We start from the raw sequence: 112,350 nt of genomic DNA, 5'->3' as shown, positions 1-112,350 counted from the left end.
GTGCCGTCCGAGTACCCCGAGCGCTGGGCGGACTTCCTGCCCCCCGAGAACGTCAAGGGCCGGCTGGCCGCCCGCGGCCCGCACCACCGCCCCGTGCCGCCCCCGCCGGACAGCGACCGGCCGGCCGGCCCGCCGCCCGGCTCCGGGCCGGGCCAGGAGAGCGGCCCCGACTTCGGGCCCGAGTTCGGCGACCACCGCTTCCCCGGGGCGCAGCTCCCCGGGCACCCGCCCCGCCCGCCCTGGGAGCAGGGCTGACCGGACGGGCGCCCGGGCGCGGCCCGGCTCAGGCCGCGCCGCGCTCCACCGGGATCCACAGCTGGGCGTCGGCCTGCGCACCGTCCGGCGACGGCCGGACGCCGAGGATCTCCGGCCCCGGGCGGCTGCGGTACGGGTTGGACGGGAACCACTGGGTGTAGACGTCCCGCCACAGGTACTGCAGGGCCTGCGGGAACGGGCCGGTGTTCTCGAAGACCGCCCACGTCCCGGCCGGGACGAGCAGGGCGTCGAGGTCCTCCGGCGGCTCCGCCCGGGTCAGCGCGGCGTGGTAGTAGTCGAGCTCGGTGCCCTCGGCCAGGCTCTCGTCGATGTTGTCGGTCACCGAGACGATGCCGGCCGGCTCCTGGTCCGACAGTTGCGCGATCCGCCGGGCCGTCTCCGGCCCGACGGACCTGATGAACTCCGCGATGGCCGGATTGACCCCCTCGTGCACGAGCGGGACCCGGGCCCTGCGCCCCACCACCCGGAACTCCGCCCGATCCACGATCCGGTACCTCATGCTGCTGCTCCCTTCGACGACGAGCCGGAAGGACATCCGGGGCTGGGAGCGCAGGGCCGCGCCGGTGCGCCTGGCCTCGCCGGGCCCGACGCCGTGCATCGCGCGGAACGCGCGGGCGAACGCCTCGCCCGAGGCGTAGCCGTACCGCACCGCGATCTCCAGCAGCGTCCCCGGCCCGGCCAGCACCTCGGCGCCCGCGACGGTCAGCCGCCGGCGCCGGACGTACTCCGAGAGCGGCATCCCCGCCAGTGCCGAGAACATCCGCCGGAGGTGGTACTCCGAGGTCATCGCGATCCGGGCCAGCTCGGCCGCGTCGATCTGCCCGTCCAGCCGGGACTCGATGTGCTCCATGGCCTGATTCAGTCGTTCCAGCACCCGGTGTCCTTCCTTTCCCTGCCTTCACCGTAGGAAAGGGTCACCCTGCCGCACCCGACATCCTGTGCCCGTTCCGGTCGGGTGCCCGTTCCGGTCGGGCGCCGGGGGTGCCCGGGGTGCCGTGCTGTCCTCCGGCCCCGGCCCGGCCGCCGGGGGTGCCCGGGGTGCCGTGCTGCTCTTCGGCCCCGGCCCGGCCGCCGGGGAGCGCCGGTGACGCGCCCGCCGGTCAGCGCGCCCCGTCGGGCAGCACCAGGCCCTCCAGCACCAGCGAGAGGAACCGCGGGCTGCCGTCGTGGCCGGGCACGGCGTTCTCGCGCACCCAGGCGGCGCCGCTGAGCAGGTCGAACAACTCGTCCGGGGTGAGGTCGGCGCGGACCCGCCCGGCGCGCTGGGCCGCGTCGAGCAGGGCTGCGCCGCTGCGGTGCATGGCGGTGCACATGGCGTGCGAGGGCGTCCCCTCGTCGTACATGCTCCTGGTCAGGATGCCGACCAGGCCGCGGAAGGTGCTGAAGTGCCGGACGGCCTGCCCCATCCAGTCGGTCAGTGCCTCCAGGGCGTCCTCGGCGGCGGCCGGCCGCTCGGCCCGGGCGACCAGTTCGGCCAGCCCGTCCCTGGTGGCGGCCTCGACGAGGGCGGCCCGGGTGGGGAAGTGGCGGTAGAGGGTCCCGATGGCGACGCCGGCCTGGCCGGCGATGTCCTCCAGGGAGGCGTCGGAGCCGTCGGCCTCGAAGGCCCGGCGGGCGGCGGCCAGTATCGCGTCGTAGTTGCGCTGCCCGTCGGCCCGCTTGGGGCGCTGCGCGATGTAGGGCCTGGTCTCCGACACTGATCCTCCTGCTTGACTACCTGAGGCGCCCTCAGGTTAACTCTCCCGTACCTAACCTGAGGCTGTCTCACCATAATACTCGGGCTGCTGTCGTGGAGGATTCATGAGCGTTGACGCTGTTGCCGGCGAAGTCCCGACCCGGGACACCCGGTCACAAGCCTGGGGCCTGTTGCTCGTGGCGATCGTCGGCGCGGAGTTCATGCTCCAGCTGGACGGCACCGTCGTGAACGTCGCCCTGCCCACCCTGCAGTCGGACCTGGGCCTCTCGGTGGCCTCCGGTTCGTGGGTCCCGAACGCCTTCCTGCTGGCCTTCGGCGGACTGCTCCTGCTCGCCGGCCGGCTCGGCGACGTCCTCGGTCACCGCCGGGTCTTCGTCGGCGGCCTCGGCCTGGTCGTGCTGGCCTCCCTGGTGGCCGGCCTGGCCCCGAACATCGAGGTGCTGCTGGTCGGCCGGCTGCTCCAGGGCGCCGGCGCCGCCCTCGCCGGACCCAACGGCCTGGCCCTGCTCGCGGTGGTCTTCGAGGGTGAGCGCAGGCAGCGCGCCTTCGGCCTCTACTCGACGGTGACCGGCCTCGGCGCCTCGGCCGGCATGGTGCTGGGCGGCGTGCTCACCTGGGCCGGGGACTGGCGCTGGAGCCTGCTGGTGAACGTCCCGGTGGGCCTGCTGATCATCGTCGTGTCCCTGAAGACGCTCGGCCTCGCCGGCACCGGCGCCCGCTCGCGCCCGCTCGGCCTGCCCAGCGCGGCCCTGGTCACCGCGGCCGTCACCACCGCCGTGTACGGGCTCGTGCACGCCGCCGAGAAGGGCTGGGGGGACGCCGGCACGCTGGTCCCGCTGGCCGCCTCGGTGGTGCTCTGGGTGCTGCTCGCGGTCGTCGACCCGCGCACCTCGGAGCCCCTGCTGCCGGCCGCCATCTTCGCCAGCCGCGAGCGCGCCGGCGCCTTCGTGAACCTGCTCCTGCTGGCGGCCGTGCTCACCAGCTTCCTGATCTACCTGGTCCAGTACCTGCAGGGCGTCCTGCACTTCAACGCCCTGCAGAGCGGCCTGGCCGTCCTGCCGTTCGGCCTGGCCCTGCTGGTCTCCACCCAGGTGCTCACCAAGTACGTCTCCGGCATCGGCCTGAAGACCCGCGCCCTCCTCGGCCTGGGCGTGGTCCTGATCGGGGTGGCCTGGCTGACCCTGCTCGACGCGCACAGCTCGTACGCCACCGGTGTGCTCCCGCAGATCGTGCTCATCGGCCTCGGCGTCGGGGTGGCGATCATCCCGTTCAACATGATCATCCTCAGCACGGCCCCGCCCGAGTACGCCGGCGTGACCGCCGGGGTGCTGCAGACCGCGCTGACCGTCGGCGGCTCGCTCGGCCTGGCCGTCCTGCTGATCCCGTTCACGGGCGGGAACGGCGAGATCGCCGACACCATCTCGACGGTGTTCGTCTGGGCCGCCGGAGCCACCGTCCTGGCGATCCTGGCGGCCGTGCTGTTCTGGTACGGGCCCGGCTCCGGGAAGCCCGCCCTGCCGGAGCAGGCGGCGCAGGTCTGACCGCCGGCCCGGGCGGGGTGGCCCGCCCGGGCCGGGAGGGGCCGGGGGCGGGCCACCCGCGCCCGGCACCCGCGGGGGTCGGCCCCGGGGAGCTGCGGCCGACCGGGCCGGGTGTTCCGACGGTCCGCGAAAAATGACTGGCCCGGACCGACACCCTTGGCTACCGTTGGGGTCGTCCGGAACGGCCCGTCGTGGGCCGTAGCCGTGGAAGCCGTGTTTTTACCGGGAGGTGAGGATCGTGACGACTGCCGCCGCTGTGGGCGCCGTCCGCGTCCAGAAGGTCATCACTCACACCCCCCTGGTCTCCGGCTGACCCGACGTCACCCCTGCGGGACGTCCGTACCTTACTGTCGCGCCGCTCGCGCGCAGCCGGGGCCACCCCTTGAAGGGTCACCCCGTCTTGTCCTTCTCCACCTTTCCCACCTTCTCCACCTCGGCCGCCCACCCGCTCTCCGGCTACGGCTGGGACGAGGAATGGGCCGAGTCCTTCTCCCTCCACACCGCCGTCGGCCTGCTCCCGGGCCGGGTCGTGCGGGTCGACCGGGGCCTGTGCAGCGTCGTCGTCGCCGACGGTGACGCGGTCCGGGTCCTGCGGGCCGACATGGCCGACGTGTCCACACCGGACCCGATGCGCTACGTCTGCACGGGCGACTGGGTCGCTGTCGACGAGATCCCCGGCGGACGCCCCGCGGTACGGGCACTGATGCCCCGGCGCACCGCGCTGGTGCGCTCGACCAACTCCAAGCGGTCCGAGGCGCAGGTGCTGGCGACCAACGTCGACCAGATCGCGATCTGCGTCTCGCTCGCCTCCGAGGTCGACCTCGGCCGGATCGAGCGCTTCCTCGCCCTGGTCGCCTCCAGCGGCGAGGGCGAGGCCCTGCTGGGCGGCACCGCGCGGGCCGCCGCCGAGCCGCTGGTCGTCCTCACCAAGGCCGACCTGGTCTCCGACGCCGAGCACATCCGCGCGGACGTCGAGGGCATCGCCCCCGGTGTCACGGTGCTGGTGGTCAGCGCCGAGACCGGCGAGGGGATGGACGTGCTGCGCGCCTGCACCCCCGGCAGCACCGCGCTGATCGGGCAGTCCGGCGCCGGCAAGTCCACCCTCACCAACATGCTGGCCGAGGCCGAGGTGATGACGGTCCAGCAGACCCGCTCGGTCGACGAGAAGGGCCGGCACACCACCACCGCGCGCGAGATGGTGCCGATGGCGCACGGCGGCGTCCTGATCGACACGCCCGGCCTGCGCGAGGTCGGCCTCTTCGGCGGAGAAGGCCTGGCCCAGGCCTTCTCCGAGGTCGGGGAGCTGGCCGAGGAGTGCCGCTTCCACGACTGCGGCCACCACACCGAGCCCGGCTGCGCGGTGCAGGCCGCGCTGGAGGACGGCACCCTCTCGCAGCGCCGCTGGGAGAGCTACCTCAAGCTGCAGCGCGAGAACGCCTGGATCGCCTCCCGCACGGACGCCCGGCTCGCCGCCGAACGCCTGAAGAAGTGGAAGTCGATCACCATGTCGTACCGGAACTCGGGCCTGCCGATCAAGCGCTGACCGGCTCCGGCCGGCGCGCCGGTGCACCGTACGGCCGCCCCGGGGTGTCGGATCCCCGGGGCGGCCGCAGGTTCCTCGCGGGCCGCTGCGGCCGGCGCGCCTTGAGGGCCGGTGGCGGCGTGCCGGCGCTCAGCGGGCGGGCAGCTGCCCGGTGCGGATCACCTCGGCGTACCAGCGGGCGCTGTCCTTCGGGGTCCGGCGCTGGCTGGCGAAGTCGACGTGCACGATGCCGAACCGCTTGCTGTAGCCGTAGGCCCACTCGAAGTTGTCCAGCAGCGACCAGAGGAAGTAGCCGCGCACCTCGGCGCCGTCGGCCACCGCCCGCCGCACCGCGTCGAGGTGGCCGTGCAGGTAGGCGACCCGCTCGGGGTCGTGCACCGCCCCGGACGGGTCGCTGTAGTCCTCGTACGCCGCGCCGTTCTCGGTGACCAGCAGCGGCACCCCCGGCAGGTCGTCGCGCAGCCGGGTCAGCAGCTCGTACAGGCCGTCCGCGTCCACCGGCCAGTCCATCGCGGTGCGGCTGCCCTCGGCGGGCAGGAACCGGACGCCCCGGTCGGCAGGCCACGGTGAGAGCGCGCTGGCGTGGCCGTCCAGGCGCGGGGCGGGCGCGGCCGGGTCGTCGGCGGCGACCACCGTCGGCGTGTAGTAGTTGATGCCCAGCGAGTCGATCGGGCGGGAGATCTCGGCCAGGTCGCCGTCCCGGACGAAGGACCAGTCGGTGACCTCCGCGGTGTCGGCCAGCACGTCCGCCGGGTAGCTGCCGTGGAACACCGGGTCGAGGAAGATCCGGTTGGCCAGGCCGTCGATCCGGCGGGCCGCGTCCAGGTCGCCGGGCGCGTCCGACAGCGGGCGCACGGCCGCCAGGTTGAGGGTCAGCGAGACCTGCGCGGTGGCGGGCAGTTCGGCGCGCAGCGCTCCGGTGCCCAGACCGTGGGCCAGCAGCAGGTGGTGGTGCGCGGTGAGGGCGGCCGCGGGGTCGGTCCGGCCGGGGGCGTGGATGCCCGCGCCGTAGCCGAGGAAGGCGCTGCACCAGGGCTCGTTGAGGGTGGTCCAGGCGGGGATCCGGTCGCCCAGCCGGCGGGCGGCCAGCGCGGCGTACTCGGCGAAGCGGTACGCGGTGTCGCGCTCGGTCCAGCCGCCCCGGTCCTCCAGGGCCTGCGGGAGGTCCCAGTGGTAGAGGGTGGCGACCGGGGTGATCCCGCGGGCGAGCAGCTCGTCCACCAGCCGGTCGTAGAAGTCCAGGCCCTGCTCGTTCGCCGGGCCCTCGCCGGCCGGCTGGATCCGAGGCCAGGCGAGCGAGAACCGGTAGGCCCCCAGGCCGAGTTCGGACATCAACGCGACGTCGTCGCGGTACCGGTGGTAGTGGTCCGCCGCGATGTCCCCGGTGTCCCCGTTGCGGACCTTGCCGGGCGTACGGCTGAAGGTGTCCCAGATCGACGGGCTGCGGCCGCCCTCGCTCGCGGCGCCCTCGATCTGGTACGCCGCGGTGGCCGCGCCCCAGAGGAAGCCGGGCGGGAAGGCCGGGCCGGCCGGTTGCGCTGCGCCGGTCGCGGGCCGGGCCTGGGCGGGTGTGGGCAGGGCTTCGACGGACATGTCGCCTTCCAGAGATGAGAGTTGGGACGGGGATCGGCGCAGGGCCGCTCGGCCGCGGGGCACCGGCCGCCGCGGCCCGGACCGCCGGGAGCACCGGGGACACCGGCCGCCGGGGCGTGGACCGCCGGGGGTGTACCGCCGGGGGGTGGCCGTCCGGGGCCGGGCGGCCCCGGACGCGGAGGCCGGAGCCGGAGCGCCCGGCCGGGGACGCTCAGCCCTTGACGGCGCCCTGCATGATGCCGCCGACGATCTGGCGGCCGAGCAGGGCGAAGACCACCAGCACCGGGAGGGTGCCGATCAGGGTGCCGGCCATCACGATCGACTGGTCCTGGACGTAGCCCTGGCCCAGCGACCGCAGCGCGACCTGCACCGTCGGGTTCTGCGAACTCAGCGCCACGATCGGCCAGAAGAAGTCGTTCCAGGTGGCCATGAAGGTCAGCATGCCGAGCACCGCCATGCCCGGACGGGCCACCGGCAGCACGATCGACCAGAAGATCCGCAGGGACGAGGCGCCGTCCACCCGGGCGGCCTCGATGAGCTCGTCCGGCAGCGCCTGGATCAGGAACTGCCGCATGAAGAACACCCCGAAGGCGGACACCAGCGAGGGCAGGATCACCGAGGGGAGCTTGTTCTGCAGGTCCATCTTCACGATCACCATGAACAGCGGGATGACCCCCAGCTGCGGCGGGATCATCATGGTGCCGACCGTCACGGCCAGCAGCAGGCTCCGGCCCCGGAAGCGCAACTTCGCGAAGGCGAAGCCGGCCAGCGTGGAGGAGAGCACCACGCCCAGCGTCACGGTGCAGGCGACGATCAGCGAGTTCACCAGCGCGGTGCCGATGGCGGCCTGCTGGAGCGCCTCGCCGATGTTGTGGAAGAGGTTCGAGCCGGGGGTGAGCGCCGGAGAGGCCGAGCTCATCTCCGCGTTGGTGCGGCTGGCCCCGACCAGGGTCCAGTAGAAGGGGAAGACGAACAGCGCGGTGGCGCCGATCAGGACGGCGTACGCGAGCGGGCCGCCCTGCAGCGGCGAGCGCCGTCCCGTCCCCGGGCGGCGTCGCACCGGCTTCTGCAGCTGAATGGTCGTCATGTCGGTCACCGGTCCGTACGGTTGCGCCGGGCGGCGATCGCCGCGTTGGCCAGGGCCAGCAGCACGATCAGCAGGAACATCACCCAGGCGACCGCGGCCGCCCGGCCGAGGTGGAAGAAGCTCCAGCCCTGCTCGTACATGTAGAGGCCGAGGGTCTGGTACTGGTGCGAGATCCCGCCGCCGGCGTTGCCCTCGTAGAGCAGCGGCTCGCCGAACAGCTGGGTCGCGCCGATGGTGGAGACCACCACCGTGAAGATGATGGTGGGCCGCAGGCCGGGGACGGTCACGTGCAGGAACTGCTTCCAGCGCGAGGCGCCGTCCATCGCCGCGGACTCGTACAGCTCGTGCCCGATCGCCTGCATGCCGGCCAGGTAGATCAGCGCGTTGTAGCCCGTCCACCGCCAGGTGACGACGGCCGAGACGCCGATCTGCGAGGCCCAGGTGTCCGCCTGCCAGTCCACCGGGTTCAGCCCGACGCTGCTCAGCGCCCAGTTCAGCAGCCCGTAGTCGCGGCCGAAGAGCTGCGCGAAGACCAGGGTGGCGGCGGCCACCGAGGTCGCGTACGGCATCAGCATCGCGACCCGGAAGAACGTGCGCCCGCGCAGCTTGTAGTTCAGCAGGTGGGCCAGGCCGAGCGCCATCACGAGCTGCGGGACGGTGGAGAGCACCCCGATGGTGAAGGTGTTGCGCAGCGCGTTCCAGAAGAACGGGTCCTCCAGCAGGCGGGTGTAGTTCTGGAAACCCACCCAGTCCATCTGCTGGGAGGTCTGCAGCTCCACCCGGTGCAGCGACACGTAGGCCGTGTACACCAGCGGGAAGAGGCCGAAGGCCGCGAACAGGACGAAGAACGGCGCCAGGTAGCCGTAGGGCGCGGCGCGGGCGCCCCAGCGGGCGCGGGGCCGGCGCTCGGCCACGGGGGCGGCCGGGCGGGGGCTTCGGGTGGTGGTGGTGATGGCCATGATGGTCCTTCGGTGAGCCGGGCGGCCCGGCCGCTGGGGCCGGGCCGTCCGGTGATCCGGCGTCAGTTCCCGCTGGCCTTCTTGATGTTGTCCATGGCGTGCTGCCAGGCGGCGTCCGGCGCGGTGCCGGTGCGCTCCACCTCGCCGAGGGCGTCGGTGAACGCCTTGCCGATCACGCCGTCCTCGGTGCCGAGCACCTGCGCGGGCATCGCGCCGGCCGACTCGCTGAAGATCTGGCCGATCGGGGCGTTGTTGAAGTACGGGTCCTGCAGGGTCTTGATCTCGCCCTGCGCGGCGGTGCTGGAGGGGAACGAGCCCTGCTTGGTGAAGAGCTTGACCTGCTGCTCCTTCGCGGTCAGCCAGCTGATCAGCTCCGCGGCCTCCTTCTGGTGCTTGGAGGTCTTCGGGATCGCCAGGTAGGAGCCGCCCCAGTTGCCGGTCTTGCCGGGGCCGGCCGCGATGTCCCACTTGCCGGCGAAGGCGTCGCCGGCCTGGCCCTTGATGTAGCCGATCATCCAGGCAGGGCAGCTCAGGGTGGCGAACTTGCCGGTGGAGAAGGCCTTGTTCCACTCCGGGGTCCACTGCGGCAGCTTGGCGGACAGGCCGTCGGCGACCAGCTTGGCTGAGTCGGACCAGGCGGTCTTCACGGCCGGGTTGTTGTCGTACACCGGCTTGCCGGACTCGTCCGCGTAGCGCACCTTCTGCTGGCCGACCTCGGCGGTGAACATGCCGGCCGCGCTGTCCGTCCAGGCGTTGCCGGGCTGCGCCTTGGCGACGTACTCCTTGCCCAGCGCGAGGTACCCCTCCCAGCTGGACCACTTGGCGGCCAGCTCGGTGCGGTCGGTGGGCAGGCCGGCGGCCTTGAAGAGGTCGGTCCGGTAGCAGATCGCCTCGGGGCCGATGTCGGTGCCGGCGGCCAGCACCTTGCCGTCGGCGCTCTTGACGGCGGCGGCCTTCCACGGCACCAGGCCGTCGTTGACGGCGCCGGCGCCGACGGTCTTCAGGTCGACGAACTTGTCGGCCTGCTTCTGCATCACGCTGGCGATCCGCCCGACCTCCAGGCCCTGGACGTCGGCGAGGCCGCCGCCGCCGGCCAGCTTGGTCTGCAGGGCCTGCCAGTACTGGCCCTCGTCCTGGGTGTCGCTCTGCTTGACGGTGACGTTGGGGTGGGTCTTGGTGTACTCGTCGTAGAGGCCGGTCTCCTTGAACCCGAAGGTGCCGAAGAGGTCCACGGTGAGCGTGACCTTGCCGTCGGCGGCGTCGGCGGAGCCGCCCGAGGAGCCCGAGCTGCAGGCGGTGAGGAGAAGCATGGCGGCGAGGGCTGCGGTGCCGAGGGAGGTGGCGGTGCGGCGGGCTCTGAAGGTGGGCATGGAAGCCTCCTGGCTTCGTCCGGATTCATCGGCGCTGGGTGGGGCATCGTGAGAGCGCTCTCGTTTGAGAGCGCTCTCACGCGCTGCTCCAGGAGACTGCCGGGCCGTGCCGCCCGCCGTCAAGGGCTCGAAATCCGACCGTGACCTTGGGCCTGTGACGGAATCGGGGAGCCGGCACCGGATTTCCTGCGGGTTTCGGGTCGGTCTCGTCCAGCTCATTGACGGTGCTGCGGTCGCCCGCTACCTTCCGGTTTTTGAGAGCGCTCTCACGCTTGACGCTCCATCACCCCACCGTCCCGGCCTCACCCCCACCCCATGAGGTGCCTCCGAATGAAGCCGCTACGCCAGCTCCGCCGGCCCACCGCCGCGGTGGCCGCGCTGACCCTGGCCGCCGCCGCCGCGCTGACCGCCACCGTCGCCACCGGCAGCGCCTCCGCCGCGACCGTCCCGGTCGGCCTCGGCGGATACCGCGACGCCCGCCCGGCCGGCACCGTCGGCCCGAGCAACTCCGACGGCGCCCCCGTGACCCCCAAGGTCACCGCGAGAATGGCCGGAAAGGCCGCCCCCACCAACGACTGGTGGTCTTCGCTGATCTACCAGCGCTACGCCGGCAACCCGTACAGCGAGAACCTCTACGCCAACCCGTACACCTTCAAGGCGGCCGCCTCCGGTCTGGAGGTCGGCTACCCGACCAACCCGACGGTCACCTCCGACGGCCGGCAGTACGACTTCACCCACACCAAGGACCTCACCCTCGGCGTCGCCGGCCTCAACTCGCCCGACACCAAGGTCGACGGGTGGAGCGACTGGACCGTCACCCCCTACTGGGCGGACGGCGCGCACACCTTCAGCGCCACCATCGGCCACGGCCTGCCGTACGTCTACGCCCACGCCACCGGTGGCGCCGCCCAGATCACCGCGGCCTCCGCCCCCGCCGTCTGGTCGAACCAGGGCAACGTGCTCGGCATCACGGTGGCCGGCCACACCTACGCGCTGTTCGCCCCCACCGGGGTGAACTGGAGCGTCAACGGCAGCACCATCAGCGCCGACCTGGGGGCCAAGGACTACTACTCGGTCGCCGTCCTGCCCAGCCAGGCCGACCTCGCCACCTACCGCACCTACGCCTACAGCTTCGTCACCGACACCAAGGTCGGCTGGGACTACCAGCCCGCCGCCGGGACCCTGCGCACCACCTACACCGCCACCACCACCCCGCAGGAGGGCACCCGGACCGGCACCCTGCTGGCCCTCTACCGGCACCAGTGGCTGACCACCACCGACCCGCTGACCGCGCTCACCTACACCTCGCCCGAAGGCCAGATGAAGGTCCGCGAGGGCGCCTCCTTCAGCACCACGCAGACGGTCAACGGCATCCTCCCCTCGCTGCCGGACGCCGGCTCCTACGACCGCGCCAAGCTGGCCGGCTACCTGCGCGACGTGGCGAACCTGCCCGACCCGTTCATGGGCTACAGCGACACCTACTGGGTCGGCAAGGCCCTCGGGCAGCTCTCCCAGCTCATCCCGATCGCCGACCAGCTCGGTGACACCACCACCCGGGACAAGCTGATCGGCCTGGTCAAGGGCAAGCTGCAGACCTGGTTCACCGGCACCAACGCCTCCTCCTTCGCGTACGACGACGTGTGGAAGACCCTGATCGGCTACCCGGCCTCCTACGGCACCGACGCCGAGCTCAACGACCACCACTTCCACTACGCGTACTTCATCCAGGCCGCCGCCACCGTCGCCCGCTACGACGCCGCCTGGGCCGCCGACTCGGCCTGGGGCGGCATGGTGAAGGTGCTCGCCAAGGACGCCGCCAACGCCGACCGGGCCGACGCGCGCTTCCCGCTGCTGCGCAACTTCGACCCGTACGCGGGCCACGGCTGGGCCTCCGGCCACGCCGGATTCGCGGCCGGCAACAACGAGGAGTCCTCCTCGGAGTCGATGAACTTCTCCTCCGCGCTGGTGCTCTACGGCTCGGCGACGGGGGACACCGCGATGCGCGACCTCGGCGTCTACCTCTACACCACCGAGGCCAAGACCATCGAGCAGTACTGGTTCAACGCCGACAAGCAGGTCTTCCCGGCCGCCTTCCAGCACGGCACGGCCGGCATGGTCTGGGGCAGCGGCGCCGCCTACTCCACCTGGTGGACCGCCGCGCCCGGCATGATCCACGGCATCAACGTCCTCCCGGTCACGGGCGGTTCGCTCTACCTCGGCCGCCGCCAGGACGCCGTCAAGGCCAACCTGGCCGAGCTCAAGGCCAACAACGGCGGCCGGTTCACCGACTGGCGCGACCTGCTCTGGGAGTTCGAGGCCCTCGCCGACCCGGCCGCCGCCAAGGCCGACTGGGACGCGGGCAACGCCGGCTACACCCCGGAGGAGGGCGAGTCCAGGGCCCACACCTACCACTGGATCTACAACCTGGCCACGCTCGGCACCCTCGACCCGGCCACCACCGCCGACAGCCCGACGGCCGCCGTCTTCGTCAACGGCTCCACCCGCACCCACGTGGCGCACAACTACACCACCGCGGCCCGCACCGTCCGCTTCTCGGACGGCTACACCCTGACCGTCCCGGCCAGGTCCACCGCCAGCGAGCGCGGCTCCTTCACCGACGGCGGCACCGGCGGGGTCACCCCGAGCCCGTCCGCCTCCCCGACGGCCACGGCCTCGCCGACCGCGACGGCCTCGCCGACGGCCACCGCCAGCCCGACCGCCAGCCCCACGGCCACGGTGCCGGCCACCACCGGCAGCACGTTCTACCTGCAGCCGGCCGGGGCGCTGACCACCTCCACCGGTACGGCCGCGACCACCGCGACCATCGCCGCCGGGGGCGGCGCCAACCACGACGGCACGCCGTACCAGCCGCTGGTGTACCAGGTCGCCAACGTCACCGGCACCCTGAAGCCCGGCGCCGCGACCGACTTCGACCTCTTCGTCGACGCGGCCGGCAGCGTCGGCCTGGCCCAGCAGGTCCGGGTCTCCTACGACCTGACCGGCGACGGCAGCTTCGACCGGGTCGAGACCTTCCGCTACTTCGCCACCGACCCGGTGACCGGCTGGGAGCGCTACTCCGGCGCCACCGCCGGACTCCAGTCCGCCACCGGCACCCTGGGCAACCTCGCCAAGGGCACCGTCCGGGTCGAGGTCTGGCCCGCCCTGGGCAACGCCACCGCCCAGCTGAGGGTCGGCGCGAGCCAGGCCCAGGGGAGCGCGTCGGTGCTGCGGATCCCGTTCGGCTGAGGCCGCCGGTCGACTGGTCCGGCCTGGGCCGGCCGGCCCAGGCCGGACCGTGCGGGAGGCGGGCCCGGAGTCCATGACTCCGGGCCCGCCTCCGGCGTGTCCGCCCGTCCGTCCGGTGGACCCGGCGGCCTCCGGCGCCCGCGCCGTGGCCGGGCCGGTCAGGCCGAGGCCCGCCGGACCAGCGTGGTCGGGATGATGATCGACGTCGGGCCGGGACCGCCCGGGCCGGCGAGGCGGCGGAGCAGGAGGCGGGCCATCAGCCGGCCCATCTCCTCGATGTCCTGGCGGACGGTGGTGAGCGGCGGGTCGGTCCAGGCGGCGATCGACTCCACGTCGTCGAAGCCGACCATCGCGACGTCCTCGGGGACCCGGCGGCCGGCCTCCCGGAGCACCCGCAGCGCGCCGGAGGCCATCGCGTCGGACGCGGCGAAGACGGCGTCCAGGGCGGGGCGGCGGGCCAGCAGCCGGGCCATCGCGCGGCCGCCGCCGTCCGCGGTGAAGTCGCCCTCCGCGATCAGCTCGGGGTCGCCGTCCGGGAGCAGGTCCCGGTAGCCGTCGAGGCGGTCGATCGAGGAGGTCTGGTCGAGCGGGCCGGTGATGGTGGCGATCCGGGTGCGGCCGAGCGAGCGCAGGTGCTGGACGGCGAGGCGGGCGCCGCCCCGGTTGTCGCTGTCGACGTAGACCAGCTCGCGGTCGGCCTCGGCACCGGGCCAGCCGGGCCGGCCGCCGATCACGGTGGGCAGGCCGACCCGGCGGGCCATCTCGGGCAGCGGGTCGCTGTGGTGGAGCGAGAAGAGCAGGGCGCCGTCGACGTGGCCGCCGGCCAGGTAGCGGCCGACCCGCTCGTAGTCGTGCTGGTCCTCGACGAGCAGCAGCACCATCTGGTTGTCGGCGGCCGACAGCTCGCGGCTGATCCCGCGCAGGTGCTGAGCGAAGAAGGGGTCGGAGAAGAGCCGGCTCTCCGGCTCCGCCACGACCACGGCGACCGCGCCGTTGCGGCGGGTGACCAGCGTGCGGGCGGCGAGGTTGGGGACGTACCCGAGTTCGTCCACGGCCTGCTGGACCCTGGCCCGCAGGGACTCGCGGACGCCCTCGCCCCCGTTCACCACGCGCGAGGCGGTGGCCCTGGAGACTCCGGCGCGCTCGGCGACGGACTCCAGGGTGGGGCGGGGCAGTGCGCCGACGGGCTGCTGCTCGGTCACCGGTGGTCCTCTCGCTTCCGCTGTCCTGAGGATCAGGGTATCCGGTGCGGCGGGATTTTTGAGAGCGCTCCCAATTACTTCTCCGGGCCGCCCGCGGAGCCGCCCGCCGGGCTCGGACGGCCACGTCCGATTTCCGCCGGTCCCGGGACCCGCGGTGCCGCAGACTGGACTGCGTGATTGACGACGACATGCGCTACCGGGCCGTGGACAGCCGGGACTCCCGCTTCGACGGGGTCTTCTTCACGGCCGTCACCACGACCGGCATCTACTGCCGGCCGAGCTGCCCGGCCGTGACACCGAAACGCGTCAACTGCACCTTCTACCCGACCGCCGCCGCCGCCCAGGGCGCCGGGTTCCGGGCCTGCCGGCGGTGCCGCCCGGACTCCGTACCGGGCTCGCCGGAGTGGAACCACCGGGCCGACCTGGTCGGCCGGGCCATGCGGCTGATCGGCGACGGGGTGGTGGACCGCGACGGCGTCGCCGGCCTCGCCGGCCGGCTCGGGTACAGCTCCCGCCAGCTGCAGCGCCAGCTCACCGCCGAACTCGGCGCGGGCCCGATCGCGCTGGCCCGGGCCCGCCGCGCGCAGACCGCCCGGCTGCTGCTCCAGACCACGGACCTGCCGGTCACCGAGGTGGCCTTCGCGTCCGGCTTCGCCTCCGTCCGGCAGTTCAACGACACCGTGCGCGAGGTCTACGACCGCACCCCCAGCGGACTGCGCGAGGAGGTGGCGGCCGGCCGCCGCACCACCGGACCGGCCGGCGGCCTCACCCTGCGCCTCGCCTACCGGGGTGCGCTGGACAGCGACCACCTGATCGACTTCCTCGCGCTGCGCGCCGTCCCCGGCGTGGAGGAGGTCGTGGCCGGCGCGCGACCCGGCGTGCGCACCTACCGCCGAACCCTCGCGCTCCCGTACGGGCACGGCATCGCCGAGGTCGACGGGCTCGCCACCGCCGACCCCCGCACCCGGGGCTGGCTCGACTGCCGCCTGCGGCTCACCGACCTGCGGGACCTCACCACCGCCGTGCACCGGCTGCGCGCCCTGTTCGACCTGGACGCCGACCCCGACACGGTGGACGAGCAGCTCGGCGAGGACCCGCTGCTCGGCGCCCACGTCCGCGCCCGGCCGGGGCTGCGCTCGCCCGGCCACGTCGACCCGCACGAGCTGGCCGTCCGGGCCGTGCTGGGCCAGCAGGTCACCGTCGTCGCGGCCCGCAGCCTGGCCGGACGGCTGGCCCGCGCCTACGGCGCGCGGCTGCCCGAACCGAGCGGCGGACTCGACCGGCTCTTCCCCACGGCCGCCGCCCTCGCCGTCGCCGACCCGGCCGACCTCGCCATGCCGGCCGCCCGCAAGCGCGCCCTCACCGGCCTCTGCGCGGCCCTCGCCGAAGGCGCCGTCCGGCTGGACGGCGGCGTCGACCGCGAACAGGCCGCCGCCGAACTGCTGGCCCTGCCCGGCATCGGCCCCTGGACGGTCGGCTACCTGCGGATGCGGGCCCTCGCCGATCCCGACGTCTTCCTGCCCGGGGACGCCGGAGTCCGGCACGGGCTGCTCAGGCTCGGCGCCGCCGGTGACCCGAAGAGCGCCACCGCGACCGCCCTGGCCTGGGCCCCCTGGCGTTCCTACGCCGTGCACCGGCTGTGGGCCGCGTCCTCGGGCGAGGGCGCCGTCGGGCGCCCGGACACCGGTACCGAGCCGGTGGGTGGAGGCGTTACCGGTGGAGGCGTCACCAGCGGTGCAGGTGTTACCAGTGACAGGGCCGGAAGGGGCGTGCCGGTCGGCGCGGACCGACCGGCGGAGCGGAAAGCGGAGCGTGAGACGGCATGACCACGGTATTCACCACGATGGACAGCCCCCTGGGCCGGCTGCTGCTCAGCGGCGTCCGGGACGGCGACGGCCCGACGGCCCTGGCCGCGGTCACCGCCCCCGGCCAGAAGGGCGCCCAGGCGGAGCCCGCCGACGACTGGGAGTACGACCCGGACGCGCTGGCCCCCGCCGTCGACCAGCTCACCGCCTACTTCGCGGGGGAGCGGACCACCTTCGACCTGCCGCTCGCCCCGGTCGGCACCGACTTCCGCCAGCGGATCTGGAAGGCACTGGACGACATCCCGTACGGCACCACCGTCACGTACGGCCAGTTGGCCGCCGCGGCGGGTGCGTCCCCCCGGGCCGTCCGCGCGGTCGGCGGCGCGGTCGGCGCCAACCCGCTGCTGATCATCCGCCCGTGCCACCGCGTGATGGGCGCGAGCGGCGCCCTGACGGGCTTCGCGGCGGGCGTGGAGCGCAAGCGGTGGCTGCTGGACCTGGAGGGCGGGGCGCTGTTCTGAGCGGGGGCCGGCACCTGCTGCCCGGCCTCGGCCCGCAGGCCGGCCGTCCGCCCGCGGTCAGCTCCGGAGGAGTTCGCAGAAGCGGTCCAGGGCGCGGTCGGTGCGGCGGCGGTCGCCGGTGGTGGTGAGATCGAACAGGAGACCGCGGACGACGGCCATGACCAGCGTGGGGGCCGCGGTGTCGTCGGGGCCGGCCGCGAGGCCGCGGAAGGTGGCGCCGAGGGTGTCGAACCAGCCTGTGATCGCCTCGGCCTGATCCGGGTAGTTCTCGGGGTGGGCCAGGCCGTCGGCGTGCACCTCGAAGATCAGCCGCACGTACGGGGCTCGCTCGGGTGCGCTGATCCAGGCCCAGATCCCGCGCAGGGTCTCCTCCGGAGAGGCCGCCTCGGGCGGGAGGTGCCCGGCCAGCCGGCTCGCGCCGCGGCGGCGGGCCTCGGCGAGGACCGCCGCCACCAGCTCCTGCTTGCTGCCGAAGTCGTAGAGCAGCATTCGCGGGCTGGTGTCGAGAGCCGCGGCCAGCGGCCGAAGGCTCAACGCGGCCAGGCCGTGGGCCAGCACGTAGTCGGTCGCCCGCGCCAGCGTGCGCTCCCGCCGGGCCGGATCCGGTGGTCGTCCCACGATCGATCATCCCCTCCGTACCGTCGATCTGATCCTGCGTCAGTATATGGTACGACTGTTTCAACAACGGGAGGGAGACCGTCGTGCACATCCATGACCGGGCACTCGCACTGGGCGCGGGAGGCCCCGTCGGCGCGGCCTGGACGGCCGGACTGGCCTGCGGACTGCGCCTCGGCGCAGTGGATCTCGGCGAGGCCGACCTGATCGTCGGCACGTCGACCGGCGCGATCGTCGGCGCGGTGCTGGCCACCGGCCAGGACCTCGGCCGACTCGCCACCCCGGTGCGCCCCGCCGGCACACCGCCCCGGGTGGACGGACGCCGGCTGGGCGAGACGCTCGCGGTGCTCGCCGAAGCCGCCTCGGACCCGGCCGAGGCCTGGCGCCGGGCCGGCCGGATCGCGATCGCCGCCGAGACCGGCCCCGAACAGGCCCATGTCGCCCGGATGCAGGCCTTGACCGGTGCGGACCGATGGCCGGACCGGAAGCTGCTCATCACCGCGATGGACACCGGGACGGGCCGGCCGGAGGTCTTCGACCGCCACGGCGGCGCGGCGCTGCCCTCCGCCGTGGCGGCCAGCACGGCATTCCCGGGCATCTACCCGCCGATCACCGTCAACGGCCGCCGGTACATGGACGGCTCCCTGCGGTCGGCGACCAACGCCCGCCTCGCGGCCGGAGCCCGCACGCTCGTCGTGATCGACCCGCAGGCGCACCTGTTCCCCCGCGAGTTGCTCCACCAGGAGCTGGCGGCCGCCGGGGCGCGGACGGTGGTGACCATTGAGCCCGATCCGGCGTCGCTGCGCGCCTTCGGCCCGGACCTGAACGACCGGGCGGCCTGGGAGCCGGCCTACCGGGCGGGTCTGCGCCAGGCCGCCGAGGCCGGGGAGCGGCTGCGCCCGGTGTGGGGCAGCGGATCCGGCGCGGACTGACCGGCCGGGCGGGGCAGCCCGGGCGGTGCCGGGACGGCAAGGCGGTGGCAGACTCGCCCCGCGACGGCCGCCACCCGGCCGGTGTCCTCGACCGCCGCCAGGGTCGAGGCCCGGATCCGTTCGAGCAGCCTGGCGAAGCGCGGGTCGTCGCGCGCGTGCAGCAGGACGGCGCCGCGCCCGCCCCACGCCGCGAGCGCGTCCGGTGCGTGGACGTTGCCGGGGTACCGGAAGGACACCTTCGGCACGGCGGCCCCACGGACCGTCCCCGCACCGGGACGACCGGCCCGACGCCCCCGTGGGCGGCTCGCCGTCCGGTACGCACTCCCAGCGCTCCGTCGGCTCCGTGACGGTCCCGGGCGGTTCGGCGGGCCAGGCCGCTCCGGGCTCCCCTTCGCGCTCGACCGTGCCGCGCGCGAACTCGGCCGGAATCCCGCTCGTCCGGGCGTCCGGCCCGCCGTTCCGGCGCCGTCACGGGGCCGGAACGGGAGCGCCGCCGGGCCGGTGATCAGCGGTCGCCTGCGGTCGGCCGGGCCGGGCGCTCGTCGGGGGCGGGGCCGGCGAGCGCCCTGGCGAGGGACTCCAGGCCGGGGAGCGCGGCCATCACCGCGTCCCGGTCGGCGGAGGTCAGGCTGCCGAGGGCGTCGGCGATCCGGCGCTCGTGGGCGTGCTGCCAGTCCGCCAACTGCCGGTGGCCGTCGTCGGTGAGGGCGATCCGGGCGGTGCGGCGGTCGCCGGGATCGGGCTGGCGGTCGACGAACCCGGCGTCCAGCAGCTTGCTGACCAGGCCGCTGACGGTGTTCGGGGCCAAGCGCTGGCGGGCCGCCAGCTCGCCGACCCGCAGCGGGGCGGCGGCCAGGGTCTGCAGGAGTTCGATCTGCGCCATCGGCAGCGACTCCCAGGGGTAGTCGGTGCGGATGCTGCTGCGCAGGGCGCGGCGCAGCCGGGTCACCACGTCGGTCAGCAGCCGGGCGTGCTCGACCGCGGGCGAGGACCCGCGGTGCCCAGGGGCGCCGTCGGGGCTGCCGTCCGGTGCCCCGCCCGGCGCTTCTGCCTCCGCCCCGGCCGGCGCCTCGTGCCGCGTGTCCGTCCCGGCCGGGGCGGAGGACGCGGTTGGCGCGGGGGCGCCGTCCGGGGTGTCGGGGCCGGTCGGATCGGGGGTGGACTGTGACGGCATGGCGGACAGCGTATCCCCTCGCCTGCGAGGGCTCGGGGGACGAGCAGATCCGGAGCGGAACGGATCGGCGGCAGAGCGTATCCGTCAGGGAGAGGCTCGCTCACCGAGTACATCTGCATCCGATATATATTCGTCTCATGACCACCGAACACCCGGCAGTCCGGCCGCCGTCGCTCGGGGGCCGGCTGCTCGGCAGCCGGCTGTTCACCGAGCATCCCAGGCCGCGCGGGGTGGCCGGCTGGCGGTACGCGCACTGGCTCGCCGTCGGCACGGTCTGCCTCGGCGCCTTCCTCGGACAGCTGACCGCCAGCATCACCGCGCTGGTGTTCCCGGCTCTCGAACAGCACTTCCACGCGGACCTCGCCACCGTCGAGTGGGTGGCGCTGGCCTACCTGCTCGTCCTGGTGGCGCTGCTGGCGCCGGTCGGCCGGCTCTCCGACCTGGTCGGCCGCAAGACCATGTACCTCTGGGGGTTCGCGGTGTTCGCCGCGGCCTCGCTCGGGGCGGGGCTGGCCGGCGGCCTCTGGCTCCTGGTGGGATGCCGTGCCGTCCAGGCGGTCGGCGGCGCGATGATGCAGGCCAACAGCGTGGCGCTGGTGGCCCGGGGCGTCCCCGGGCCGGCGATGCGCGGCGCGCTGGGCATCCAGGCCGCCGCCCAGGGGCTGGGGCTCGCGCTCGGTCCGACCCTGGGCGGCCTGCTGGTGCAGCACGCCTCCTGGCGCTGGGCCTTCTGGATCAACGTACCGATCGGTCTGCTCGGCATCGTGGCGGGCTGGTTCCTGCTGCCCCGGACCCACCCCGACGGGCGCCCGCCGGCCGCCGGACCGGCGCCGGAGCCCGGCCGGAGCCAGGCCCGCGGCGGGCGGTGGGCCGCCGTCGGGCCGGTCCGCCGGGGCGGCTTCGACCTGGCGGGGCTGCTGCTCCTGGCCGGCGCCTCGGGCGCGCTGCTGCTCGCCCTGTCGGCCGTCTCGGGGCTCCCGCTGCCGGGCTGGGCGCCGCCGGTCCTGCTGCTCACGGCGGCGGGCCTGGCCGTGGCGCTGGCCCGGCAGGAGCAGCGGGCCGAGCGGCCGATCATCGCCCCCGGACTGGTCAACACCCCGGGCGTGCGGTCCGGACTGGTGGTCGCCCTGCTCGGCTACCTGCTGCTGTTCTGCCCGCTGGTGCTGGGCCCGATGACGCTGGTCGCGGCGGGTGTGCCGATCGCCCGGGCCGGGCTGGTGATCACCTTGCTGCCCGCCGCCTTCGCCGTCGCCGCGGCGACCGGTGGCCGGTTGCTGCCCGCGCTGCGGGCGGACGCCGCGCGCTGCCGCTGGGGGGCCGGTACGGCGGGGGCCGGCCTGGCACTGCTGGCGGTGCTGCCGACGGGCGTGGGCTCCGCGGCGTCGGCGCTGCCGGTGGTGGGGTTCGGGCTGGGCCTGCTGCTGCCGGCCAACAACGCGATGGTGATGCGGGCCGTCCCGGCCGAGTGCTCGGCGGTGGGCGGCGGCATGGTCAACATGGTCCGCAGCCTGGGGACGGCCTTCGGAACGGCGCTGCCCGTCCTCGGCGTGCACCTGGCCGGGCCGGCGACCGGCGGGCGGGCGGTGCTGGCCGCCCTGGTGGCCCTCGCCGGCGTGGCGGTGGCCCTCGGAGGGCACGACGCCGGGGTGCGCCGGACGTAGGGCCGTCGGCCCTGTCCACCGCACCCCGGTGACGTGCCCGCCGGGAAGGCCGGGCCGGCTCAGGAGAGCGGCTTGGCGCCGCGCTCCGCGAGCATGTCCGTGATCAGCTGGATCTCGGAGGTCTGCCCGACCACCATCGACTGCGCGAGCCGCTTCTCGGACTCGTTCACCGCCACGTCGACGTACCCCTGGGCCATCGCCACGCCGCCCCTGTGGTGCTCCAGCATCAGCTGCAGGTACCAGATCTCGGCGTCCCTGCCGCTGAGCCCGCGCAGCTTGTCGAGCTGGGTGTTGGTGGCCATGCCCGGCATCAGCGAGCCGTCGTGCGGCTGGTAGGCGTGGTCCATCTTCATCCAGGCCATCGGCTTGGCCTGCGAAGACTGCGTCAGCCCCCACTGGTCGAGCCAGCCCGTCATCATGCCCCGCTGGTTGGCCTGGGTGTTGATGATGTCGAACGCCAGGTTGCGCACCGGGACGTTGGCGGTGCGGTCGCGGACGATGAAGGACAGGTCGACCGCCTGCTGGTGGTGGACGGCCATGTCGCGGGCGAAGCCGGCCTCCGGCGAGTCCGAGGCCGGGGTCGCCGACACCGTTCCGGAGGCGCTGGTCCCGCTCGCGACCAGGGCCGGCACGCCCAGGCAGAGCGCCAGCGAGGCGGCCAGCGCGGCCGGCCACCACAGCTTGCGGCGCCCGGTGGAGCGGCCCTGCGCCGCAGAGCCCTCGGACAGGCCGTGGTCGTCGTCCTCGGGGTCGGTCGCGTCCTGTGCGCTCACCGCGCGGCCCCCGCTCACTGCGGGCCCGTGCAGGAGGCGCCGGGCTCCTGGGTCTGCTTGCCCTGAACGTACTTGTCGAAGAAGGTGCCGACCCGCGGGTCGGTGGCGCTGTCCACGACCAGCTGGGTGCCCCAGGCGTTGAGGGTGATGGTGCCCTCCTCGTCCGGGTACGGGCTCATCAGCGTGTACGGGGTGGCCGTCACCTTCGCGGACAGCGCCTTGATGTCGTCGGGGGTGGCCTTGGCGTTGTAGGTGACCCAGACGGCGCCGTGCTCCAGCGAGTGGACGGCGCGCTCGTTCTCGACCGGCTGGTCGTAGACGTGACCCATGCAGTCCAGCCAGACCGGGTTGTGGTCGCCGCCGACCGGCGGGGTCTGCGCGTAGGTGACCTTCGTCTGGACGTGGTTGCGGGTCAGGTTGTCGAAGGTCTTCACGCCGTCGATGGTGGCGTTGGCGGCGGCCTCCGCGGCGGCCCGCTTGGCGTTCTTCTTGTTGTTGGCGTCGACCACGATCCAGGTACCGGTGGCTATCGCGCCGATCACCAGCGCGCCCGCGACGCCGCCGGCGATCAGCTTGTTGCGACGGTCACGGCGCTGCTCCTCGGCGCGGAGCTCGGCGATCCGGGCGCGGCGGTCGAGACCGGCCTGCTTGCCGGACGGCTTGTTCGACTTGCTGGACTGCTTGGAGGCGGAACCCATCGGAGATGTCCTTGTCCCCGCCGTGCGCTCTGGGCACGGCGGCATGAGAGATGGAAGAAGGCGCGGAGCCGTCGGGCCCTCCCGTCAGTGCGGGCGGGGCCGGCGGTGGGTTCCGCTCAGGACCGCTGGATCTGCAGTTCGTGCAGGTCGGGGGCGAGGTGGTGCGCCGCCGGGGCGCTCACCGGCAGGCTCGGCGGCAGGGCGCCGAGGGTGACCAGCCTCGGCAGTGCGGCGGGTACGGGCTGCGGGGGAGCGTTCGGGAGCTGGGAGTCCTGCGCGCAGAACGGGTGCCGGGAGCAGCCGTTGCCGCCCTGCGGGAGGCCGTCGACGGCCGAGCAGAGGGCGTGGTCCGTGCCGTCCGCGTCGGAGCGGCCGGCGTCCTGCCGGGTCTGGTCGTGGCGGGTCCGGTCGTGGCGGGTGCCGCCGTGGCCGCCGTAGGAGGCGCGGAGCGCCGTCCGGCGGGCCGTGTCCGTGGCGGTGTCCGGTCCGGTGTCCGGTGTCGAGTCCACGGCCCGGTCGGCCGTGCCGGTGCTGCTGCGGGTTCCGTCGTCGTCGGCCGTGTCGTCGGGGGCGTTCGCCTCGCCGCGGCCGGGACCGGTCGGCCCGACGAGCGGGGCGAGCACGGAACCGGCCTCGGTGGTCACGGCCCGGGCGTTGCCCGCGCACGGAAGCATGGTCAGCAGCCCGACCAGCAGCAGGGACCACAGAGCGCCCACCGGGCGGCCCGCCGCAGCGGCCCTCCCCGGCCGAGCTGCTCTGGGCGCCGACGCGGTCATGCGCACATATTAATCAGCCGAACGAGTGAAGCGATGCCCCTCAGGGGTCCCCACTTTCCGGCTCACCCCGTCCGACCAGCCCCGGAATCGGTACCGCTCGGGCAACTCCGGCACAGCGGGACGCTTCGGATGCCGCCCGCTCCCCCCGCGCGCCCCCCATGCCGCTGCGCCGGACCCTCGGCCGACCCGCTCCGCCCACTCGTCCTGACATCCCCCGATCGGTGCGGAGTTGTCCCCGAAACCCGGACACCGTCCGTTCGCACGGGGAGAATGACGTCGAGTCCGGGACGCCCACCGGCTCTCGGCCGGGGGGCCTCGCAGCCTCCGGCCCGAGGCCGGCTGCGACCCGCTCGGCAGAGCCCCCGCGCCCGCCGGGGGACGGCAACACGACCAGGAGCCGCCAGATGACCAACCAGGGCGCAACCGCGCGGCACCGGCCGGAGGACGGCTGGTGGGACGCGGTGTACGAGGGGCCGGCGGGCACCCTCCCGGACACCCCGGGCGCCGTGGCGGGGGAGGGCAGCGTGGACGACTGGTTCGCGACGGCCGCCGGGATGATCGGGCCCCAGCGCACCGGCTCGGAGCCGGGGCAGGCGGCTCCGGAGGGTGAGCCGGCGACGGCGGCCGCGGCCGCGACGGGTGGGCCCGGTCCGGCGGCCCCCGCGGACGCGCCGGCCGGGGGCACGGCCGGCGCGGGCCCCGGCGCGGCGGCACTGCTCAGGGTGGGGAAGCCGACGGACAACCCGGCCGACACTCCGGCCGACACCCCAGCCGGCACTCCGGCCGGCACTCCGGCCGACACTCCGTCCGTCGACCGGGCCGGCACGCCGTCCGGCACCCTCGCCGACACCCCGACGGCCCGGCCGACGGACGCGCCTGCCGACGAGTTGACGGTGCGACCGGCGGAGAAGCCCGCCCGGCCGGAGGACCACAGCCTCGACGACTGGTTCGACACCGCCGTCGGCGTGATCGGCGCCCAGCGGGCGTCCGGTCCTGCGCCGGCCCCCGGCCCGGTTCCGGCGCCGGCCACGGTTCCCGGCCCGCCAGCCGCCCCGGTCCTGCGGACCGAGCCGGCTCCCGTGACACTCGTGACTCCCGCGGCACCCGTGACTCCCGCGGCACCCGAGGAGCCCGCTTCCACCGAGGTCGACGGGACACACCGGTTCCCCGCCCCCTCGTGGGCGGTCGATGCGGCCCCGGTCCGGACGCCCGACCAGGCCGTCGGCTCCGCACCCGAGCCCGAGTCCGAGGTCCAAGTCGTTCCCGAGCCCGAGGAGCTCCCCGAGCCCGAGCCCGTGGGCGTACCGGAGCTCCAACCCGAAGCGGCCTCCGACCCGGATCCTGAACCCGTCCGCGTACCGGAGCCCGTCCCCGTCCCCGTCCCCGTCCCCGCCCCCGTACCCGTACCGCCCGTTGCCGCTCGTTCGTCCGCCCGGGCCGCGTTCGCCGAGCCGGACCCACCCGTGCCGCACGTCGGCGAGCGCCCGCCGACGTACGGCCCCGAGCCCACGGCCGTGCCGCCCGCCGATCCGCAGGACCTGGGGGTGATCGTCCCCGACACGGCGTTGGAGGGGGCCCAGTACGGGGTTTCGACGCTGCGGGCGGTGTCCGTCCGGGGCGACTCGGCCCGGTACCGGGGTGAGCCGCGCCGGGACTCGCTGCTGGTGACCCGGTTCGGGGACGGCCCGGACGGGCTGCTGCTGGCCGCGCTCGGCGGGTTCGGCCGGGTGGACGGGCAGCCGGTGCCGCCGGCGGGGGAGGTCACCGCCGCCACCGCCGAGGCCTGCCGTCAACTGGCGGCCGCGATCGGCCGCAGCCGCGCCGAACTCTCCGCCGACCTGCGGGACGGTGCCCGGGACCGGCTCCGCTACGGGCTCCAGCGCCTGGCCACCAGTGCGTCCGCGCCGCTGCGCGCCGTCGCCGGTCCGGCCCCCGCCCCCCTGCCGGAGGACGCGGATCCGACGGCGCCCGCCGCGGGCGGCGAAGCCCCTGACCCGGCCCAGCCCGGTTCGCTGCACTGCCTGCTGGTCTCGCTCGACCCGGCGGCCTCGTACCGGGCGGCCTTCGGGATCGGCCCGGGCGGGCTCTATCTGCTGCGCTCCGGCCACTGGATCGACGCGTACGCGGCCCGGCTGCTGCACCACCCGGACGGGCGGCCCCCGGTCCCCGAGGCGGCCGGGCCCGATCCGCGTCCGTTCCGGTTCCGCCTGGTCCCGGCCACACCGGGGGACATCCTGCTGCTCTGCACGCCGGGGCTGGCCGGGCCGATCGCGGAGGAGCCGGCCGTGGCGCACTTCCTCGCCTCGCACTGGGCCCACCCGCACCCGCCCGGCACGGTGGACTTCCTGCGGCAGGTGCAGGTCCGGGCGAAGGGCTATGCGGACGACCGTACGGCGGCAGCCGTCTGGACGGAGTGACGGAGTGACGGCGTGACGAAGTGACGGAGTGACGGAGTAGGGGGCGCGCCGGGCGGGCCGAGGGGAGCCCGGCCGCCGGCACCGGCGGCCGGGTGCGCTCAGCGCCTGCCCAGCAGGGCGGCCGCGCCCGCCGCCGTCTGGGCCAGGGCCTCGGCCCGCCGGGCGCCCGGCAGCCCGATCGCCAGCGGTACGGCGAAGCCGTCCAGCAGCGCGCGCAGTCGCACGGCCCGGTCGTGCGCCGGCCCGGGGGCGAACACGCCGGACGCCGCCCCCTCCTCGATCAGGGCGACCAGGTCCGCCTGCCAGGGGGCCTCGATCTCCAGCTGGCCCTGGCGGATCTCCGCGCTGGCCGGCGAGCGTCCCCAGACCTCGACCCAGAGCACCCAGCGCGGGTCCCCGGGGCCCTCCGGCAGGTACAGCCCGGTGTACGCGGTGAGGCGCTCCCAGACGTCGTCCTCGGTACGGGCCAGCGCGGCGCGGCGCCGGCTGCCGAGCTGCTCCTCGCTCCAGCGCAGGGTCTCCAGCAGCAGCTGGTCCTTGCTGCCGAAGTAGTAGAGCAGGTGTCCCGCGCTCATCTGGAGCTGCTTGCCGAGCCCCGCCATGGTGAGCCCGGCGAGCCCGTGCTCCGCGATCGCGGCCCGGGCGACGGCGAACACCTCCTCGCGGGGGCGCGCCGGGCGGCGCGGCCGGGGGTCCGCCATCTGCTGCTCTCCTCCTGAGGGGCCGGGTCAGGTCCCTCACGATACGTGGCCGCCCGGCCCGGCCGGACGGGTGCCGGCGCGGGGCGGCCCTCGTGCCGCCCGGTTCGGCCGGGCGGTGGGGCGGGTACTCAACGGGTGACGGACAACCCGAGGGGGCCGCCGTGCTCACCATGATTATTTTCGTCGCAGCCCTGGGCGCAATGGCCGCCGGGCTGGCCGGCTACCTGGTCGCCCGCCGGGGCGGTTCCACCGAGAACCTCGACGGCCTGCTCGCCGAACAGGCGCGGAGTGCCCAGGCCCGCGCAGCCCGGGCCTCGTTCAGCTCGATCGCGATGCACAGCACGTACGGGCTGACGACCGATCAGCTGGGCAAGTACGACAAGTAGCCACGGAGAGTGCGTTCACGACCCAAGTACGCCGGTCGTGAGCCCCCGGCGCGGCCGGGACGGTTCACCCGGCTCCGGCTCGCCTCCCCGCGAGGATGCGCCGATACCTGCCACGGAACCCGCACTCGTCCCCGAGAGGCCAACCGTGACCTGGCTCCGCATCCTCACCGCCGCCGCCATCCTCCTGGGCGCCGCCAGCGTGGTGGCGGTCTTCGCGCTCTGCACGTCCGCCGCCAAGGGGGACCGCGACGCTGCGCCCGAGCCCGACACCGAGACCGCCGCGCGGGAGAGCGGCCTGTTCGCGAGTCCGGAGGAGCACCAGCCCTGAGGCGGGCCGGCCCAGGCCGCTCCTCCACCCTTCCCGGTTCCTGCCGGCCGACGTCCTGTCAGCCGCGTTCCCACCGAGCGCTGCCCTACGACCGCGTTCCTACCGAGCGCTGTCCTACGACCGCGTTCCTACCGGTCGATTTCCCGCCCGCCGCGCCGTCCGGCGCGCTCCACGGCGGCGAGGGCCGCCGCCCACGGGAAGCCGGCCGCACCCGCACCGGACGGCGGTGGCGCGAGCCCGTCCGCCGCTGGGCCGTCAGCCGGGAGGCCGTCCGCGTTGGGGAGCAGCTCGACCCCGGCCTCCCGCAGCGTCGCCAGGCTCCGCCCGTACTGCGGATGGGCGGCCAGCGCGCCGTTCACCCGCGGCACCGCGACCAGGGGCACACCCTTGCCGATCGCCTCCGCCGCGTGGCCCACCACCCAGTTGTCGGTGATCCCCAGGGCCCAGCAGTTCAGGGTGTTGAAGGTCGCCGGGGCGACCAGCACGGCATCGGCGGCCGGCCAGGGTTCCGGGTCCCCGGGGCGCCGGAACCTGCTCTTCACCGGGTGGCCGGTCGCCTCCGCCAGCGCGTCCAGGTCGTCACGGAGCCAGTCGGCCGCCGTCGGGGTGAGCCCCAGGCAGACGTCCCAGCCCAGGTCCCGGGCATGCACGATCGCCGCCCGGACACCCAGCACAGGCTCCGCGCCGGATCCCAGCAGATGGAGGACGCGATCAGTCGGCATGAGCCCCATGCAACAGGCCCCTCGCCCGCCCGCGCAAGGCGTCGCCCTGGGGCGGCCGGGACGGCGCCTGCGCGGACGGGGCCTGCGGGGCGGGATCCGCGCCCGCGCGGGGTGGGGTTGGGCCGCCGGCGACGGCCCCACCGGCTTTGTGGACAAAGCGGCTTGACGACCGCTCACCGTCGCTGCGATCTTGTCGCGAGCCGCGTGGCAGCATCGCCACGAGGCCGCGGACAACGGGAGGAACAGCAGTGATCACATCGGGTACCTCGGGGGACAGCACGCGGCGTCGGGCCCTGCTCGCGGGCGCCGTCGCGGGGCTGACAGGTGTCGCGATGACCGCGGGGGCGCAGCCGGCCTCGGCGGCCACCGGCTCGCCGGACTGGTTCGACGTGAAGCAGTACGGCGCGGTCGGCAACGGCTCGACCGACGACACGGCCGCGGTCCAGGCCGCGATAACCGCCGCCGCCACGGCCGGCGGCGGCACCGTCTACTTCCCCGGCGGGAAGTACCTGGTGACGCCGGCCGGCGGCACTCCGGCGCTGACCGTCGGCGGCAACGGGGTCCGGCTGGTCGGTGCGAGCAGCAAGGCCGCGACCCTGGTCAAGGGCGGCAACGGGATCCTGCTGCGGATGTCCGGAACGGGACCCGACCCGAGCGGGGCCTCGCACCGGCGCTACTGCGCGATCGAGGACCTCGGCTTCAACGGCAACCACCGCACCGGCCTGTTGCTGGAGCTCTACTACAACGACAACTGCTACTTCCGCGACCTCTACATGTCGAGCAACGACGACCTGTGCATCGACGGCGTGGAGTTCTGGGACTCCCGCTTCTACAACCTGGTCGTCGAGTCCTGCACCGGCCCGGCCGGCAGCACCACCCAGCCCAACGTCTGGCTGCGCAACAACTCGGCCACCGCCGGCTGGGGATCCAGCACCGACAACGTCAACCAGATCCACTTCGTCGGCTGCCGCTTCGAGGCCTTCGGCACCGGCGCGCTCTGGATCACCCAGGGCCCGGTGGCGGGCAACAACCCCAACGGCATCTACATCACCGACTGCAAGTTCGAGACCTCCCAGATGCAGGGCGGACCGCACCTGAAGATCGACGCCTCCTGCAAGCACGTGTACGCCACCAACGTCTACGCCTTCGCGGGCGGGTTCGCGGCCGGCTGGACCACCCCGCAGAACATCATCGCCTGGGCCGGCATGAGCAGCGCCCTGGAGAACGTCCTGATCGCCAACCGCACGACGGCGACGATCAATTCGGGCGTCGACCTGTACGCGGGGCCCGGCACCACCGCCGTCCTGCGCAACGTGGTGGGGGCGTACATGGCCAGTCCGACCGGCAGCCACATCTACTACGAGAGCTCCAGCGCCGGCGACTTCCGGGTGGAGAACAGCTACGGCAACAGTGGCAGCCAGCAGGGCGGCACCATTCCCACCAAGCACCAGCCGAACCCGCCGCTGCGCCTGGTCGCCGGCCCCGTCAGCGACGCCTCCTTCACCCGCACCCCGCCCGACGGGACCCTCGCGGTGGACAGCGTCAACAAGCGCCTCTACGTCCGGGTCGGCGGCGCCTGGACCTGGACGGCGCTCAACTCCTGACCGACCCGGCCGGGTCGTGCGCAGGGCCGCAGGGCCGCAGGGCAAGGACGCCACGGCCCTGCGCACGACCGGCTCAGGCGATCGCGCGCCCGTACGCGGACGCCTGCTCGGTCGTCAGGAGGTGCGACACCCGCACCACCACCGTCCCGTTGCGGAAGATGTAGTCGGGGGTCAGCAGCGAGCCCATGGCCTGCTGCCCCTGGTCGATGTAGTCGGCCCAGCCACGCGCGTCCTCGGGCGTGGCGAAGATCTCGACGGTGCCGCCGTAGGAGATGGAGTCGCGCCGGCCGCGCGACTCGTCCTCCTTGGCCTTCGGGAGGCCGCTGACCCTGCTGTCGTCGAAGGCGCTCTTGCTGACGTACTGGTGCGGTCGTCCGAGCTTGCCGTTGGGGTCGGTGGTGCCGTCGTAGGTGACGGTCAGTTTCACGGTGGGGATCACCCTGATCAGTTGCTGGGTGACGGCGGCCGCGTCCAGGGCCGCCAAGGGTCTGCTGGTGCCGGTGGCGGCCCCGGCCTGGCCGGTCGCGGCCGCCACCGGCGCGGGCGGCGCCGCGGCGGACGGGGCGGCGGAGCATGCCGCCGTGGCCGCGAGCAGGGCGGTGACGGCCGGGAGGGTCAGGGCGCGGAGGGTCAGGGCGCGGAGGGTGCCGGGTCGGACGGTGCGGACGTGAACGGGCATGAGGGTCCCCTGGTGCGGTCGTCGGGTACGGAGGGCGTTCCTGGCGGGGGTCTTCGGGCGCGGCGCGGGGCGCCGAGTGCGGGGCATCGGGCTCCGGGCGGGGCGGTCCGGGATCCTCGGCCGGATGGAGTCGGATGCGGCCGGCCCGGACCGAATATGAAGACCGGTCGGTTCAGGAGGTCACTGGTGCTCTGCGGCCGGACCGGAGGCGGTGCGCCCCGGTCCGGCTGAGGGACGCGGTGCCGTGGGCGAGATCAGTACGTGGGACAGAGGTTCGCGTGGACGACGTCCAGGATCAGTGACGCCTTCTCGGGCCCGAACCCGTCCGGGTGCTTGGCGGAGGTGAAGCGCTGCCCGGTGAGGTCGACCAGCCGTTGGCGGTCGTTGGGCCAGGTGCCGATCGAGGTGCACTGGTCGCGGCCGCGGCTGACGGCGCGGTCCGGCTTCTTGTCGACGATCTCGGGATCGATGGCGGTCAACGCGGCGATGTACCTCGCGGTGGTGGCGGCGTCCGGAGTGGGCGGGGGGCCACCGGGGACGGAGGCCGGCGCGCCCGGGGTGAGCGCGGCCGCCGCCGACGGCGCCGCGGCGGCCGTTCTGGTGGCCACCGGCGTGGCGGCCGCCGGCTCGGCTGCGGGGGTCGCCGGTGCACCGCTCGCACAAGCGGTGGCGCCCAGCGCGAGTGCGGCGGTGAGGGTGAGGCGGGTGAGGGTGGTGGTGCGGGTCTGCATGATCCCCCTTGTGAGGCGGGTGGTGGGCGAGGGGGACGGTATCGCTCGACCGGCCGTCCGGACGGGCGAGTTGCCGAGCCGTGACCGAGCCTTGCCGAAACCGACCTCTGGTGCCGACCTTCGGAACCACCCGCCGGGATGTCCGAAGTGACCACTGTTGCCGCCCTGTTCGTCGCCGAACCCCGCTCGGCTTCGAAGCCGGCGTGCGGGGAGCCGCACCGCTCTGCTGCCCGGCGTCCCGATCCGCCCGGGAGCCCTCGCTCCCTGCCCTCCGCCGGCTTCCTCGCCCCCGGCCGGGGACGCTGCCCGGTCCGGTTACGCGAACGGCCCGAGCCGGCCCGAGCCGGCCCGAACCGGGCCGCGCCGGGGCACTTCGGGAAGTGCCCGGGCGGCTCGACCCCGGCTCGATTGACATCGGCTCGGAGCGATGGGGGAGTTGACCGATCAAGAACCTGTCGGCCGTTGCCACCCAGGGCGAAGGTGAGTTGGTCCCGGCCGGCCACTCCCAGGTGGAGCAGACTCACGCCGATCGGGATGGACCGGATAGCCGACAGGCTCGGTGTCGGCACTTCTGGGGGCTTGGTCGTGCCTTCGGCGTGCCCGGTCGTAGCTCGGTCAGGGGCACTTCTCGGTGAACTTCACGACCTTCAGCGCCACCGGCTGCCCGGTCAGCTCGGCGCCGGCGGCCGGGTCCTGCGAGCACACCTGCCAGTTGGACTCCACGAGCACCATGCGGCTCTGCCCGGACGCGTCCTGCACGGTGAGCGACGTCGACTTGTCGAGCGCGGCCCGGGCGACGGAGGCGGCCTTGCCCTTGAAGTCGGGCATGGTGGCGCCGGCCTTGGGCTGCGGGGCGGTGCCTTGGTCGGCGGCGGGGCAGGTCTCGTCGAGCTTGACGGCGCCGAGGTCGACCTTGGTGTCGGTCGCCTGCCGGCCGGGTGCGGGTGTCTGGGTACAGACCTTCCAGTTGCGGTCGTCGATCTGGTTGCGGGCGCGGCCGAGCGCGTCGTGCGAGGTGAGGGTGTAGAAGCCGGCGGCCTGGGACGCGTCTTGGGCGCTCTGGAGTCCCTTGCCGACGAGGTTGGGCAGCTCGGCCTGCTTGGGCGCCGCGGCGGCCGGCGGGGTGGTTGCGGCCGGTGCGGCGGGGGGTGCGTCGCTGGCCGGGGGAGCTGCTGCGGGGGCGGTCTTCGCCGTCGAGCTGGTGGCGACAGGGTCGCAGGCGGCGAGGCCGAGTACGGCGGCAGTGGCGATGACTGCGATGGTGGTGCGGCGCATTGTGTCCCCTGGGCTGGATGGTCAGGGGGCGAACCTATTGGGGGTGCGTCTGACTACTGGTCAGGAGTGCCGACCTGTGACCCCGTAGTTACTGAGACGGCATCTCCGCAGCTCGCGCGGCGTCCTTCAGTGCCTGCTCCGTCACCGGGTGACAGCCTTCGGCAAGGCCTGCCGCATGGCGGGGTGCTGTCGAACGGCTGCGGCCGCGGTGCCGCACGGCGTGATCGTAGGCGCCGGCCCTGACAGATCAGCGGACGTCGGAGCCCGTGCCGCCCAGCAGCCGGTGGGGCCCGAGGTAGTAGGACAGGGCTGCGAGCGACGGCCCGTCCGGGACTTGGCCCGCGGCGAGGAGCTTGACCACGTCGGCCTCGGTGAGCCACTCCACCCGGGAGGCCTCGCTGCGGTCGGTCGGCTCACCGACGTACGCGCAGCCGGTGATGTGGAAGGAGCGGACGTGCATGGTGGAGATCCCGGCCAGGGCGTCGTACTCGACCAAGGGAAGGACCCGTCCGGGCCGCCACCCCGTCTCTTCCTCGACCTCCCGCGCGATGGCCACGGCCGGGTCCTCCCCGGGTTGGGCCCATCCGGCGGAAACCTCCCAGCCCCATCGGCCGGTCCACTCCATCAGGGACTCCTCATGCGTGGGTGACGCCGCAGGTCCGACTCTCTCATGCTGGATGCGAGTCGCTGCACCTGAACGCTCAGGCGACGACGGGACCCTGACCACGACGCCAGTCCGTGATCCGCTTGCGGACACCGGCCACCATCGGCAGCCCGTCCGTCTCCGCCGGCGTGAACCACGCCACCTCGTGCGACTCGTCCGAGATCCGCAGTTCGCCGCCGACCGGGCTCCCGAGGAGGCAGATCGAGAATTCCTGCCGGACCTCGCCGTCGTCGTACGCGAAGACGTGCCCGGGGTTGGAGTAGGTGCCGACGATGCCCGTGATCTCCACGGTGATGCCGGTCTCTTCCCACGTCTCCCGGATGCCGCAGGCGGCCAGCGACTCGCCGAGCTCCATCTTCCCGCCGGGCAGAGCCCACATGCCGTTGTCGGTGCGGCGCTGGAGCAGGACCCGTCCGTCGTCGTCGACCACCACGACGGACGCGGCGGGCACCAGGCTGTTCGGTGCGGGCGCATCCGGGTCGTCCTCGTAGTCACGCCTCGGCATGCTGCACCCCCACCTTCCGGACGTCATGGCTCAGGTCCCACGGTACGTTCGTGCGCCCCCGCGAACAGGTCGAACATACCGTCGTCCGTGGCCCCCGTGGATGCGTCACGAGCTCGTCCTGCCCGACGCGCCGGGCAGTAGCAGCGGGGCCTTCGTGTCGTTGTCGGAGCGGACCGCGACCGGATGCGGATACCCGCTCGCCGTCAGGGACTTCGACCTGCCGGGGGTACCCCGGCACACCTTCGTGGCGCAGTTCGGTGCGGTCGTCGCCGGAGGCCGGGGCCACCGTGAGACGTTCCAGGTGCTCCGGCCAGGCTTCGACCTGTCCGAGGAGCGCGCGAAGCGGGCCACCGCCGGGAACCGGACGGTGCGGGTCCTCCGAACGCGAACGGCCGGAGTCGGGCCGTACCGAGGCACTTCGGGCAGTGCGCGGACGGGTCGACTCCGGCTCGATTCGGATCAGGCGGGAGCGATGTGGGAGTTGGTCTCCGGGTGCGCCGGTCGGTGCCGGGTTCGGTGACTCCCGAGAAGGCCGGCCCGCCGGTCGGTGGGCCGGCCCGTACGCTCGTCAGGGCTTCGGCTGCTGCTGGGTGATGCAGTGGATGCCGCCGCCGTTGGCGAAGATCTCGCGGGCGTCGACGAGTTCGACGGTGCGGCCGGGGTAGGCCTCGCCGAGGATGTCGGCGGCCGCCTGGTCGCGGGGGTCGCCGAAGGCGCAGAGCACGACGGCGCCGTTGGCGACGTAGTGGTTGATGTAGGAGTAGTCGACCGGCTCGCCCTCCTCGTCCAGCAGGACGGTGGGGGCGGGCAGTTCGATGACCTCCAGCTGGCGGCCGGCGGCATCGGTGGAGGTGCGCAGGATCGCCACCAGCTCCTTGCACACCTCGTGGTCCGGGTGGGCGGGGTCGGGCTGGACGTGGGCCACCACGACGCCGGGGCGGACGAAGGAGGCGACGATGTCGATGTGGCCGCGGGTGCCGAACTCGTCGTAGTCGCGGGTGAGTCCGCGCGGCAGCCAGACGGCCTTGGTGGTGCCCAGCTGCGCGTGCAGTTCGGCCTCCACCTCCTCCTTGGTCCAGTCGGAGTTGCGGCCCTCGCCGAGCTGCACGGTCTCCGTGACCAGGACGGTGCCCTCGCCGTCGACGTGGATGCCGCCGCCCTCGTTGATCAGGCGGGAGGCGAAGCGCTGCACGCCGGACAGGCCGGTGATGGCCTCGGCGATGTGCTGGTCCTTCTCCCAGCTGGCCCAGGACTGCGCGCCCCAGCCGTTGAACACCCAGTCGGTGGCGGCGATCCCGCCCTTGCCGTCGGTGAGGAAGGTGGGGCCGATGTCGCGCATCCAGGCGTCGTCCAGCGGGCGCTCGACCAGCTCGACCTGCTCGGAGACGTACTTCCTGGCGTCCTCGCTCTCGCCGGTGTTGACGATCAGCGTCACCGGCTCGTAGCGGACGATGGTGTTGGCGACCTCGGCCCAGGCGAGGCGGGCGGCGTGCAGGTGCTCGGCGCTGTCGAAGGTCTGGTTGGTGGTGGGGAAGGCCATCCAGGTGCGGTCGTGCGGGGCCCATTCCGCGGGCATCCGGAAGCCGAGCGAGGCAGGAGTGGTCATGAGGGTGAAGTCCTATGCGGTGGGGGAGGGTTGCGGCGGCCCGTGGGACGGGCCGCCCGGGGCGGCGGTGCCGGGCCGGGGCCGCGGTGGGTCCGGGGGCTACAGGAAGTACAGGCGGCTGAGCGAGACGCTGTCGGCGGGCTCGGAGCGGATGGGGGAGCCGTCGAGCGAGACCAGGCCGGTCTCGGCGACCTGGACGTCCCCGATCCGGGCGTTGCGCACCATGGTGCGCGGGCCGATGCCGCGGGTGTTGCGGACGGCGACGCGGCGGCGGCGGGTGGGCATGGTGTCGGCTGCCTTGTCGAGGTAGGCGCCGTCGGCGGCGGCCCGGGCGACGAAGGCGACCGAGATGTCGGCGGCGGTGGCGCCGTGGGCGCCGAACTGCGGTCCGAGGACGAGGGGTTCGCAGCGGTCGGTGGAGGCGTTGGGGTCGCCGGTGACGCCGTAGGCCGGGAATCCGGACTTCAGGACCAGTTGGGGTTTGGCGCCGAAGTGGTCGGGGCGCCACAGGACGATGTCGGCCAGCTTGCCGACCTCGATGGAGCCGACCTCGTGGGCGAGGCCGTGGGCGAGGGCGGGGTTGATGGTGAGCTTCGCGATGTAGCGCAGGACTCGTTCGTTGTCGTCGCCGCTCTCGGTGGTGCCGTAGGAGCCGGTGCCGTCCAGGGGGCCGAGTTCGGTCTTCATCTTGCCGGCCATGGCGAAGGTGCGGCGCACGGTCTCGCCGGCGCGGCCCATGCCCTGGGCGTCGGAGGAGGTGATGCCGATGACGCCGAGGTCGTGCAGGACGTCCTCGGCGCCCATGGTGCCGGCGCGGATGCGGTCGCGGGCCATCGCGGCGTCGCCGGGCAGGTCGACCTTGAGGTCGTGGGCGGAGACGATCATCCCGAAGTGCTCGCCGAGCGCGTCGCGGCCGAAGGGCAGGGTGGGGTTGGTCGAGGAGCCGATGACGTTGGGGACGCCGGCCATCTTCAGGACGTTGGGGACGTGTCCGCCGCCGCAGCCCTCGATGTGGAAGGCGTGGATGGTGCGGCCCTCCAGCACGGCGAGGGTGTCCTCGACCGAGAGGCATTCGTTGAGGCCGTCGGTGTGCAGGGCGACCTGGACGTCGTACTCCTCGGCGACCCGCAGGGCGGTGTCCAGGGCGCGGGTGTGGGCGCCCATGTCCTCGTGCACCTTGAAGCCGGACGCGCCGCCCTCGGCGAGTGCCTCGATCAGCGGCGCCGGGTCGGAGGAGGAGCCCCGGCCGAGGAAGCCGATGTTGACCGGCCAGGCGTCGAAGGCGTTGAAGGCGTGGCGCAGGGCCCAGGGGGAGTTCACCCCGACGCCCCAGACCGGGCCGAACTCCTGGCCGATGATCGTGGTGACGCCGGATGCCAGCGAGGCTTCCATGATGCGTGGGGACAGCAGGTGGACGTGGGTGTCGACGGCGCCGGCGGTGGCGATCAGGCCTTCGCCGGAGACGATGGTGGTGCCGGTGCCGACGACCACGTCGACGCCGTCCAGGGTGTCGGGGTTGCCGGCCCGGCCGATCGAGGCGATCCGGCCGTCGATCAGGCCGATGGAGGTCTTGCGGATGCCCTGGATCGCGTCGATCACCAGGACGTTGCTGATCACCACGTCGCAGGTGTCGCGGACGGCCGCGGCCTTGAGGTGCAGGCCGTCGCGCGCGGTCTTGCCGAAGCCGGCCAGGAACTCCTCGCCGGGCTCCTGCGAGTCGGACTCCACCCGGACGATCAGGCCGCTGTCGCCGAGCCTGATCCGGTCACCGGCCCGCGGACCGTGCACCGCGATGTAGTCGTGCGGGGTGATGGCGGTCACGACTCGACCTCCGTGTCGTCGAAGTTGGTCAGGTACCCGGTCGCGCGGGCCTTGGCCAGGGCGGCCTCCTTGGCGCCGGGCGCGTCCAGCGGCCCGTCGACCAGGCCGGCGAAGCCGATCGCGACCCGCGCGCCACCGACCGGCACCAGCCCGACCTCCACGGTGGCGCCCGGGTCGAAGCGCACCGACGATCCGGCCGGGACGGCCAGGTGGGTGCCGTACGCGGCGGCGCGGTCGAAGGCGAGGCGGGGGTTGGCCTCGAAGAAGTGGAAGTGCGAGGTGACCGAGATCGGTACCGCGGAGGTGTTGTGGACGGGCAGCACCACCGTCTCCTCCACCGGGTCGTAGCCCTCGCCGGACCCGATCAGCGCGCCGCCGGGGGCGTCGTCGCCGAGCGAGCCGCCGCCCTTGAAGGGGTCGTTGACGACGGCGAGCCGGGTGCCGTCCTCGAAGACCGCCTCCACCTGGACGACGGTGACCACGTCGGGGACGCCGGGCAGCACGTCCTCGGCGGTGAGCACGCTGCGGCCGGCCTCGATCGCCTCGGCGAGCCGGCGGCCGTCCCGGGCGGCCTCGCAGACGGTGTCCGCGATCAGGGCGTGCGCCTCGGGGACGTTGAGGCGTACGCCCCTGGCACGGCGGGTGCGGGCCAGTTCGGCTGCTGTGAAGATCAGCAGCCGGTCCCGCTCGGTGGGGGTCAGTCGCACGGTTCCTCGCTCGCGGTCGCCGGGGTGCCGGGGTGGTGGTCGGTGTGTGCGGGTCGGGTGGTCGGCCGGTGGTCGGGTGGCGCCGGGTCCGGCCCGGGCCGAAGTTAGAACGACGTTCAAACTTCTCCTTGTCATTGAACCCGGCCGGGGCCGCCCTGTCCAGCCTCGCCCGGAGCGGGCGCCCGGCCGGGCCCGCCGGCCCGCCCCGAGGTCGGCTCCGTCCGGCGGTGGCCGGGCCGGCCGGACGGGCCCGGCCTCGGGCTACCAGCGTTGCCCGCCCGGCGGCCGGGGGTGCGGGCGCCGCGCCGAAGGGGTCCGCCCGGTCCGCCTTCGACGGGCCCGGCGGGCACTCGTTTGCCGTAGCGGGACCCCGCCCGTCGTCCGCCGGGCGCCCGGCGGCCCCTCCCGAGGGGGCGCCGGGGGCTCGTCCGCGTCGCAAACCTGTCCGAGGCCGGTGGTTGGATCACGGCAACCCGTTCGAGCCCCTTTCACCCCATGTGATCGGACGCACACTGTTGCAAAGCGCCTCAGCTGGGCATGAGGATGAGTGTCGGCAATCAGGGCGGCCCGCCCGGCGGGGGATCCGGTACGGGCGTTCGACGAAGGCGGGGGCGTGTGGTGATGGACGGTCAGGCGCGATTTCCGCGACAGCGGACCGGTTCGGGGTCGTGGAAGGGCCCCGGTGACACCCTCGGGTACGTGGCCCCCGGCGGCGGGCCGAGCGGGCGCGCGCTACCGGCCCGGCCGGCCGAGCAGGGGACGCCGGCGCCCGACTGCGCCCTGCACCGCAGACTGCACCTGCCGCTGGACGCGGCCGACCTGGTCGCGGTGGGCGCCGTCCGCAGCCGGTTGCGGGCCGCGCTCGACCAGTGGGGTGTGCCCGAGCTCGCCGACACCGCCGAACTGCTGACCTCCGAGCTGGTCACCAACGCGCTCCTGCACACGGGGCAGGGCGCGGTGTTCGACGCCGTGCTCACCGCGGACCTGCGGCTGCGGATCGAGGTCCAGGACGGCACCGCCCGGCTGCCCCGCCGTCGGGATCCGGTCGCCGAGTACGCCACCTCCGGCCGCGGGCTGCTGCTCGTCGAGGCGCTCGCCGACGACTGGGGCGTGCAGCTGCGCGGCGACGGCAAGGTCACCTGGTTCGAGTTGGCATATTCCTGAGCGGTTCGGGCGCGCCCCGACCCGGCGGCCGTTTCGGCTGTTCGGGGAGTTCCGGGAGCCTGCGTACACCCCCGGCCATTCGCCGCCGTTCGCCGTCGAACGAAATATTCCCGGGCCGTCGGCATTGCCGCTCTGCCGAACATTAGACAGGATGGTGGGAACGTGTGCCCGGGAACGGTACCCGGCGGGGAGATCGAGCCTCGACCGTCCGCCGTCCGCCCGGGCCACCTCCTTCAGTACGACCACCACCACCACACGGTCATGCGGCCCGTCCGGACGGGACGGCATGGCAGCGGCAGGAGCAGCATGGCCACAGAGCCCGAGCCACAGGGGCCGGGGCTTCCCCCCGCTCCGTCCGCGGCCGGGTCCGGTCGCGGACGCCCGCCCGCCCAGGCGGTCCGCAGGCACGCCCTGCACAGCGCGCCCGGCCGGCTCGCGCCGATGGTGTCCGCAGGCCTGCCCACCACCTCCGGGGACTCCACCCCGGACTGGCTGGAGCCGGCGATGGCGGCCAACGGCATCGGCTCCTTCGACTGGGACATCCGCCGGGACGTCCTGGAGGGCGACCACCGGGCCTGCGCGATCATCGGCCTGGAGAAGAGCCGGTTCGACAGCTCCTCCGCCTCCTTCCTGAGCCTGCTGCACCCCGAGGACGCGCCCGTGGTGCGCCGCCGGGTCGAGCGGGCCGTCGCCGAGCTGGGGCAGTGCGGCGCCTACTACCGCACGGTCGGCCCGAACGGCAGCATGCGCGCCGTCCGGTTCCGCGGCCGGGTGCTGGCCGACGCCTTCGGCCGGGCCTCGCGGATGGTCGGCTTCGTCTGGGACGCCACCGTCGAGCTGCACAAGCGGGACCGCGCCGACCGGATGGCGCTGCTGCGCGAGGAGCGCTCGCGGTTCATCAAGGAGGCCGCCCGGGCGCTGTCCGAGGCGGTCACCGTCAGGGACGTCGCCCGGGTCTTCACCGAGCTGCCGCTGCCGGGCCTGCCGCCGGACGGCCTGGTGCTGGCGGCCCAGGAGGCCGGCCGGGTGCAGATCCTCGGTGCCAGCGGTTACCGCCCCGACGAGATGGCCGTCCACGACCGCTCGCTGCTGCCGGCCGGGCACCCCGCCGCCGAGGCGATCCGGCTGCGCGCGCCGGTCTTCATCGCCAGCCGTGAGGAGTACCGCGAGCGCTACCCCGAGACCTGGGGGCCGGTCAGCGCCAGCAGCCGCAGCGCCTGGGCGTTCCTGCCGCTGGTGGCCAGCGGCCGCCCGATCGGCGTCTGCCTGGTCAGCTTCGACGACGACCGGGAGCTGGACGCCGACGAGCGGACCCTGCTCTCCACCCTGGGCGGCCTGGTCGCCCAGTCGCTGGCCAGGGCCCGCCTGCACGACGCCGAGCACGAGCTGGCGGCGGGCCTGCAGCGGGTGATGCTGCCGCGCACCGTCCCGTCGATCCCCGGGGTCTCCACGGCGGTCCGCTACCTGGCGGCCGGTTCGGGCCTGCAGATCGGCGGCGACTGGTACGACGTGGTGCCGCTGCCCGGCGGGCACGTCGGGCTGGTGATCGGCGACGTCCAGGGCCATGACGTGCACGCCGCCGGGATCATGGGGCAGCTGCGGATCGCGCTGCGGGCGTACGCGGCCGAGGGGCACCCGCCGGCCGCCGTGATGGCCCGGGCCTCGCGCTTCCTCGCCGACCTGGACACCGACCACTTCGCGACCTGCACCTACGCCGAGGTGAACGTCGACTACGGCGTGGTCTACGCGGTGCGGGCCGGCCACCTGGACCCGGTGGTCCGGCGGGCCGACGGCTCGACCGCCGTGCAGCCGGTGGCGGGCGGGCTGCCGCTCGGGATCGCGCCGGACGAGGAGTACCGGGTCACCCGGTTCAGCCTCGACCCGGGCGAGACGGTGCTGCTCTGCACCGACGGTCTGGTGGAGTCCCGCACGATGGACCTGGACACCGGCTTCAGCCGGCTCTGCCACGTGCTGTCGGGCGAGATCCCGGCCCGCGGCGAGTCGGCCCGGGACCCGCTGGAGGACCTCGCCGACCGGGTCGCCTCCCAGTCCGCCGACTCCAGCGAGCGCGAGGACGACATAGCGCTGCTCCTGCTGCGCTGGGACGGCCCGGAGGGCGGCCTCGCCGCCCAGCAGCTGCGCCGCCGGATCGGCCAGGCGGACCTGGCCCGGATCGCCGAGGTGCGTGCCGAACTGCGCGACGCGCTGCGGCGCTGGGGCGTCGCCGACCTGGTGGACACCGCCGAGCTGCTCGCCTCCGAGCTGGTCACCAACGCCATCCGGCACACCGACCGGGACGCGATGTTCACCGCCCGGCTCTACCGGGAGCCGGGCACCGACCGGGCCCGGCTGCGGGTCGAGGTGGAGGACGAGTCGGACCTCTGGCCGACCCGCCGCACACCGGGGGAGCAGGCCTCCTCCGGGCGCGGCCTGATGCTGGTGGAGGCCCTGTCGGACGGCTGGGGCGTGGAGCCCCGGGGCACCGGCAAGCGGATGTGGTTCGAGCTCTGCGCGGCGGGCCCGGAAGCGGCCTGACCCCTGGTCGGCCCGCGGTCGTCGGGCCGGCCACGGTGGGCGGCCCGACGACCGCGGGCCGGAGCGCGGCGCCGGGCGGGCCGCGGCGCCGTCAGCCGAACTGCTGCTCAAGGTCCTTGAGCTTCTGCTCCAGCGAGTCCAGCCGGGGCAGGGTCACGGTGTCCTCGTCGGCGGTGAGGTCGATGGTCCGCCGGCCGGGTCGCACCGGCAGGCCCGGCTGGAGCACGGTGCCCTCCGCCGCCGGGGCGGGCCGGCCGTCCGTCCGTGCGTCCGGCGCCCCGGCCGGGCCCGACGGCGTCGGCGCGTCCGGCCCCGCTATCGCGGACTCCGATCCGGATCCGGACTCCAGCTGCCGGGCCGCCCCGCGGGGGCGCCAGACGCTGTGCGTCCGGTTGATGGCGCGGATCTCGGCGCGCTCGCGCCGGCTGGCCAGCCGCTGACGCTCCCGGTTGGCGGCCGCCTCCCGTTTGTCGTCCCGGACCTCCTCGACCGCCTCGTCCAGGCTGCGCACGCCCTCCAGCAGCATCAGCGACCAGGCCGCGTAGGTCTCGCGCGGGGCCCGCAGCCAGCGGACGATGCGGATCTGCGGCAGCGGACGGGGCACGAGGCCCTGCTCGCGCAGGGCCGCCACCCGGGTCTGCTTCAGCGCCCGGTCGAAGAGCACGGCCGCCGAGAGCGACATCCCGGCGAAGAACTGCGGGGCGCCGGCGTGGCCGAAGCCGCGCGGGGCGTGCACCCAGTTGAACCAGGCGGACGCGCCGGCGAACAGCCAGACCAGCAGTCGCGAGCCGAGGGCGGCGTCGCCGTGGCTGGCCTCGCGGACCGCCAGCACCGAGCAGAACATCGCCGCGCCGTCCAGGCCGAACGGCACCAGGTACTCCCAGCCCCCGGAGAGGTTGAGGTTCTGCACGCCGAAGCCGACCAGGCCGTGGAAGGAGAGCGCGGCCGCGACGGCGGCGCAGCAGAACAGCAGGGTGTAGGAGGCGGCGCCGTAGAGCGATTCCTTGCGTCGCCGCCGCTCCTCGGAACGCTCCCAGGAATCGCCGCCGACCGTGCCGGCGGAGCCCCTGCTTCGAGCGAAAGCCACCAGCACGGCGCTGATCACGAGCGCTGCCACGCCGCTGACGGCCCAGCCCAGTGGTATGTCGGACAGTTTCATCGCCTGAACCAGCCTCGCTTTCCTGCGTAGTGACGGCGGGACCATCATGGCGGATTACGCGGTGCGGTACGGCTGATTTGCTGTCAATGCGCTGAGGAGGGGGATTTCTGACGGAAAATAAAGCGCATCGTATGACTAATTCGGTGCGCTATTTCCTGGAAATTGGGCCTCTCGGCCCTGTTCCGGTCGTCAACATCGTGCGACCCGGGGGCAACCCGTGCACGAATCCGCCGGGCGGACGGTGTACAGCAGGCAGCAGCCCGCCCGGGTCCGGGTCCGGACCGGGGACGAACCGTCGCGCTCCTCGAACCGGAAGCCCGTCCCCGCGAGGAAGGGCGCCGTCCGCGCCCCGGCGTGCTCCGGCAGCAGCGACCGGAGCGCGTCCACGGCGCGCTCCTCCTCGCCGAGCGCCGCGGACACCTGCCACAGGCCCTCCACCACCGCGTCCGTCGCGCAGGCCCACAGGGTGCGCGGGCCCCGTCGCACCTCGGGCCGGAACACCGCCAGGACGGGCGTGAAGTGCTCGGTCAGAGCCGCCAGCAGGCGCTCCCGCAGCGCCGCCTCGTCCGCCACCACCAGCGCGCCGGGCAGGCCTGCCGCCGGATCCTGCGGCAGGCAGAAGAACGCCCCCGGCTCGGCGGTCAGCTCGCCGGTGTCGCGCCGCAGCGAGAGCGCCTCGGGTGCCAGCACCGGCACCCGGCGCTCCAGCAGCCAGGGCAGCGTGAACAGCAGCCCGACCGGCCAGCAGTAGCGGTGCAGGCAGAATCCCGCCGCGACGTCCGGGCGCAGCGCGGTGCCGTACCGGTCCAGGCCGTCGCGCACGTCGAAGTCGATCAGCTCGCGCAGCCCCGCCGGATCGTGCAGCAGCTGCGCGCCGCTCACCCAGCCGCCGCCGCTCCGGGGCGGCCCGTGGTGCACCCGTAGGGTCGGGAACGCCTCGCCCAGCCGGGCGTGGGCCAGGGCGAAGGGCGCGGCGGCGGCCCGGTCGGGGGCGGCGGGCGGTGACGGGCGCGGCTCGATGCTGCTCACGGTCATGGGCGGGCCCTATCGGGTCGACCGGAGCTCGGGGGAGCCCGGGAACGGCAAGGCTGACCCGGCCGGGGCGCTGCTCCCCCCGGCCAGGTTAGGCTCACCTTAGCTGATGGCATCCCCCGCTTCCTGCCCGATGCGGCCGTCCGGGGGAGTACCCGGCGCGGGGACGGCGCTCAGCTGGCGCGCGAGCCAGACCGGTACGCCCCCGAGCGCCTGGACCAGCCGTGCCGCCTCCGCCCGCAGCCGGGCCGCCTCGGCGGGCTCCGACACCTCGGCGAGGGCGGCCAGTGCCGGCGCCACCCCGACCGTGAAGCCGAGTTGCTCGCGCAGCTCCAGCGAGGCGGCGAACCCCTCCCGGGCGCGCGCGGTGTCCCCGCCCGCCAGCGCCAGCGCGGCCAGGTGCCGCCAGGTGTACGAGGTCAACAGCTCGTCACCGTGCGCCCGCGCGCCGTCGTGCGCCCGCCGGTAGGCGATCCAGGCCGCCGTCGGGTCACGCAGCAGGTTCTCCGCCACCAGCCCCCGGCGGAAGTCCAGTAACGGACGCCCGGGAGCGTCCGGCGGCAGCAGGGCGGACGTCCGGCCGAGCGCGGCCTGCGCCTCGTCCAGCCGGTCGCGCGGGCCCAGCACGCTGGCCACGTAGGCCAGGAACCCGCGCGCGCAGGAGGCCCCCGCGCGCTGCTCCGCGGTGGCCACACCCGCCTCGGCCAGCCGCAGGGCCTGCTCGGCCTGCTGCCAGTGCGAAGCGGTGAACATGCACTGCTCGATGAGGAGTTCGGCCATTTCCAGGGCCACGGTGGGATCGTGCTCGGCGGCCGGGCGCAACAGTTCCGCGGCCTCCTGCCAGCAGGCCCTCGAGCGCAGCCGCCACACGGTGCCCCCCGGCTCCTGCGGAGCCCGTCCCCCTCTGTCCCAGCCCCCCAGGGCCCTTCCGTGCTCCGACAACGCCACCTCCTTGTGTGCGCCATCCAGACAAGCCGGACTGTCAGCAGCCGGGGCTGCTGTGGCGGCAATTCAACACGGGGGTGAGCTTGTGCACCAGATCACGAGCGTCATTGATTTGGACCGGCCCGCCGCGGCCGGCCCTGCGCCGGCGCATCCGAGGGGGCGCGCGGGTCGCCGTGCCGCGCCCGGGTCAGGAGGTCCAGCCGGTCTCCATCAGCGACTCCGCCGCGCCGTTCGCGGGCTGCGGGACACCCGCCGGGTCCAGGCTGAACAGGGCCACCAGCAGCTGCTCGCCACGGACCGTCGCCTGGTGGGAGTACCCGGCCATGGTGAACATGGCCGCCGCCATCTCCTCCGCGTGCAGGGTCTGCAGCCAGAGGCACTCGACGCACTTCACGTCCGCCGGCTCCGTCCAGACGTCCACCTGGGCGACCATCCGCCGGCCCAGCAGGGTCACGCCGTCGCGTTCCTGGGCCTCCGTCAGTTCCAGGTCGTCGAAGCCCAGCCACTCCAGGTACCGCGCGGCGGTGAAGACCGCGTCCTGCGAGGTGTGCACCGGCTGGGGGTGGAACGGCGCGCGCTGCTGCCAGTGCCCCTGCGGCGGGACCTGCGGCATGGCGGGCGGCGCCGGGACGGGCGGACTGTACGGGCGGGCGGCCTGCGGGCGGGTGCCCTGCGGGCCGGTGCCGGCGGCGCCCGGCAGGCGGGTCGCCCGGTCGACCGGGAGCCTTACGGTGGCGCCGCAGTTGCAGGTGAACTCGGGCTGGGGCCACTGGTCGGAGCGGCCGCAGTGCGGGCAGCGCATGCTCAGCCAGGAGTCCTCCCAGGACCGGAACCGGACCTGCACCGGCACCCCGCCGCGCAGCAGCGGCACCTTCAGCGACGCCCCGCAGGGACAGGGCAGCGACGGAGGCTCGTACAGGTGCTCGCGGCGGCAGGCCGGGCAGCGGATCGCCTGCGCGCCGCCGACGCCACCGCCGTGGCCCTGCGGCGCCGGGTCGCGGCCGGTGAAGTCGTCGGGCAGTGACAGTCCGGACATGGCGGGCACCGTCCGTTCGGTTCGGCATGGAAGTCCCCCCGGCCGGAGACCGGGGGAAGGTCGCCTCCCATGCTCCCCGATCCACCCCTGCCTTGGCACGGAATGACGCAATCCTCAGGGAGAGATCAGGGGTACACGCTCGGTGACGTACGCGCCTGGGACGACCCCGGCCGGCGGCGTCTCCGTCCGTGGAGGGACGACCCGGGCCGGGCCCGGCCCCACCCGTCGGGGACCGGCCACCGGGGACCCCGCGGCCGGTCCCGGCACAGCCGTGCGGTTTCCTGTTATCCCGCCGGGTGGCAGGGGTCTCCGAGGGGTGCGGGGGTGTCAGGGGTCGGAGAGCTGAGGACGGTGCTGATGCAGGCGCGAACGGGGACACGGGCGCAGCTGGGCGACGCGGTCGGGACGGCGGTGGTCGTCGCGGCGCAGGCCGGTGACGAGCGTGCCAGGGAGCGGCTGGTGGCCGCCTACCTGCCGCTGGTCTACAACGTGGTGGGCCGGGCGCTGGACGGTCACGCGGACGTGGACGACGTGGTGCAGGAGACCATGGTCCGGGTGATCGGCCGGCTCGACGGCCTGCGCGACCCGTCGGCCTTCCGGTCCTGGCTGGTGGCCGTCGCCATGAACGAGGTCCGCAGGCGCTGGTCGGCCCGCCAGCAGGCCGGCCTGACCGGGCTGGACGCCGCGGAGGAGGTGCCGGACCCGGGCGCGGACTTCGTGGACCTCACCATCCTGCGGCTCGGCCTGTCCGGGCAGCGCCGCGAGGTCGCCGAGGCGACCCGGTGGCTGGACGACCGCGACCGGGACCTGCTCGCCCTGTGGTGGCTGGAGACCGCCGGCGAACTCACCCGCGCCGAGCTGGCCGAGGCCCTGGAACTCTCCCCCCAGCACGCGGCCGTCCGGGTCCAGCGGATGCGCGAGCAGCTGGAGGCCGCCCGGGTGGTGGTGCGGGCCCTCGCCGCCGAACCGCGCTGCGCGGAGCTCGACGCGCTCACCGAGGCCTGGGACGGCAGCCCCGCCGCCCTGTGGCGCAAGCGGATCGCCCGGCACGCCCGCGCCTGCGCCGCCTGCGCGGGCCACCGGCGCGGTCTGATGCCCGCCGAGGGCCTGCTGGCCGGCCTCGGCCTGCTGCCGTTGCCGCACCACCCGGGCGGCTACCTGCCGACGGCCGCGCAGTCCGGCGCGCCGGGCGGGGACGGTACCGCCGGCGGCGGGGACGGTTCGGCCGGGAGCGGTGGCGGGGACGCGGGTCCGGGCGGCGGCGCGAGCGGCTCTCCCGGGCGGGACCACGGTGCACAGGGCCAGGGTGGACAGGACCCCGGTGCGCAGGGCGGCGCGGGCCACGGCGGTCACGGCAACGGCCACGCTCCCGGCCGCCGGCGGCGCCGGACCGGCCGCGCGGTCGGCTCCGCGGTCGTGGTGCTCGCGCTCGGCGCCGCCGTCCTGGGCGCCCTGCGCGCGGCCCCCGAGCCGGAAGCCGCGCCGCCGCCGGTGGCCGCCGCGCCGCCCTCGCCCTCGCCCGCACCGGTGACGGAGACGGCCTCCCCGCAGCCGGTCGAACCCGTCCCGGTGGTCGTGCCCCCGGTCTCGGCGACGCCGAGTCCCACCCCGAGCCCCACCGCGCGGACCGTCGAGCAGCAGATGGCGGACCGGATCAACGTCACCCGGGCCAAGCGCGGCTGCCCCGCCCTGAAGATCGACCCGCGGCTGCACAGCGCGGCGCAGAAGCACTCCGAGGACATGGCGGCCCGGAACTACTACGACCACGTCGACCCGGACGGCGGCCGGGCCGACGGCCGGATCACCGCCAGCGGCTACCGGTGGAGTCTGTGGGGCGAGAACATCGACCGGGGCCGGAAGGGTCCGGACGCGGTGGTGGACGACTGGATGGACGGTGCCATCCACCAGGACAACATGCTCGACTGCCGGTACACCGCGATGGGGCTGGGCACGGCGCCGAGCCCGGCCGGCACGCTGTGGACGCTGGACCTCGGCGCCTCCCGCTGATCCGGCCGGCTCCTCGCCCGTACCGTCCAGCCGTCCGGTCCCGTCCCGTCGGCCGCTCGCGCCCCGCCCGTGCGCCCCGCCCGTGCGCCCCGCCCGTGCGCTCCTCCTGTGCTCGCCGCCCGTGCTCTCCGCCCGGGCGTACCGGCGGGCGGTACGGGCGGAAGGCACGGGCGGGGCGGGCGAGGCGGGGGATGCGGGCCCGCTCAGCCGGCGGTGGCGAACACCTGGGTCCACCACGGGCCGCCGGAGCCCAGGGTGACCCCGACGCCGATCTCCTTGAAGTCGCAGTTGAGGATGTTGGCCCGGTGGCCGGGGCTGTTCATCCAGGCGTCCATCACGGCGGCGGCGTCCTGCTGGCCGCGCGCGATGTTCTCGCCCCAGCGGCTCCACCGGTAGCCGGTCGCGTTGATCCGGGTGTCCGCGTGATGCCCCTCGGGGTCCGCGTGGTCGAAGTAGTCGCGGGCGGCCATGTCGTCCGAGTGCACCTGCGCCGCGGACTGGAGCTTGGCGTTGACGGCCACCGGTGCGCAGCCGTGGTTGGCCCGTTCGGTGTTGACCAGCGCGGCGACCTGGTCGATGAACTGCGCGGCCTTGCCGCCGGCCGGCGCGCCGGCGGCGGGGGAGGACTTGGCGGGGGCCGGCGTCGCCGGGGCGGTGGTGGTGGGCCGGGCGGCCGGACCGGTCGCCGGTGCCGCCTGCGGGGTGCCTGCGGCGGTGGTAGGTGCGGGCGCGGGCGCGGCGCTGCTCGGCGCCGCGCCGGGGGACGGCGCCGTGGACGGCTGTCCGGCGCTCGCGGACGGCGAGCCGGTCGGCGCGGCGGGTGCCTGCGGTTCGGCGAGCTGGGCGGTGAGCAGCGTGTCGGGGGCGCTGGCGGCGCTCGGCCGGGTGTCCGGGCCGGTCGGCGGGGCGACCGTCGCGTACCAGCTCGCCACGCCGCCCAGCGCGACCGATCCGGCCAGCACCGCGAACATCCTCGGCGCGGCGGAAGGTTTCTTCCGCCGGCCGCGCCGGCGTCCGTGCCGACTGGCGGCGGTCCGGTCCTCGGCCCGGGCGTGACCGGTCACGGGGTGGTCGCTGTTCATTCGGGTCCACGTCCTCTGGCTCAGGTGTTCTTGCGACACCTGGGAGACCTGTGGGTGGCGGTCCGACAACGTAAATCCGGAAGAAAGATCCGATCGGACGGTGTCCGGGCCCCCGGGGGGGGCGTCGGCGGGGGTGCTACCGGGCGAGGGCCTCGCCGGGGCACGTCCGGCGGTCGTGCGTGTTCTGGCGGGGCGGGTCAACGGCGGGTGGCCGGTCAACGGCTCGGGGCCGGGTGGTGGACGCTGAGGCCGCCGTAGGCCGGCAGGACACCGGCCAGGTCACCGGGTCGGTCCCGCAGGACGGTGTCCAGGAAGGCGAGGGTGGCCGCGGCGACGACGCGCGGGCTGCCGGTGCGGCCCAGGGTGCCGACGATCGAGGGGACGGGCGGCAGGTACAGGGGGCCGTCCATGAACGTGAGGTGCGCCGCGCCGGGGACGGTGAGCCGGTAGCTCGTCGCCGTACTGGCGTCGAGGGCCTCGGTGAGGCGGGGCAGGTAGCGCGGGTCGGTCCCCGGGGTGATGTCCTGGGTGAGCGCGAGCGCCGGCTGGGCGAGCGCGGGCGAGGTGGGCCCGTGGGGGTAGCCGTCCAGGTCGATGACGGCGTCGAACCGGCGATCCAGCCGGGCCGCCTGCAGGGCGGCGGCACCGCCCATGGAGTGGCCGGCCACCGCGACCCGGCCGGTGTCCAGGCGTCCGTTCAACGGGTCGGGGGCCTCGCCCCGGTCCAGTGCCTCCAGCCGGGTGAGGACGAAGCCGAGGTCGGCGGCCCTGATCGCGGTCCAGCCGGCCGCCAGCCTCTCGTCCTCGTCCGGGTCACCGCTGGAGGCGGTCTCCGAGTCGATCGTCCGGCCGTCCGTGAGGAGGACGGCGGCGGAGTCGTAGGGGTGGTCGAGGGCGGCGACCAGATAGCCGTGGCTGGCCAGGTCCTCCGCCCAGGCGGTGTTCTGGGTGCGCACGCCGCCCGACCCGGGCGAGAACAGCACGACGGGGAACCGCCCCGCGCCGCTGTCCACCGGGGCGTCGAAGACCGAGTTGCTGCGGGCCAGCGGAACACCGTCCACCAGGAAGCCCGGCAGGCCGACCCCGCGGGCGAGGGCCTCGGAGACGGTACGGGCCTCCTGCTCGGTGCGTCCGAGGTACTGGGCCCGCCGGGCGCCCGCGGGGCCCTGCCGCGCGGGGTACCAGAGCTGGACCACGACCGTGCGCCGGTCGTCCGGATCGGCGGTGAAGGTCTCGGGGCGGAGCGGGTCGGTCCACTGCACCACCCGGGTGCCGACCGCGAACTCGCCCGACGGCTCGGGGAACACAGGGACGGGGAAGGCCCAGGCGGCCGCCGGGCCCGCGGCGATCAGGCCGGCGCAGGCCAGCGATCCGGGCAGGGCCAGCCACCAGCGGGCCCGCCACGGGGTCCGGCCGGTCCGGCGTCGCAGCAGGGGGAGCACGGCGAACGGCAGCGCGAACGCGGCGCCTGCCAGGACGGGCAGCAGCTGCCAGCGGAGCCCCGCCCCGCCCAGCGGGATCGCGGACAGCACCACGACCGCCCCCGCCGCGATCGTGACGCGGGGGCGGACGGCGGGGGGAAGCCAGCGCGCCGTCACCAGGGCGACGGCGCCGAGCAGGAGGAGCATTTCCAGGGGGGACATGGACGGTCCCGTGATGATCTCGGTCACCCGTCCATGCTCGGCGCCGGGCCCGCGTCGCCACATCCGTCCCGGGGCCCCGCCGGGTGCGACCGGGGTGGCCGTTCGCGGCGGGCCCCGTACGACCGGAGTGGCAATCGGGCCCGCCCGGCCGGCGGCCGCCCTGCGACCACGGGAGGTGGTGGGACTCCTCCTCCGGGCGGATGCAGGCCCGCTGGCGTCAGCCCCTGGGCGCATGTGCTCCGCGGGGCTCGCGGCCTACCGTGGCAGGGCCGCGTCGCGCCGGGCGGCGCGGGGTCCGTGCTCCCGCCGCCCGCCCGGGCGGTGGTGTGCCGGGGCGGGCACCGGACGGGGCCACGCCGGCGCCGAATCGACAGGGACGTGTGATGACCGAGGAGGCCGTGGAACCCGGCGACGTCCTTCCGGTGCGCCACCGGGACGGGGTGCGGGACCAGCTGCGGGACGGGCTGCGGGGTGCGGTGCGGTCGGCGAGGACAGCCGTACGGCCGGCCCGGTGCACCGCCACGGCCGCCGTGCGGGCGGTGCGACCGGTGACGGCGACGGGACGCCTGGGCTCCCGGCTGCCGCCCGTGGTGGGGGACTCGCTGGTGCCGGCGCTCCTGCTGCTCAACGTCCTGACCACGCGGGCGCCGCACGAGCTCCCGGCGGCCGCGACCCTCACCGCCGCCCTCGTGCTGCCCCTGGTACGGCGGCGCCGGGCCCCGCTCACGGTGTTCGGCGTCGTGGCGGCCGCGGCCTTCGTCCAGTGGCTGATGGACGTCCAACTGCCGGCGGACGTCGCCCTGCTGGTGGCGCTCTACACGGTGGCCGCGCGCTCGGACCGGCGCGGCACGCTCGTCGCCGGGGCCGTCACGGAGGCCGGAGCCCTGCTGGCCTGCCTGCGCTGGGCGCCGGACGGCGCGTTCCTGACGCCCTTCGTCGCCGTCACCGCGACGGTCGTCGCCGCCGCCGTCCTCGGGGTGAACGTGCGGACCACGCGCGCCTACCTGGCGGCCCTGAAGGAACGGGCCGCCCGCCTGGAGCAGCAACAGGAACAGCAGGCGCGCCTGGCCGTCGCCGAGGAAAGGACGCGCATCACCCGGGAGATGCACGACATCGTCACCCACAACCTGTCCGTCATGGTCGCGCTCACCGACGCGGCCGTCTACGCGCAGCACCGGTCGCCCGACAAGGCCACCGCCGCGATGCTGCAGATCTCCGAGACGGGCCGGCAGGCCCTCACCGACATGCGGCGCACGCTCGGCATCCTGCGGACCGACGAACCGGACGCGGAGCGCCACCCGTTGCCCGGCATCGCCCAACTGGAGTCCCTCGTCGACCAGATGTGCGCCGCCGGGCTGCCGGCCAGCCTCGACGTCCACGGCGGTCACGGCCACATCCCGGCCACCGCACAGCTCACCGTCTACCGTCTGGTGCAGGAAGCCTTGACCAACACCCTGAAGCACACCCCCGCCGGCACCGACGCGACGGTCCGGATCCGGTGCTCGGCCGAGGCTGTCACCGTGGACGTCACCGACAGCGGCCCCTGCCCGCCGCCGCTGCCCGCCGCCGTACCGTCCGGCCACGGGATCCCCGGCATGCGGGAGCGTTCGGCCGCCTACGGGGGCACCTTGCAGGCCGGACCGCTTCCGGGCGGCGGCTGGGGCGTCCGCACCCGCCTCCTCCTCGGCAGCGGCGGAGCGGTGTCCGCATGACGATCCGCATCCTGATCGCCGACGACGAGGCGCTGCTCCGGATGGCCTTCGGCACGGTCCTGGAGGCCCAGCCCGACATGGCACCGGTCGGTGAGGCCGCGGACGGCAGCCAGGCCGTGCGCCTCGCCCGGGAGCTGCGCCCGGACGTCGTCCTGATGGACGTCCGGATGCCCGGGACCGACGGGATCGAGGCGACCCGGCAGCTCATCGCGGTCTCCCCGCGGAGCAGGGTGCTGATCCTCACCACCTTCGACCTGGACGAGTACGCCTTCGCCGGACTGCGCGCCGGGGCCTCGGGCTTCCTGCTGAAGAACACCAGGCCCGAGGAGCTGCTCACCGCGATACGCAACGTCGCCGCGGGCGACGCGGTGGTCTCCCCGCGGATCACCCGCCGTCTGCTGGAGGACTTCCGCCCGCACATCCCCGGCGGCCGCGGCACCGACCACGAGGAGCGGCTGGGGCGGCTCAGCGCCCGTGAACGCGAGGTGCTCGTCCAGGTGGGCCGGGGCCTGTCCAACACCGAGATCGCGGCCACCCTGTACCTCGCGGAGGCGACCGTGAAGTCCCATCTGGGGCGGATCCTGCAGAAGCTCGGACTCCGCGACCGGGTGCAGGTCGTGATCTTCGCCTACGAGAGCCGCCTCGTCCGCCCGGCCTGACACCGGGCACGGTGGATCGAACACGCGTTCCACATGGGTGCGCGCGCCCGGGCTCCCGGGCTTCGTCCGGCACCCGTCCGCGCAGGTCAGTGGCGGGTTCGGCCCAGCCGGAGCGCTTGGGCGCCGGCGTCGGCGGGCGGAGCGGCGCCGGCTGCGAGCGGTGCGGGAGCGGCCACCCGGGTAGCGTTCGAGACGTGTCCAATCCTCCGGCGCACGAGCGCCCGGACCCTCGGACCGCCGGGACGGGGCCGCGATGACCTGGCTGCCGCTGGCCGTCGACCCGACGAGTGGGTCCGCCCTGCTCGCCGGGTTCGGCGCCCTCGCCGTCCTGGTGGTGACCTTCGCCGAGTCCGGCCTGCTGGTGGTCGGGTTCTTCCTCCCCGGCGACACGCTGCTGCTCCCCGCCGGGGTCCTCTGCGCGGCCGGCAACGGTTCCGGGCCGCACCTCTCGCTCTGGCAGGTGATGCTCTGCGCCGCCGTGGGGGCCGTGGTCGGCGCCCAGGTCGGCTTCCTGATCGGGCGCCACGGCGGCCGCCCGGCCCTCGCCCGCACCCGCAGCAAACGCCTGAGATCGGCCGCGGCCCGAGGGGAGGAACTGCTGCGCCGCTACGGCTACCGCAAGGCGATCGTCCTCGGTCGCTTCGTCCCGCTGGTCCGCACCGTGCTCAGCCCGCTGGCGGGCATCCTGGAGGTCCCCACCCGCACCTTCACCGTGTGGCAGATCGTCGCCGGGCTGCTCTGGTCGCAGAGCCTGGTGCTGGCCGGCTACTGGCTGGGCGCCGCCGTGCCGGGCATCGACCACTACCTGTGGCTGCTGGTCGGGGCGGTGGTGGTGCTCTCGATCCTGCCCCTGCTGATCCACCCCCGCCGCGACTCCCGCTGACCCCGGCCCCCCGGGACGCCCCGGCGGCGCGTCCCTGGATCGGCGGCCGACCTCGGAAGATCACGGCCCGCAGGCGGTGCTAGGGCGCGGACGTCCAGCGGGCGAGGTCCGCCGGGGTGTCGAGGTCGTCGGGGACGGCCACGTCGGCGCACTCCACCAGGGTGATCGCGGCCGCGTGCGCGGCCAGCAGCGCCCGGGCCCCCGCGTCACCGGTGGCGCCGGCGGCGGCCTCGGCGAAGTGGCGGGCACCGATCAGCACCGGGTGCCCGCGCCGGCCCTGGTACCCGGCGGCCGCGAGGTCGGACCCGGCGCGGTGGGCGGCGAGCAGCCGGGCCACGGCCGCGGGGGTGACGCCGGGGGTGTCCACCAGCATCACCAGGACGGCGGAGGCGCCCGGGTCCAGCGCGGCCAGCCCGGCGCGCAGCGAGGAGCCCATGCCGCTCTCCCAGTCGGGATTGTCGACAAGGCGGCATTCGGGCAGCCGGGCCTCGGCCCTGACCTGCTCGCGCGCCGCCCCCAGCACCACCGTCACCGGGCCGCAGCCGCCCGCCCGGACCACCCCGACCGCGTGCTCGACCAGCGGCCGGTCCCGGTAGCGGAGCAGCGCCTTCGGCCGGCCCCCGAGCCGGCGGCCGCCCCCGGCGGCCAGCACCAGGGCGGCGACGGGCCGCAACGGCTGATCTTCCATGCGCCCAGCTTGCCCGCCCGTCCAGGACCGCGCAGTTGTACGAATGCACAACACGATCCCGCAGGTCGCGGCGGCAACCAGGGTCTTCCGCCGCTGGATCTTCCGGGGTGCTGCGCCTGTACTGGGTCGATGGACACCGCACCTCCCCCGCTGGTCGACCGCTTCGGCCGGGTCCACACCGACCTGCGGGTTTCCCTCACCGACCGCTGCAACCTGCGCTGCACGTACTGCATGCCGGCCGAGGGCCTCGACTGGCTCCCCAAGGCCGAGGTGCTCAGCGACGACGAGGTCGTCCGGCTGGTGCGGATCGCGGTGCGGCGCCTGGGCATCACCTCCGTCCGGCTGACCGGCGGCGAGCCGCTGCTGCGGCGCGGACTGCCCGACCTGGTGGCCCGGCTGACCGAACTGGGCCCCGAGATCTCGCTCACCACCAACGGGATCGGCCTGGCCCGGACGGCGGTCGCGCTGAAGCAGGCCGGCCTGCACCGGGTGAACGTCAGCCTCGACACCCTGCGGGCCGACCGGTACGCCGAGATCACCCGCCGGGACCGGATCGCCGACGTGCTGGCCGGCCTCGCCGCCGCGCACGCCGCCGGGCTGGCCCCGGTCAAGGTGAACGCCGTCCCGGTACGCGGGGTCAACGACGACGAGATCGTCGAGCTGGTCGAGTTCGCGGCCCGGCACGGCTACCGGATGCGCTTCATCGAGTCGATGCCGCTGGACGCCCAGGGTGCCTGGGACCGCGACAAGATGATCACCGCGGACGAGCTGCTGGAGATCCTCGGCGCCCGCTGGGACCTCGTCCCGGTCGGCCGGCACGGCAACGCGCCGGCCGAGGAGTGGCGGATCGCCGGCGGCGACACCGTGATCGGCGTGATCGCCTCCGTCACCCGGCCGTTCTGCGGGGGCTGCGACCGGGTCCGGCTCACCGCCGACGGCCAGCTGCGCAACTGCCTGTTCGCGACCACCGAGTCCGACCTGAGGGCGCTGCTGCGCGGCGGGGCCGAGGACGCGGGGATCGAGGCGGCCTGGCGCCGCACCATCGCCCGCAAGGGGCCGGGGCACGACATCAACTCCGCCGACTTCGTCCAGCCGGACCGCCCGATGTCGGCCATCGGCGGCTGACCGTCCGCACGGCGGGCGTACCCGCCGCCGCCCGCGCGGCGCCCGCGCGGCGCCCCGGTGGCCGGGCGGGGTCGGCCGCGACGGCCGTCCGCCTCAGGTGCCGGTCGCGACGGCCGCCCGTCTCAGGACGGCCGGCCGGCCGCCCGGGCGAACTTCGCCCGGTAGGCGCGCGGGGTCAGCCCGACCCGCTGGACCAGGTGCCGTCGCAGCGAGTCCGCCCCGCCCAGGCCGCTCCGGCCGGCGACCTGTTCCACCGACAGGTCCGTCGACTCCAGCAGCTCCCGGGCCCGTTCGATCCGCTGGGTCAGCAGCCACTGCAGCGGGCTGACCCCGGCCTCGGCCAGGAACCGCCGGTGCAGGGTGCGGACACTGACCCCGGCGTGCGCGGCCAGCTCCGCCGAGGACAGCGGGCGGTCCAGGCGGTCCAGCGCCCAGCTCCTGGTCTCCGCCAGCGAACTGCCGCCGGCCGCCGCCACCGGCCGGCCCACCGACTGCTCCTGCCCGCCGTGCCGCACCGCCGACACGACCGTCAGCCGGGCCACCGCGTTGGCCACCGCGGCGCCGTGGTCCGCCCGCACCATGTGCAGGCAGAGGTCGATGCCGGCGGTCAGCCCGGCGGAGGTGAGCACCGGCCCGTCCTCGACGAACAGGACGTCCGGCAGGACCCGGACCGCGGGGAAGCGGTGGCCGAGCGCCCCCGCCTGCACCCAGTAGGTGGTGGCGCTGCGCCCGTCCAGCAGCCCCGCCTGGGCCAGTACGAAGGCGCCGGTGCAGATCGACGCGATCCGCGCGCCCCGCCCGGCCGCCGCCCGTAGGGCCGTCAGCACCCGGGGGTCCGCGTCGGCCCGTGAGCCGGACCCGGTCACCATCACGGTGTCAGCGCCGGCCAGCACGTCCAGCCCGTTCGGGACGACCACCCGCAGGCTGCCCATCGTCTCCACCGGCCCCGGGTCGGGGGCGCAGACCAGCACCTCGTAGGCCGGGCCGCCCGCCACCTCGGCCGCGCCGAAGACGAGTTCGGGGATGGACAGGTCGAAGGCCGTGACCGGGGGGACGGCCACCACGGCGATCCGATGCATGGCCAGAACCTCCGGATCCGTGGCAGCACGGCCACTGTTCCACACCGGCGCGCGGCCGCAGAGTGGAACCGTCCAGGACCGCCCGGCGCACCGCCGCGCTCCCCGCGGCGGCCGGCCCCGACCTGGCGCCGCCCCGACCCTGGCGCCGCCCCGACCCTGGCGCCGACCCTGGGCGGTCCCGTCCCTGCGCACAACTCCCCTTTCGCACCAGCTTCCTGGAGAGCCATGTCCCGCTACGTCGTCCTCGGCGCCGGATCGACCGGCACCGCCACCGCCCGCCTGCTGGCCGAGGAGGGAGAGAGCGTCCGGCTGATCACCCGGGGCGGCTCGGGGCCGGTCCACCCCGGGATCGAACGGGTCGCCGCCGACGCCACCGACCCGGACCGCCTCACCGCGCTGGTCGAGGGCGCGGCCGCCCTGGTCAACTGCGCGGCGCCGCCCTACGACCGCTGGAAGCAGGAGTTCCCGCCGCTGGCCGCGTCGCTGCTCACCGCCGCCCGGCGGACCGGCGCCGGGTACGTGATGCTCGGCAACGTCTACGCCTACGGGCCGGTGGACGGGCCGGTCACCGAGTCGCGGCCCCCGGCGCCGACCAGCGTCAAGGGCGAGCTGCGGGCCGCGATCTGGGCGGACGCGCTGGCCGCGCACCGGGCCGGCCCGGTCCGGGCGACGGAGGTTCGGGCGGGCAGCTACTTCGGTCCGGGCGCGCAGTCGCTGTTCCTGCTGATGGCCGGCCGGCAGCTGGCCGCCGGCGAACCCGCCGCCTACTACGCCGACCTGGACGCGCCGCACAGCTGGGCCGCGCCGGTGGACGTGGCCCGCACCCTGGTCGCGGTGGCCCGGGCCGGCACCGGCTGGGGCGAGGTCTGGCACGTGCCCAGCTTCGCCACGCTCTCCGCCCGCGAGCTGGCCGCCCGACTGGCCGCAGCGGCCGGCGCGCCCGCGCCCCGGCTGACCGCGATCAGCGACCGGGAGCTGGCCGAACTCGCCCTCGACGCAGCCCTCCTGGGCGAGGTGGCCGAGATGCGCTACCTCACCCACCAGCCGTTCGTGCTGGACTCCACCCGGACCGAGCGGGCGTTCGGGGTGCGGGCCACGCCGGTGGCGGAGGTGCTGGCCGCGGTCGCCGCCGAGTTGACCGGGACCGCCGGCGGGCCGCGGCCGGCCTGACCCGGGCGGGCGACGGACCTTTGGCTCCCGGAGCAACCACCGATGCGGAATGTGAGGTTCGACATGACGGCGGCGCGCCCCGTCCCGAACGCTTGACCGGGCGTGAGGCGGCTGGTCTGCTGGTGCGCCGTCACCCGCCGACCCGACCCGGGAGTCCACCGTGCCCGCCCGCCGCCGCGCCCTGTCCACGACCGCCGCCCTGCTGCTCTCCGCCCTGGCGCTGGCGGGGTGCACCGGCGACCCGACCAGCTCCGGCGACAGTGCCCCGTCCGGCGGCCGCGGCACCAGCCCGCTGCAGAACCCGGACGGCACCAAGCCCGGTCTGGCGCCGATCACTTCGGCGGCGGACCTGGGCGCGGCCCGCGACCTGATAGCCCAGGTGCGGACGGCGGTGGCCGGCCCCAAGGACGGCTACGACCGCGACCAGTTCGGGCCCGCCTGGACGGACAACGTCGACGGGGTGGCGCTCGGGCACAACAAGTGCGACACCCGCAACGACCTGCTGGCCCGGGACGGCCGGTCGGTCGAGCGCAAGGACGGGTCGGACTGCACGGTGAGCGCGATGACCATCTACGACCCGTACACCGGCAAGACCGTGAAGTGGTCCAAGACGCAGGCGTCGAAGATCCAGATAGACCACGTGATGCCGCTGTCCTACGACTGGCAGATGGGGGCCGCCAAGTGGGACAAGGCCAAGCGGGTGCAGATAGCCAACGACCCGCTCAACCTCGTCCCGGCCGACGGGCAGCAGAACGCCTCGAAGGGCGACTCGGGGCCGTCGGTCTGGCTGCCCGCCGCCCCGGCCGTCCGCTGCTCGTACGCCGTCCGCTTCGCGCAGGTCTCGCTGAAGTACGCCCTGCCCGTCACCGAGGCGGACAAGAAGGCGATGCTCCAGCAGTGCGGGGGCTGACGGCCCCGGTGCCCGGTGCCCGGCCCGGTGGTGGTGCCGGTGTCAGGACCAGTGCGCCGGGCGGGTCAGCGCGGCCGGCAGCCGGGTGGCGGCGTCGCCCTTCGCGGCGTTCAGCTGGGCCTGGGTCAGGAAGATGCTGCCGGTGAGGTCGGCGCCGCCGATCCTGGCGTCCCGGAAGTCGGCGCCGATCAGGTCGGCCCCGCGCAGGTCGGCGCCGGTGAGGTCGGCGGCGATCAGACAGGCGCCGCGCAGGTTGGCGCCGCGCAGGTCGGCCTTGCGGAGCCGGGCGCCGATCAGGTCGGCGCCGCGGTGGTCCTTGGCCTTGCGTCCGGCGGTGGCGCGGACGAGTTCGCTGGTGCGCAGCAGCAGTTCGTTGACGCGTCCGCGGTGCGCGGCGACGTCCAGCCCGGCGAGCTCCTCGGCGCTCTGCCGGGTGAGCCGCCCGGTGTCGTCGAGCGCCCGGCGGAGGTCGGCGTGCACCGTGCGGGCCGCCGGCAGGGTGAGCGCCTCGGTCAGGTACCAGAGCAGTTCGTGGAGCTGCCGGACGACCGGGAACACCTCGAACATCTGCCGCGAGGTCTCCGGGGCCTGCCGCCAGTCACGTCCGCCGAAGGTCACCTGGGAGACCTGCTGCCCGGCGCCGAAGCAGTCGTACACCGTGCAGCCCTGGAAGCCCTCCTGGCGGAGCCGGCTGTGGATGCCGCAGCGGAAGTCGGTCCGCAGGTTCTTGCAGGGCTTCCCGGCCTCCTTGCCGACCGCGAAGTCGGCCGAGGCCGCGAAGGGCAGGGCGACGCAGCAGAGCCCGAAGCAGTTCGAGCAGTCGGCCCGCAGGTCGGGACGGTTCTCGGCGGGTGCTGCGGCGGTGCGGTCCTCGGACACTGCGTGAAGGTCCCTCGTGCGCGGATCGGTGCTGCTCTCTCGCACGGATCGTATCGCGAGGAGGGTGGGGCGGACCGCTCTCGCGGTCCGCCCCACCCTCGTCCCGTCCGTCCGTCCCCGGTCGGCCGTCAGTCCCGTCGCGCGGGGCCGGTCAGCCGGTGGGGGCCGTCAGGTCGTAGATCGTCGCGCTGCCGACGGTCTTCGCGGTGTAGTGGGACGCCACCCAGGTGGCGATCTCCGAGGACTCCGACGAGCCGCCCATGCCGCCGCCCGCCATGCCGCCCGGCATGCCGCCCGCCATGGCGCCGCCGGTGGCGCCCGCCGCGCCGGCCGTACCCGCCGCGCCGGCGGTCCCGTTCCCGGCGTCGGCCGCGGCGGTGGTGCCGCCCGTCCAGCCGCCCATGCCGCCACCGATGAAGTAGTGGATCCGCCCCTCGTTCACGTACTGCTGGAAGGCGCTGAGGGTCAGCGAGGGGTCGGTGCCGTTGAAGCCGCCGAGGGCCATCACCGGCTCGCCGGAGGCCAGCTGGTAGCTGGCCTGGTTCTGCGAGCCCACCGCCGCCGCGACCCAGGTGTACCGGTCGGCGTCCTGCTTCAGCAGCGCCGCGAGCTCGCTGTCGACCCGGGCGCCGTTCAGCAGACCGCCCATGCCGCCCCCGCCGCCCGTACCGCCGCCCCGCCCGCCGAAGCCGCCCGGCGGCATCCCGGGGAGGCCGTTCTGACCGCCCGGCAGTGCCTGGCCGTTCTGGCCCTGCCCGTTCTGTCCCTGGCCGGGCAGGCCCGGGGCGTTCTGGCCCTGCCCCGTCCCGGGGAAGCCGTTCCGGCCCTGGCCGAGCTGCCCCTGCCGCTGGCCCGTGCCCGGGAACTCCAGGGCGCCTCCGCGCCCGCCGAAGCCGCCGCGCCCGCCGCCGGGGCCGAAGCCCCCGCCCTGCACCTGCGGTCCGGCCGTCACGATCGAGCCCGAGTGCCCGGTGGACACCGTGTCCACCGCGTACGCCGCCGGGCCGCCCAGCGCCGCCGCCAGGCCGACCAGCCCGGTCACCGCGGCCAGCCGGGCCGTCAGCCGGCCAGCCAGCAGCAGGGCCGCGGCCGCGGCGAGTCCGCCGACCAGCACCGCCCAGCGCAGCCAGGGCAGGAAGTCCGAGCTGCGCCCGAGCAGGACGTACGACCAGACCGCGGTGACGGCGAGGGTCGCGCTCAGCACCGCCGCGTGGGGCAGCCGGTGCCGGACCCGCCAGAGGCCGTCCACGCCCATGCCCACCAGGGCGGCGACCGCGGGGACCAGCGCCACCGTGTAGTACTGGTGGAAGATCCCGGACATGAAGCTGAAGGTCAGCGCGGTGCAGACCAGCCAGCCGCCCCAGACCAGGAAGGCCGCCCGGGCGCTGTCGGTCCGCGGGAAGCGCCGGGTCGCCCAGAGGCCGAGGACCAGCAGGATCAGCGCGGCCGGCATCAGCCAGGCGATCTGGCCGCCGATGTCGCCGTCGAAGAGCCGGGTGATGCCGGTGCTGCCCCACATGCCGCCCCCGCCGCCCGCACCGCCGCCACCACCGCCACCGCCACCGACGCTGCCGGTCTCGTTGCCGGTGATCCGGCCGAAGCCGTTGTAGCCGAAGGTCACCGAGAGGAAGCTGTTGTCCTGCGAGCCGCCGATGTACGGCCGGTCGGCCGCTGGGACGAGCTGCACGACCGCCACCCACCAGCCGGCCGAGACGACCATCGCCAGCGCGCCGAGGAGCAGTTGCCGCACCCGGCGGCCGAGGCCGGTCGGGGCGATCACCAGGTAGATCAGGGCGAAGGCCGGCAGCACCAGGAAGGCCTGCAGGGTCTTGGTGAGGAACCCGAAGCCGAACATCACGCCGGTGAAGACCATCCAGCGGGTGCTCGCCGTCTCGGTGGCCCGCAGCACGCCGTACGCGGCCAGGGTGAGCAGCAGCACCAGCAGCGCGTCCGGGTTGTTGAACCGGAACATCAGCGCCGCGACGGGGGTGAGGGCCAGCGCGCCGCCGGCCACCAGGCCGCCCAGCGGGGAGAAGCGCCGGCGCACCGCCGCGTACACCGTGCCGACGGTGGCGACCGCCATCAGCACCTGCGGGGCCAGGATCGCCCACGAGCTGAGGCCGAAGATCCGCACCGAGAGGGCCATCGGCCAGAGCGACATCGGCGGCTTGTCGACGGTGATGAAGTTCGCGGCGTCCGAGGAGCCGTAGAAGAAGGCCTTCCAGCTCTGGCTGCCGGCCTGGACGGCGGCGGAGTAGAAGGAGTTCGCCCAGCCGGAGGCGCTCAGGTTCCAGAAGTAGAGGACGGCCGTCGCCGCCAGCAGGCCCAGCAGGGCCGGCCTGGCCCACCGCGGGTCGTCCGCGCGTCCGCGCCAGGCGCGGGCCGGCAGCGTGCGCAGGCGCCCGCCCCAGGACGCCGGACCCTTCGGGCCGCGCGGCGGCAGGGCGGCGGGCGGGAAGATCGGGTCGACCGTGGCGCTCGCCGGGGCCTGCGGCGGCGGGTAGTTCGCAGCCTCGGGCCACGGGTCGCTGGTCGGAGGGAAGGAACTGGTCGTGGTCATGGGGATACGCTCGGCCGGGCGGCTGAGAGCATCATGAGACCCGGCTATGAGCGGTCTGTGATCTTGCCACGATCATGCGGCGGGGTGTCCGGAGCCCGCCGGGGCCCGCCGGTCCGGCGAAGGCCCTACGCCTCCTGGGGGACCGTCAGGTGCTTGCCGAGCCACTCCAGGGCGGGCGGGATCTCCCGCGTCCAGGTGTGGAAGTTGTGGCCGCCGGTGTCCAGGGTGATGGTGGAGAGCATGGTGGGGGCCTTGAACGCGCCCACCATGGCCTGGGTCTCCTGGTAGTTGTTCTCGTCGTAGCTGGTGGCCAGCAGCAGGGCGACCGGGGCGGCCGGCTTGTTCCGGAGCCGCCAGAGCAGGTCGTTCTCCTGCTTGAGCCGGTCGTCCCCGGCGAACAGGTCGCCGGTGGTCTGGTCGATCGGCGCCGTGTAGTAGCCGGACAGCGAGATCGCCGAGCGGTACGCGTCGGGCTTGCGCAGGGCGAACTTCAACGCGCAGTAGCCGCCGGTGGAGTTGCCGATCACGGCCCGCGCACCGGGGTCGGCGGAGAGCCGGTAGGTGGTGGCGAGCGCCTTCGGCAGGTCGGCGGTGAAGAAGGTCTCGACCTGCGGGCCGCCGGGGACGTCCATGCACTCGGTGTCCCGGTTGCCGGCGATGGTCGGGCGCATCAGCACCAGGACGGTCGGCGGGAGCTTCTTCTGCTCGATGGCCTGCAGGGTGGAGGCCGGGTACTGCATCAGCGTGATGAGCTTCTCGGCCGAGCCGGGGTAGCCGGCCAGCACCAGTGCCATCGGGAAGGCGTGCTTGGCGTACTGGGGCTGGAAGTACTGCGGCGGCAGGTAGACGTACGCCTCGCTGCGCAGGCCGGTGGCGGCCCCGTGCACGTCGATCTTCTGGATCAGGCCCGAGCGGTCCCGCACCGATCCCTGGGCGGAGTAGACCCGCTGTTCACCCATCACGGCCACGGCGGCGTTCGGCCGGTGGTCGACCACGGTGCCGGGACCGCCGTCGGAGCCGAGCAGGTCGCTCCAGGAGCTGTAGAAGCCGAAGTAGCCGTTGGCGATGAGGCCCATCGCGACCAGGACGGCGAGCTGGGTGGCGAGGAAGGCGCCGATCCGGCCGAGCCAGTCCTTCCAGGTCCGGCCGCCGAATCTCGGCCAGAGCCACATGGTGGCGGCGAACACGGCGATCGCCGCGACGACGGCGATGATCTGCAACGGGAGTCCGGTGAGCCTGAACACTCCCTGATCGTAGTGGACCCGTACGCGCGCCCCGGTGCGCGCCCCTCGCACTCCCGGTGCTGCCCCCGAGCGCCCCGCCGGTCCGGCGGAATCGAGTTGACCGGTATCGCGCGGCCCGGGACCATCATGACGGGGATCAGCACCAACAAGGCAACGGGGGGCCTGTCTTGGCCGAAACACGCGGGACGTCGACCAGTACGCCGGACCTGATCGCGAGGACCGCGCCGGGCGCGGCCGCGGGCAGCACGCCGGGAACCACCACGACCACTCCGCCGATCCGTACCCGGAGCACCCCGCGCGCGCTGGCCGCCGCCGCCCTGCTGGCCTCGGCGGCCCTGGTGCTGGCCGGCTGCAGCGGCGGCTCGACGGGCTCCGGCCCCGGCGCCGTGCGGACGGCCGCCGCGCCGCCCTCCGCCACGCCGCCACCCGTCCCGACGCCGACCCCGACCCCGTACGGGCCGGTCCTGGCCAGGTGGATCGGGCCGCTGGACGTCGAACTCGCGAAGCTGCCGCAGGCCGCCGACCTCATCGCGCTGGGGGCGGCCCTCAAGGAGGTCAGCTCCAAGGCCGTACTGGCGGGCGCCGGCCTGAACATGGCCACCGAGCCGACGGCCGTCTCCGCCGCGCACGGGCAGCTGGTGGCGGCGCTGAAGGCACTGAGTGCCCACATCGACACGGTCCAGGAGGAGATCCACAGCGGCAAGTACTGCGCGACCGGCTCCGCCCTCGCCCGTTTCGGCCAGGCCGAGGCGCTGACGACCATTCCGGCGGCGCTGGCGACCCTGGCCGCGGCCGGCTACCCGGCGAGCCTGACCGTGCCGCCGACCGGCCAGCTGCAGCAGCGGGCGCTCGACAACGGCGCCATGGTCCGCGAGGGCAGCCTCGACGGCCGGGGCGAGCTGAGCATCGAGAACGGCGGCAGCGGCGACGCGGTGCTCTCGCTCGCCAAGGACGGCAAGTCGGTCCACTCGATCTACGTCGGGAAGGGCCAGACCGCGAAGTTCAAGGGCATCGAGGACGGCACCTACGAGGTCTTCTTCGCGGGCGGCTCCGACTGGGATCCTGCCGCCAAGGCCTTCACCCAGGACTGCGACTTCAGCAAGTTCGACGAGCCGTTGGACTTCAAGACCACCCGGACGTCCTCCGAGATCCGCTGGAGCACCTGGACACTCAGCCTGCAAGCGGTGGTCGGCGGCAACGCCAGGACCACGGACGTACCGGCGGGCTCCTACCCGCTGCCGTGACGGCGCGCGGGCCGGCCCCCACCCTTGCGGGGCCGGCCCGTCGGCGTCAGGGCGCCTCGCGGGGCACCCGGCGCTCCCACTCCCGGCTGAACACCACCGAGCCGGCCTCCAGCACGCTCACCTGGTTGCGGGCGATGAGGTGGGTGGCGTCGCAGTCGAGCCGGGAGCGGGTCCGGACGGTGACGTCCCAGCCGATGTCCGGTCGCTCCAGCCGGACGGTCCGGTCGGTGCGGGCGCCGGCGCCGAGCGGGTCGCCGGAGAGGATCCGGTACGCCTCGACGGTCCGTTCCTCGTGGACCAGGCCGTCGGGATGGATCAGCGGGCCGCCGAAGCCCGGGTCCAGCTCCAGGCGCCACTCGCCGGTGGCGACGTCCCTGATCACCAGGCGCTCCGGGCGGCTGGTCAGCGGTTCGGGGCGACGGACGTCCGGCGGCGCGGCCTGCTCGGGCGGTCCGAAGGCGACCGGCGCGCTGCCCGCGTCGGCGGCGAGGTGGCGGACGGGGAGGGTCAGGGCGCTGCGGGACGGGTCCAGGTCGAAGCCCTCGTCCTGGGGCTGCGGCCAGATCCACGGCCAGTAGGCGGAGGACAGCGCGAGGCGCAGGTGGTGGCCGGGCGGCACGGCGTACCCGGTGCCGGCCAGGTCGACGGTGACGTCCACCGTGGCGTCCGGGCCGCCGCCGGGCGCGCCCGCGGGCGGCGGGCCGCCGTCCCGGCCGGGGGCGAGGGCGAGCACGCCGCGGGTGATCAGTGCCGAGGTGCCGTCCGGCGCGACGTCGCAGAGCCGGGCCACCACCTGTCCGCGGGGGCCCCGGCCGCGCAGCCGCAGCCGCAGCGCGGGCCGGCCGAGGATCTCCACCGGCTCGGGGAGCGGCGTGGAGTCGAAGCAGACCGAGCGGCCGTCCTCCTCCCGCTGGTCGGGCGGCAGGTCGGCGGCGCTGCCGGCCGGGTGCGGGCTCCCGGCGTCCACCCCGGTGTGCTGCGGGGAGCGGACATGGACGAAGCGGTCCTCGGAGGCGGTACCGGCGGTGCGCAGCGCGGTGTCCAGGCCGTAGTGGATCTCGCGGACGTCGGGGGAGGGCCAGGACTCCTCGCCGCACCAGCGGCCCGGCCGGTCCCCGTCCCCGGCGGGCGGCCCGGACCCGTCGATCCAGCTGCGCAGCGCCGGCTCGGCGAGCACCCCGGTGTCGGTGCCCTTGAGCCAGTGGTCCCACCAGCGCAGGGTCTCCTGCAGGAAGCCGATCGCGGGGCCGGGCGGCAGGCCCTGGTCGGGGTACTGCTGCGCCCAGGGGCCGATCAGGCCGCGGACGGGGGCGGCCAGCTGCTCGACCAGCCGGAGCACGGTGTCCCGGCCGGGGGCCGCCCAGCCGGCCACGGCGAGCACGGCGGCCTCGATCGCGCGGTACTCGGGACCGTCCGGGCCCGGGGGCGGGGGCTGCCCGCCGGTGCGGTGGGTGAGCCAGGAGTGGACGGGGGGTTCGAGGGCGGCCAGCCGGTCCAGCCACATCCGGCGCCAGTCCTCGCCGACGTACCGCGGGTCGGGCGGGCAGGCGGCCAGGGACAGCAGGCCGGCGGACCGGGCGTGGGTGCCGGCGGCGAGCAGCGCTCCGCCCAGGTGGTGGGCCTCGCCGTCCCGCCGGCCGTCGTCGGCGCAGACGGCGACCACGGCCTTGAGCGCGGGCGGTGCCAGCGCGGCGATCCGCAGGGCGGTGGAGCCGCCCCTGGCCAGGCCGAACATCCCGACGCTCCCGCTGCACCAGGGCCGCGCGGCCAGCCACCCGACGACGGCGACGCCGTCCGCGAGCTCCTGCGCCGAGTACTCCTCGCCGGGCAGCCCGCCGGAGTTGCCGTGGCCCCGGACGTCGACCCGGACGGAGGCGTAGCCGTGCCCGGCGTACCAGGGGTGGCGCTCGGTGTCGCGGGCCGCCGTCCCGTCGCCGAGCCGGCCGGGCAGGTACTCCAGCAGGGCGGGCACGGCCTCCTCGGTCACCGGGCGCCAGATCCTGGCGTGCAGCTCGACCCCGTCCGCCAGCGGGACGCGCACGTCCTCCCGGACGGTCCGGTACGGGTAGGACGCCGGGTGCTGCGCGGTCTGCGGCATGGCCCCTCCTCGGTGTCACGGGCAGGGTCACCGTGCGGGCGGGCCGGCTCGGGGGCCGCCCCGCCCACCGGGTGGTCAACCAGAATCAGACAATAGTGGAGGGAATGTCCGATTTCCTGATGGCCCATGACGCCCGGGCGGGCCGGCGGCCCCGGCGCGGACCCGCTCAGCCGGTCGGGGCGCCGAACCACCGGGGGAGCACGCCGAGCAGCTCCCGCCGGTCGTCGCCGGCCCAGGCCACGTGACCGTCCGGCCGCAGCAGCACCGCCGGCACGTCCAGCTCCTCGCTGCCGTCGACGACGTGGTCGACCCGGTCCGCCCAGCCTTCCACCGAGAGCCGGCCGGTCCGGTCGAGCAGCAGGCCCCGGCCGGTGTGCATCAGGCCGTAGAGGCGCCCCCGCTTCAGCGCGAGGTCCCGCATCCGCCGGCCGAGCAGCCGGTGCCCCTCGCCGAAGTCGTAGCGGACGGCGATCCCGGTGATCTTCTCGATCAGGTGGTGGTTGACCTCCTCGAACTCCATCAGCTCCGCCAGCAGCCGGCGCACGGCCCGGGGGCCGGGCTCGGTCGACATCAGCTGGATCTGCGCCCGGGTGTTCTCCAGCACCTCGGCGGCCACCGGATGCCGCTCCTCGTGGTAGCTGTCCAGCAGCCCCTGCGGCGCCCAGCCGTTGATCTCGGCCGCCAGCTTCCAGCCGAGGTTGAAGGCGTCCTGCACGCCCAGGTTGAGGCCCTGGCCGCCGGTCGGCGGGTGGATGTGCGCCGCGTCCCCGGCGAGCAGCACCCGGTCGACCCGGTAGCGCTCGGCCAGCCGGGTGGCGTCGCCGAAGCGGGAGAGCCAGCGCGGCGAGTGGACGCCGAAGTCGGTGCCGGCGTACGCCCGCAGCTGCTGCTTGAACTCCTCCAGGGTCGGCGCGGCCGTCCGGTCCTCGGCGACCCCCTCGGCGGGCACCACGACCCGGTACAGCCCGTCCGGCATGGGCCCGAGGCCGAACCGCAGCTGGGTCTTGCGGACCTCGGCCACCACGGTGGCCACCGTCTCGGCCGGCGCGTCCGCCGCCATCACGCCCAGCAGCGTCTCGACCCGGGAGGGCTCACCGGGGAAGCCGACACCGAGCAGCTTGCGCACCGTGCTCCGGCCGCCGTCGCAGCCGACGACGTACCGCGCGCGCAGCCGGGTGCGTCCCCGGCCGTCCGCGGCTCCGTCCGCGCTGCGGTCGGCCAGCTCGACGGTCACCCCGTGCTCGTCCTGGCTCAGCCCGACGAGTTCGCAGCCGCGCCGGATCTCCGCACCGGCCTCGGTGGCGTGCTCGGCCAGCAGTCGCTCGGTGACCTCCTGCGGGATGGCCAGGACGTAGGAGTGCGCGGTGTCCAGCCCCTCGGGCCAGGAGGTGCCGAGGCCGGCGAAGAAACCGCCGACGGTGAACTTCCGGCCGAGCGGGAGGAACCGCTCCAGCAGGCCGCGCTGGTCCATCACCTCGACGCTGCGCGCGTGCAGCCCCTGTGCGCGGGACTGCTCGGTCGGCTCCGTCTCCTTGTCCACGACGAACACCCGCACGCCGTGCAGCCGCAGCTCGCCGGCCAGCATCAAGCCGGTCGGTCCACTGCCGGCAACGATCACGTCAATCATCAGAACCGCCCCGTTCGACACCATGTCCGTTCGGCCGGTGCTCGGCCCGGCCCGGTGGCGGGCACCCCGCGCGGGGTGCTTCCCGCGCGTCGTACCCCCACCGCACCGTGGGATCCGTACCGCGTCAAACCGACGGATACGTCGCGAATCCCTGATTTCGGCCGATTCCGGCTTCGGTGGACGATTCTGCGGCATGACGGGGGCCTTGCCGCAAGGCCCCCGGTGGGCTATATGTTGAGAGTGGCAAGGAGTGGTCGTACTCCTTGCCTTTGTTTTTTCCCGCCGCCCGTCGCGGACGGCGGAGCCCTCCCGGGGAGCCCTCCCGGGAGGCGCCGCGGGGCCCGGCCGGACGCCTTCGGGGCGGGCCGGATCCGCCCCCGGCCCGCCGGTCCCGATCGGGCCGCTCCTGCCCTGCCCTGCCCTGCCCTCTTCGGACAGTCCCGGGGCGGGCGTAATGACGAGTAGTCATCTTCCCCTTCACCGCGTGGAGTCGGGATCCCGGCGGCTGGGCGTCCGTGCGCGGCGCCGGAGTGCGGCCCCGGAGCGGGCGCGGGTGCCGGCAACTCCGAAAGGCTTCGGGAAGCACGGGATTCGCTCCGCCCATGACCGGGGCCGGGCATTCTCCGCAGCGGATGCCTGGTCCGATTAATTGCACATGACTTGCAAGTACTTCCCCGAAGGGGGAAAAATGGTCCAGCTCTTCCCTGCCCTCCCCGCCCGTTCCCCGAGAGGACGCCGCCATGACCAGCGCGCCCCCAGTCACCCAGGTGGCCCCCGCTATCAGATGGCGCGACCGGCTCACCCGCGACGAGTGGATACGCCTGGCCGGCATGGGCGGCTTCGTCCTCGCCCTGCACGTGATCGGCTGGTTCACCCTGCTCGCGGTCATCGCGCCCAAGCACTACGACGTCGGCGGCCAGGTCTTCGGCGTCGGGATGGGCCTCACCGCCTACACCCTCGGGATGCGGCACGCCTTCGACGCCGACCACATCGCCGCCATCGACAACACCACCCGCAAGCTGATGGGCCAGGGCAAGCGCCCGCTCTCGGTCGGCTTCTGGTTCTCGCTCGGCCACTCGTCGATCGTCTTCGGGCTCTGCGCGCTGCTCGCCTTCGGCATCCAGTCCCTGGCCGGCCAGGTCGAGTCCGACGACTCCACCCTGCACACCGCCACCGGTCTGATCGGCGTCACCGTCTCCGGCGTGTTCCTGGTGCTGATCGGCCTGATCAACCTCGGTGCCTTCAACGGCATCCTCAAGGTCTTCCGCAAGATGCGGCAGGGCGAGTTCGACGAGGCGGAGCTGGAGCGCCAGCTCGACAAGCGCGGCTTCATGAACCGCATCCTCGGCCGCGTCACCCGGGCCGTCACCAAGCCCTGGCACATGTACCCCGTCGGCCTGCTCTTCGGCCTCGGCTTCGACACCGCCACCGAGGTCTCGCTGCTGGTGCTGGCCGGCGGCGCGGCGGCCTTCTCGCTGCCCTGGTACGCGCTGCTGGTGCTGCCCGTCCTGTTCGCCGCCGGCATGAGCCTGCTGGACACCATCGACGGCTCGTTCATGAACTTCGCGTACGAGTGGGCCTTCTCCAAGCCCGTCCGCAAGATCTACTACAACCTCACCGTCACCGGCCTGTCCGTGATCGTCGCCCTGGTCATCGGCGTGATCGAGCTGGTCGGGCTGCTCGGCGAGAAGCTCGACATCACCAGCGGCCCGGTCGCCTGGGTCGGCGAGCTGGACCTCAACCTGGTGGGTTACGCCATCGTCGGCCTGTTCGTCCTCACCTGGGCCGGCGCGCTGGCGTTCTGGAAGTTGGGCAAGGTCGAGGAGAAGTGGTCGGCCGGGCTGGACAAGGCGGCGGCCTCCGCCGCCGACTGACGCCCGTACGGCTCCGCCGCCGGCCCCCGTCGTCCCTGGTGACGGCGGGGGCCGGGGCGTTTGGCATGCTGGCCCGATGCCCCAGAACGAACCCGCCGCCGCCCTCGACCGGATCAGCGCGTCGATCCGGCTGCGCAGTGATCCGGCGGCCGTGGCCCGGCTGGTCCGGGAGCTGCTGCCGGGGCTGTCCCCGGCCGAGGCGGCCCGGCTGGAGGGTGCCGGGCGCCGGACGTGGGCCGTCGCGCCGGCGCCGGCCGCGCCGGCGGGTGCCGGCCGGCAGCTCGCGGTGGCGGGCGCGCTCTTCGGCAGCGTCGGGGGGACGGTCCCTGCCGGCGGGGCCGAACAGGTCGCGCGGGCCGTCCGGTTCGGCGGGCGGGAGATCGGGCGTCCGCCCGGTGCGGCCGACTTCCGCGAGCGGCTGAACCGGGAGGCCCGGGCGGCGGCGGGCCTCGGGGGCCTCTCCAAGCGGCAGTACAACAAGCGGTTCCGGCTCCTCCGGCGACTGGAGGCCAAGCAGGAGGTGCTGGAGCTCGCGGAACGCGAACGCCGGGCGGCCGCCCTCGCCGAAACCGGGCTGCTCTCCCTGCTGGACGCCGCGCGGCCGACCGGTGACCTCGCCACGGCCTGCCTGATCGCCTTCCAGGCCGCGCGCCGGCACTGCGACCCCGATGTGACCGGATGGCTGAGCCGGCGGGCCGGGCACCGGGTCACCGAGCTGCTCCTGGCCCGCGCGGCGGCCTCGCCCGGTACGGACTGGTGGGCCCTCGCGCACGTGCACCCCGTCCGGGAGGTGGTGACCCGACTGACGGAGCATCAGCGGGGCCTGCTGGCCGGCCGCTGGTCGGCCGGCCTCCGGGAGACCGCCGCGCTGCTGGAGCGCGCGCACGGGCGCTGCTCGATCGAGCCGACCGCCATGTTCGCGCGCCCGGGCGACGACGCGTACGCGTGGAACCTGGCGGCGAGGGCCTGGAACGCGGCCCGGGTGCAGTACCTGGAGGTGCTGGAGGCCCTGGGCGCGCAGGAGGTCCTCGGCCGGGTCTGCCCCGGGCAGGTGGCGTGGCTGGACGTGATCGAGCCGGAGTCCTGGCGGAGGTGGGTGAGCGACCGGAAGTTCCGTGAGATCGAGGTGTGGGCCGGGCTGCCGCTGCCCTGGCAGGTGCTGGCCGGCACGGAGGACTGCCCGGCGGAGCTGGTGGAGCGGGTGTGCCGGCGGCACGGGGTGGACCCGGTGAGGACCGGCTGGACGACGGGTCGGGCGCGGTGGGCCGCCCCCGCCGGCCGGCTGACGGCCGCGTTCGTGGACGGCGTGGCCGAAGCGGATCCGGTGCTGGCACGCGTCCTGCGCGCTCGGGCTTGACCGGCGCCACCGTCGGGCGGCAGGCTGCCGGGCAGTCCCCGGGTGTAGCTCAGCGGTGGAGCGCCTGTCAGCAAAGCGGGTGGCCGCAGGTTCGAGCCCTGCCTTCCGGGGCGCTAGGGGCCCGCCGGTCCGGATCCGTCCGGGCGGCGGGCCCCTCGGCAGGTCGGTGGTCCGGCCCGGGGCGGGTGGCCCGGGCGCCCCGGCGGACCGGTACCAAGAGTTAACCGCAGAGGGCTTGTCGCGTCATTTTCTACGCGCGTATCTTGAGCGCTGCGACGTCGCTTCCTGACGTTGCGTCTACGCGGGTAGTGCGCCGAGCGCACCACCTGAACCACCCTCACGTCCCGGCGCCCCCACGGCAGCCGGGGCATCGTGCTGCACCCGGACGCCGCGTCATGGCAATGACCCGGCAGCTTAAGGAGTCCTGCCCCGGTGACCACGCCCACCGCTCCCCGCCCCCGCTCCCGCAGGGCGCTGCTGCGCGCGACCCTCCTCCCGGCCGGCCTGGCCGCCTCGCTCGTGCTCGTCCCGCTGCCGTCCGCCTTCGCCGCGCCGTCCGCCGACGCGGTCGTCGCCGAGGTCTACGGCGGCGGCGGCAACTCCGGCGCCACGCTGAAGAACGACTTCATCGAGCTGGCCAACAAGGGCGGCGCGGCCTTCGGCCTCACCGGCTGGAGCGTCCAGTACATCTCGGCCTCGCCGGGCGCGAACTCGCAGTGGTCCGTGACCCCGCTGACCGGTTCGATAGCCCCCGGCGGGCGCTACCTGGTCGCCGAGGCGGCCGGCGCGGGCGGCACCGTCGCGCTGCCGACGCCGGACGCCACGGGCAGCCTGGCGCTCTCCGGCACCGCCGGCACCGTCGCCCTCGTCCAGGGCACCGACCCGCTGACCTGCAAGACCGCCGCCGACTGCGCCGCCGACCCGCGGGTGCGCGACCTGGTCGGCTTCGGCACCGCCGTCGTCCGCGAGGGCGCCCCGGTCACCGGCGCGAGCAGCACCGCCTCGGTGGCCCGCCGCGCGAACCTCGCCGACACCGACGACAACGCCGCCGACCTGCTGGCCGGTGACCCGACCCCGGTGAACAGCTACGGCGAGTCCGCCAAGGGCACCACGCCCGGCGGCCCGACCGGCCCGACCGAGCCCGGCCCGCTGCGCATCCACGACATCCAGGGCGCCACCCGCCTCTCGCCGCAGCTGGGCAACACCGTGCCGGGCGTGCCCGGCATCGTCACCGGCGTGCGCGGCTACGGCTCCAAGGGCTTCTGGATCCAGGACCCGAACGCCGACGCCGACCCGGCCACCAGCGAGGCCCTGTTCGTCTACACCGGCAGCAAGGTCCCGACCGTGCAGGTCGGCGACTCCGTGCTGGTGACCGGCAAGGTCGCCGAGTACTACCCGAACTACGCCGGCGGCTCGCAGTCGCTCACCCAGCTGACCGCCCCGGCGATCACCGTGCTCTCCTCCGGCAACGCCGTTCCGGCGCCGGTCCAGGTCAGCACCCGCAACATCCCCGGCACCTACACCCCGGAGGCCGCCGGCGGCTCGATCGAGGGCCTCACCCTGCAGCCCGAGAAGTACGCCCTGGACTTCTACGAGTCGCTGGAGGGCATGAACGTCCAGGTCAAGGACGTCCGGGTGATCCAGGCGACCGACAAGTACAACGAGCTCTGGGTCGCCGCCGACGCGCAGGACCAGAGGAGCAAGCGCGGCGGCGTGCTCTACGAGTCGTACCGCGAGCCCAACGTCGGCCGCCTGATGGTCCAGCAGCTGGCGCCGGTCGCCCAGCAGCCGTTCCCGGTCGCCAACGTGGGCGACCTGCTCACCGGCACCACCACCGGCCCGCTGGACTACAACTCCTTCGGCGGCTACACGCTGGCCGCCACCTCGATCGGCGCCGTCCAGGACAACCACCTGGAGCGCGAGGTGACCGCCCCGGCGGCCGACCGCGAGGCCACCATCGCCACGTACAACGTGGAGAACCTGGCCCCCGGCAACCCGGACAGCAAGTTCGCCGAGCTGGCCCAGGCCGTCGTCACCAACCTGCGCTCGCCCGACGTCATCGCCCTGGAGGAGATCCAGGACAACAACGGCGCCACCAGCAACGGCACGGTCGACGCGAGCGTCACCGTCGCCAAGTTCATCGCCGCCATCCAGGCGGCCGGCGGCCCGGCGTACGACTGGCGCTCCGTCAACCCGGTGGACGGCAAGGACGGCGGCGAGCCCGGCGGCAACATCCGTCAGGTGTTCCTGTTCAACCCGCAGCGGATCTCCTTCACGGACGTCCCCGTCGCCGACCCCACCAACACCCCCGTGGACGTGACGGGCACCGGCGCGGCCGCCTCGCTGACCGCCTCGCCCGGCCGGATCGACCCGGGGAACGAAGCGTGGGCCAACAGCCGCAAGCCGCTGATCGGCCAGTTCAGCTTCCGTGGCAAGAAGCTCTTCGTGATCGCCAACCACTTCAACAGCAAGGGCGGCGACCAGGGCATCGACAGCCGCTTCCAGGCCCCGGCCCGCAGCTCCGAGGTGCAGCGCGTCAAGCAGGCCGTCGTCGAGCAGGCCTTCGTGGCCAAGCTGCTCGCCGCCGACCCCACCGCGAAGATCGTCTCGGTCGGTGACTTCAACGACTACCAGTTCTCCCCGGCGCTGACCGCGCTCACCAACGGCGGCGGGCTGCGCGACCTGGTGAACGAGCTGCCCGAGAAGGAGCAGTACTCGTACGTCTACCAGGGCAACTCGCAGGTGCTGGACCACATCCTGGTCAGCCCCGAGGTCGGCTACGCCAAGTACGACGTGGTGCACATCAACAGCGAGTTCGCCCAGCAGGCGAGCGACCACGACCCGCAGATCGTGCGCGTCAAGCCCTGACCCGGGGCGGGGCGGCGGGGCGTGACCGGGATCCCGGTCACGCCCCGCCGGCGTTCCGCGCCCTCGGCGCGGCCTACTTCAGCGCGGCCAGCACGGCCTGCGCCATCACCTGCTCGCCCTTGGCGTTCGGGTGGAACGGGACGGCCGGGGAGCCGGGCAGCGCGCCCTCGATCCAGGGGGAGGCGGAGCAGGCGTCGTGCCCGCGGGTCGGGCCGGCGGTGTCGACGTAGCCGGCGCCGCCCGCGGCGGCCGTCGCGGCGAGCATCGAGTTCAGCCGGCCGAGCACGCCGTGCAGGTACGTGACGTCCCCGCTGGTGACGGGCTGGCGGCCCAGGCAGTCGGAGGAGTTCTCCGGCAGCACCGACGGGTAGCCGACCACCAGCACCTTTGCGCCGGGGGACTTGGCGTGGATCCGCGCCAGCACGTCGGCCAGCTGCGGGGCGGCGCCGGCGATCCGGTCGGCCAGGTCGTCGTTGCCGTACTCCCAGGACCAGCTGCTCCAGCTCCAGTGGCCGTGGTTGTAGACGTCCCGGCAGGGGGTGCCGAAGGGGTTCACCACGGCGCCCGCGATGCAGGTGGCGATGATCTCGCCCACGCCGAGGTCGCCGACGCCCAGGTCGTTGCCGCCGATGCCGACGGTCACCAGGTCGGTGTCGGCGCGCAGCGCGTTCAACTGCGGGTCGTTGACCCGGATGAAGGCGTCGTACTGGGCCGAGGTCATGGCCTTCACCTTGGCCGCCGAACACGTGACATCCGTGTACGAGGTGGAATGCAGCGCGGCCGCGACCAGCTGGCCGTAATTGTGGTCGGAGCGCAGGCACAACCCCGCCGACTGGCCGGGGACCCCGGCGCCGGCGGCGTAGGAGTCGCCGAGCGCGACGTACCGCGAGCCGGTGGCGGCGCTCGCGTCGGAGGTGGTCAGGGCGAGCGTGAGCACCAGGGTGAGGCTGGTGACCAGCAGGGACACGAGTTTCCGGGCAGGGCTGAGCACGGTTCCTCCTGGGGGAGAGAAACGAGGGTGGGTGGGGGTGAGCGGGTGCCGGGCCACAGCTACTACTGCTCGGTAAGTTACTGCCAGGTTTCGTACTCGTCCACAGTATTGGCGCGGATTCCTGAAAAAGAGTCAGAAGGAATTCACGGAATTACGCTCCGATGCGTAGCGCTTTACCGGCGGGCCGGCCGTTCCCGGAATTCTGCTCCACGGTGGAGCGAAATTCGGGGCGGGCTTGTTACCGACCGGTTGACTGGGTGATCGCCAACCCGCAGTATCGGAGCCACCCACCGGCGGGCCCCCGTCCGCCGGGCGCTCCACGGGCACCGCCCGCCCCGGCGCCCCCACCCGGCCCAGCCGCTCACGGAGGACCCCCGCATGGCATTCGACGCCGACGTCATCGTCATCGGAGCCGGCCTGGCCGGCCTGGTCGCCACCGCGGAACTGGCGGACGCCGGACGCAAGGTCATCCTGCTCGACCAGGAGCCGGCCGCCTCCCTCGGCGGCCAGGCGCACTGGTCCTTCGGCGGGCTCTTCCTGGTGGACTCGCCCGAGCAGCGCCGGCTGCGCATCCGCGACTCGCACGAACTCGCCTGGCAGGACTGGCAGGGCACGGCCGGCTTCGACCGCCCGGAGGACCACTGGCCGCGCCGCTGGGCCGAGGCCTACGTCGACTTCGCGGCCGGCGAGAAGCGTGCCTGGCTGCACGCCCAGGGCGTCCGCTTCTTCCCCGTGGTCGGCTGGGCCGAGCGCGGCGGGCTCCTCGCCACCGGCCCCGGCAACTCCGTCCCGCGGTTCCACATCACCTGGGGCACCGGCCCCGGCATCGTCGAACCCTTCGCCCGCCGGGTGGCGGCCGCCGCCGCCCGTGGCCTGGTCGACCTGCGCTTCCGGCACCGGGTCACCGGCCTGGCGGCCACCGGCGGCGTCACCGACACCGTGAGCGGCGAGATCCTGGTGCCCAGCGAGGTCGCACGCGGGGTCGCCAGCTCGCGCGAGAGCACCGGCGCCTTCGAGCTGCGGGCCCAGGCCGTGATCGTCACCTCCGGCGGCATCGGCGGCAACCACGACCTGGTCCGCAAGGCCTGGCCCGCCCGGCTCGGCACCCCGCCGGCCCGGATGCTCTCCGGCGTCCCCGCCCACGTCGACGGCCTGATGCTCGGCATCGCGGAACAGGCCGGCGGCCATCTGATCAACGGCGACCGGATGTGGCACTACACCGAGGGCATCGAGAACTGGGACCCGATCTGGGCCAGGCACGGCATCCGGATCCTGCCCGGCCCGTCCTCGCTCTGGCTGGACGCCCGCGGCAACCGGCTGCCGGTGCCGCTCTTCCCCGGCTTCGACACCCTCGGCACGCTCGAACACATCATGACCACCGGTCACGACCACACCTGGTTCGTCCTCACCCAGAAGATCATCGAGAAGGAGTTCGCCCTCTCCGGCTCCGAGCAGAACCCCGACCTGACCGGCCGCAGCATCCGCGACGTCCTCGGCCGCGCCCTGCCCGGCGCCACCGCGCCCGTCGAGGCCTTCAAGCGGCACGGCGCCGACTTCGTGGTCGCGGACAACCTCCCCGAGCTGGTCCGCGGCATGAACGCCAAGACCCCGCAGGCCCTGATCGACGGCGACGCCCTGCGCCGCGAGATCGAGGCCCGCGACCGCGAACTCGCCAACCCGTTCAGCAAGGACCTCCAGGTCACCGCCATCCACGGGGCCCGCCGCTACCTCGGGGACAAGCTGATCCGCACCGCCTCGCCGCACCGCATCCTGGACCCCAAGGCCGGGCCGCTGATCGCCGTCAAGCTCAACATCCTCACCCGCAAGTCCCTCGGCGGTCTGCAGACCGACCTCTCGTCCCGGGTGCTCCGCGCCGACGGCAGCGTCCTGGACGGCCTGTACGCGGCCGGTGAGGCGGCCGGCTTCGGCGGCGGCGGGGTGCACGGCTACCGCTCGCTGGAGGGCACCTTCCTGGGCGGCTGCATCTTCTCCGGCCGGGCCGCGGGCCGCGCGGCCGCGGCCGCCACGGCCTGAGCCGCCACCGCCCCGGCCCCGCGGCCCGGGGGCGGCGCCCCCGCCCGGGGGACGCCCCCGCACGGACCGAACCCGGCGCCCGATGCGTGAGGCCGCGGCGCCGGGGCATTCGAGGGGGAACGAGCGGCCCGGCAGGAAGGGGAGCACCGCCCGGAACCCCGGTCGCCCGGACCGCGTCCGGAAAGAGTGGCACGACCAGTACCGATGCACGGGGGTAGGACATGAGCGGATACATCTCGGAGCCCGAACGGTTCCCGGTGGCTGCCGGACAGCTGGACGAGGGAGCGGGCAAACTCGTCAGCGCCGACGGCGGGTTCGGCGAGTCGCACGCGGCCGCCCGGCGTCACTCCGACTGGGTGGTCGGCGGGGCGCTCGCCGCCTGCGCCACCCGCTGGGAGGGCGAGACCAAGCGCACCGTCGACGCGATGAAGCAGCTCGCGGAGGGTCTGCGCACGACCGCCGCCAACTACCACGGGCAGGAGGTCGCGGTCGCCGAACAGCTGCGCCGCGCCGCCACCCTGCTGGAAGGGAACGGCTGATGCCCGCGGACAACGGCGGCCAGGACGGCCGGTTCCGGCCCGGCCCGGCGGACCACAAGCGGCTCTTCGACAAAGCGGTGACGGTGCCCCAGCTGCGCGAGGCCGACCCGGCCGCCTTCGACCGGGCCGCCGAGGAGTGGGACAAGCTCTCCACGGCCGCCGCCGAGGCCCGCTTCCAGGCCGTGGACGTACTCTCCACCCTCCAGGAGGGCTGGAGCGGCGAGGCTGCCGACCTCGGCCGCCGGGCACTCGCCGACCTGATCGACGAACTCTCCATCGCCGAGCAGGAGACGGAGGCCGCCAAGCTCACCCTCGGCAGCGCCGCGGACGGCCTGACGCTGGCCCGCCGCTGGATGACCGAGGCGGACGACCTGGCCCGGGCCAACGGCCTCGTGGTCGAGGAGGACGGCGACGTGCGGGTCCCGCCGCAGGTGGGGCTGCACAACGACCCGGACGCCCAGGCCGACGCGCGCCGGCTGGCGGGCGTCGCCGGCGACGTCCGCAACCTGGTGACGGCCGCGCTCAGCTACGCCGCCGACGTCAGCGACACCGCCGGCCACGAGCTGGACCGGATCACCGCCTCCGTCGGCTACGACCGGCTCGACGACTGGACCAAGCGGGTCGTCGCGGAGGACCTGACCGGCGCCCGCGACCTGGACAAGGTCTTCGGCGGCCGGGGCGGCGTCCTGCTGCCCCCGGACCCGTACGACCGCGGCGCCGGCGTCTACAACTCGCAGCAGCCGAACGACCGCGACCGGCAGCTCGCCAACACCCTGGGAGCCGGCACCGTCGGCATGCCCTTCCAGGCCGGCGACGTCAACGCCAGCGCCAACATGGCGCACTACCTGTCCGGCACCGGCGAGCCGCTCGACCTGGACGTCGAGGACATGCTCAAGGACATCCCCGACTTCCAGGAGAGCGTCAACACGACCCTGGACGGCAACCTGGCCGGCTGGCAGGCCCAGGCCCTGGCCGAGTACCGCCGCACCGGCAAGCCGGTCGCCCTGGTCAAGGACACCGGCTGGCAGCCGATGTCCGCCACCCCGGACAGCAGCACGGACTGGTACTACGCGGTCGGCTCCTTCCACTACAACACCCAGGCCAAGATCGAGGTCAAGCCCGCCGCGCCCGGCGCCCCGCCGGAGGTCACCGTCACCTACCAGACCCATGTCAGGGACCGGTACAACTGGGACCACGGCAAGCAGACCGAGGTGCCCGGGATGGGCACCGTCACCGACCAGGACATCCAGCGCCTGCACCGGACCGGCCTGGCCCGGGAGTTCGACATGGGGGGCAACAGCGACATGCGGACCAGGAAGGTGTGATGCCATGACACCCCGCCCCACAGCGAGCGAGGCACCGGACGGATCGCAGGACCGGTCCTCGTACGGACCGCGTGGTGAGGCCCCGGCCGGTGCGCCCGAAGTGCCGCCCGGCCCGGCGCCCGCTCCCGGCGGGCCGGTCGGCGACGCCTGGCCGGAGCTGCGGGAGCGTCCGGTGCTGCGCCGCTCGGTCGGGGTGCTCCTGGCGATCTGCGGGGTGTTCGCCGTGCTGGTCGCGGGGTGGGGGGTGGTGGCGCTGACGCGGGACCACACCGCGCCCGAGACCGACCTGAGCCGCGCCGAGCGGCTGGCCGGCCTGCACTCCTCCCAGCATCCGGGCCAGGGCCGGTACTACATCCCGGACGAGGTGGTGTTCACCCGGACCGCCGACGGGTCCGAGGCGGGGTACCTGCACTACCGGCTGGACGGCGGCCAGGACGTCAACGTGGACGACTTCCTGCGCACCTACAACCTCCCCGAGCCGGGCACCCCGGCCCAGCTGCCGGGCGACCTGGTGCAGGCACTGCCGGGGGAGGAGCCGGCCGTGGCGCCGTCGCTGCCCGGCTCGTCGGGCAGCGACGGTCACCGGCAGATCTTCGTGGCCCCCGCGGAGAACGGTCCGGCCGGCGCGGGGGACGTCTACGTCCGCGCCACCGGCTGAGTGGCCCGGCGCCCGGGGCACGTCCGGGCCCACCGCGGGCCGGGGCGTGCCCGGGGCCGGGCGTCAGGCCAGCCGCAGGTCGATGTAGGGCACCTCGTGCCCCGGCAGCAGGTAGGTCTCGACCTCGACGAACCCGTTCGCCAGCGCGAACCGCAGCCCGTCCGGGTTGGAGGCCAGCACGACCGTCTCGATCACCTCGGCGCCGGCCGCCCGGGCCGCGGCGAGCCCCTGGGCGTAGAGCACCGCGCCGAACCCCCGCCGCCGGTGGGCGGGCAGCACCCGGGCGATCACGGTGGCCGTCGCCGGGTCGCCCGCCGCCCGGTCGGCGGCCGGCGGCCGGACCGTCGAGCAGCCCACCAGGACGTCGCCGAGGTGGGCGACCTCCAGCCGGTTGCGCCCGGCCCGCTCGCGGACCTGGTCGAGCGACAGCGGATCGGTCGGGATGATCGTGTTGTGGACGTGCTGCCAGTCGCGCAGCATGGCCTCGTCCGCCACCCGCGCGATCCGGAGCCCGGCCCGCCCACCTCTCGGTTCAGTCATCCGGGCAGGAAACCGCCCCGCGCGGCGGGGCGTCAAACAGGTTTCCGTGCGCCTCTCCTGACCCGGGCCCCGGCCGGGCCCGCGGGCGGCAGCGGGGGCACACCGCCGACCGGCCCGGGGCGGCGGTCGCGCGGCCGATCGGGTGGCCCCGGCGCCGCCGCCGCGAGGAATCCGGGCCGCGGCGGCAGGCTGGGCCCGTACGGCACCCTCCGGGAAGGCGGACCCATGACCGAACTGCGCGACACCCTGGCCAGGCACCTCGGGAGCGGACCGCTGCCGGGGGCGGTCGGCCTGCTGGCCGTCCGCGACCGGGTGGAGGTGGCGGCCGTCGGGTCGGCGGACGTCGAGGGCACCACCCCCATGGCCCGGGACTCGATCTTCCGGATCGCCTCGCTCACCAAACCCCTCGTCGCCGCGGCCCTGATGATGCTGGTCGACGAAGGCCGGCTCGCCCTGGCCGACCCGGTCGACCGCTGGCTGCCGGAGCTGGCCTCGCCGTCCGTCGTCCGGACGCCGGCCGGGCCGGTCGACGACGTGGTGCCGGCCGTCCGCCCGATCACCGTGTTCGACCTGCTCACCTCCCGCGCCGGGCACGGCTTTCCGGCCGACTTCTCGCTGCCCGCGGTCGGGCTCCTGTTCAGCGAGCTGAAGCAGGGCCCGCCGCAGCCGCAGCTGGTCGCGCCGCCCGACGAGTGGATGGCCGCGCTGGCCGGCATCCCGCTGCTGCAGCAGCCCGGCGAGGCCTGGCTGTACAACACCTCCTCCGACATCCAGGGCGTGCTGGTCGCCAGGGCATCCGGCCGGCCGCTGCCGGAGTTCCTGGCCGAGCGTCTGTTCGAGCCGCTCGGCATGGCCGACACCGGGTTCGAGGTGCCGGCCGGCAAGCTCGGCCGGTTCACCGGCTACTACCGGACGGGCCCGGACGGCGCCGCCGTGCTGGTCGACGCCCCGGACGGGCAGTGGAGCAGCCGGCCGGCCTTCCCGTCCGGCGCCGGCGGGCTGGTCTCCACCGCGGACGACTGGCTGGCCTTCGCCCGGATGCTGCTCGCCGACGGCGTGGCCGCGAACGCGTCCGGTCCGGCGGCGGGTGCGGCGGGCGGGCGGCGGCTGCTGTCGGAGGAGTCCGTCCGACAGCTGACCAGCGATCACCTGACCGAGCGGCAGCGGGCGGGCGGGGAGCTGTTCCTGGAGGGTCAGGGCTGGGGGTTCGGCGGCTCGGTCGACGTGGAGGCGATCGATCCCTGGAACGTGCCGGGGCGGTACGGGTGGATCGGCGGCACCGGAACGGCGGCGCACCTGACCCCGTCCACCGGCGCGGTCACCATCCTGCTCACCCAGCTGGAGCTGGCCGGCCCGACCCCGCCCGCGTTGATGCGCGACTTCTGGCGGTACGCGGCGGGCGGCTGAGAGCGGGGCGGCGGCTATCGGCCCTCCGGCCCGCCCCGGCCCTCCGGCCCGCCCAGCGTGCGGCGCGCCCGCTGGACCAGGGCGCGCCCGGCCGGGCCCGACGGGCCCTCGGCGCGCCAGGCGAGGACCAGGCGGCCGCGCAGGGCGGGCCGGTCGATGCTGATCACGTGCAGTTGCTCCGCGCGGGCGGCCGCGAACGCGCCGGGCAGGATCGCCGCGCCCAGGCCGCGGGCGGCCAGTTGGGCGAGCAGCCCCGGGTCGCTCGCCTCGAAGGCGATCCGGGGTGCGAAGCCGACCGCCGAGCAGGCCTCGTCCAGCCGGGCCCGCAGGCCGGTGCCGCGCGGCAGGCTGATCAGCGGCCGCCCGCGCAGGGTGTCGATCGAGATGACCCGGTGGACGGCGAGTTCGTGGTCGTGGCCGACGGCCGCCACGATCGGCTGGTCCTCCAGCACCAGTACGCCGAGGCCCTCCGGGTCGCCGCTGCCGATGCTGACGATCGCCGCGTCCAGCCGCCCGGTCCGCAGGCCTTCGAGCAGCTGGTCGGAGCTGGCCTCGGACAGGGTGATCTCCACCGCCGGGTGCTCGTCGTGGAAGTCCGCCAGCAGGCCGGGCAGATCGACGTCGTGCGAGGTCACGGTGCCGACCGAGACATGCCCCCGGAGCAGCCCGGTCAGCTCGTCGACGGCGAGCCGGACGCCCTGCACCGCGGCGAGGGCCGCCCGGGCGTACGGGAGGACGGCCGCGCCGACCTCGGTGGGGCGCACCGAGCGGCCGGAGCGGTCCAGCAGCTCCTGGCCGAGTTCGCGCTCCAGGCGCCTGATCTGCGCGCTCACCCCGGGCTGGGCGACGTGCAGCTTCTCGGCGGCCCGGGTGAAGTTCCGTTCCTCGGCCACCGTCACGAGGTATTCGAGCTGCCGCAGTTCCATAACAGATGATGCTAGCTGCCAGAGTTTCCAGCTCTTGGACTTCTGATCGTCCGGGAGCCAGGCTGGAGGTGAGCGAAAGGGAGAACACCATGACCGAGTACCGCACCCGCGCCACCACCCCCGAGGACCTGGCCCGTCTGTTCGTGGAGCGGGCCAACGCCCGCGACGCCGAGGGGCTGGCCGAGCTCTACGCCCCCGACGCCGTCCTCGCCTACCCGGCCGGGGCCTCGACGGTCGGCCGGGAGGCGATCCGCGCCGTCTGCGAGCGGATGCTGGAGCACGCGCCGCTGCCCTTCCCGGTGGAGCAGCCACTGCCGACGGTCCGCTACGGCGACCTCGCCCTCACCTCCACCCGCGACGCCGACGGCACCGGCGGCCGGGTCCAGGTCGCGCGCCGCCAGCCGGACGGGACCTGGCTGCGGATCATCGACCGTCCCGAGGTACCGGCCGCCGGCTGACCTTTCGTCGGCTGACCTGTCGTCGGGTGATCCGCTGTCGGGTGACCTGTCGTCGGGTGAGCGCCCGCCGGCCGGCGGTGGCCGGGAACCTCGCCACGTTGGATACAGCGTAGGGACGCCTACGCGCGCCCCCGGCGCGCGCTCGCCGCACGCTGCGAAGGAGTGGGTCATGGGGGACGGGTTGCGCGGGTGGATCGCCGCGCGGCGGGAGCGTACGGGGTCGGCGCAGGCGCACGCGCAGGAACAGGAACAGGAACAGGAACAGGAACAGGAACAGGGGCCGGGACGGCAGGGGCCGGGCCGCCCGGCCGCCCCCGCCAGGCGGGTCCGCAGGCCGCTCTGGCAGGAGATCCCGCTGCTGGTCCTGCTCGCCGTGGTGCTGGCCCTCGGCGTCAAGACCTTCGGGGTGCAGGCCTTCTCGATCCCGTCCGGATCCATGCAGAACACCCTGCAGAAGGGTGACCGGGTGCTGGTGGACAAGCTGACGCCCTGGTTCGGCGCCACCCCGGCCCGGGGTGACGTGGTCGTCTTCCGCGATCCGGGCGGCTGGCTGGCCGACCGCCCGGCGGCTCGTGGCGGGCCGCTCCAGCAGGCGATGAGCCTGGTCGGCCTGATGCCCTCACCGGGTGAGCAGGACCTGATCAAGCGGGTCATCGCGGTCGGCGGGGACACCGTGACCTGCACGGCCGGGGCCCCTGTCCGGGTCAACGGCGTGGCGCTGGACGAGCCGTACCTCTACCCGGGGGCGACGCCCTGCGACGACGACCCGGTCGGGACGGTCACCGTGCCCGCGGGCCGGATCTGGGTGATGGGCGACCATCGCAACGGCTCCCAGGACTCCCGCGCCCACGAGCTGGACCGGGCGGGGGACGGCTTCGTGCCGGTCGGCAACGTGATCGGCCGGGCCGTCGTGGTGGCCTGGCCGCTCGGCCGCTGGGCCACCCTGCCGGAGCCGGACACCTTCGGGCAGCGGCAGCTCGCCGCCGGGCGGACCACGGACCGGGGCCCCGAGGCGGGACCGGTTCTCGGCGGGGGTCTCGGCGGGGGTCACGGTGCGGGTCACGGAGTGGCGGAGGAGCCGGCGCCGTTGGCGGCCGGCCTGCTGGGGCTGGCGGGCGCTCTTCCGTTGCTTCGCCGGCGTCGGCGCGGGCGCGGGCGCGGCAGGGCGGCGGCCGGGGAGCGGGGCTGACGTACGGTCATGGATCCCGGTGGCCCGACGGGTGCGGGCGGGCGGCCCCACGGCGCGTGGCCTGCCGGCCGACGGGATCCGGACGATTCACGGAGGCGGCCGGCCCGGGAGCACCGGGGGATCCCGGTGGCCGGGCGGTCAGGCCCGGTCGGGGCCGTCCGGCTCGTCGGTGAGGCCCAGCCGGAGGTGGTCGACGTGGTAGACGGCCTGGTCGAGCAGGGCCGCGACGTGCGCGTCGTAGAGCGAGTAGACCACCGAGCGGCCCCGGCGTTCGCCCACCACCAGGCCGAGGTTGCGCAGCAGCCGTAGCTGGTGCGAGCAGGCGGACTGCTCCATGCCGACGGCGTCCGCGAGTTCGGTCGCGGCGCGCGGCCCTTCCCGGAGCTGGGCGAGTATCAGCAGGCGGGAGGGGGTGGCGAGGGCCTGCAGGGTGGTGGCCACCTTGGCCGCGTTGGATGCGTCCAGCCGCATCTGCGGCACCGGGCTGTCGGTGGCTGCGTGTCCCATGGGGGCATCCTACGGCTGTGGCTATAAATGAATACCTCTTCATGTGTTCCTGTATGGTGAGCCCGCCAAGGCCAGCCCGGCTCCGCCGTGCCCGAAGGAATCCGTGATGCCCGACACCTTGCTCGCCCGCCCCCAGGATCTGGGCCCGGCGCCCGCCCCCGCCGCCCCGCCCGGGCGCCGCACCAGGGCGCTCGCCCTGCCCGAGGCCCGCTGGGCGGCCCTCTCGACGCTGGCCTTCCTCGCCGCCCTCGCCGTCCAGCTGCCCGGCGGCCCGGCCTGGGCGTACGGCCCGCTCTACGCCCTCGCCTACCTGAGCGGCGGCTGGGAGCCGGCCCTGGACGCCCTGCGACTGCTGCGGGAGCGCACCCTCGACGTCGACCTGCTGATGGTGGTCGCCGCCCTCGGCGCCGCCGCCGTCGGCCAGGTGCTGGACGGCGCGCTGCTGATCGTGATCTTCGCGACCTCCGGCGCCCTGGAGGCGATCGCCACCGCCCGGACCGCCGATTCCGTCCGGGGCCTGCTCGACCTCGCGCCCGCCACCGCCTGCCGGCTTGCCGCCGACGGCCGGGAGGAGACCGTCCCGACCGTCGAACTCGCCGTCGGCGACACGGTGCTGGTCCGGCCCGGCGAGCGGATCGGCGCGGACGGGCGGGTGCTCGACGGGCTGAGCGAGGCCGACCAGTCCTCCGTCACCGGCGAACCGCTGCCCGCCGCCAAACGGCCCGGCGACGAGGTCTTCGCCGGCACCCTCAACGGAGCCGGAGCCCTGCGGGTGCGGGTCGAGCGGGCCGCCGCCGACAGCGTGATCGCCCGGATCGTGGCGATGGTCGAGGAGGCCACCGCCACCAAGGCGCCCACCCAGCTCTTCATCGAGAAGGTCGAACAGCGCTACGCCGCCGGGCTGGTGGTCGCCACCCTGGCGCTGCTGGCCGTCCCGCTCGCCCTCGGGTCCGACCTCACCCCGGCGCTGCTCCGGGCGATGACCTTCATGATCGTCGCCTCGCCGTGCGCGGTCGTGCTGGCCACCATGCCCCCGCTGCTGAGCGCCGTGGCCAACGCCGGTCGGCACGGCGTCCTGGTCAAGTCGGCGGTCGTGATGGAGCGGCTGGGCCGGGTGGACGCCGTCGCGCTCGACAAGACCGGCACCCTCACCGAGGGCACCCCCCGGCTCACCGACATCCGCCCGCTCGCGGCCGGCCCCGCGCGGGCCGTGCTCTCCCCGGACGCCCTGCTCGCCCTGGCCGCCGCCGTCGAGCACCCGAGCGAGCACCCGCTGGCCCGCGCGCTGGTCGAGGCGGCCCGCGCCCGCGGTCTGGCCCTCGCCCCCACGAGCGGCTTCGCGTCCACGCCGGGCGTCGGCGTCCGGGCGGTGGTCGACGGCGCGGTGACCGAGGTCGGTGCCCCGCCCCGGGCGGGGGCCGGCGGACGTGTCGCGCAGGCGCCGACCGCAGGCCCGGACGAGACCTTCGCGGAGCCGGCCGCGGCCGCGGCCGTCGCCGAGCTGGAGGCGGCCGGCCGGACGGTCGTGGTGGTCCGCCGCGGCGGCGTCGTGGTCGGGGTCCTCGGCCTCGCCGACCGTCCGCGCGGGCAGGCGGCGGCCGCCGTGGCGGCCCTGGCCGCGCTCACCGCCCGCCCGCCGGCGCTGCTCAGCGGCGACAACCCGAGGGCCACCGCGCGACTGGCCGCCGAGGTCGGGCTCGCCGACGCCCGGGGTGGGCTGCTGCCGCAGGAGAAGGCCGCCGCCGTCCACGAGCTGGCCTCGGCCGGACACCGGGTGCTCTTCGTCGGGGACGGCGTCAACGACGCGCCCGCGCTCGCCGCCGCGCACACCGGCGTGGCGATGGGCCGGGCCGGCTCCGACCTCGCCCTGGAGACCGCCGACGCGGTGATCGTCCGGGACGAACTGGTCTCCGTGCCCGCGGTGGTGGCCCTCTCGCGGCGGGCCCGGCGGCTGGTGGTGCAGAATCTTGTGATCGCGGGGGTGTTCATCACCGTGCTGGTGACCTGGGACCTGATCGGCGACCTGCCGTTGCCGCTCGGGGTCGCCGGGCACGAGGGCTCCACCGTGATCGTCGGCCTGAACGGCCTGCGGCTGCTGCGCGAACGGGCGTGGCGGCGAGCCGCGCATGGCGGCCGCAGCCGGGCGGACGGTACCGCCCGGCGGGCCACCGCCGGGTGACCGATCGGACGGCCGGTCACCGGCCGGGGACGTACCGGCGGGTGACCGACCCTCCGGTGACCGGGCCCTCGGCGGCCGGCCTTCGCCGGCCGGCCCGCGGGGGCCGACCGGACCACAGCGAGCAGGGAGCCCCATGAGTCGTCGAAACCGCGCGGAGAAGGCGGCGCCGCCGTCCCCGGTGACCGTCACCGTCTGCCGGGGCTGCTGCTGCGGCACCGAGACCAAGCACCCGGGGGTCGACCACGCGGCGCAGCTGGAGCGGCTGCGCGAGGGCGTCGGCGGCAGCGGGCAGGTCCGGGCGGTCAAGTGCCTGGACGCCTGCGCGCACTCCAACGTGGTGGTGGTCAGCCCGTCCGCCGAGGGCCGGCGGGCCGGTGGCCGTCCGGTCTGGCTCGGCTGGGTGCTGGCGGACGACATGCTGGACGAGATAACCGACTGGGTCCGGGCCGGCGGCCCCGGCCTCGCCGACCCGCCGGGGACGCTCGACCTCCAGGAGTTCGCCGTCTCCCGCCGGCTCCGCGAGGGCCTGCCCGGCTGAGGCACCCGGGACCGCCCGGGCGCCCGGTCCGCCGACTTCGGTGCGGGGCCGGGCGTCGCGGGACTACGCTGGCCGGTGGTGCCGGACGACGGAGGGATCACCATGGCCACGACCACGCGGGACGCCGCCCACCCCGCCAGGGTGCCGCAGTGACCACGGTCTGCCGGATCTGCGCCGGCACCGGACGGACGGCCGGCCTCAGCTGCCGCACCTGCCAGGGCACCGGCACCACCGAGGTCGGCGGCGGTGGCGGCAACTGCTTCCTCTGCGACGGCACCGGCCTCTACGTCCGCTACCGCGTCGACGCCAGCGGCGCCAAGCACGCCTACCGCGAAGAGGTCTGCCGCACCTGCGACGGCACCGGCAACCGCGCGCCCAGCACCTGGGACGAGACGATCTCGACGTAGGCCCCGTCCGGCGGACCGCCGCCGGACGGCGATCGCCCCGCCAGCCGGTCAGACCTGGACCATGCCGCCGTCCACGAACAGTTCGACGCCGGTGATGAAGCCGGCGGCGTCGCTGCACAGGAACACCGCGGCGGTGCCCATCTCCCGGGGGTCCGCGATCCGGCCGGTCGGGTTGCCCTCGCCCATCGTCCGGACGGCGGCCGGGACGGCGTCCGCGCCCTGCGCCATGCCGAGCGCGCTCCGCAGGGAGTCGGTGTCCACCGCCCCGGGGCTCAGCACGTTGATCCGGACGCCGGAGCCCTTGATGTCCTGGATCCAGCCGCGGACGCAGTTGCGGACGGCGGCCTTGGACGCGCCGTACAGGCTCATCCCGGCCGGCGGACGGATCGAGGCGGTGGAGCCGATGACCACGATCGAGCCGCCGGGCGGGAGCAGTGGCAGGGCCGGCTGCACGGTGAACAGCACGCCCTTCACGTTGACGGCGAAGGTCCGGTCGAACTCCTCCTCGGTGATCCGCTGGAGCGGGGCGTGGGCGCCGATGCCGGCGTTGGCCACCACCGCGTCCAGGCGTCCGTGCCGCGCGATCACCTCGGCGTAGGCGGCCTCCATGTCGGCGAGCTTCGAGACGTCCGCGACGATGCCCGAGCACTTCGGCCCGATCGCGGCGACCGCTGCGTCCAGTTCGGCCCGCCCGAGATCGGTGATGACGACGTCGGCGCCGTTCGCCACGAACTCCTCGGCGACGGCGAGGCCGATCCCGGACGCTCCGCCGGTGACGACGGCGGTCCTTCCTTCGAGCAGCCGGCTCATGTGCTTCTCCTCTGACGGTTCGTCGGTGCCCGCCGTGCAGCGGGCCGTGGGTTCGGGGCGCGGCGTGCGTGTCCACGACGCGGGTCCGGGCAGGCCGAAGGCGCCCTCGACCGAGGGGTCGGGGGCCTCGCCTAGAGTGGATGTGGAGGCGCCGCCGCTTTCGCTCCACGGTAAGTGGAGGCGCCTCCGGTTAGCAAGCGGAGACGACAGGAGAGACGACGAAATGGCTACCGACGCAGGGCGCCCGCTGCGCGCGGACGCGCAGCGCAACCGCGACAGGATCCTGGCCGCCGCCACGCGCGTCTTCGCCGAACAGGGCCTGGACGCGCACCTCGAACGCATCGCCAAGGAGGCCGGCGTGGGCACCGGCACCCTCTACCGGAACTTCCCCACCCGGGAGCTCCTGATCGAGGCCGCCTACCGCAACGAGCTGAGCCGGCTCTGCGACGCCGCCCCGGAACTGCTGGCGACCATGCCACCGCAGGACGCCCTTCGGGCCTGGACGGGCCGCTTCCTCGACTACGCGAGCGCCAAGCTCGGCATGGCCGAGGCCCTGCGCGCCGTCGTCGCGTCCGGTGTCGACCCCTACGACCACAGCCGCCGGATGATGCTCGAAGCCCTCACCTCGCTGATGGACGCCGCGGTGGCGGCCGGCACCATCCGCTCGGACATCGGTGCGTCCGACATGTTCGCCGCCCTCAGTGGCATCGCTCTCGCCTCGGGCCGGCCCGAGCAGCGCGCCCAGGCCGAACGGCTCCTCGACCTCACCCTCGACGGACTGGGCGTCCGCCGGGCCTGACGGCCGTCACGTCCCGACCGGGCGGTCCGCCACGCGGACACGACGGCCGTCCGGCGCGCGGGGGCTGGCCTTCGCGACGGCGCTGTTGTTGGCTGTCCGTCATGAAACCCAAGCTCCAGCTGACCGTGGACTGCGCGGAGCCCGACCGGCTCGCCGCCTTCTGGGCCGCCGCCCTCGGGTACCGGATCGAACCCGCGCCCGCGCCGTTCCCGACCTGGCGGGCCTACTGGCTCGACCAGGGCGTGCCCGAGGAGGAACTCGGGACGGGGGACTGCAGCGACTCGATCGTCGACCCGGACGGCACCGGCCCGCGGATCTGGTTCCAGCAGGTGCCAGAGAGCAAGGCGGTGAAGAACCGCCTGCACCCCGACCTCGGTGTCAGCGGCGGCCGCGGCGTCCCGTTCGAGACCCGCCGGGAGCGGGTCCATGCCGAGGCCGCCCGGCTGGAGCAGCTCGGCGCCACCCGGCTGCGGAGCGAGGACTCGCCCGACACGGGCTCCTGCTACAGCGTCATGCAGGACCCGGAGGGCAACGAGTTCTGCGTGCACTGAACCGGCCGTCGCCCCCGGATGCCCGGACTGAGCCGGCGTGAGAACCCTCCACCGGCCGCCCGGTGGGGCCCGGGGGCCTGGTGCGCCGCGGGGCGGGGGGCATTTTGCCAGGCCATGGTCGAACATTGGAGTTCGAATGGGCGGCGCGCCGGAGCCCGTTCACCGGATGTCCGTGTCCGGGCAATCCGGCGCTGCGAAAGTCCGGGCCATGGATATCCCACGCATGGGCGTGCCCGAGAAGCTCGCCGACCGTATGAGCATGGCGGAGCAGCACGAGTACCTCCGCAGCCGCTTCTCCCGCCGCCGGATGCTGCGCACCGGCGCCATCACCGTCGGCGCGCTCGCGGTGGGCGGCACGCTCGGCACCGGCAGCGCCTCCGCCGCCCCGCAGCCGGCGCCGGTCGCCACCACGGACGGCATCGACGGTTCGCTGGTCGCCCCGATCGGCCGTCACCTCTCCTTCGGGCCCGAGCCGGACACCCAGTTCCGGATCTCCTGGCAGGTCCCCGCGCCGGTCAAGAAGCCCTTCCTGCGCTTCGGCAAGCAGCCGTGGGACCTCAGCCACAAGGTCGCCGCCGAGGTGCGCGCCCTGCACACGCCGGCGCTCGTCCAGACCGGCGCCCCGGTCGACCAGTACTACCTGCACGTCGCGCTGGAGGACCTGCAGCCAGACACCACGTACTACTACGGCGTCGGCCACCAGGGCTTCGACCCGGCCTCCCAGCAGGCCGTCTCCACCCTGAGCACCTTCCGCACCGCGCCCGCCCGCGAGCACATGTGGGGCAAGGTCTACGAGCCGTTCACCTTCACGGCCTTCGGCGACCAGGGCGTCAGCGCCCACGCGGCCAGCAACGACCACATCATCCTGGCCCAGAACCCGGCCTTCCACCTGCACGCCGGCGACATCTGCTACGCCGACGCGGCCGGCTCCGGCCAGGACTCGGACAAGGCCGCGTTCAACGCCACCACCTGGGACGCCTTCCTCGCGCAGACCGAGACGGTCGCCTCCAAGGTCCCGTGGATGGTCTCCTACGGCAACCACGACATGGAGGCCTGGTACTCGGCGAACGGCTACGGCGGCGAGAACCACCGCTTCTTCCTGCCGGACAACGGCCCGGACCCGCGCACCGTCCCCGGCGTCTACACCTTCCGGTACAAGAACGTCGGCGTCATCTCGCTGGACGCCAACGACGTCTCCTACGAGATCCCGGCCAACCTCGGCATCTCGGCGGGCAAGCAGACCAAGTGGCTGGAGCGCCGGCTCAAGGACCTGCGGAACGACGAGACCGTCGACTTCATCGTCGTCTTCTTCCACCACTGCGCCTTCTCCACCACCCACCAGCACGCCTCCGAGGGCGGGGTCCGCGAGGCCTGGGTGCCGCTGTTCGAGAAGTACCGGGTGGACCTGGTGATCAACGGTCACAACCACGTCTACGAGCGCACCGACGCGATCCTCGGCAACAAGGTCTCCAAGGCGGTGCCCAGCGGCGCCACCGTCGAGCCCGCCAAGGACGGCGTGGTGTACGTGACCGCGGGCGCGGCCGGCCGCAGCCTGTACAGCTTCGACGCCCCCGACACCTACGAGGGCCACGAGAACCACCAGGACTCGGTGAACACCTACCACTTCGCCCAGGGCGGCGTGAAGGTCACCGAGACGGTCGAGTGGTCGCGGGTGCGCTACACCGGCTACTCCTTCATCAAGGTCGACGTCACCCCGGCCCACCTGGGCCAGAAGTCCGAGATGAAGGTCACCGCCCTGGCCGAGAACGGCACCCAGGTCGACCACTACACCATCCTCCGCAAGGTCGGCGAGGGCTGGGACGGCAAGACCGACGACGACGGCGAGGGCGGCGGCTGGGGCTGGTAGGCCTCGGCGCATCGCCGGGACGGGTGGGCGGGCTCCGGGGGTCACGATCGTGGCCCCCGAGGCCCGATCGCGGTCCTGCGGGCGGGCCCCTGCCGGGAACGCATCCGGGACCAGGACTTCCCTGCCCGAGGATCCAGCAGGTGGTCCCGTGGATGCCCCGGTGCCCGGTCCCCGTGCAGCGGGGAGGCCGGGCACCGGGGCAGTGGGATCAGAGGCGGTACCAGCTGCGGAAGTCGGCGCCGGGTGCGGGCTGGTCGACGGCCCAGGTGGTGCCGGAGGTGTCGGTGGCCGTGACGATCATCGAGCCGTTGGCGGCGAGGGCGACGCGCGGGTCGCCGGAGAAGACGGGGCTGTTGCTGCCGAGGTAGGCGCCGGTGCTGAAGCCGGAGGTGGGGCCGCTCTGTCCGAAGAGCGCGATGTGGCCGTCGGTGGTGCGGGCGACGATGTTGACGGTGCCGTTGGCGCCGGGGGAGAGCACCAGGCTGGTCGCGCCGGAGAGTCCGCCGAAGAGGCTGACCTTGTACCAGTAGCGGAAGTCGCCGCCGGTCGGGGCCTGGTCGGTGGCCCAGACGTCGCCGTTGACGTCGACCGCCGCGACGATCAGGCCGCCGCCCGCCGACACGGTGACGGCGGGGTCGCCCGCGAAGTAGGGCGATCCGGAGGGGAGCGCCGGGCCGGCGCTCAGGGGCGAGCCCGGGCCGGTCTCGGCGAAGGCCTTGAGGTGGCCGTCCACGGAGCGTGCGAGCACCTGGACGGTGCCGCCTGCGGCAGGTGACAGGACGGCGCTCACGGCGCCGGTGACCCCGGTGCCGACCGTTGCCCAGGACCCGAAATCGCCGCCGGGGGACGACTGCCGGGCGACTTTCAGGTTGCCGATGGTGTCGACGGCCGCGACGACGATCGTCCCGTCGGCGGCCAGAACGACCGCCGGATCACCGGAGAAGGTGTCGTACAGCCCTCCCATCGTGAATCCCGTGCCGAACGACGAAGTCGGCCCGGACTGCGCGTAATCGGTCATGCGGTAGTCGCTGTCGCGCACGAAGGCGTGCACGGTGCCACCGGCCGCCGGGGAGAGAACGGTCGCCGGGGTGCCGCGGTGACCGGTGGAGCCGACCTGGTACCAGGACCGGAAACCCGAGCTGGGGCTCGACTGGTTGGTGGCCCGGAGACTGCCGTCTCCGTTGTTCCGGACAGCGACGAGGGTGTCGTTGGCGGCCCTGGTGAGCGAGGTGACGGGTACTTGGGCGGTGGTGTTCGGGGCGGTCACGATCTGGACGCCGGCCGATGTGGTGTTCCCCGCCTTGTCGAAGGCCTGGACGGTCAGGGTGTTCGTCGGCCAGAGGACCGGGACGACGCTCACGACGGCGGCCCCGTCCGGTCCGGCCGCGGCCCAGTAGCCGCCGCACCCGGACCGGTTCGGCAACGGGCTGTTGACGCTGTAGCAGAAGCCGGCCAGACCCTGGTCGTCACTGGAGGTGAACCTGATCCGGCGGGTGACGCCCGCGGGGACGTCTCCGACCTCCAGGCTGTGCCCGTCCCAGGAGGTGACCGTGGGCGTGGTGGGCGGGAAGACGTCCGCCGGGAGCGCCGCCGTTCCTGCGGAACCGGCGCTCGCGAAGGACGCCTGGGCGGGTATCAGGACGGCGCCGGCGGCGAGCAGCACCGCGACGCCTGACCCGATGCGGCGGCGGGTCCGCGGCGGGCGCGCGGCTGCGTGGAGGATCGGCGTCGCGGACGCCCGGCCCGTCAGGAAAAGGGACATGTAGGAATTCCTCCCAGGAATCGGCACCGACGGCACGATGTGCCGAGCAGTTCGGACGCTATCAAGGAGGAGTGACTGGACATCAGTGGATTTCTCCGCCGCCGGTACGGCCGAGCCGGTCCCGGTCCGGGGGAGCGGTTCGGCGGCGGCTTCGGGCGGCGCCACGCGGAATTCGTCCATCCCGACGGGCGCGGCCGCTCGCGCTCCGGCGGGTTGGCCGCCCGGGCCGGCGGCGCCGCCCGCCCGGTCAGCCCTTCAGGGCCGCCAACTGCGCGGTGAGGGTGTCGCTGTGCTGGAAGGTCAGGCCGGCCAGGGCGACGTGCTTCCAGCGGACGGTGCCGTCGCCGTCCAGGATGAAGACCGAACGGCGCAGGCCGAGGCCGGGGACGGCGATGCCGTAGGCGCGGGCGATGGCGCGGTCGGTGTCGGCGAGCAGGGGGAAGGCCAGCTGGTGCTTGCGGGCGAAGCGCTCGTGGCTGTCGAGGTCCTGCGGGCTGATGCCCCAGACGGTGGCGCCGAGGTCCTTGAAGCGGTCCAGGTCCGAGGTGTAGGAGCAGAGCTGCTTGGTGCAGACGGTGGTGTCGTCGCCGGGGTAGAAGACCAGGACGAGCGGGTTGCCCTTGGCCTCGGTGAGGCGGTAGTCGCGGCGTTCGGCGATGTCCTCGTCGAGCAGGACGCCGGGCAGGGTGAACTCGGGGGCTCGGCTGCCGGGCTCGGGGGGCTTGGGCATGAGGGTGGGCCTTCCGGGGGAGTGGGGACGTTCGGGGAAGGTGGTGCGAGGGTGTCGCGGCGACGGAGGTGGGGCCGCCGGTCGCCTCCTCGCACCTTACGCCGCAGGTGCGGGGTGCCCTTCGTCCGAGTGGTCCCCTGTGCGGGCCGGGGTCGGCGGGCGACGCCGGCCCGGTGCGGGGCCGTCGGCCCGGGGCGGCGGCGGGTGCGTCCCGGGCCCGCCAACGGGGTTGCCCGCGTGCTGTCCGGCCGGTGCCGGCCGCCGGTCGGGGCCCCGGTGCTGATCCGCGCGGTGGCGGCGGGTCGCCCGGGCGGGTGACGGCTTCCGGGTGGACGGCTGCGGGCCGCCCCTCGGGCCGGTAGCTTCCCGGCGGGCACCCGGCAGCTACCCGGTGGCGTCCCCGGCGCGGGCGGACCGGATCTCGTCGAGGTGGGTCTCCGCCCAGCGGCAGAGCTCGGCCAGCAGCGGGGAGAGGGTGTCGCCGAGCGGGGTGAGCGAGTACTCGACGTGCGGCGGCACCACGGGGAAGGACACCCGGCGGACGATGCCGTCGGCCTCCAGGCTCCGGAGCGTCTGGGTGAGCATCTTCTGGCTGACCCCGCCGATCGCCCGCTGCAGTTCGGCGTGGCGCAGGGTGCGGCCGCGCAGGGCGTAGAGGACCAGGGCGCTCCACCGGTCGGCGATCAGGCCGAGCACCTCGCGGGACCCGCACCGGGGGTCGAACACGTCGGGTTCCATCGCTCTCCCCCGGGACAGGCACCGAAAAGTACGTACTTCCGCCCCGGACGGTACCGCCCTACGGTCACCCGCAGCACCTGTCGGGGAGCGGCAGAGGCCCGGAGGCCGAAGCGCGGACGCCGAGGCCCGGAGGCCCGGCGCCGGAATCCGGCGACGATCCGGGAGCAAGATCGGGAAGTGCCTGCCGGCGGCGCCGCCGACCGGGATGATCGGTCCGACGCCGCGGCCGCCGAACTCGCGGCCTCCGCACGATGATGGCGCATGGACACGAAGGAGAGCAGGCAGATGAAGATCGCGGTACTGGGCACCGGAGAGGTCGGCCGTCGGCTGGCCGGCAAGCTGGTCTCGCTCGGCCACCAGGTCACCCTCGGCTCCCGTACGGCGGACAACGCCGAGGCGAAGCAGTGGGCCGCGGACAACGGCGGCGCGCACGGCACCTTCGCGGACGCCGCCGCGGCCGGGGAGCTGGTGGTGAACGCCACCGGCGGCCTGGTCTCGATGGCCGTGCTGGAGGCCGCGGGCGCGGACAACCTGCGCGGCAAGGTGCTGGTCGACGTGTCCAACGCCCTCGACTTCTCCGCGGGCTTCCCGCCCAGCGTCGTCACGCCGGACGGCGGCAGCCTCGCGGAGCAGTTGCAGAAGGCCTTCCCGGAGACCCGGGTCGTCAAGACGCTGAACACGATGAACAACAGCGTGATGGTCGATCCCGGTCTGGTCCCGGGCCACCACAACGTGTTCGTCAGCGGCGACGACGCGGGTGCCAAGGCCGAGGTCTCGGCGATCCTGGAGTCCTTCGGCTGGGCTCCGGACCGGATCGTCGACCTGGGGGACCTGTCGAGTGCCCGCGCCACCGAGCTGCTGATGCCGCTCTGGCTCCGGCTGTACGGGGTGCTCGGCCCGGTGGACTTCAACTTCTCGGTGGTCACCGCGCCGCCCGTGGAGTGACCCCTCGGCCGGTGCCGGTGCCGGTGCCGGTGCCGGTGCGGGTGCCGGTAGTGGTGCCGGGCACCGGCCGCGGGCCGTCGTAGGGTCGGGGCATGACCGTGCTGCGCTCCGCCCTGCTGTTCGTCCTCGCCGCCGTGCTGGAGATCGGTGGTGCCTGGCTGGTCTGGCAGGGCGTGCGGGAGCACCGGGGGTGGGCCTGGGCCGGCGCGGGCGTGGTCGCGCTCGGGGCGTACGGCTTCGTCGCCACCCTCCAGCAGGATGCGAACTTCGGCCGGATCCTGGCGGCGTACGGAGGGGTGTTCGTGGCCGGTTCGCTGGCGTGGGCGATGGCGCTGGACGGCTACCGGCCGGACCGCTACGACGTGCTCGGCGCGCTGGTCTGCCTGGTCGGCGTGGTGGTCATCATGTACGCCCCGCGCGGCAATTGAGGCCCGCGGGGCGTCCGGTCCGGGTCCGGCCGCTCACTGCCGGTACGTCGTCAGGAAGCGGCCGATCCGGCTGATGGCCGTCTCCAGGTCGTCGGCCCGCGGGAGGGTGACGAAGCGGAAGTGGTCGGGGCGGGGCCAGTTGAAGCCGGTGCCCTGGACGATGTGGATCTTCTCGCGGAGCAGCAGGTCCAGGACGAACTTCTCGTCGTCGACGATCTTGTGCACGGCCGGGTCGAGCTTGGCGAAGGCGTAGAGCGCGCCCTTGGGCTTGACGCAGCTGACGCCGGGGATGTCGTTGAGGGCCCGCCAGGCGACGTCCCGCTGCTCGGCGAGCCGGCCCGTCGGCAGCACCAGGTCGTTGATGGACTGGTGGCCGCCCAGCGCCGCCTGCACGGCGTACTGGGCCGGGACGTTGGGGCACAGGCGCATGCCGGCCAGCATGGTCAGGCCCTCCAGGTAGTCCTTGGCCCGGGCCTTGGGGCCGGAGACGACCAGCCATCCGCTGCGGAAGCCCGCCACCCGGTAGGACTTGGAGAGGCCGTTGAAGGTGAGGGTGACCACGTCGTCGGCGAGGGCGGCCAGGCAGTGGTGCTCGGTGCCGTCGTAGAGGATCTTGTCGTAGATCTCGTCGGCGAGGACCATCAGGTTGTGCCGCCGGGCCAGGTCGAGGATGCCCTCCAGCAGTTCCTTCGGGTAGACGGCGCCCGTCGGGTTGTTGGGGTTGATGACGACGATGGCCTTGGTGCGGTGGGAGATCTTGGCGGCGATGTCGTCCAGGTCGGGGTACCAGTCGGCCTCCTCGTCGCAGAGGTAGTGCACGGCCTTGCCGCCGGCGAGCCGCACCACGGCCGTCCAGAGCGGGAAGTCGGGGGCCGGGACGAGCACCTCGTCGCCGTCGTCCACCAGGGCCTGCACGGACATCTGGATCAGCTCGGAGACGCCGTTGCCGAGGTAGACGTCGTCGACCGTGACCCCGGCGACGCCGCGCTGCTGGTAGTACTGCACCACGGCGCGCCGGGCCGGCAGGATGCCGCGGGAGTCGCTGTAGCCGTGGGCGTTCGGCAGGTTGCGGACGATGTCCTGGATGATCTCCTCGGGCGCCTCGAAGCCGAAGGTCGCGGGGTTGCCGGTGTTCAGCCGCAGGACGCTGTGCCCGGCCTCCTCCAGCGCGTTCGCCTGGTCGACCACCGGCCCGCGGATCTCGTAGCAGACATCCTTGAGCTTGCTGGACTGGCGGAACTCCATCAGCGGCCTCCCGACCCTCACCCTCACCAACCTGGTCGCTTTGTTCTACCAAGTAACCACTTGGAAAGTCCAACCTTTTGGCTATGCTGATCCCCATGTCACGCCGAAGCTACGACCAGTACTGCGCCGTCGCCCGCGCCCTGGACGCGGTGGGGGAGCGCTGGAGCCTTCTGATCGTCCGTGAACTCCTCGGCGGCCCGCGCCGCTACACCGACCTGCACGCCGACCTGCCCGGCGTCTCCACCGACATCCTCGCCGCCCGCCTCAAGCAGCTGGAGGCCGACGGTCTCGTCCTGCGCCGCAAACTCGAACGGCCCGCCAACGCCGTGGTGTACGAGCTGACCGAGCGCGGCACCGCGCTGCGCCCGGTCGTCCTCGCGCTCGGTGAGTGGGGCGCCGACCTGCTCGGTGAGCAGCGTCCGACCGATGCCGTCCGGGAGCACTGGTTCGGCTCGCCGGCGGCGGTGCGGGGCGCCGCGGTGGGCGGCTGAGCACCGGCCGGACCGGGTTCGGGCGGGGGCCCGGCCCGAACGACCGGCGTCGTCAGGCGTACCGCACGGAGGACTTGAGCGCGACGGCCAGCCAGGTGTGGGCCGACCCCATGTCCGGCTCGCCGTCGGCCCGCAACTCGGCCGCCAGCGACCAGTAGCGCTCCATCCTGAGGTCGCGCCGCCCCGCCGTACGGTCGGCCAGCCCGCGCCGGAAGCCGGCCGAGTCGGTGGTGCGTTCGGCCGCCGCGTGGGCCTGGACGAAGCAGTCCAGCGCCCCGCCGGCGGCGGGCGGCCGGCCGGCCCGCAACTCCTGCCCGGCCAGTGCGTACGCCTCGCCGAGCCCTTCGTACATCTTCACCGCGTCGCACCCCGGCCCGGGGCCGGTGAGGTCCCGGATGGACGCGGCGGCGGCCCGGTCCGAGGCGAGCGCGTGCAGCCGGGCGTAGGCCAGGGCCTGCTGCGGGGTCGGGTCGGCGGGCAGTTCGGGGACGGCCGACCCGACGATCGCGGACATCAGCCGGGGCGGCAGCCGGACCGGCAGGATCCGGCGCCAGAACGCGGCCAGCACGTCCGGGCCGGGCGGGCTGTCCAGGGCCTCTCCGAGCAGCTCCAGGCCCTCCGGGCCGGCGAGCTCGAAGGCCGCCAGGGCGGCCTCCCGCCAGCGTAGTTCGGCCATCTGGCGACGGGTCTCCTCGCGCTGGCGGGCCAGTGCCCCGGCCAGCTCGGCCTCGCCGTGCAGGATCTCGGCGACCGCCGGCAGGGCCAGGCCCAGCGCCCGCAGCCGGCGGACGGTCCGCAGTCGCTCCAACGCCCCGGCCCCGTACCGGCGGTGGCCGCCGGGGCTGCGGCCGGCCTCCGGGAGCAGCCCGGAGTCGGAGTAGAACCGGACGGTCTTGACGCTGACCCCGGCCGTCTCGGCCAGCTCGCCGATGCTGTACCCGGCAGGCCGGTCCGTGGCCTCGGGGCTCGCCGTGGCGTCGGGGCCGGCCGCGGCGTCGGGCGCGGGCTGGTGGTTGAGGACGGCCGCGGGGGTGGGCGCCGCGGACGCGGTGGCCGTCCGCCCGGACGGCGACGGCGGTTCCCGCCACGACGGTGCGTTCATCCGGACCTCCCCCTTGCGTACGGATCTCCAGCATGCCGCAGATCCGGTGTTCGGGGGCGCTCGGGGGGCGGTCGGCGCAGCCGGGTGGCGGCGCCCGGCCCGGATCGGCGGCGAGGGCCGCCGGGGCCTGGCTCTCAGGCGGCCCACGGCGGGGTGAGCACCGAGCCGTCGGGGAGGGTGGCGGTGAGTCCGATGCTGGTGGTGACCCAGGCCTGGGCCGGCCGGTCGGCGGGGTTGTCGACCTTCAGGACGGTGCCGGCCGGGACGATCGCGGTGTCGCCGGGCAGTACCGTGCGCTCCTCCTCGTCGAGGGTGATCCGCAGGGAGCCGCCGAGCAGCAGCAGGATCTCCTCGCGGCCGACGGTGTGCGGCACACCCGCGCTGCCGGCCGGGACGTCCAGCCGCCAGGCGCACAGTTCGGTGCTGCCGGAGGCGGTGGACGCGTAGGAGGTGAAGCGGGCGCCGTGGATCTCGTGGACGGTGGCGGCGTCGGCGGGGACGAAGGGCATGGCGGGTTCCTCTTCCGGCTGGTCGGGAAAAGTGGTCAAGCTGATTGACTATATGGTCAATCAGCTTGACTATCCTGTCAAGCGCTCTGGCAGACTCCTTGCCATGACCGAGAACGCCGACAGCTCCCTCGTCCCGCTGATCCTCGGCCTGGCCACCGACCTCGTGCAGGCCGTCGACGCCGGCGTCCGGGCCCGTGGCTTCGACGACATCCGACCCGCGCACGGTTTCGCCTTCGTCCGCCTCGCCCCGGACGGCGCAGGCGTCGGCGAGATCGCCGCGCACCTGGGCGTGACCAAGCAGGCGGCCAGCCAGCTGGTCGACGAGCTCACCCGCAAGGGCTACGTCGAGCGCCGGCCGCACCCGACCGACGCCCGGGCCAGGCTCGTCGTCCTCACCGAACGCGGCTGGGCCTGCACCCGCGCCGCCGACGAGGCCGCCGCCGACGCCGTCCGCCCCTGGGCCCGACTGCTCGGCGAGCAACGGATCCGGGAACTGCGCGAGGACCTCGCCCGGCTCGGCCCGTCCGGGCGGATCCGCCCGGTCTGGTGACCGGCGCCGGGGGCCGGCGTCGGCGGCCGGCCGCTCCCGCCGGGCCGCCCGGCGACCGGGCAAGGGCCGGAGCCCGTACGGGTTACGGACGGGTAGGGGCAGTCGCGGCCGACCCGACCGGTGCGCGTACGATCGTCGCGCCATGGAGAACTCAGCCACTTCCAGCGTGTCCCGCGGTTCCGACCGCCCCGACCGCTACGCCAGCTTCAGCAGCTACGTCGCCGTCGGGGACTCCTTCACCGAGGGCATGTGCGACGACGTGCTCCCGAGCGGCCGCTACCGCGGCTGGGCCGACCGGGTGGCCGCCCGGCTGGCCGCGGAGCAGCCCGACGGCGCGGGCTTCCGGTACGCCAACTTCGCCGTCCGCGGCAAGCTGATCGGCCAGATCCACGACGAGCAGATCGGTGAGGCGGCCGGTCTGCGCGGCGAGCTGGTCACCCTGGCCGGCGGTCTGAACGACGTCCTGCGGCCCGGCTGCGACGTCGACCGGGTGGAGGAGCTGCTCGGCAGGTCCGCCGCCGCACTGCTCGACTCCGGCGCCGTCGTCGTCCTCTTCACCAGCACCGACCCGACCCGCCGGCTGGGCGGCAGCGCCCGGCTGCTGGCCCCGATCCTGCGGATGAAGGCTTTCGTGGAGCGGCTCGCCGCCGATCCCAGGGTGGTCGTCGTCGACCTGTTCTCCGCCCCCTGCTTCGACGACCGGCGGCTCTGGGCGGAGGACCGTCTCCACCTCTCGCCGGAGGGCCACCGCCGGGTGGCCGAAGCCGTGCTGGAGGCCCTCGGCCGCCCGGCCACGTTCGACTGGCGGGCGCCGCTGCCGCCCGCCGCACCCCTCGGCCGGGTCGCGAAGCTCCGTTCGGACCTGCGCTGGCTCGGCGCCCACCTGGGCCCGTGGATCGGCCGCCGCCTCGCCGGCCGGTCCTCCGGCGACGGAATGGCGGGCGCGCACTTCCGCCCCGAGCTGGGCCGGGTCGTCCCCACCGTGATCACCTGGCTGGGGATGCCGGCGGCGGGCGAGCGTCCCTGGGCGGAGGACCTGCCGCACGGCGCGGCCCGAGCCGAGGGGCGCTGAAGCAAGGGACGGAGCCCGCGGGCGAGGGCGGCCCCCGGGCCGGTCACGGCCGGACGTACCGCGCCGTTCACCCGCGGGCATCACCCGGCGGCCTGCCGCGCGCAACCTGTAGAGTCGCTCGGCATCGGACAGCGCGCACCCTGGGGGGACAGTGCCGGACGGCCTGCTCGTGCACCTCGTGGATCAGTTCGTCACCCGCCGGGAGCAGGTGGCGACCGCGGGGCTGTACTACCTCGCCCGGGAGTACCCGCCGGTGCGGGAGGTGCTGGGCGCGCTGTCGGCCGTGGACCCGGCCGACCGGGACCGCCTGCTGTACCGCCCCGAGGCCGTCGTCGCGGACGCGCAGGGGCGCCCCGACATCGTCGGTGAGCACGGCGGTGAGCGCTGGGTGGTGGTCGAGGGGAAGTTCTGGGCCGGGCTCACCGACGCGCAGCCCTGCGGCTACCTGCGCGGGGTGACCGAGGGCGGCGTGGTGCTGTTCCTCTGCCCGAGCTCCCGGATCGAGCGGCTCTGCGCGGAGCTGGCCGAGCGGGTGCGCCAGGAGGGCCTGGGCTACGACGAGTTCACCGCGGACGGCACCGGGCTGCAGGTCATGACGACCAGCGGCAGACGGCACCTGGTGGTGACCTCCTGGCCGGTGCTGCTGCGGCGGATCCGCGCGGCCGGAGCCGGTCACCTCCCCCAGCTGGACTTCGAGGTGGAGCAGTTGGAGGGGCTGGTGGGGCGCTTGGAGAAGGAACTGGTGGAGTGGTCGCGCGCCGAACTCGAGCAGGGCGTCACCCGCGACACCTTCCGCAAGGCCGTCACCACCGCCGAGCTGCTCTTCGAGGGCATGGACCGGGACGCCCGCACCAGCCGGACGGGCAACCCCAAGTGGGTGGACCGCGAGGGGGTGTACTTCCGTGCCCGGTACATGGTCGGCGGGCTGCACCTCTACGTCGGCTACGAGCCGGAGAAGTGGTCCCCGGACTTCCCGACCCCGCTCACCTTCGGGATCTGGAGCCCGGACGTCCCGCCGGAGCTGAAGCGGCCCCTGCACCGTGCGTACTCCGGTCTGGCGGCCCGGCTCTGGGCCGGGTCCGACTTCCCCGGGCCCGGGTTCACGCCGGCCCACGAGACCGCCAACTGGTGGTGGGGGCCGATACCGGTGGCCGCCGACCGTCCGGCGGACGAGACCAGGGCCCGCCTGACGGAGGGCCTGGACGAGTTGCTGGGGACGCTCGACGCCCTGCGCTGAGCGGTGCGGCGGTGCGGCGGTGCGGCGGTGCGGCGGGGCGCCCACCGGGCCCCGGCGCGGCCCTCGCCGGACGGGGACCGGTGGAGGAGGCCCGTCGGACGGGGCCGGGTGGACGGGGCCGGGTGGACGGCGCCGGGCGGGGCTCAGCGGGCGAGGATCCGCCGGAGCCAGCGGGTACGGGCCTCGTGGGCGTCCCGGCTGAGGGCGGCCCGCGGCGCGAGCGTGTCGAAGCCGTGGAAGGCGCCCGGCCAGACGTGCAGTTCGGCCTCGCCGCCGGCCCGCCAGATCGCGTCGGCGTAGGCCACGCCCTCGTCCCGGAAGGTCTCGGTGGAACCGACCTCGATGTAGGCCGGGGGCAGGCCCGACAGGTCCGTGGCGCGGGCGGCGGCCGCGTACGGCGACAGGTCGGCGGCGCCGTACCGGTCGCCCAGCAGGGCCTGCCAGGCGGTGGCGTTGGAAGTCCGGTCCCAGGTGTCGAGTCCGGCCATCTGCCGGCCGGAGAAGGTGCGGTCTCGGTCGTCGAGCATGGGACTGAGGAGCAGCTGGCCCATCGGGGCCGGGCCGCCGCGGTCGCGCGCCAGCAGGGCGAGTGCCGCGGCGAGTCCGCCGCCGGCGCTCTTCCCGCCGAGGACGACGCGGCCGGGGTCGAGGCCGAGCGCGGCCGCCCGCCCGGTCACCCGGACGAGGCCGGCGTAGCAGTCCTCCACCGGTTCCAGGTACCGCGCCCGTGGTGCCAGCCGGTACTCGGCGGAGACGACGGCGAGGCCCAGCGGGAGGGCCCATTCGCGCAGCAGCCGGGGCAGCACCGACCACGCGTTGCCCATGATCATTCCGCCGCCGTGCAGGTAGTGCAGGACGGGCAGCGGCACGGCGGCCCCGGCCGGCCGGGCGACGACCAGGGTGACCTCCGTGCCGCCCTGGCCGACCGGCGCGCGCAGCTCCTCCACCTCGAACCGGCCGTCGGCCCGTAGCTCCCGCAGGGTCGGCCTGGGGCGGGCGGTGGCGTCCCGCCGCTGCGCCGCCGGGAGGCCCGCCGGGGTGACCGGCCCCCGGGCCGTCGCCCCCGCCGCGGTCAGTGCGGCGGCCAGCTCCGGGTCGAAGGGCGGCGCGGCGGCCGACTCCGGTTCGGAGGGCGGCGCCTGGCGGGCCGTCGGGGCGCGCTCCTGCTCCGGTGGCCTGCCGTCGACGTCCAAGTCCCGTCCCCCCTTGCCCCGGGAGCCCGGCGGCGTCCCGACCGGGACAGCTTGCCAGCCCGGCCGGGCGGTCCGCGAGTGCCGGGTGGGCCCGGGTCGGGGTGGTGCGTCCGCGGGCCCGCGCAGTGGCGTCCGGGGGGTCGTTCGTCCGCGGGTGTTCCGCAACGAGCGATGCCCAGGAATGCAAAAACCCACGATCCTGACGAAGTTTGATGGCACAGCTTTGCAAGTCTTTGGCAGAAGGCTTGTGGAGTGCGGCGTGCGCGCCCTACTGTCGCCTCACCCTCAAGGCGTTCGCGGGTGCCGCGCAGCGTCTCCAGGCACCCGCCCTCCCGAGAGAAACGAGCAGTGCGATGTCACGGAACGTCACAGGAACCGAAGCGAGACGGCCCGCCCGGCGGCCGGGCGGCAACGGCGCCGCAGGGGCCGCGGTCGCGGCGGTGACCGCGGCGACCGTCGGTCTCGGCGTCCTGATGACCGGCCCGGCCTTCGCCGCCGGGGCGGGCCCGGCCGCGACGGGCGGCGCCCAGGCGCCGGTGGTGACCCGCGCCGGCCTGGACCCCTCGCTCGTCGCGGGCCGCGGAGCGAGTGTCGGCTTCGCCGAGCAGGAGGCGGAGAACGCGGCGACCAACGGTTCGGTGATCGGCCCGGACCGCACCGCGTACACCCTGCCGGCGGAGGCCTCCGGCCGTAAGGCGGTCAAGCTGACGCCGGGCCAGTACGTCGAGTTCACCCTGCCGAGCGCGGCCAACGCGCTCACCGTCCGGTACAGCATCCCGGACGCGCCGGGCGGCGGCGGCATCACCGCGCCGCTGGACGTCACCGTGAACGGCAAGAACCGCACCACGGCGACCCTCACCTCGCAGTACTCCTGGCTCTACAACCAGTACCCGTTCAGCAACGACCCGGGCGCCGGCCTGCTGCACCCCGACTGGTGGATCACCGAGTGCGGCTGCGTGCCCGCCGCCACCAACCCGGCCCCCGAGATCGCCAAGCCGTTCCGGCCGAACCACTTCTACGACGAGCAGCGCCTGCTGCTCGGCCAGAAGTACCGCGCGGGCGACAAGGTCCGGCTGACCGTCCCGGCGGGCAGCAACGCCGCGTGGACCGTCATCGACCTGGTCGACACCGAGCTGGTCGGCCTGCCGCACGTCGACCTGCTGGCGGCCGACGTGCTGGCGTTCGGCGCCGACCCGACCGGCCGGCGGGACTCCGCTGACGCGATCGACCGCGCGATCGCCTTCGCCCAGCGCAAGCACCTCAAGGTCTACATCCCGCCGGGCACCTACCAGGTGAACCGTCACATCGTCGTGGACGACGTGACGATCGAGGGCGCCGGCAGCTGGTACACGATCATCAAGGGCCACCAGGTCGACCTGGCCACCCCGGCGCCCGACGGGTCGGTCCACACCGGCGTCGGCTTCTACGGCAAGGACGCGGCGGCCGGCGGCAGCAGGAACGTCCACCTGTCCGGCTTCGCGATCGAGGGCGACGTCCGCGAGCGGATCGACACCGACCAGGTGAACGGCATCGGCGGGGCGCTCAGCGACTCCACCATCGACGGCCTGTACATCCACCACACCAAGGTGGGCCTCTGGTTCGACGGGCCGATGAAGAACCTGCGGATCACCCGCAACGTGATCGCCGACCAGATCGCCGACGGCCTCAACTTCCACACCGGCGTGACCGGTTCGCTGGTGCAGAACAACTTCGTCCGCAACTCCGGCGACGACGGCCTGGCCATGTGGTCCGAGAAGATCGCCGACGCGAACAACACCTTCGACCACAACACCGTCCAGACGCCGGTGCTGGCCAACGGCATCGCGATCTACGGCGGCACCGACAACACCGTCTCCGGCAACCTGATCGCCGACCCGGTCCGTGAGGGCAGCGCGATCCACGTCGGCTCCCGCTTCGGCGCCGAGGCCTTCACCGGGCGGCTGTCCATCACCGACAACACCACCGTCCGAGCGGGCACCTACGAGCTGAACTGGAACATCGGCCTCGGCGCGATCTGGTTCTCGGCCCTGGAGAAGAGCATCGACGCGGACATCCGGGTGACGGGTGACAACTTCCTCGACAACACCTACAACGCGATCATGCTGGTCGCCGACTGGCCGGTGAAGGACCAGTACTCCATCACCAACGTCCACTTCAAGGACATCAAGGTCGACGGCACCGGCACCTCGGTGGTCAGCGCCCGCGCGGCCGGCTCCGCGACCTTCGAGAACGTGGACGCCCGCAACGTCGGCGCGGTCGGCGTGAACAACTGCGGGACCTTCCACTTCACCCCCGCCGGTTCGGAGTTCGCGCTGAACGACCTCGGCGGCAACGACGGTGGCGGCACCACCGGCCCCTGGCTGGCCGGCTGGGAGCTGCCGAACACCATCACCTGCGACGACCGCCCGCCGGTGGTGGCGCCGCCGGCGCCGTCCGCCTGGTGAACCGCGGACGGTGACGCCCGCCCGGTGAGCCGGACGGTGGCCCCGGCCGGAACCGCAGCACGTGCCGTACCGCACCGCCACCGCGCGGCGCGGTACGGCACGGCCGCGTGCGCCCTGGCCGCGGCCGGCGGGTCGTCGACAGGTATCCTCCGACCGGCCCGGCCGCAGGGGTCGTCCCGCCCGGCCGCGCCCCTGCCCGCGACCGCGACCGGGACCGGGGCCGCTGATCCGCTGTCGGGAGTGCCCTCTAAGCTGCGCGGATGGTGTTCGACCGAATCAGTTTCCACCGCCCCGGCCGCAAGCCGATCCAGCCTGCTCGGCCGGCCCTGGCGGCCGAGTTCTCCCGCCTGGAGGCGGCCGTCGCCGCCGAGGACTCCGCGGCCTTCGAGGCCGCCTGCCGGGACCTCCAGCAGGCGATCGGCCGTGCCGAGCCCGCCGAACTCGGCGCGGCCGGGCCGAGGCTGGCGGCGATGCTGGCCACCGTGCCGCCGTGGCCGCGCGCGTACCTGGCCGTGATGACGGGTGCCTGCGTGGAGAACGGCGCCGATCCGGTCGCCTGCTCGGGGCCGATCCTGGCCGGCGTACGGGAGGCGCTGGAGGGGGCGCTCCGGTTCGCCGAGGCCTGGGAACGGGCAGCCGGCGAGGATGAGTTGCCGGAGCCGGAGGACGGCGCCGACCCGGACGTCGCGACCGAGCTGCTGCTCGACGGGGCGGACCCGGACGCGCCGGAGGCCCGGGAGGTCCGCCGTGCGGTCACCGCCTGGTGGACCCTGCACCTCTGGGAGATGGCCGCGGTGGCGGTGCTCTCGCACGCCGCCGTCCGCGGGGCCGCTGCCCGGTCCGGCACGACCGCCGACCTGCTGGCCCTCGCCGACCGATACGCCGAGGCCCACCACGAACTCAGGTGCCTGACCTACGCGGCGGCGACGCTCGACGAGGAGCCGCTGCTGGTGCTCGACCGGCCGTCCGGCACCGGATACCTGATGCGGATGAGCGGGGTGGTGGACAACTTCCAGCTGCACACCCTGCTGGCGCACGTCCTGATCGCCGGGCGGCACCTCGCGGGCGAGGCGCCGGAGCCGGCCGCGGTGGAGGCCTGCCGGGCCGCCGACCTGCCGCCGGAGCGGCGTCCGCACACCACGGGCTCGTTCAACCTGCTCGCCCCGGACGGCTCGTGGATCTGGAACGAGGGCACGCCGAGCGACATCCCGGTGGTGGACGGCGTCCGCACGCTCGTCCTGGACCCGCCGCCGTACCGGCGGAGCTGGCCGGCCGGCCGGTTCATCCCGGGCATCCCGGGCGACCTGGTGCTGGTCCGGGTGCTGACGGCCGCGGAGAGCGCCGCGGCGCTGGCGAAGGCGTCCCCGTCGGCGCGCTGACGGGGGGCGGCCCGCGACGGCCGCCGCGCGCGCCCGTCCCGTACCGGCATCGCCACCGCGGCCACCCTGGTCGGCCGGCTCCGCCCGTGGCCGAAGGGAGGGGGCCGGCCGGGCACGTGGTCGCCCGGGCCGGCCTCAGCGGCGCGGGCCGAGGTGGACGTCGAACGCGACCGTGCCGGGGTCGACGGCGGTGATGCCGCCGTCCACGGTGAGTACGGCGCCGTTGACGAGGCTCGACGCGGGCGAGAGCAGCCATCCGACGGCCTCGGCGACCTCGCGCGGTTCGCCGGGGCGGTGGACGGGTGTCAGGCCGGTCGCCTCCCGGTAGGCCTGCTCGGTGCCGCCGGGCAGCGCCTCCTCCTCGGCGAACCGGGCCATCCGGCGGTCGGCCATCTCGGTGCGGACCCAGCTCGGGCAGACGATGTTCGCGCGCAGCCCGCGGTGGCCGTAGTCGACCGCGAGGGAGCGGCAGAGCTGCAGCAGGGCGGCCTTGGAGGTGGCGTAGGCGGCGTTGCCGGTGCCGTTGCGCAGGGCGGAGACCGAGGCGACCGCGACCACCGCACCCCGGGACTCCAACAGGTGGGGCAGGGCGGCCTTCTGGAGCAGGAAGGGGCCGGTGACGTTGATCCGCATGACGGCCTCCCAGTCCTCCACCGAGAGGTCGCCGACGGCTCCGCCGCGTCCGATCCCGGCGTTGAGGACCAGCCCGTCCAGCCGTCCGAACCGGGCCACGGTGGACGCCACCAGGTCCGTCACGTCGGCGGGGTCGGCGGTGTCGGAGGGGTGGGCCACCGCGCCGGTCTCCTCGGCGACCAGGCGCAGCGGCTCGGGGCGCCGGCCGGAGACGACCACCTGGTGGCCCTGGGCGCGGAGCAGCCGGGCGGTGGCCGCGCCGATGCCCGTGCCGCCGCCGGTGACGATGACAACTCGCTGGTCGGACATGGGGTTCGAATCTCCGGTGCAGGCCTGGACGGACGATTCGATCATAGGCGCATGACGCTCCGTCAGCGGTGCCGGGTGCCGGGTGCTGGGTGCCGGGTGTCGGGTGTCGGGAGTCCGGTGCCGGCCCGCTCGCGGGCCTCAGATGCCGATCGCCCCGTCGATCCGCTCCCGGAGCAGGTCGGCGTGTCCGTTGTGCCGGGCGTACTCCTCGATCATGTGGATGAGCACCCAGCGCAGGGACACCGGCCCTCGCCAGGGGTTCACGCCGCCGATGTCCAGGTCGGGCGCGGCGGCGACGAACTCCTCGGCGAACGCCACCTCTTCGCGCCAGGCCTGCCAGGCTTCGGTGACGAGTGCCGGGTCGGGCGCGGCCCCGTCGAAGTCCTGGTCGGGGGCGGCCGGCGAGGAGAAGCGGGGTGGCGCGTCCTGCCCGGCCAGGGTCTGCCGGAACCAGCCGCGTTCCATGTCGGCGAGGTGCCGGACGAGTCCGAGCAGCGAGAGGGTGGAGGGTTCCACCGCCCGCCGGGCCAGTTGGCCGTCCAGGCCGGCGCACTTGAGTTCCAGGGTGGCCCGCTGGGCGCGCAGGAAGTCGAGCAGCATGGTGCGTTCGTCGACGGTGGCGGAGGTGCTGAAGCGGGCCTCCGACCGGGCGTCGGGGAAGAGTTCGGCGCGTCTGGAGACGGGGAGGGTGGCCATGGCGGCCATTGTGCCCCCGCCCCCGACCCCGCGCCCCGGGTTTCCGCGACGCGGGGACGCCGGTGGGCTCGGCCGCTCGGGCGGGTGGTTGGTGCCGGCGGCGGGCATGGCGCCCCGGCCGGGAGGCCGTTCACGGCCGCGCCGATGCGGCTGCTCCTCCCGTGGCCGGTGCGGCCCTCGCCCTCGCGGGTGAGTGAGCAGCACGGCTCGGCCAGGCCGGTGGCGAGCTTCTTCGACCGGGCGTACGGGGCGGCCGGCCCGGACTCGACCCGTCGCCCGGCCTACCGTCGGGCCCCGCCCGGCCGCGCCAGGGCCAGCCGGACCAGCGCCACGATCGCGCCCGGGGCCAGCAGGGCGGCGGTGAGCAGGGGCACCTGCCACCAGTTCTGGCCGTCGCTCGTCCAGCGGGCCCGCTGGGACGCGTCCTGGGCGTAGAAGAACATGATCACGACGGCGAGTGCCGAGAGCCCCACCAGGAGGCCCAGGAACAGCCGGCGCACCGGCCCGTGGCCCATCGGGAGCAGCGCGAGGACCAGCCAGAAGACCGGTACCAGCAGGGACACGCTCATCGGAGCCTCGTATTCTCTTGGCGTGCCGGGGTGTTGACGCTCAGACGGAGGTGTCCGGTGTCGGTGTACCCACGGCGGACACCGGCCATGCCGTCGCGTCCCGCCCACCCGGGCCGGTACCCCGCTGCTCGCACCCCGCTGCCCGCCCGGCCTGCGGCCCCGGCCCCGCCCGGGCGGCGGCCGCGCCGCCGTCAGTCGCGGAGGGCCGCGTCCAGCCGGTGGCGCAGCAGCTCAGCCCGGCTGCGGCCGGGGCCGCAGGCCGGCAGTTGCGCCAGGACGCCGCGGACGGCCGCCGGGGCGTGCTCGACCGCCCGGCTGATCTCCCGGTCGCCGACTGCGGTGTCGCCGCCGGCCGCGAGTTCGCTCGCGCGGGCGGTCTGCACCGCCGGGGCGAGCGCGTGGTTCGACTGGTGCGGGGTGGCCAGCGGGTGGATGTACGGGGTCGCCGCCGCGTAGCCGGCGGCCCGGGCGGCGGCGGTGGCGGCCGGCTCTCCGGCCTCGCGGGCGGCCGCCAGGGCCGCGTAGGCGAGGGGGCGCAGGGGGCCGCGCGGGATCTCGCCGCGTGCGTAGCGGCGGATGCCCTCGACGGCCTCGCGGGGGCGGGTGTCGGCGGGGGCCTTCGCCTCGAACAGGGGCAGTACCCGCTCGGCGCAGTCGGCGGCCCATGCGCCGAGCTGCCGCCGGTCCTCTTCGCTGATGGTCACCTGGTCCATGTCCACCCGGACATCCTGCCTGCCCCGGCCGCTCCCTGTCGCCGCTCTGCCGCTCTGCCGCCCTGTCCCCGCCCCGCCGCCCGCCCGGCCGCGTGTCCCCGGCGTCATCGCCGTCCGGCCGGGCCGGGCGAACGGCAGGCCGAGGCCGAGGATGACGGCGCGGGGCAGCCGGCTGCCGTCGAGCAGCGTTGCACGGCCAGGCCGCGCAACGTGTCGCCGGTGACGCCACGGACCGTCAGAGGTGTGACAGAGTCGTGGAGTTGTTCCCGTGACCACTGTTGCGCGCGTTGTACGAGGGGGAGTCATGACTCACGAGATCGTCGCCCGGGACGTCGCGATCGAGGCCGGCGCCGAGGCCCCGATGACCGCCTACCTGGCCCGGCCGGCGGTGCCGGCCGGTGCCGGCGGGTACCCGGCCGTGCTGGTCGGGTCGGAGCTGTGGGGGCTGACGGAGCAGGTGCGCGGCGTCGTGCGGCAGGTGGCGGCGCTCGGGTACGTGGCGATCGCGCCCAACCTTTACCACCGCTCGGGGGCGGAGACCGCCGGCGGGCTGGTGGAGAGCGACGAGAACCGGGCGCGGGGTTTCGAACTGCTCGGGCGGCTGACCCGGGACGGGGTGGAGGCCGATCTGCGGGCGGCGCTCGCTCACGTCCGGGAGGCGGAGGGGGCCGGCGGGAGGGCCGGGGTGCTCGGGTTCAGCCTCGGCGGGCACATCGCCTACTTCGCGGCCGGGCGGCTGGACCTCGCGGCGGCGGCGATCTTCTACCCGGGGTGGCTGCCCGACGCGGGCACGGCGCTGAGCCGCCCGGACCCGCTGCTGGACGCGGTGACCGATGCCCTCGCGGCGCGGGACGTCCGGGTGCTGATGCTCTTCGCGGAGCTGGACCACGTGATCGACGCGGAGCAGCGGGACCGGATCGGCGCCGCGCTGGCGGCCGCGGGGGTGCGGCACGAGCTGGTGGTGTACCCGGGGGCGCGGCACGCGTTCTTCTTCCCGGGCCGGGAGCCGTACGACAAGGCGGCCGCCGAGGCTTCCTGGCTGCGGGTGCGGGAGCTGTTCGCGGCCGAGCTGGGGTAGCGGGCCCGCCGGGCGGACGCCGTCCGGGCAGACGTCGGCCGGGGTGCGGATGCTCCGCACCCCGGTACCCGCGGTGTTCTCCTGCGGGGTCGGTCAGGGCCGCGCCTGGTACGGCAGCCGGGGCGCCGGGTCGGTGGCTTCGATGATGCTGACCCCGCGGGGCCGCGGTGTCCGCGGGCTGTTGTCACGGCGGGGCAGTTCGATGACCTTGGTGCCGGCGCCGGCGAGGAAGTCGGCGACGGAGTCGGCGGTGCGCTCGTCGAGCGAGAAGACCCAGCGGCCGGGGACCAGAACGGTGTCGATGAGTTCGACGGAGGCCAGCGAGAGCAGCAGCCGCAGTTGGGGCTGGACGCCCCGGCAGGAGACTCCGTTGTCCAGGAACTGTCGTGGGGTGCCCAGACCGAGCCGGCGGGCGTGGTCCTCCAGCGCTTGCGCGTGGGCCTGCATCTGCCAGTCGTCGTACGGGTAGCAGCGCAGGTACGCCGCGGTTCTGACCCGGCTGGTGGGTTTGATCGTCATCGTCGCTCCTCGTCGAGCGGGCTGGTCCCAGGTGGTGGCCCAGTGGTGACCTCCTCTGGTGTCGGCAGGGATTCCGGTCGGCTGCCGCA

General features: G+C 74.6%; 98 protein-coding genes and 2 pseudogenes (1 of these 100 only partly in view). 48 read left to right on the top strand and 52 right to left on the bottom strand.

Annotated features, from left to right (window positions below; all coding sequences use genetic code 11):
* Nucleotides 1-255, top strand: partial view of a YihY/virulence factor BrkB family protein gene (locus J2S46_RS10815; RefSeq protein WP_229912782.1) — the final stretch only. The gene continues 1,083 nt to the left of window position 1, outside the view; 255 of the gene's 1,338 nt are visible here — the last part of the coding sequence; its start codon lies beyond the left edge, outside the window; its stop codon occupies nt 253-255.
* Between the two features lie 28 nt (nt 256-283).
* Here the strand turns inward: J2S46_RS10815 and J2S46_RS10810 are convergent, their stop codons facing one another.
* A complete protein-coding gene (locus J2S46_RS10810) occupies nt 284-1,150 on the bottom strand; it encodes an AraC family transcriptional regulator (protein WP_191290413.1) in 867 nt (288 codons plus the stop codon).
* A gap of 226 nt (nt 1,151-1,376) precedes the next feature.
* Nucleotides 1,377-1,973, bottom strand: a complete 597-nt coding sequence (locus J2S46_RS10805) for a TetR/AcrR family transcriptional regulator (RefSeq protein WP_073922056.1) — start codon at nt 1,971-1,973, stop codon at nt 1,377-1,379.
* A 103-nt stretch (nt 1,974-2,076) separates the two neighbouring features.
* Between J2S46_RS10805 and J2S46_RS10800 the strand changes: the two genes are divergently transcribed.
* Both J2S46_RS10800 and rsgA read left to right on the top strand, forming a co-directional pair.
* Nucleotides 2,077-3,513 carry an MFS transporter gene (locus J2S46_RS10800; RefSeq protein ID WP_191290414.1) on the top strand — a complete coding sequence of 479 codons (1,437 nt, stop codon included), beginning with the start codon at nt 2,077-2,079 and terminating at the stop codon, nt 3,511-3,513.
* Between the two features lie 400 nt (nt 3,514-3,913).
* Nucleotides 3,914-5,056 (top strand): ribosome small subunit-dependent GTPase A, encoded by a 1,143-nt coding sequence (gene rsgA, locus J2S46_RS10795; protein ID WP_191290415.1) that lies wholly within the window; start codon nt 3,914-3,916, stop codon nt 5,054-5,056.
* Between the two features lie 129 nt (nt 5,057-5,185).
* Here rsgA and J2S46_RS10790 read toward each other — a convergent pair whose 3' ends face one another.
* The 4 genes from J2S46_RS10790 to J2S46_RS10775 all read right to left on the bottom strand — a co-directional run bounded on the left by J2S46_RS10790 (nt 5,186) and on the right by J2S46_RS10775 (nt 10,065).
* Nucleotides 5,186-6,649 carry a GH1 family beta-glucosidase gene (locus J2S46_RS10790; protein ID WP_191290416.1) on the bottom strand — a complete coding sequence of 488 codons (1,464 nt, stop codon included), beginning with the start codon at nt 6,647-6,649 and terminating at the stop codon, nt 5,186-5,188.
* 211 nt (nt 6,650-6,860) lie between these two features.
* Nucleotides 6,861-7,736 (bottom strand): carbohydrate ABC transporter permease, encoded by an 876-nt coding sequence (locus J2S46_RS10785; RefSeq protein ID WP_191290417.1) that lies wholly within the window; start codon nt 7,734-7,736, stop codon nt 6,861-6,863.
* Nucleotides 7,737-7,741: 5 nt separating this feature from the next.
* The gene (locus J2S46_RS10780) at nt 7,742-8,695 is read right to left on the bottom strand and encodes a carbohydrate ABC transporter permease (protein WP_191290418.1); all 954 of its coding nucleotides are present in this window, start codon (nt 8,693-8,695) and stop codon (nt 7,742-7,744) included.
* A gap of 62 nt (nt 8,696-8,757) precedes the next feature.
* Nucleotides 8,758-10,065, bottom strand: a complete 1,308-nt coding sequence (locus J2S46_RS10775; protein WP_191290419.1) for an ABC transporter substrate-binding protein — start codon at nt 10,063-10,065, stop codon at nt 8,758-8,760.
* Nucleotides 10,066-10,395: 330 nt separating this feature from the next.
* Between J2S46_RS10775 and J2S46_RS10770 the strand changes: the two genes are divergently transcribed.
* Nucleotides 10,396-13,311, top strand: coding sequence for a glycosyl hydrolase (locus tag J2S46_RS10770; RefSeq protein WP_191290420.1), 2,916 nt, complete (start codon nt 10,396-10,398; stop codon nt 13,309-13,311).
* Between the two features lie 158 nt (nt 13,312-13,469).
* Here J2S46_RS10770 and J2S46_RS10765 read toward each other — a convergent pair whose 3' ends face one another.
* On the bottom strand, nt 13,470-14,513 hold the full coding sequence (locus J2S46_RS10765) for a LacI family DNA-binding transcriptional regulator (RefSeq protein WP_073922070.1): 1,044 nt from the start codon (nt 14,511-14,513) through the stop codon (nt 13,470-13,472).
* A gap of 173 nt (nt 14,514-14,686) precedes the next feature.
* Here J2S46_RS10765 and J2S46_RS10760 point away from each other — a divergent pair, with 173 nt between their 5' ends.
* Both J2S46_RS10760 and J2S46_RS10755 read left to right on the top strand, forming a co-directional pair.
* Complete coding sequence (locus J2S46_RS10760; protein WP_229912783.1) at nt 14,687-16,339, top strand: DNA-3-methyladenine glycosylase 2 family protein; 1,653 nt, start codon at nt 14,687-14,689, stop codon at nt 16,337-16,339.
* Nucleotides 16,336-16,839: a methylated-DNA--[protein]-cysteine S-methyltransferase gene (locus J2S46_RS10755; protein ID WP_191290421.1), complete on the top strand. Its 504-nt coding sequence runs from the start codon at nt 16,336-16,338 to the stop codon at nt 16,837-16,839. The genes J2S46_RS10760 and J2S46_RS10755 overlap by 4 nt, the downstream gene beginning before the upstream one ends.
* Before the next feature lie 57 nt (nt 16,840-16,896).
* On the opposite strand, the gene J2S46_RS10750 is transcribed toward J2S46_RS10755, so the two are convergent.
* Nucleotides 16,897-17,457, bottom strand: a complete 561-nt coding sequence (locus J2S46_RS10750) for a TetR/AcrR family transcriptional regulator (protein WP_191290422.1) — start codon at nt 17,455-17,457, stop codon at nt 16,897-16,899.
* An 83-nt stretch (nt 17,458-17,540) separates the two neighbouring features.
* Between J2S46_RS10750 and J2S46_RS10745 the strand changes: the two genes are divergently transcribed.
* Complete coding sequence (locus J2S46_RS10745) at nt 17,541-18,386, top strand: patatin-like phospholipase family protein (RefSeq protein WP_191290423.1); 846 nt, start codon at nt 17,541-17,543, stop codon at nt 18,384-18,386.
* A gap of 505 nt (nt 18,387-18,891) precedes the next feature.
* Here the strand turns inward: J2S46_RS10745 and J2S46_RS10735 are convergent.
* Nucleotides 18,892-19,560, bottom strand: coding sequence for a MarR family winged helix-turn-helix transcriptional regulator (locus J2S46_RS10735; protein ID WP_191290425.1), 669 nt, complete (start codon nt 19,558-19,560; stop codon nt 18,892-18,894).
* Nucleotides 19,561-19,697: 137 nt separating this feature from the next.
* Here J2S46_RS10735 and J2S46_RS10730 point away from each other — a divergent pair, with 137 nt between their 5' ends.
* Nucleotides 19,698-21,221, top strand: a complete 1,524-nt coding sequence (locus J2S46_RS10730; protein ID WP_191290426.1) for an MFS transporter — start codon at nt 19,698-19,700, stop codon at nt 21,219-21,221.
* Between the two features lie 59 nt (nt 21,222-21,280).
* On the opposite strand, the gene J2S46_RS10725 is transcribed toward J2S46_RS10730, so the two are convergent.
* From J2S46_RS10725 to J2S46_RS10715, 3 genes are all read right to left on the bottom strand, one after another.
* Nucleotides 21,281-21,994 carry a DUF305 domain-containing protein gene (locus J2S46_RS10725; RefSeq protein WP_370882182.1) on the bottom strand — a complete coding sequence of 238 codons (714 nt, stop codon included), beginning with the start codon at nt 21,992-21,994 and terminating at the stop codon, nt 21,281-21,283.
* Between the two features lie 14 nt (nt 21,995-22,008).
* Complete coding sequence (locus tag J2S46_RS10720; protein ID WP_191290427.1) at nt 22,009-22,692, bottom strand: thioredoxin-like domain-containing protein; 684 nt, start codon at nt 22,690-22,692, stop codon at nt 22,009-22,011.
* 116 nt (nt 22,693-22,808) lie between these two features.
* On the bottom strand, nt 22,809-23,468 hold the full coding sequence (locus J2S46_RS10715; RefSeq protein WP_307349617.1) for a hypothetical protein: 660 nt from the start codon (nt 23,466-23,468) through the stop codon (nt 22,809-22,811).
* A 404-nt stretch (nt 23,469-23,872) separates the two neighbouring features.
* Here J2S46_RS10715 and J2S46_RS10710 point away from each other — a divergent pair, with 404 nt between their 5' ends.
* Entirely contained in the window at nt 23,873-25,885 is a 2,013-nt protein-coding gene (locus tag J2S46_RS10710) for a PP2C family serine/threonine-protein phosphatase (RefSeq protein ID WP_191290429.1), read from the top strand.
* Between the two features lie 98 nt (nt 25,886-25,983).
* On the opposite strand, the gene J2S46_RS10705 is transcribed toward J2S46_RS10710, so the two are convergent.
* A complete protein-coding gene (locus tag J2S46_RS10705; RefSeq protein WP_191290430.1) occupies nt 25,984-26,586 on the bottom strand; it encodes a TetR/AcrR family transcriptional regulator in 603 nt (200 codons plus the stop codon).
* A 161-nt stretch (nt 26,587-26,747) separates the two neighbouring features.
* Between J2S46_RS10705 and J2S46_RS10700 the strand changes: the two genes are divergently transcribed.
* Entirely contained in the window at nt 26,748-26,972 is a 225-nt protein-coding gene (locus J2S46_RS10700; RefSeq protein ID WP_191290431.1) for a hypothetical protein, read from the top strand.
* A gap of 145 nt (nt 26,973-27,117) precedes the next feature.
* Entirely contained in the window at nt 27,118-27,300 is a 183-nt protein-coding gene (locus tag J2S46_RS10695) for a hypothetical protein (RefSeq protein WP_191290432.1), read from the top strand.
* Between the two features lie 128 nt (nt 27,301-27,428).
* On the opposite strand, the gene J2S46_RS10690 is transcribed toward J2S46_RS10695, so the two are convergent.
* Entirely contained in the window at nt 27,429-28,022 is a 594-nt protein-coding gene (locus J2S46_RS10690) for a flavoprotein (protein WP_191290433.1), read from the bottom strand.
* 248 nt (nt 28,023-28,270) lie between these two features.
* Between J2S46_RS10690 and J2S46_RS10685 the strand changes: the two genes are divergently transcribed.
* Nucleotides 28,271-29,626, top strand: coding sequence for a glycosyl hydrolase family 28-related protein (locus J2S46_RS10685; RefSeq protein ID WP_307349613.1), 1,356 nt, complete (start codon nt 28,271-28,273; stop codon nt 29,624-29,626).
* Nucleotides 29,627-29,699: 73 nt separating this feature from the next.
* Here J2S46_RS10685 and J2S46_RS10680 read toward each other — a convergent pair whose 3' ends face one another.
* From J2S46_RS10680 to J2S46_RS10660, 5 genes are all read right to left on the bottom strand, one after another.
* Entirely contained in the window at nt 29,700-30,305 is a 606-nt protein-coding gene (locus J2S46_RS10680) for a hypothetical protein (protein ID WP_191290434.1), read from the bottom strand.
* 254 nt (nt 30,306-30,559) lie between these two features.
* On the bottom strand, nt 30,560-31,036 hold the full coding sequence (locus J2S46_RS10675; RefSeq protein WP_191290435.1) for a hypothetical protein: 477 nt from the start codon (nt 31,034-31,036) through the stop codon (nt 30,560-30,562).
* Between the two features lie 615 nt (nt 31,037-31,651).
* A complete protein-coding gene (locus J2S46_RS10670) occupies nt 31,652-32,311 on the bottom strand; it encodes a PASTA domain-containing protein (protein WP_191290436.1) in 660 nt (219 codons plus the stop codon).
* Nucleotides 32,312-32,558: 247 nt separating this feature from the next.
* Complete coding sequence (locus J2S46_RS10665) at nt 32,559-32,936, bottom strand: NUDIX hydrolase (protein ID WP_191290437.1); 378 nt, start codon at nt 32,934-32,936, stop codon at nt 32,559-32,561.
* 76 nt (nt 32,937-33,012) lie between these two features.
* Entirely contained in the window at nt 33,013-33,480 is a 468-nt protein-coding gene (locus J2S46_RS10660) for an NUDIX hydrolase (RefSeq protein WP_191290438.1), read from the bottom strand.
* A gap of 160 nt (nt 33,481-33,640) precedes the next feature.
* Between J2S46_RS10660 and J2S46_RS10655 the strand changes: the two are divergent.
* A pseudogene (locus J2S46_RS10655) lies at nt 33,641-33,838 on the top strand (hypothetical protein); the annotation flags it as partial.
* A gap of 210 nt (nt 33,839-34,048) precedes the next feature.
* On the opposite strand, the gene J2S46_RS10650 reads toward J2S46_RS10655, so the two are convergent.
* From J2S46_RS10650 to J2S46_RS10640, 3 genes are all read right to left on the bottom strand, one after another.
* Entirely contained in the window at nt 34,049-35,086 is a 1,038-nt protein-coding gene (locus J2S46_RS10650; RefSeq protein WP_191290439.1) for an agmatine deiminase family protein, read from the bottom strand.
* Nucleotides 35,087-35,185: 99 nt separating this feature from the next.
* The gene (locus J2S46_RS10645) at nt 35,186-36,907 is read right to left on the bottom strand and encodes an urease subunit alpha (RefSeq protein WP_370882181.1); all 1,722 of its coding nucleotides are present in this window, start codon (nt 36,905-36,907) and stop codon (nt 35,186-35,188) included.
* Nucleotides 36,904-37,614, bottom strand: coding sequence for an urease subunit gamma (locus tag J2S46_RS10640; RefSeq protein WP_191290440.1), 711 nt, complete (start codon nt 37,612-37,614; stop codon nt 36,904-36,906). The genes J2S46_RS10645 and J2S46_RS10640 overlap by 4 nt, the downstream gene beginning before the upstream one ends.
* A gap of 699 nt (nt 37,615-38,313) precedes the next feature.
* Here J2S46_RS10640 and J2S46_RS10635 point away from each other — a divergent pair.
* Nucleotides 38,314-38,778 carry an ATP-binding protein gene (locus J2S46_RS10635; RefSeq protein WP_229912785.1) on the top strand — a complete coding sequence of 155 codons (465 nt, stop codon included), beginning with the start codon at nt 38,314-38,316 and terminating at the stop codon, nt 38,776-38,778.
* A gap of 441 nt (nt 38,779-39,219) precedes the next feature.
* Nucleotides 39,220-41,313: a SpoIIE family protein phosphatase gene (locus J2S46_RS10630; protein ID WP_191290441.1), complete on the top strand. Its 2,094-nt coding sequence runs from the start codon at nt 39,220-39,222 to the stop codon at nt 41,311-41,313.
* Between the two features lie 91 nt (nt 41,314-41,404).
* Here the strand turns inward: J2S46_RS10630 and J2S46_RS10625 are convergent, their stop codons facing one another.
* The 4 genes from J2S46_RS10625 to J2S46_RS10610 form a co-directional block, all read right to left on the bottom strand.
* A complete protein-coding gene (locus tag J2S46_RS10625; protein ID WP_191290442.1) occupies nt 41,405-42,472 on the bottom strand; it encodes a DUF2637 domain-containing protein in 1,068 nt (355 codons plus the stop codon).
* Between the two features lie 189 nt (nt 42,473-42,661).
* A complete protein-coding gene (locus J2S46_RS10620; protein ID WP_191290443.1) occupies nt 42,662-43,507 on the bottom strand; it encodes a (2Fe-2S)-binding protein in 846 nt (281 codons plus the stop codon).
* A gap of 99 nt (nt 43,508-43,606) precedes the next feature.
* Nucleotides 43,607-44,425 carry a hypothetical protein gene (locus tag J2S46_RS10615; RefSeq protein WP_191290540.1) on the bottom strand — a complete coding sequence of 273 codons (819 nt, stop codon included), beginning with the start codon at nt 44,423-44,425 and terminating at the stop codon, nt 43,607-43,609.
* Between the two features lie 211 nt (nt 44,426-44,636).
* A complete protein-coding gene (locus J2S46_RS10610) occupies nt 44,637-45,485 on the bottom strand; it encodes a hypothetical protein (RefSeq protein ID WP_229912786.1) in 849 nt (282 codons plus the stop codon).
* Nucleotides 45,486-45,842: 357 nt separating this feature from the next.
* Between J2S46_RS10610 and J2S46_RS10605 the strand changes: the two genes are divergently transcribed.
* Nucleotides 45,843-47,492 carry a sigma-70 family RNA polymerase sigma factor gene (locus J2S46_RS10605; protein WP_191290444.1) on the top strand — a complete coding sequence of 550 codons (1,650 nt, stop codon included), beginning with the start codon at nt 45,843-45,845 and terminating at the stop codon, nt 47,490-47,492.
* A 203-nt stretch (nt 47,493-47,695) separates the two neighbouring features.
* Here J2S46_RS10605 and J2S46_RS10600 read toward each other — a convergent pair whose 3' ends face one another.
* Both J2S46_RS10600 and J2S46_RS10595 read right to left on the bottom strand, forming a co-directional pair.
* The gene (locus J2S46_RS10600) at nt 47,696-48,574 is read right to left on the bottom strand and encodes a CAP domain-containing protein (RefSeq protein WP_191290445.1); all 879 of its coding nucleotides are present in this window, start codon (nt 48,572-48,574) and stop codon (nt 47,696-47,698) included.
* A 215-nt stretch (nt 48,575-48,789) separates the two neighbouring features.
* Nucleotides 48,790-50,280, bottom strand: coding sequence for an alpha/beta hydrolase family protein (locus J2S46_RS10595; protein ID WP_191290446.1), 1,491 nt, complete (start codon nt 50,278-50,280; stop codon nt 48,790-48,792).
* Between the two features lie 320 nt (nt 50,281-50,600).
* On the opposite strand from J2S46_RS10595, the gene J2S46_RS10590 reads away from it, so the two are divergent.
* From J2S46_RS10590 to J2S46_RS10580, 3 genes are all read left to right on the top strand, one after another.
* Nucleotides 50,601-51,929 (top strand): sensor histidine kinase, encoded by a 1,329-nt coding sequence (locus J2S46_RS10590; protein WP_229912788.1) that lies wholly within the window; start codon nt 50,601-50,603, stop codon nt 51,927-51,929.
* The gene (locus J2S46_RS10585) at nt 51,926-52,588 is read left to right on the top strand and encodes a response regulator (RefSeq protein ID WP_191290447.1); all 663 of its coding nucleotides are present in this window, start codon (nt 51,926-51,928) and stop codon (nt 52,586-52,588) included. Before J2S46_RS10590 ends, J2S46_RS10585 begins: the two co-directional genes overlap by 4 nt.
* A 253-nt stretch (nt 52,589-52,841) precedes the next feature.
* On the top strand, nt 52,842-53,471 hold the full coding sequence (locus tag J2S46_RS10580; RefSeq protein ID WP_191290448.1) for a DedA family protein: 630 nt from the start codon (nt 52,842-52,844) through the stop codon (nt 53,469-53,471).
* A gap of 79 nt (nt 53,472-53,550) precedes the next feature.
* On the opposite strand, the gene J2S46_RS10575 is transcribed toward J2S46_RS10580, so the two are convergent.
* Nucleotides 53,551-54,159 (bottom strand): nucleotidyltransferase family protein, encoded by a 609-nt coding sequence (locus J2S46_RS10575; protein WP_191290449.1) that lies wholly within the window; start codon nt 54,157-54,159, stop codon nt 53,551-53,553.
* Between the two features lie 129 nt (nt 54,160-54,288).
* Here J2S46_RS10575 and moaA point away from each other — a divergent pair, with 129 nt between their 5' ends.
* Nucleotides 54,289-55,284, top strand: a complete 996-nt coding sequence (gene moaA / locus J2S46_RS10570) for a GTP 3',8-cyclase MoaA (RefSeq protein ID WP_191290450.1) — start codon at nt 54,289-54,291, stop codon at nt 55,282-55,284.
* 122 nt (nt 55,285-55,406) lie between these two features.
* Here the strand turns inward: moaA and J2S46_RS10565 are convergent, their stop codons facing one another.
* Nucleotides 55,407-56,363 carry a GlxA family transcriptional regulator gene (locus J2S46_RS10565; protein WP_191290451.1) on the bottom strand — a complete coding sequence of 319 codons (957 nt, stop codon included), beginning with the start codon at nt 56,361-56,363 and terminating at the stop codon, nt 55,407-55,409.
* A 225-nt stretch (nt 56,364-56,588) separates the two neighbouring features.
* Here J2S46_RS10565 and J2S46_RS10560 point away from each other — a divergent pair, with 225 nt between their 5' ends.
* Together J2S46_RS10560 and J2S46_RS10555 are read left to right on the top strand one after the other, a co-directional pair.
* Nucleotides 56,589-57,533, top strand: coding sequence for an NAD-dependent epimerase/dehydratase family protein (locus tag J2S46_RS10560; protein ID WP_191290452.1), 945 nt, complete (start codon nt 56,589-56,591; stop codon nt 57,531-57,533).
* Nucleotides 57,534-57,693: 160 nt separating this feature from the next.
* The gene (locus J2S46_RS10555; protein WP_191290453.1) at nt 57,694-58,443 is read left to right on the top strand and encodes an HNH endonuclease family protein; all 750 of its coding nucleotides are present in this window, start codon (nt 57,694-57,696) and stop codon (nt 58,441-58,443) included.
* A gap of 42 nt (nt 58,444-58,485) precedes the next feature.
* Here J2S46_RS10555 and J2S46_RS10550 read toward each other — a convergent pair whose 3' ends face one another.
* The 3 genes from J2S46_RS10550 to J2S46_RS10540 all read right to left on the bottom strand — a co-directional run bounded on the left by J2S46_RS10550 (nt 58,486) and on the right by J2S46_RS10540 (nt 63,126).
* On the bottom strand, nt 58,486-59,322 hold the full coding sequence (locus tag J2S46_RS10550) for a pentapeptide repeat-containing protein (RefSeq protein WP_191290454.1): 837 nt from the start codon (nt 59,320-59,322) through the stop codon (nt 58,486-58,488).
* A 151-nt stretch (nt 59,323-59,473) separates the two neighbouring features.
* Nucleotides 59,474-61,882 carry a glycosyltransferase family 39 protein gene (locus J2S46_RS10545; RefSeq protein WP_191290455.1) on the bottom strand — a complete coding sequence of 803 codons (2,409 nt, stop codon included), beginning with the start codon at nt 61,880-61,882 and terminating at the stop codon, nt 59,474-59,476.
* Nucleotides 61,883-62,007: 125 nt separating this feature from the next.
* Nucleotides 62,008-63,126: an alpha/beta hydrolase gene (locus J2S46_RS10540; protein ID WP_229912789.1), complete on the bottom strand. Its 1,119-nt coding sequence runs from the start codon at nt 63,124-63,126 to the stop codon at nt 62,008-62,010.
* Between the two features lie 167 nt (nt 63,127-63,293).
* Between J2S46_RS10540 and J2S46_RS10535 the strand changes: the two genes are divergently transcribed.
* Complete coding sequence (locus tag J2S46_RS10535; RefSeq protein WP_191290456.1) at nt 63,294-64,370, top strand: hypothetical protein; 1,077 nt, start codon at nt 63,294-63,296, stop codon at nt 64,368-64,370.
* A gap of 46 nt (nt 64,371-64,416) precedes the next feature.
* Here J2S46_RS10535 and J2S46_RS10530 read toward each other — a convergent pair whose 3' ends face one another.
* Nucleotides 64,417-66,468: a CocE/NonD family hydrolase gene (locus tag J2S46_RS10530; protein WP_191290457.1), complete on the bottom strand. Its 2,052-nt coding sequence runs from the start codon at nt 66,466-66,468 to the stop codon at nt 64,417-64,419.
* Between the two features lie 166 nt (nt 66,469-66,634).
* Nucleotides 66,635-68,095, bottom strand: coding sequence for a rifampin monooxygenase (gene rox, locus J2S46_RS10525; protein WP_191290458.1), 1,461 nt, complete (start codon nt 68,093-68,095; stop codon nt 66,635-66,637).
* A 740-nt stretch (nt 68,096-68,835) separates the two neighbouring features.
* Between rox and nicT the strand changes: the two genes are divergently transcribed.
* The 3 genes from nicT to J2S46_RS10510 all read left to right on the top strand — a co-directional run bounded on the left by nicT (nt 68,836) and on the right by J2S46_RS10510 (nt 74,194).
* Entirely contained in the window at nt 68,836-69,969 is a 1,134-nt protein-coding gene (nicT, locus tag J2S46_RS10520) for a Nickel transporter NicT (RefSeq protein ID WP_191290459.1), read from the top strand.
* A 76-nt stretch (nt 69,970-70,045) separates the two neighbouring features.
* A complete protein-coding gene (locus J2S46_RS10515) occupies nt 70,046-71,326 on the top strand; it encodes a hypothetical protein (protein ID WP_191290460.1) in 1,281 nt (426 codons plus the stop codon).
* 432 nt (nt 71,327-71,758) lie between these two features.
* Nucleotides 71,759-74,194, top strand: coding sequence for a DUF8508 domain-containing protein (locus J2S46_RS10510; RefSeq protein WP_191290461.1), 2,436 nt, complete (start codon nt 71,759-71,761; stop codon nt 74,192-74,194).
* Between the two features lie 73 nt (nt 74,195-74,267).
* Here the strand turns inward: J2S46_RS10510 and J2S46_RS10505 are convergent, their stop codons facing one another.
* The gene (locus J2S46_RS10505) at nt 74,268-75,185 is read right to left on the bottom strand and encodes an SGNH/GDSL hydrolase family protein (protein WP_229912790.1); all 918 of its coding nucleotides are present in this window, start codon (nt 75,183-75,185) and stop codon (nt 74,268-74,270) included.
* A gap of 378 nt (nt 75,186-75,563) precedes the next feature.
* Here J2S46_RS10505 and J2S46_RS10500 point away from each other — a divergent pair, with 378 nt between their 5' ends.
* The 4 genes from J2S46_RS10500 to J2S46_RS10485 all read left to right on the top strand — a co-directional run bounded on the left by J2S46_RS10500 (nt 75,564) and on the right by J2S46_RS10485 (nt 79,741).
* Entirely contained in the window at nt 75,564-77,219 is a 1,656-nt protein-coding gene (locus tag J2S46_RS10500; protein ID WP_191290463.1) for an FAD-binding dehydrogenase, read from the top strand.
* A 221-nt stretch (nt 77,220-77,440) separates the two neighbouring features.
* Nucleotides 77,441-77,758, top strand: coding sequence for a hypothetical protein (locus J2S46_RS10495; protein WP_191290464.1), 318 nt, complete (start codon nt 77,441-77,443; stop codon nt 77,756-77,758).
* Entirely contained in the window at nt 77,758-79,083 is a 1,326-nt protein-coding gene (locus tag J2S46_RS10490) for a hypothetical protein (RefSeq protein ID WP_191290465.1), read from the top strand. Before J2S46_RS10495 ends, J2S46_RS10490 begins: the two co-directional genes overlap by 1 nt.
* A 4-nt stretch (nt 79,084-79,087) precedes the next feature.
* Nucleotides 79,088-79,741 (top strand): hypothetical protein, encoded by a 654-nt coding sequence (locus J2S46_RS10485; RefSeq protein WP_191290466.1) that lies wholly within the window; start codon nt 79,088-79,090, stop codon nt 79,739-79,741.
* Nucleotides 79,742-79,804: 63 nt separating this feature from the next.
* Here the strand turns inward: J2S46_RS10485 and J2S46_RS10480 are convergent, their stop codons facing one another.
* Entirely contained in the window at nt 79,805-80,281 is a 477-nt protein-coding gene (locus J2S46_RS10480) for a GNAT family N-acetyltransferase (protein ID WP_229912791.1), read from the bottom strand.
* A 225-nt stretch (nt 80,282-80,506) separates the two neighbouring features.
* On the opposite strand from J2S46_RS10480, the gene J2S46_RS10475 reads away from it, so the two are divergent.
* Nucleotides 80,507-81,688 carry a serine hydrolase domain-containing protein gene (locus tag J2S46_RS10475; RefSeq protein ID WP_191290467.1) on the top strand — a complete coding sequence of 394 codons (1,182 nt, stop codon included), beginning with the start codon at nt 80,507-80,509 and terminating at the stop codon, nt 81,686-81,688.
* A 14-nt stretch (nt 81,689-81,702) separates the two neighbouring features.
* Here J2S46_RS10475 and J2S46_RS10470 read toward each other — a convergent pair whose 3' ends face one another.
* Nucleotides 81,703-82,614 (bottom strand): LysR family transcriptional regulator, encoded by a 912-nt coding sequence (locus tag J2S46_RS10470; protein ID WP_191290468.1) that lies wholly within the window; start codon nt 82,612-82,614, stop codon nt 81,703-81,705.
* A gap of 89 nt (nt 82,615-82,703) precedes the next feature.
* Here J2S46_RS10470 and J2S46_RS10465 point away from each other — a divergent pair, with 89 nt between their 5' ends.
* Complete coding sequence (locus tag J2S46_RS10465) at nt 82,704-83,072, top strand: YybH family protein (RefSeq protein ID WP_191290469.1); 369 nt, start codon at nt 82,704-82,706, stop codon at nt 83,070-83,072.
* A 169-nt stretch (nt 83,073-83,241) separates the two neighbouring features.
* The gene (lepB, locus tag J2S46_RS10460) at nt 83,242-84,261 is read left to right on the top strand and encodes a signal peptidase I (RefSeq protein ID WP_191290470.1); all 1,020 of its coding nucleotides are present in this window, start codon (nt 83,242-83,244) and stop codon (nt 84,259-84,261) included.
* A gap of 138 nt (nt 84,262-84,399) precedes the next feature.
* Here the strand turns inward: lepB and J2S46_RS10455 are convergent, their stop codons facing one another.
* A complete protein-coding gene (locus J2S46_RS10455; RefSeq protein WP_191290471.1) occupies nt 84,400-84,768 on the bottom strand; it encodes an ArsR/SmtB family transcription factor in 369 nt (122 codons plus the stop codon).
* A gap of 106 nt (nt 84,769-84,874) precedes the next feature.
* On the opposite strand from J2S46_RS10455, the gene J2S46_RS10450 reads away from it, so the two are divergent.
* From J2S46_RS10450 to J2S46_RS10440, 3 genes are all read left to right on the top strand, one after another.
* On the top strand, nt 84,875-86,947 hold the full coding sequence (locus J2S46_RS10450) for a heavy metal translocating P-type ATPase (RefSeq protein WP_191290472.1): 2,073 nt from the start codon (nt 84,875-84,877) through the stop codon (nt 86,945-86,947).
* Between the two features lie 133 nt (nt 86,948-87,080).
* Entirely contained in the window at nt 87,081-87,485 is a 405-nt protein-coding gene (locus J2S46_RS10445; RefSeq protein WP_073922148.1) for a hypothetical protein, read from the top strand.
* Between the two features lie 149 nt (nt 87,486-87,634).
* Nucleotides 87,635-87,892, top strand: coding sequence for a hypothetical protein (locus J2S46_RS10440; protein ID WP_191290473.1), 258 nt, complete (start codon nt 87,635-87,637; stop codon nt 87,890-87,892).
* A gap of 48 nt (nt 87,893-87,940) precedes the next feature.
* Here J2S46_RS10440 and J2S46_RS10435 read toward each other — a convergent pair whose 3' ends face one another.
* Nucleotides 87,941-88,702 (bottom strand): SDR family NAD(P)-dependent oxidoreductase, encoded by a 762-nt coding sequence (locus tag J2S46_RS10435; RefSeq protein WP_191290474.1) that lies wholly within the window; start codon nt 88,700-88,702, stop codon nt 87,941-87,943.
* 223 nt (nt 88,703-88,925) lie between these two features.
* Here J2S46_RS10435 and J2S46_RS10430 point away from each other — a divergent pair, with 223 nt between their 5' ends.
* The 3 genes from J2S46_RS10430 (at nt 88,926) to J2S46_RS10420 (ending at nt 91,919) form a co-directional block, all read left to right on the top strand.
* Nucleotides 88,926-89,501, top strand: a complete 576-nt coding sequence (locus tag J2S46_RS10430; protein WP_191290475.1) for a TetR/AcrR family transcriptional regulator — start codon at nt 88,926-88,928, stop codon at nt 89,499-89,501.
* 101 nt (nt 89,502-89,602) lie between these two features.
* Nucleotides 89,603-90,052 (top strand): VOC family protein, encoded by a 450-nt coding sequence (locus J2S46_RS10425; RefSeq protein WP_191290476.1) that lies wholly within the window; start codon nt 89,603-89,605, stop codon nt 90,050-90,052.
* Nucleotides 90,053-90,260: 208 nt separating this feature from the next.
* Nucleotides 90,261-91,919 (top strand): purple acid phosphatase family protein, encoded by a 1,659-nt coding sequence (locus tag J2S46_RS10420; RefSeq protein WP_191290477.1) that lies wholly within the window; start codon nt 90,261-90,263, stop codon nt 91,917-91,919.
* 208 nt (nt 91,920-92,127) lie between these two features.
* Here the strand turns inward: J2S46_RS10420 and J2S46_RS10415 are convergent, their stop codons facing one another.
* From J2S46_RS10415 to J2S46_RS10405, 3 genes are all read right to left on the bottom strand, one after another.
* On the bottom strand, nt 92,128-93,681 hold the full coding sequence (locus J2S46_RS10415; RefSeq protein ID WP_191290478.1) for a PLL family lectin: 1,554 nt from the start codon (nt 93,679-93,681) through the stop codon (nt 92,128-92,130).
* A gap of 247 nt (nt 93,682-93,928) precedes the next feature.
* Nucleotides 93,929-94,411, bottom strand: a complete 483-nt coding sequence (locus tag J2S46_RS10410; protein ID WP_191290479.1) for a peroxiredoxin — start codon at nt 94,409-94,411, stop codon at nt 93,929-93,931.
* Nucleotides 94,412-94,795: 384 nt separating this feature from the next.
* Complete coding sequence (locus J2S46_RS10405) at nt 94,796-95,149, bottom strand: winged helix-turn-helix transcriptional regulator (RefSeq protein WP_191290480.1); 354 nt, start codon at nt 95,147-95,149, stop codon at nt 94,796-94,798.
* 285 nt (nt 95,150-95,434) lie between these two features.
* Here J2S46_RS10405 and J2S46_RS10400 point away from each other — a divergent pair, with 285 nt between their 5' ends.
* A complete protein-coding gene (locus tag J2S46_RS10400) occupies nt 95,435-96,094 on the top strand; it encodes an NADPH-dependent F420 reductase (protein WP_191290545.1) in 660 nt (219 codons plus the stop codon).
* Nucleotides 96,095-96,186: 92 nt separating this feature from the next.
* Nucleotides 96,187-96,522 (top strand): YnfA family protein, encoded by a 336-nt coding sequence (locus J2S46_RS10395; protein ID WP_191290481.1) that lies wholly within the window; start codon nt 96,187-96,189, stop codon nt 96,520-96,522.
* A gap of 33 nt (nt 96,523-96,555) precedes the next feature.
* Here J2S46_RS10395 and J2S46_RS10390 read toward each other — a convergent pair whose 3' ends face one another.
* Nucleotides 96,556-97,767, bottom strand: a complete 1,212-nt coding sequence (locus J2S46_RS10390; RefSeq protein WP_073922174.1) for a pyridoxal phosphate-dependent aminotransferase — start codon at nt 97,765-97,767, stop codon at nt 96,556-96,558.
* Between the two features lie 95 nt (nt 97,768-97,862).
* On the opposite strand from J2S46_RS10390, the pseudogene J2S46_RS10385 reads away from it, so the two are divergent.
* Nucleotides 97,863-98,252 (top strand): annotated as a pseudogene (locus J2S46_RS10385) (winged helix-turn-helix transcriptional regulator); the annotation flags it as partial.
* A 58-nt stretch (nt 98,253-98,310) separates the two neighbouring features.
* Here the strand turns inward: J2S46_RS10385 and J2S46_RS10380 are convergent.
* Together J2S46_RS10380 and J2S46_RS10375 are read right to left on the bottom strand one after the other, a co-directional pair.
* Nucleotides 98,311-99,360, bottom strand: coding sequence for a helix-turn-helix domain-containing protein (locus tag J2S46_RS10380; RefSeq protein WP_191290483.1), 1,050 nt, complete (start codon nt 99,358-99,360; stop codon nt 98,311-98,313).
* Between the two features lie 134 nt (nt 99,361-99,494).
* Nucleotides 99,495-99,869 (bottom strand): cupin domain-containing protein, encoded by a 375-nt coding sequence (locus J2S46_RS10375; RefSeq protein WP_191290546.1) that lies wholly within the window; start codon nt 99,867-99,869, stop codon nt 99,495-99,497.
* 103 nt (nt 99,870-99,972) lie between these two features.
* Here J2S46_RS10375 and J2S46_RS10370 point away from each other — a divergent pair, with 103 nt between their 5' ends.
* The 3 genes from J2S46_RS10370 (at nt 99,973) to J2S46_RS10360 (ending at nt 102,728) form a co-directional block, all read left to right on the top strand.
* A complete protein-coding gene (locus tag J2S46_RS10370; RefSeq protein WP_191290484.1) occupies nt 99,973-100,419 on the top strand; it encodes a MarR family winged helix-turn-helix transcriptional regulator in 447 nt (148 codons plus the stop codon).
* A 142-nt stretch (nt 100,420-100,561) separates the two neighbouring features.
* The gene (locus J2S46_RS10365; RefSeq protein WP_191290485.1) at nt 100,562-101,491 is read left to right on the top strand and encodes an SGNH/GDSL hydrolase family protein; all 930 of its coding nucleotides are present in this window, start codon (nt 100,562-100,564) and stop codon (nt 101,489-101,491) included.
* 178 nt (nt 101,492-101,669) lie between these two features.
* Nucleotides 101,670-102,728, top strand: coding sequence for a hypothetical protein (locus J2S46_RS10360; RefSeq protein ID WP_191290486.1), 1,059 nt, complete (start codon nt 101,670-101,672; stop codon nt 102,726-102,728).
* A 143-nt stretch (nt 102,729-102,871) separates the two neighbouring features.
* Here J2S46_RS10360 and J2S46_RS10355 read toward each other — a convergent pair whose 3' ends face one another.
* Nucleotides 102,872-103,816 (bottom strand): alpha/beta hydrolase, encoded by a 945-nt coding sequence (locus J2S46_RS10355; protein WP_229912798.1) that lies wholly within the window; start codon nt 103,814-103,816, stop codon nt 102,872-102,874.
* A gap of 578 nt (nt 103,817-104,394) precedes the next feature.
* Here J2S46_RS10355 and J2S46_RS10350 point away from each other — a divergent pair.
* Nucleotides 104,395-106,365, top strand: coding sequence for a glycosyl hydrolase family 28-related protein (locus tag J2S46_RS10350; protein WP_229912799.1), 1,971 nt, complete (start codon nt 104,395-104,397; stop codon nt 106,363-106,365).
* A 260-nt stretch (nt 106,366-106,625) separates the two neighbouring features.
* Nucleotides 106,626-107,744 carry a hypothetical protein gene (locus J2S46_RS10345; protein WP_191290489.1) on the top strand — a complete coding sequence of 373 codons (1,119 nt, stop codon included), beginning with the start codon at nt 106,626-106,628 and terminating at the stop codon, nt 107,742-107,744.
* Nucleotides 107,745-107,879: 135 nt separating this feature from the next.
* On the opposite strand, the gene J2S46_RS10340 is transcribed toward J2S46_RS10345, so the two are convergent.
* The 4 genes from J2S46_RS10340 to J2S46_RS10325 all read right to left on the bottom strand — a co-directional run bounded on the left by J2S46_RS10340 (nt 107,880) and on the right by J2S46_RS10325 (nt 110,664).
* Complete coding sequence (locus J2S46_RS10340) at nt 107,880-108,686, bottom strand: SDR family NAD(P)-dependent oxidoreductase (protein WP_191290547.1); 807 nt, start codon at nt 108,684-108,686, stop codon at nt 107,880-107,882.
* A 138-nt stretch (nt 108,687-108,824) separates the two neighbouring features.
* Nucleotides 108,825-109,382: a DinB family protein gene (locus J2S46_RS10335; protein ID WP_191290490.1), complete on the bottom strand. Its 558-nt coding sequence runs from the start codon at nt 109,380-109,382 to the stop codon at nt 108,825-108,827.
* A 281-nt stretch (nt 109,383-109,663) separates the two neighbouring features.
* The gene (locus J2S46_RS10330) at nt 109,664-109,951 is read right to left on the bottom strand and encodes a hypothetical protein (protein ID WP_191290491.1); all 288 of its coding nucleotides are present in this window, start codon (nt 109,949-109,951) and stop codon (nt 109,664-109,666) included.
* A 191-nt stretch (nt 109,952-110,142) separates the two neighbouring features.
* Entirely contained in the window at nt 110,143-110,664 is a 522-nt protein-coding gene (locus J2S46_RS10325; RefSeq protein WP_191290548.1) for a putative immunity protein, read from the bottom strand.
* Nucleotides 110,665-110,968: 304 nt separating this feature from the next.
* Between J2S46_RS10325 and J2S46_RS10320 the strand changes: the two genes are divergently transcribed.
* Entirely contained in the window at nt 110,969-111,742 is a 774-nt protein-coding gene (locus J2S46_RS10320) for a dienelactone hydrolase family protein (protein WP_191290492.1), read from the top strand.
* Nucleotides 111,743-111,835: 93 nt separating this feature from the next.
* Here J2S46_RS10320 and J2S46_RS10315 read toward each other — a convergent pair whose 3' ends face one another.
* Nucleotides 111,836-112,261 (bottom strand): serine integrase family protein, encoded by a 426-nt coding sequence (locus J2S46_RS10315; protein WP_191290493.1) that lies wholly within the window; start codon nt 112,259-112,261, stop codon nt 111,836-111,838.
* Between the last annotated feature and the right edge of the window lie 89 nt (nt 112,262-112,350).

This window comes from Kitasatospora herbaricolor (assembly GCF_030813695.1).
GTDB lineage: Bacteria > Actinomycetota > Actinomycetes > Streptomycetales > Streptomycetaceae > Kitasatospora > Kitasatospora herbaricolor.
This window is presented reverse-complemented; position numbering and strand designations above follow the sequence as displayed.

Bases quoted from the DNA above. Each gene is read 5' to 3' on its own strand.
- J2S46_RS10545 (WP_191290455.1), bottom strand. From the start codon at position 61,882: ATGACCACGACCAGTTCCTTCCCTCCGACCAGCGACCCGTGGCCCGAG.
- J2S46_RS10500 (WP_191290463.1), top strand. From the start codon at position 75,564: ATGGCATTCGACGCCGACGTCATCGTCATCGGAGCCGGCCTGGCCGGC.
- J2S46_RS10565 (WP_191290451.1), bottom strand. From the start codon at position 56,363: ATGCATCGGATCGCCGTGGTGGCCGTCCCCCCGGTCACGGCCTTCGAC.
- J2S46_RS10445 (WP_073922148.1), top strand. From the start codon at position 87,081: ATGAGTCGTCGAAACCGCGCGGAGAAGGCGGCGCCGCCGTCCCCGGTG.
- J2S46_RS10315 (WP_191290493.1), bottom strand. From the start codon at position 112,261: ATGACGATCAAACCCACCAGCCGGGTCAGAACCGCGGCGTACCTGCGC.
- J2S46_RS10770 (WP_191290420.1), top strand. From the start codon at position 10,396: ATGAAGCCGCTACGCCAGCTCCGCCGGCCCACCGCCGCGGTGGCCGCG.
- J2S46_RS10630 (WP_191290441.1), top strand. From the start codon at position 39,220: ATGGTGTCCGCAGGCCTGCCCACCACCTCCGGGGACTCCACCCCGGAC.
- J2S46_RS10625 (WP_191290442.1), bottom strand. From the start codon at position 42,472: ATGAAACTGTCCGACATACCACTGGGCTGGGCCGTCAGCGGCGTGGCA.
- J2S46_RS10720 (WP_191290427.1), bottom strand. From the start codon at position 22,692: ATGGGTTCCGCCTCCAAGCAGTCCAGCAAGTCGAACAAGCCGTCCGGC.
- J2S46_RS10775 (WP_191290419.1), bottom strand. From the start codon at position 10,065: ATGCCCACCTTCAGAGCCCGCCGCACCGCCACCTCCCTCGGCACCGCA.
- J2S46_RS10530 (WP_191290457.1), bottom strand. From the start codon at position 66,468: ATGCCGCAGACCGCGCAGCACCCGGCGTCCTACCCGTACCGGACCGTC.
- J2S46_RS10495 (WP_191290464.1), top strand. From the start codon at position 77,441: ATGAGCGGATACATCTCGGAGCCCGAACGGTTCCCGGTGGCTGCCGGA.
- J2S46_RS10400 (WP_191290545.1), top strand. From the start codon at position 95,435: ATGAAGATCGCGGTACTGGGCACCGGAGAGGTCGGCCGTCGGCTGGCC.
- J2S46_RS10455 (WP_191290471.1), bottom strand. From the start codon at position 84,768: ATGGGACACGCAGCCACCGACAGCCCGGTGCCGCAGATGCGGCTGGAC.
- J2S46_RS10650 (WP_191290439.1), bottom strand. From the start codon at position 35,086: ATGACCACTCCTGCCTCGCTCGGCTTCCGGATGCCCGCGGAATGGGCC.
- J2S46_RS10710 (WP_191290429.1), top strand. From the start codon at position 23,873: ATGACCAACCAGGGCGCAACCGCGCGGCACCGGCCGGAGGACGGCTGG.
- J2S46_RS10420 (WP_191290477.1), top strand. From the start codon at position 90,261: ATGGATATCCCACGCATGGGCGTGCCCGAGAAGCTCGCCGACCGTATG.
- J2S46_RS10660 (WP_191290438.1), bottom strand. From the start codon at position 33,480: ATGCCGAGGCGTGACTACGAGGACGACCCGGATGCGCCCGCACCGAAC.
- J2S46_RS10580 (WP_191290448.1), top strand. From the start codon at position 52,842: ATGACCTGGCTGCCGCTGGCCGTCGACCCGACGAGTGGGTCCGCCCTG.
- J2S46_RS10605 (WP_191290444.1), top strand. From the start codon at position 45,843: ATGCAGGCGCGAACGGGGACACGGGCGCAGCTGGGCGACGCGGTCGGG.
- J2S46_RS10730 (WP_191290426.1), top strand. From the start codon at position 19,698: ATGACCACCGAACACCCGGCAGTCCGGCCGCCGTCGCTCGGGGGCCGG.
- J2S46_RS10620 (WP_191290443.1), bottom strand. From the start codon at position 43,507: ATGACCGTGAGCAGCATCGAGCCGCGCCCGTCACCGCCCGCCGCCCCC.
- J2S46_RS10410 (WP_191290479.1), bottom strand. From the start codon at position 94,411: ATGCCCAAGCCCCCCGAGCCCGGCAGCCGAGCCCCCGAGTTCACCCTG.
- lepB (WP_191290470.1), top strand. From the start codon at position 83,242: ATGGGGGACGGGTTGCGCGGGTGGATCGCCGCGCGGCGGGAGCGTACG.
- J2S46_RS10780 (WP_191290418.1), bottom strand. From the start codon at position 8,695: ATGGCCATCACCACCACCACCCGAAGCCCCCGCCCGGCCGCCCCCGTG.
- J2S46_RS10690 (WP_191290433.1), bottom strand. From the start codon at position 28,022: ATGCCGACTGATCGCGTCCTCCATCTGCTGGGATCCGGCGCGGAGCCT.
- J2S46_RS10350 (WP_229912799.1), top strand. From the start codon at position 104,395: ATGACCGGCCCGGCCTTCGCCGCCGGGGCGGGCCCGGCCGCGACGGGC.
- J2S46_RS10480 (WP_229912791.1), bottom strand. From the start codon at position 80,281: ATGACTGAACCGAGAGGTGGGCGGGCCGGGCTCCGGATCGCGCGGGTG.
- nicT (WP_191290459.1), top strand. From the start codon at position 68,836: ATGACCAGCGCGCCCCCAGTCACCCAGGTGGCCCCCGCTATCAGATGG.
- J2S46_RS10735 (WP_191290425.1), bottom strand. From the start codon at position 19,560: ATGCCGTCACAGTCCACCCCCGATCCGACCGGCCCCGACACCCCGGAC.
- moaA (WP_191290450.1), top strand. From the start codon at position 54,289: ATGGACACCGCACCTCCCCCGCTGGTCGACCGCTTCGGCCGGGTCCAC.
- J2S46_RS10450 (WP_191290472.1), top strand. From the start codon at position 84,875: ATGCCCGACACCTTGCTCGCCCGCCCCCAGGATCTGGGCCCGGCGCCC.
- J2S46_RS10425 (WP_191290476.1), top strand. From the start codon at position 89,603: ATGAAACCCAAGCTCCAGCTGACCGTGGACTGCGCGGAGCCCGACCGG.
- J2S46_RS10390 (WP_073922174.1), bottom strand. From the start codon at position 97,767: ATGGAGTTCCGCCAGTCCAGCAAGCTCAAGGATGTCTGCTACGAGATC.
- J2S46_RS10365 (WP_191290485.1), top strand. From the start codon at position 100,562: ATGGAGAACTCAGCCACTTCCAGCGTGTCCCGCGGTTCCGACCGCCCC.
- J2S46_RS10790 (WP_191290416.1), bottom strand. From the start codon at position 6,649: ATGTCCGTCGAAGCCCTGCCCACACCCGCCCAGGCCCGGCCCGCGACC.
- J2S46_RS10405 (WP_191290480.1), bottom strand. From the start codon at position 95,149: ATGGAACCCGACGTGTTCGACCCCCGGTGCGGGTCCCGCGAGGTGCTC.
- J2S46_RS10665 (WP_191290437.1), bottom strand. From the start codon at position 32,936: ATGGAGTGGACCGGCCGATGGGGCTGGGAGGTTTCCGCCGGATGGGCC.
- J2S46_RS10325 (WP_191290548.1), bottom strand. From the start codon at position 110,664: ATGGACCAGGTGACCATCAGCGAAGAGGACCGGCGGCAGCTCGGCGCA.
- J2S46_RS10715 (WP_307349617.1), bottom strand. From the start codon at position 23,468: ATGACCGCGTCGGCGCCCAGAGCAGCTCGGCCGGGGAGGGCCGCTGCG.
- J2S46_RS10800 (WP_191290414.1), top strand. From the start codon at position 2,077: ATGAGCGTTGACGCTGTTGCCGGCGAAGTCCCGACCCGGGACACCCGG.
- J2S46_RS10465 (WP_191290469.1), top strand. From the start codon at position 82,704: ATGACCGAGTACCGCACCCGCGCCACCACCCCCGAGGACCTGGCCCGT.
- J2S46_RS10415 (WP_191290478.1), bottom strand. From the start codon at position 93,681: ATGTCCCTTTTCCTGACGGGCCGGGCGTCCGCGACGCCGATCCTCCAC.
- J2S46_RS10610 (WP_229912786.1), bottom strand. From the start codon at position 45,485: ATGTCCGGACTGTCACTGCCCGACGACTTCACCGGCCGCGACCCGGCG.
- J2S46_RS10490 (WP_191290465.1), top strand. From the start codon at position 77,758: ATGCCCGCGGACAACGGCGGCCAGGACGGCCGGTTCCGGCCCGGCCCG.
- J2S46_RS10435 (WP_191290474.1), bottom strand. From the start codon at position 88,702: ATGAGCCGGCTGCTCGAAGGAAGGACCGCCGTCGTCACCGGCGGAGCG.
- J2S46_RS10600 (WP_191290445.1), bottom strand. From the start codon at position 48,574: ATGAACAGCGACCACCCCGTGACCGGTCACGCCCGGGCCGAGGACCGG.
- J2S46_RS10475 (WP_191290467.1), top strand. From the start codon at position 80,507: ATGACCGAACTGCGCGACACCCTGGCCAGGCACCTCGGGAGCGGACCG.
- J2S46_RS10320 (WP_191290492.1), top strand. From the start codon at position 110,969: ATGACTCACGAGATCGTCGCCCGGGACGTCGCGATCGAGGCCGGCGCC.
- J2S46_RS10560 (WP_191290452.1), top strand. From the start codon at position 56,589: ATGTCCCGCTACGTCGTCCTCGGCGCCGGATCGACCGGCACCGCCACC.
- J2S46_RS10705 (WP_191290430.1), bottom strand. From the start codon at position 26,586: ATGGCGGACCCCCGGCCGCGCCGCCCGGCGCGCCCCCGCGAGGAGGTG.
- J2S46_RS10515 (WP_191290460.1), top strand. From the start codon at position 70,046: ATGCCCCAGAACGAACCCGCCGCCGCCCTCGACCGGATCAGCGCGTCG.
- rox (WP_191290458.1), bottom strand. From the start codon at position 68,095: ATGATTGACGTGATCGTTGCCGGCAGTGGACCGACCGGCTTGATGCTG.
- J2S46_RS10785 (WP_191290417.1), bottom strand. From the start codon at position 7,736: ATGACGACCATTCAGCTGCAGAAGCCGGTGCGACGCCGCCCGGGGACG.
- J2S46_RS10335 (WP_191290490.1), bottom strand. From the start codon at position 109,382: ATGGCCACCCTCCCCGTCTCCAGACGCGCCGAACTCTTCCCCGACGCC.
- J2S46_RS10590 (WP_229912788.1), top strand. From the start codon at position 50,601: ATGACCGAGGAGGCCGTGGAACCCGGCGACGTCCTTCCGGTGCGCCAC.
- J2S46_RS10395 (WP_191290481.1), top strand. From the start codon at position 96,187: ATGACCGTGCTGCGCTCCGCCCTGCTGTTCGTCCTCGCCGCCGTGCTG.
- J2S46_RS10755 (WP_191290421.1), top strand. From the start codon at position 16,336: ATGACCACGGTATTCACCACGATGGACAGCCCCCTGGGCCGGCTGCTG.
- J2S46_RS10680 (WP_191290434.1), bottom strand. From the start codon at position 30,305: ATGCCCGTTCACGTCCGCACCGTCCGACCCGGCACCCTCCGCGCCCTG.
- J2S46_RS10595 (WP_191290446.1), bottom strand. From the start codon at position 50,280: ATGTGGCGACGCGGGCCCGGCGCCGAGCATGGACGGGTGACCGAGATC.
- J2S46_RS10675 (WP_191290435.1), bottom strand. From the start codon at position 31,036: ATGCAGACCCGCACCACCACCCTCACCCGCCTCACCCTCACCGCCGCA.
- J2S46_RS10430 (WP_191290475.1), top strand. From the start codon at position 88,926: ATGGCTACCGACGCAGGGCGCCCGCTGCGCGCGGACGCGCAGCGCAAC.
- J2S46_RS10670 (WP_191290436.1), bottom strand. From the start codon at position 32,311: ATGCGCCGCACCACCATCGCAGTCATCGCCACTGCCGCCGTACTCGGC.
- J2S46_RS10470 (WP_191290468.1), bottom strand. From the start codon at position 82,614: ATGGAACTGCGGCAGCTCGAATACCTCGTGACGGTGGCCGAGGAACGG.
- J2S46_RS10375 (WP_191290546.1), bottom strand. From the start codon at position 99,869: ATGCCCTTCGTCCCCGCCGACGCCGCCACCGTCCACGAGATCCACGGC.
- J2S46_RS10370 (WP_191290484.1), top strand. From the start codon at position 99,973: ATGACCGAGAACGCCGACAGCTCCCTCGTCCCGCTGATCCTCGGCCTG.
- J2S46_RS10485 (WP_191290466.1), top strand. From the start codon at position 79,088: ATGACACCCCGCCCCACAGCGAGCGAGGCACCGGACGGATCGCAGGAC.
- J2S46_RS10575 (WP_191290449.1), bottom strand. From the start codon at position 54,159: ATGGAAGATCAGCCGTTGCGGCCCGTCGCCGCCCTGGTGCTGGCCGCC.
- J2S46_RS10330 (WP_191290491.1), bottom strand. From the start codon at position 109,951: ATGAGCGTGTCCCTGCTGGTACCGGTCTTCTGGCTGGTCCTCGCGCTG.
- J2S46_RS10380 (WP_191290483.1), bottom strand. From the start codon at position 99,360: ATGAACGCACCGTCGTGGCGGGAACCGCCGTCGCCGTCCGGGCGGACG.
- J2S46_RS10340 (WP_191290547.1), bottom strand. From the start codon at position 108,686: ATGTCCGACCAGCGAGTTGTCATCGTCACCGGCGGCGGCACGGGCATC.
- J2S46_RS10345 (WP_191290489.1), top strand. From the start codon at position 106,626: ATGGTGTTCGACCGAATCAGTTTCCACCGCCCCGGCCGCAAGCCGATC.
- J2S46_RS10585 (WP_191290447.1), top strand. From the start codon at position 51,926: ATGACGATCCGCATCCTGATCGCCGACGACGAGGCGCTGCTCCGGATG.